General features: G+C 49.7%; 97 protein-coding genes and 1 pseudogene (2 of these 98 running past the window's edge). 61 read left to right on the forward strand and 37 right to left on the reverse strand.

Annotated elements, in window-relative coordinates; all coding sequences use genetic code 11:
- Positions 1–704, reverse strand: partial view of a DHH family phosphoesterase gene (locus tag BLQ88_RS16325; protein WP_090152083.1) — the 5' portion only. Its footprint begins 331 nt before the window's first position; only the first 704 of its 1,035 coding nucleotides appear in the window; it begins with the start codon at positions 702–704; the stop codon falls past the left edge of the window.
- Positions 705–908: 204 nt separating this feature from the next.
- On the opposite strand from BLQ88_RS16325, the gene BLQ88_RS16330 reads away from it, so the two are divergent.
- On the forward strand, positions 909–1,328 hold the full coding sequence (locus BLQ88_RS16330) for a nucleoside-diphosphate kinase (protein WP_090152085.1): 420 nt from the start codon (positions 909–911) through the stop codon (positions 1,326–1,328).
- 70 nt (positions 1,329–1,398) lie between these two features.
- Here BLQ88_RS16330 and BLQ88_RS16335 read toward each other — a convergent pair whose 3' ends face one another.
- Positions 1,399–1,911, reverse strand: a complete 513-nt coding sequence (locus BLQ88_RS16335) for a fasciclin domain-containing protein (RefSeq protein ID WP_090152087.1) — start codon at positions 1,909–1,911, stop codon at positions 1,399–1,401.
- 95 nt (positions 1,912–2,006) lie between these two features.
- Between BLQ88_RS16335 and BLQ88_RS16340 the strand changes: the two genes are divergently transcribed.
- The 10 genes from BLQ88_RS16340 (at position 2,007) to BLQ88_RS16385 (ending at position 14,804) form a co-directional block, all read left to right on the forward strand.
- The gene (locus BLQ88_RS16340; RefSeq protein WP_090152089.1) at positions 2,007–2,642 is read left to right on the forward strand and encodes a 3-keto-disaccharide hydrolase; all 636 of its coding nucleotides are present in this window, start codon (positions 2,007–2,009) and stop codon (positions 2,640–2,642) included.
- Positions 2,643–2,771: 129 nt separating this feature from the next.
- Positions 2,772–4,931, forward strand: a complete 2,160-nt coding sequence (locus BLQ88_RS16345) for a TonB-dependent receptor (RefSeq protein WP_090152091.1) — start codon at positions 2,772–2,774, stop codon at positions 4,929–4,931.
- Positions 4,932–4,967: 36 nt separating this feature from the next.
- A complete protein-coding gene (locus BLQ88_RS16350) occupies positions 4,968–5,624 on the forward strand; it encodes a hypothetical protein (protein ID WP_090152092.1) in 657 nt (218 codons plus the stop codon).
- A 25-nt stretch (positions 5,625–5,649) separates the two neighbouring features.
- On the forward strand, positions 5,650–7,098 hold the full coding sequence (locus tag BLQ88_RS16355; protein WP_090152094.1) for a histidine kinase: 1,449 nt from the start codon (positions 5,650–5,652) through the stop codon (positions 7,096–7,098).
- A complete protein-coding gene (locus BLQ88_RS16360; RefSeq protein ID WP_090152095.1) occupies positions 7,082–7,864 on the forward strand; it encodes a LytR/AlgR family response regulator transcription factor in 783 nt (260 codons plus the stop codon). The genes BLQ88_RS16355 and BLQ88_RS16360 overlap by 17 nt, the downstream gene beginning before the upstream one ends.
- Positions 7,865–8,180: 316 nt before the next feature.
- Entirely contained in the window at positions 8,181–8,933 is a 753-nt protein-coding gene (gene uppS / locus BLQ88_RS16365; RefSeq protein ID WP_090152097.1) for an undecaprenyl pyrophosphate synthase, read from the forward strand.
- A 6-nt stretch (positions 8,934–8,939) separates the two neighbouring features.
- On the forward strand, positions 8,940–11,537 hold the full coding sequence (gene bamA, locus BLQ88_RS16370) for an outer membrane protein assembly factor BamA (protein ID WP_090152099.1): 2,598 nt from the start codon (positions 8,940–8,942) through the stop codon (positions 11,535–11,537).
- A 54-nt stretch (positions 11,538–11,591) separates the two neighbouring features.
- A complete protein-coding gene (locus tag BLQ88_RS16375) occupies positions 11,592–12,245 on the forward strand; it encodes an OmpH/Skp family outer membrane protein (RefSeq protein WP_090152101.1) in 654 nt (217 codons plus the stop codon).
- Between the two features lie 11 nt (positions 12,246–12,256).
- Positions 12,257–12,925: an OmpH/Skp family outer membrane protein gene (locus BLQ88_RS16380; protein ID WP_090152103.1), complete on the forward strand. Its 669-nt coding sequence runs from the start codon at positions 12,257–12,259 to the stop codon at positions 12,923–12,925.
- Between the two features lie 277 nt (positions 12,926–13,202).
- A complete protein-coding gene (locus BLQ88_RS16385) occupies positions 13,203–14,804 on the forward strand; it encodes a hypothetical protein (protein WP_090152104.1) in 1,602 nt (533 codons plus the stop codon).
- 29 nt (positions 14,805–14,833) lie between these two features.
- On the opposite strand, the gene BLQ88_RS16390 is transcribed toward BLQ88_RS16385, so the two are convergent.
- Together BLQ88_RS16390 and BLQ88_RS16395 are read right to left on the reverse strand one after the other, a co-directional pair.
- Positions 14,834–15,616, reverse strand: coding sequence for a lipoprotein signal peptidase (locus tag BLQ88_RS16390; RefSeq protein ID WP_090152106.1), 783 nt, complete (start codon positions 15,614–15,616; stop codon positions 14,834–14,836).
- Between the two features lie 51 nt (positions 15,617–15,667).
- Positions 15,668–16,870, reverse strand: coding sequence for a proline dehydrogenase family protein (locus tag BLQ88_RS16395; RefSeq protein ID WP_090152107.1), 1,203 nt, complete (start codon positions 16,868–16,870; stop codon positions 15,668–15,670).
- 188 nt (positions 16,871–17,058) lie between these two features.
- Between BLQ88_RS16395 and BLQ88_RS16400 the strand changes: the two genes are divergently transcribed.
- Positions 17,059–18,153, forward strand: coding sequence for a chorismate mutase (locus BLQ88_RS16400; protein ID WP_090152109.1), 1,095 nt, complete (start codon positions 17,059–17,061; stop codon positions 18,151–18,153).
- Between the two features lie 75 nt (positions 18,154–18,228).
- Here BLQ88_RS16400 and BLQ88_RS16405 read toward each other — a convergent pair whose 3' ends face one another.
- Both BLQ88_RS16405 and BLQ88_RS16410 read right to left on the reverse strand, forming a co-directional pair.
- Complete coding sequence (locus tag BLQ88_RS16405) at positions 18,229–18,870, reverse strand: SGNH/GDSL hydrolase family protein (RefSeq protein WP_090152111.1); 642 nt, start codon at positions 18,868–18,870, stop codon at positions 18,229–18,231.
- A complete protein-coding gene (locus tag BLQ88_RS16410; protein ID WP_090152113.1) occupies positions 18,867–19,472 on the reverse strand; it encodes a thymidine kinase in 606 nt (201 codons plus the stop codon). The genes BLQ88_RS16405 and BLQ88_RS16410 overlap by 4 nt, the downstream gene beginning before the upstream one ends.
- Positions 19,473–19,575: 103 nt before the next feature.
- Here BLQ88_RS16410 and BLQ88_RS16415 point away from each other — a divergent pair, with 103 nt between their 5' ends.
- Entirely contained in the window at positions 19,576–20,697 is a 1,122-nt protein-coding gene (locus tag BLQ88_RS16415; protein WP_090152115.1) for a DUF8457 domain-containing protein, read from the forward strand.
- Between the two features lie 58 nt (positions 20,698–20,755).
- Here the strand turns inward: BLQ88_RS16415 and BLQ88_RS16420 are convergent, their stop codons facing one another.
- Positions 20,756–21,601, reverse strand: coding sequence for a hydroxymethylglutaryl-CoA lyase (locus BLQ88_RS16420; protein WP_090152117.1), 846 nt, complete (start codon positions 21,599–21,601; stop codon positions 20,756–20,758).
- A gap of 262 nt (positions 21,602–21,863) precedes the next feature.
- A complete protein-coding gene (locus tag BLQ88_RS16425; RefSeq protein WP_090152119.1) occupies positions 21,864–22,925 on the reverse strand; it encodes an NAD-dependent epimerase/dehydratase family protein in 1,062 nt (353 codons plus the stop codon).
- 235 nt (positions 22,926–23,160) lie between these two features.
- Here BLQ88_RS16425 and BLQ88_RS16430 point away from each other — a divergent pair, with 235 nt between their 5' ends.
- Genes BLQ88_RS16430 through BLQ88_RS16450 form a run of 5 tightly spaced genes read left to right on the forward strand, consistent with a single transcriptional unit; the run spans position 23,161 to position 31,405 of the window.
- Positions 23,161–23,889, forward strand: coding sequence for a hypothetical protein (locus BLQ88_RS16430; protein ID WP_090152121.1), 729 nt, complete (start codon positions 23,161–23,163; stop codon positions 23,887–23,889).
- Entirely contained in the window at positions 23,886–26,657 is a 2,772-nt protein-coding gene (locus tag BLQ88_RS16435; protein ID WP_090152124.1) for a TonB-dependent receptor, read from the forward strand. The genes BLQ88_RS16430 and BLQ88_RS16435 overlap by 4 nt, the downstream gene beginning before the upstream one ends.
- A gap of 6 nt (positions 26,658–26,663) precedes the next feature.
- The gene (locus BLQ88_RS16440) at positions 26,664–27,794 is read left to right on the forward strand and encodes a DUF4249 domain-containing protein (protein ID WP_090152127.1); all 1,131 of its coding nucleotides are present in this window, start codon (positions 26,664–26,666) and stop codon (positions 27,792–27,794) included.
- Positions 27,795–27,813: 19 nt separating this feature from the next.
- Positions 27,814–28,986 (forward strand): DUF4249 domain-containing protein, encoded by a 1,173-nt coding sequence (locus BLQ88_RS16445; RefSeq protein WP_229212716.1) that lies wholly within the window; start codon positions 27,814–27,816, stop codon positions 28,984–28,986.
- A 25-nt stretch (positions 28,987–29,011) separates the two neighbouring features.
- Positions 29,012–31,405: a hypothetical protein gene (locus BLQ88_RS16450; RefSeq protein ID WP_090152130.1), complete on the forward strand. Its 2,394-nt coding sequence runs from the start codon at positions 29,012–29,014 to the stop codon at positions 31,403–31,405.
- On the opposite strand, the gene BLQ88_RS16455 is transcribed toward BLQ88_RS16450, so the two are convergent.
- Positions 31,402–31,863, reverse strand: coding sequence for an Lrp/AsnC family transcriptional regulator (locus tag BLQ88_RS16455; RefSeq protein WP_019941792.1), 462 nt, complete (start codon positions 31,861–31,863; stop codon positions 31,402–31,404). The genes BLQ88_RS16450 and BLQ88_RS16455 overlap by 4 nt on opposite strands.
- 172 nt (positions 31,864–32,035) lie before the next feature.
- Between BLQ88_RS16455 and BLQ88_RS16460 the strand changes: the two genes are divergently transcribed.
- Complete coding sequence (locus BLQ88_RS16460; RefSeq protein ID WP_090152133.1) at positions 32,036–32,989, forward strand: NAD-dependent epimerase/dehydratase family protein; 954 nt, start codon at positions 32,036–32,038, stop codon at positions 32,987–32,989.
- A 121-nt stretch (positions 32,990–33,110) separates the two neighbouring features.
- Positions 33,111–34,298, forward strand: a complete 1,188-nt coding sequence (gene kbl, locus BLQ88_RS16465) for a glycine C-acetyltransferase (protein ID WP_090152136.1) — start codon at positions 33,111–33,113, stop codon at positions 34,296–34,298.
- Positions 34,299–34,366: 68 nt separating this feature from the next.
- Here kbl and BLQ88_RS16470 read toward each other — a convergent pair whose 3' ends face one another.
- A complete protein-coding gene (locus BLQ88_RS16470; protein WP_090152139.1) occupies positions 34,367–35,167 on the reverse strand; it encodes a transglutaminase domain-containing protein in 801 nt (266 codons plus the stop codon).
- Between the two features lie 183 nt (positions 35,168–35,350).
- Between BLQ88_RS16470 and BLQ88_RS16475 the strand changes: the two genes are divergently transcribed.
- From BLQ88_RS16475 to BLQ88_RS16490, 4 genes are all read left to right on the forward strand, one after another.
- Positions 35,351–35,884, forward strand: coding sequence for a YceI family protein (locus BLQ88_RS16475; RefSeq protein WP_090152141.1), 534 nt, complete (start codon positions 35,351–35,353; stop codon positions 35,882–35,884).
- 129 nt (positions 35,885–36,013) lie between these two features.
- Entirely contained in the window at positions 36,014–37,372 is a 1,359-nt protein-coding gene (locus tag BLQ88_RS16480) for a neutral/alkaline non-lysosomal ceramidase N-terminal domain-containing protein (RefSeq protein WP_090152145.1), read from the forward strand.
- Positions 37,373–37,385: 13 nt separating this feature from the next.
- Entirely contained in the window at positions 37,386–38,471 is a 1,086-nt protein-coding gene (locus BLQ88_RS16485) for a Gfo/Idh/MocA family protein (protein WP_090152404.1), read from the forward strand.
- A 9-nt stretch (positions 38,472–38,480) separates the two neighbouring features.
- The gene (locus BLQ88_RS16490; protein WP_090152148.1) at positions 38,481–39,038 is read left to right on the forward strand and encodes an acyl-CoA thioesterase; all 558 of its coding nucleotides are present in this window, start codon (positions 38,481–38,483) and stop codon (positions 39,036–39,038) included.
- 210 nt (positions 39,039–39,248) lie between these two features.
- On the opposite strand, the gene BLQ88_RS16495 is transcribed toward BLQ88_RS16490, so the two are convergent.
- A complete protein-coding gene (locus BLQ88_RS16495; protein WP_090152150.1) occupies positions 39,249–40,814 on the reverse strand; it encodes a helicase HerA-like domain-containing protein in 1,566 nt (521 codons plus the stop codon).
- Positions 40,815–41,032: 218 nt separating this feature from the next.
- On the opposite strand from BLQ88_RS16495, the gene BLQ88_RS16500 reads away from it, so the two are divergent.
- The 4 genes and pseudogenes from BLQ88_RS16500 (at position 41,033) to BLQ88_RS16515 (ending at position 45,635) form a co-directional block, all read left to right on the forward strand.
- Positions 41,033–42,037, forward strand: a complete 1,005-nt coding sequence (locus BLQ88_RS16500) for an alpha-E domain-containing protein (RefSeq protein WP_090152153.1) — start codon at positions 41,033–41,035, stop codon at positions 42,035–42,037.
- A gap of 49 nt (positions 42,038–42,086) precedes the next feature.
- Positions 42,087–42,826 (forward strand): annotated as a pseudogene (locus BLQ88_RS16505) (proteasome-type protease).
- A 181-nt stretch (positions 42,827–43,007) separates the two neighbouring features.
- Positions 43,008–44,411 (forward strand): phosphoglucosamine mutase, encoded by a 1,404-nt coding sequence (glmM, locus tag BLQ88_RS16510; RefSeq protein WP_090152156.1) that lies wholly within the window; start codon positions 43,008–43,010, stop codon positions 44,409–44,411.
- A 75-nt stretch (positions 44,412–44,486) separates the two neighbouring features.
- On the forward strand, positions 44,487–45,635 hold the full coding sequence (locus BLQ88_RS16515) for a cysteine desulfurase family protein (RefSeq protein WP_090152158.1): 1,149 nt from the start codon (positions 44,487–44,489) through the stop codon (positions 45,633–45,635).
- Between the two features lie 77 nt (positions 45,636–45,712).
- On the opposite strand, the gene hemH is transcribed toward BLQ88_RS16515, so the two are convergent.
- The 9 genes from hemH to BLQ88_RS16560 form a co-directional block, all read right to left on the reverse strand.
- Positions 45,713–46,786 carry a ferrochelatase gene (hemH, locus tag BLQ88_RS16520; RefSeq protein ID WP_090152160.1) on the reverse strand — a complete coding sequence of 358 codons (1,074 nt, stop codon included), beginning with the start codon at positions 46,784–46,786 and terminating at the stop codon, positions 45,713–45,715.
- A gap of 78 nt (positions 46,787–46,864) precedes the next feature.
- Complete coding sequence (locus BLQ88_RS16525) at positions 46,865–47,812, reverse strand: N-acetylornithine carbamoyltransferase (RefSeq protein WP_090152163.1); 948 nt, start codon at positions 47,810–47,812, stop codon at positions 46,865–46,867.
- 70 nt (positions 47,813–47,882) lie between these two features.
- The gene (locus BLQ88_RS16530; protein ID WP_090152166.1) at positions 47,883–49,019 is read right to left on the reverse strand and encodes an aspartate aminotransferase family protein; all 1,137 of its coding nucleotides are present in this window, start codon (positions 49,017–49,019) and stop codon (positions 47,883–47,885) included.
- 32 nt (positions 49,020–49,051) lie between these two features.
- Positions 49,052–50,059 carry an N-acetyl-gamma-glutamyl-phosphate reductase gene (argC, locus tag BLQ88_RS16535; protein ID WP_176885004.1) on the reverse strand — a complete coding sequence of 336 codons (1,008 nt, stop codon included), beginning with the start codon at positions 50,057–50,059 and terminating at the stop codon, positions 49,052–49,054.
- Positions 50,060–50,063: 4 nt separating this feature from the next.
- Positions 50,064–50,426, reverse strand: a complete 363-nt coding sequence (locus BLQ88_RS16540) for a four helix bundle protein (RefSeq protein ID WP_090152169.1) — start codon at positions 50,424–50,426, stop codon at positions 50,064–50,066.
- Positions 50,427–50,461: 35 nt separating this feature from the next.
- Positions 50,462–51,664 (reverse strand): argininosuccinate synthase, encoded by a 1,203-nt coding sequence (gene argG / locus BLQ88_RS16545; protein ID WP_090152174.1) that lies wholly within the window; start codon positions 51,662–51,664, stop codon positions 50,462–50,464.
- A gap of 55 nt (positions 51,665–51,719) precedes the next feature.
- The gene (locus BLQ88_RS16550) at positions 51,720–52,124 is read right to left on the reverse strand and encodes a helix-turn-helix domain-containing protein (protein WP_090152176.1); all 405 of its coding nucleotides are present in this window, start codon (positions 52,122–52,124) and stop codon (positions 51,720–51,722) included.
- A gap of 13 nt (positions 52,125–52,137) precedes the next feature.
- Positions 52,138–52,434, reverse strand: a complete 297-nt coding sequence (locus BLQ88_RS16555) for a type II toxin-antitoxin system HigB family toxin (protein WP_090152178.1) — start codon at positions 52,432–52,434, stop codon at positions 52,138–52,140.
- A gap of 167 nt (positions 52,435–52,601) precedes the next feature.
- Entirely contained in the window at positions 52,602–53,330 is a 729-nt protein-coding gene (locus tag BLQ88_RS16560) for a GNAT family N-acetyltransferase (RefSeq protein WP_090152181.1), read from the reverse strand.
- 385 nt (positions 53,331–53,715) lie between these two features.
- On the opposite strand from BLQ88_RS16560, the gene aat reads away from it, so the two are divergent.
- From aat to BLQ88_RS16585, 5 genes are all read left to right on the forward strand, one after another.
- Positions 53,716–54,324: a leucyl/phenylalanyl-tRNA--protein transferase gene (gene aat / locus BLQ88_RS16565; RefSeq protein ID WP_090152409.1), complete on the forward strand. Its 609-nt coding sequence runs from the start codon at positions 53,716–53,718 to the stop codon at positions 54,322–54,324.
- Positions 54,325–54,450: 126 nt separating this feature from the next.
- Complete coding sequence (gene proB, locus BLQ88_RS16570; protein ID WP_090152411.1) at positions 54,451–55,482, forward strand: glutamate 5-kinase; 1,032 nt, start codon at positions 54,451–54,453, stop codon at positions 55,480–55,482.
- Positions 55,482–56,732: a glutamate-5-semialdehyde dehydrogenase gene (locus BLQ88_RS16575; protein WP_090152184.1), complete on the forward strand. Its 1,251-nt coding sequence runs from the start codon at positions 55,482–55,484 to the stop codon at positions 56,730–56,732. The genes proB and BLQ88_RS16575 overlap by 1 nt, the downstream gene beginning before the upstream one ends.
- Positions 56,726–57,811: a M20 family metallo-hydrolase gene (locus tag BLQ88_RS16580; RefSeq protein WP_090152187.1), complete on the forward strand. Its 1,086-nt coding sequence runs from the start codon at positions 56,726–56,728 to the stop codon at positions 57,809–57,811. Before BLQ88_RS16575 ends, BLQ88_RS16580 begins: the two co-directional genes overlap by 7 nt.
- A 39-nt stretch (positions 57,812–57,850) precedes the next feature.
- Positions 57,851–58,678 carry an enoyl-CoA hydratase/isomerase family protein gene (locus BLQ88_RS16585; protein ID WP_090152190.1) on the forward strand — a complete coding sequence of 276 codons (828 nt, stop codon included), beginning with the start codon at positions 57,851–57,853 and terminating at the stop codon, positions 58,676–58,678.
- Positions 58,679–58,730: 52 nt separating this feature from the next.
- On the opposite strand, the gene BLQ88_RS16590 is transcribed toward BLQ88_RS16585, so the two are convergent.
- From BLQ88_RS16590 to BLQ88_RS16600, 3 genes are all read right to left on the reverse strand, one after another.
- Positions 58,731–60,293, reverse strand: a complete 1,563-nt coding sequence (locus BLQ88_RS16590; RefSeq protein ID WP_176885005.1) for an Rne/Rng family ribonuclease — start codon at positions 60,291–60,293, stop codon at positions 58,731–58,733.
- A 268-nt stretch (positions 60,294–60,561) separates the two neighbouring features.
- Entirely contained in the window at positions 60,562–61,413 is an 852-nt protein-coding gene (locus BLQ88_RS16595; RefSeq protein WP_090152194.1) for a tetratricopeptide repeat protein, read from the reverse strand.
- 30 nt (positions 61,414–61,443) lie between these two features.
- The gene (locus BLQ88_RS16600; RefSeq protein ID WP_015813879.1) at positions 61,444–61,749 is read right to left on the reverse strand and encodes an HU family DNA-binding protein; all 306 of its coding nucleotides are present in this window, start codon (positions 61,747–61,749) and stop codon (positions 61,444–61,446) included.
- Positions 61,750–61,908: 159 nt separating this feature from the next.
- Between BLQ88_RS16600 and mutY the strand changes: the two genes are divergently transcribed.
- The 6 genes from mutY (at position 61,909) to guaB (ending at position 68,862) form a co-directional block, all read left to right on the forward strand.
- The gene (mutY, locus tag BLQ88_RS16605) at positions 61,909–62,991 is read left to right on the forward strand and encodes an A/G-specific adenine glycosylase (protein ID WP_176885006.1); all 1,083 of its coding nucleotides are present in this window, start codon (positions 61,909–61,911) and stop codon (positions 62,989–62,991) included.
- 101 nt (positions 62,992–63,092) lie between these two features.
- Positions 63,093–63,950 (forward strand): phytanoyl-CoA dioxygenase family protein, encoded by an 858-nt coding sequence (locus BLQ88_RS16610; RefSeq protein WP_090152200.1) that lies wholly within the window; start codon positions 63,093–63,095, stop codon positions 63,948–63,950.
- A gap of 159 nt (positions 63,951–64,109) precedes the next feature.
- Positions 64,110–65,315, forward strand: coding sequence for a Gfo/Idh/MocA family protein (locus tag BLQ88_RS16615; protein ID WP_090152203.1), 1,206 nt, complete (start codon positions 64,110–64,112; stop codon positions 65,313–65,315).
- A gap of 65 nt (positions 65,316–65,380) precedes the next feature.
- Positions 65,381–65,872: a single-stranded DNA-binding protein gene (locus BLQ88_RS16620; protein ID WP_090152206.1), complete on the forward strand. Its 492-nt coding sequence runs from the start codon at positions 65,381–65,383 to the stop codon at positions 65,870–65,872.
- Between the two features lie 125 nt (positions 65,873–65,997).
- Positions 65,998–67,314, forward strand: coding sequence for a transporter associated domain-containing protein (locus tag BLQ88_RS16625; protein ID WP_090152209.1), 1,317 nt, complete (start codon positions 65,998–66,000; stop codon positions 67,312–67,314).
- 75 nt (positions 67,315–67,389) lie between these two features.
- Positions 67,390–68,862 (forward strand): IMP dehydrogenase, encoded by a 1,473-nt coding sequence (gene guaB, locus BLQ88_RS16630; protein ID WP_090152212.1) that lies wholly within the window; start codon positions 67,390–67,392, stop codon positions 68,860–68,862.
- 182 nt (positions 68,863–69,044) lie between these two features.
- On the opposite strand, the gene BLQ88_RS16635 is transcribed toward guaB, so the two are convergent.
- Both BLQ88_RS16635 and BLQ88_RS16640 read right to left on the reverse strand, forming a co-directional pair.
- Entirely contained in the window at positions 69,045–69,701 is a 657-nt protein-coding gene (locus BLQ88_RS16635) for a DedA family protein (RefSeq protein ID WP_090152215.1), read from the reverse strand.
- Between the two features lie 42 nt (positions 69,702–69,743).
- Positions 69,744–70,538 (reverse strand): phosphosulfolactate synthase, encoded by a 795-nt coding sequence (locus tag BLQ88_RS16640; protein ID WP_090152220.1) that lies wholly within the window; start codon positions 70,536–70,538, stop codon positions 69,744–69,746.
- Positions 70,539–70,704: 166 nt separating this feature from the next.
- On the opposite strand from BLQ88_RS16640, the gene BLQ88_RS16645 reads away from it, so the two are divergent.
- The 4 genes from BLQ88_RS16645 (at position 70,705) to BLQ88_RS16660 (ending at position 73,205) form a co-directional block, all read left to right on the forward strand.
- Positions 70,705–71,187: a PaaI family thioesterase gene (locus BLQ88_RS16645; RefSeq protein WP_090152223.1), complete on the forward strand. Its 483-nt coding sequence runs from the start codon at positions 70,705–70,707 to the stop codon at positions 71,185–71,187.
- 24 nt (positions 71,188–71,211) lie between these two features.
- Positions 71,212–72,045 (forward strand): nucleoside triphosphate pyrophosphohydrolase, encoded by an 834-nt coding sequence (gene mazG / locus BLQ88_RS16650; RefSeq protein ID WP_090152225.1) that lies wholly within the window; start codon positions 71,212–71,214, stop codon positions 72,043–72,045.
- A 107-nt stretch (positions 72,046–72,152) separates the two neighbouring features.
- Positions 72,153–72,536, forward strand: a complete 384-nt coding sequence (locus BLQ88_RS16655) for a hypothetical protein (RefSeq protein ID WP_090152228.1) — start codon at positions 72,153–72,155, stop codon at positions 72,534–72,536.
- 3 nt (positions 72,537–72,539) lie between these two features.
- Positions 72,540–73,205, forward strand: coding sequence for a thiamine diphosphokinase (locus BLQ88_RS16660; RefSeq protein ID WP_090152230.1), 666 nt, complete (start codon positions 72,540–72,542; stop codon positions 73,203–73,205).
- On the opposite strand, the gene BLQ88_RS16665 is transcribed toward BLQ88_RS16660, so the two are convergent.
- The 8 genes from BLQ88_RS16665 to BLQ88_RS16700 form a co-directional block, all read right to left on the reverse strand.
- Positions 73,200–74,843 (reverse strand): M1 family metallopeptidase, encoded by a 1,644-nt coding sequence (locus BLQ88_RS16665; protein ID WP_090152233.1) that lies wholly within the window; start codon positions 74,841–74,843, stop codon positions 73,200–73,202. The two genes, BLQ88_RS16660 and BLQ88_RS16665, sit on opposite strands and share 6 nt — an antisense overlap.
- 27 nt (positions 74,844–74,870) lie before the next feature.
- Positions 74,871–75,851, reverse strand: coding sequence for a Kelch repeat-containing protein (locus BLQ88_RS16670; protein ID WP_090152236.1), 981 nt, complete (start codon positions 75,849–75,851; stop codon positions 74,871–74,873).
- 133 nt (positions 75,852–75,984) lie between these two features.
- Positions 75,985–77,364 (reverse strand): glucoamylase family protein, encoded by a 1,380-nt coding sequence (locus tag BLQ88_RS16675; RefSeq protein ID WP_090152240.1) that lies wholly within the window; start codon positions 77,362–77,364, stop codon positions 75,985–75,987.
- Positions 77,365–77,392: 28 nt separating this feature from the next.
- The gene (locus BLQ88_RS16680; protein WP_090152241.1) at positions 77,393–79,063 is read right to left on the reverse strand and encodes a glucoamylase family protein; all 1,671 of its coding nucleotides are present in this window, start codon (positions 79,061–79,063) and stop codon (positions 77,393–77,395) included.
- Positions 79,063–79,905 carry a LamG domain-containing protein gene (locus BLQ88_RS16685; protein ID WP_090152243.1) on the reverse strand — a complete coding sequence of 281 codons (843 nt, stop codon included), beginning with the start codon at positions 79,903–79,905 and terminating at the stop codon, positions 79,063–79,065. Before BLQ88_RS16685 ends, BLQ88_RS16680 begins: the two co-directional genes overlap by 1 nt.
- 20 nt (positions 79,906–79,925) lie before the next feature.
- Positions 79,926–81,419 carry a RagB/SusD family nutrient uptake outer membrane protein gene (locus BLQ88_RS16690; RefSeq protein WP_176885007.1) on the reverse strand — a complete coding sequence of 498 codons (1,494 nt, stop codon included), beginning with the start codon at positions 81,417–81,419 and terminating at the stop codon, positions 79,926–79,928.
- Positions 81,420–81,432: 13 nt separating this feature from the next.
- The gene (locus tag BLQ88_RS16695) at positions 81,433–84,465 is read right to left on the reverse strand and encodes a SusC/RagA family TonB-linked outer membrane protein (protein ID WP_090152247.1); all 3,033 of its coding nucleotides are present in this window, start codon (positions 84,463–84,465) and stop codon (positions 81,433–81,435) included.
- Between the two features lie 167 nt (positions 84,466–84,632).
- Positions 84,633–87,539, reverse strand: a complete 2,907-nt coding sequence (locus BLQ88_RS16700) for a triple tyrosine motif-containing protein (protein WP_229212717.1) — start codon at positions 87,537–87,539, stop codon at positions 84,633–84,635.
- Positions 87,540–87,617: 78 nt separating this feature from the next.
- Between BLQ88_RS16700 and BLQ88_RS16705 the strand changes: the two genes are divergently transcribed.
- The gene (locus tag BLQ88_RS16705; protein ID WP_090152252.1) at positions 87,618–88,994 is read left to right on the forward strand and encodes a hypothetical protein; all 1,377 of its coding nucleotides are present in this window, start codon (positions 87,618–87,620) and stop codon (positions 88,992–88,994) included.
- A 74-nt stretch (positions 88,995–89,068) separates the two neighbouring features.
- Here BLQ88_RS16705 and mdh read toward each other — a convergent pair whose 3' ends face one another.
- Positions 89,069–89,998, reverse strand: a complete 930-nt coding sequence (mdh, locus tag BLQ88_RS16710) for a malate dehydrogenase (RefSeq protein ID WP_090152256.1) — start codon at positions 89,996–89,998, stop codon at positions 89,069–89,071.
- A 232-nt stretch (positions 89,999–90,230) separates the two neighbouring features.
- On the opposite strand from mdh, the gene BLQ88_RS16715 reads away from it, so the two are divergent.
- From BLQ88_RS16715 to BLQ88_RS16785, 15 genes are all read left to right on the forward strand, one after another.
- Positions 90,231–90,647, forward strand: coding sequence for a YkvA family protein (locus BLQ88_RS16715; RefSeq protein WP_090152413.1), 417 nt, complete (start codon positions 90,231–90,233; stop codon positions 90,645–90,647).
- A 71-nt stretch (positions 90,648–90,718) separates the two neighbouring features.
- Positions 90,719–90,919 carry a Sec-independent protein translocase subunit TatA/TatB gene (locus BLQ88_RS16720; protein WP_015813903.1) on the forward strand — a complete coding sequence of 67 codons (201 nt, stop codon included), beginning with the start codon at positions 90,719–90,721 and terminating at the stop codon, positions 90,917–90,919.
- Between the two features lie 92 nt (positions 90,920–91,011).
- Entirely contained in the window at positions 91,012–92,469 is a 1,458-nt protein-coding gene (gatA, locus tag BLQ88_RS16725) for an Asp-tRNA(Asn)/Glu-tRNA(Gln) amidotransferase subunit GatA (RefSeq protein ID WP_090152259.1), read from the forward strand.
- A 280-nt stretch (positions 92,470–92,749) separates the two neighbouring features.
- Entirely contained in the window at positions 92,750–94,321 is a 1,572-nt protein-coding gene (locus tag BLQ88_RS16730) for a lytic transglycosylase domain-containing protein (RefSeq protein ID WP_229212718.1), read from the forward strand.
- A gap of 33 nt (positions 94,322–94,354) precedes the next feature.
- Positions 94,355–94,945 (forward strand): Holliday junction branch migration protein RuvA, encoded by a 591-nt coding sequence (gene ruvA, locus BLQ88_RS16735; RefSeq protein ID WP_090152261.1) that lies wholly within the window; start codon positions 94,355–94,357, stop codon positions 94,943–94,945.
- Positions 94,946–95,045: 100 nt separating this feature from the next.
- The gene (sov, locus tag BLQ88_RS16740; protein ID WP_090152264.1) at positions 95,046–102,308 is read left to right on the forward strand and encodes a T9SS outer membrane translocon Sov/SprA; all 7,263 of its coding nucleotides are present in this window, start codon (positions 95,046–95,048) and stop codon (positions 102,306–102,308) included.
- Between the two features lie 77 nt (positions 102,309–102,385).
- Positions 102,386–102,766 carry a glycine cleavage system protein GcvH gene (gene gcvH, locus BLQ88_RS16745; protein ID WP_090152418.1) on the forward strand — a complete coding sequence of 127 codons (381 nt, stop codon included), beginning with the start codon at positions 102,386–102,388 and terminating at the stop codon, positions 102,764–102,766.
- Between the two features lie 82 nt (positions 102,767–102,848).
- Entirely contained in the window at positions 102,849–104,132 is a 1,284-nt protein-coding gene (locus BLQ88_RS16750; RefSeq protein ID WP_090152267.1) for a dihydroorotase, read from the forward strand.
- Positions 104,129–104,692, forward strand: a complete 564-nt coding sequence (locus BLQ88_RS16755; protein ID WP_090152269.1) for a DUF4199 domain-containing protein — start codon at positions 104,129–104,131, stop codon at positions 104,690–104,692. The genes BLQ88_RS16750 and BLQ88_RS16755 overlap by 4 nt, the downstream gene beginning before the upstream one ends.
- Positions 104,693–104,696: 4 nt before the next feature.
- Entirely contained in the window at positions 104,697–105,212 is a 516-nt protein-coding gene (locus tag BLQ88_RS16760) for a DUF4199 domain-containing protein (RefSeq protein WP_090152272.1), read from the forward strand.
- Between the two features lie 31 nt (positions 105,213–105,243).
- Positions 105,244–105,972 (forward strand): gliding motility-associated ABC transporter permease subunit GldF, encoded by a 729-nt coding sequence (gene gldF / locus BLQ88_RS16765; protein ID WP_090152274.1) that lies wholly within the window; start codon positions 105,244–105,246, stop codon positions 105,970–105,972.
- Positions 105,973–106,213: 241 nt separating this feature from the next.
- On the forward strand, positions 106,214–106,759 hold the full coding sequence (locus BLQ88_RS16770) for an RNA polymerase sigma factor (RefSeq protein WP_229212719.1): 546 nt from the start codon (positions 106,214–106,216) through the stop codon (positions 106,757–106,759).
- Positions 106,756–107,643 (forward strand): anti-sigma factor, encoded by an 888-nt coding sequence (locus BLQ88_RS16775; protein WP_090152276.1) that lies wholly within the window; start codon positions 106,756–106,758, stop codon positions 107,641–107,643. Before BLQ88_RS16770 ends, BLQ88_RS16775 begins: the two co-directional genes overlap by 4 nt.
- Positions 107,644–107,735: 92 nt before the next feature.
- The gene (locus tag BLQ88_RS16780) at positions 107,736–109,442 is read left to right on the forward strand and encodes an FAD-dependent oxidoreductase (protein ID WP_090152279.1); all 1,707 of its coding nucleotides are present in this window, start codon (positions 107,736–107,738) and stop codon (positions 109,440–109,442) included.
- Between the two features lie 62 nt (positions 109,443–109,504).
- Positions 109,505–110,287 carry a hypothetical protein gene (locus tag BLQ88_RS16785; protein ID WP_090152281.1) on the forward strand — a complete coding sequence of 261 codons (783 nt, stop codon included), beginning with the start codon at positions 109,505–109,507 and terminating at the stop codon, positions 110,285–110,287.
- A 32-nt stretch (positions 110,288–110,319) separates the two neighbouring features.
- Here the strand turns inward: BLQ88_RS16785 and BLQ88_RS16790 are convergent, their stop codons facing one another.
- From BLQ88_RS16790 to BLQ88_RS16800, 3 genes are all read right to left on the reverse strand, one after another.
- Positions 110,320–111,057: a DUF5131 family protein gene (locus BLQ88_RS16790; protein ID WP_090152284.1), complete on the reverse strand. Its 738-nt coding sequence runs from the start codon at positions 111,055–111,057 to the stop codon at positions 110,320–110,322.
- Positions 111,054–112,172, reverse strand: a complete 1,119-nt coding sequence (gene tcmP / locus BLQ88_RS16795; protein WP_090152287.1) for a three-Cys-motif partner protein TcmP — start codon at positions 112,170–112,172, stop codon at positions 111,054–111,056. Before tcmP ends, BLQ88_RS16790 begins: the two co-directional genes overlap by 4 nt.
- Before the next feature lie 176 nt (positions 112,173–112,348).
- Entirely contained in the window at positions 112,349–112,774 is a 426-nt protein-coding gene (locus BLQ88_RS16800) for a helix-turn-helix domain-containing protein (protein WP_090152288.1), read from the reverse strand.
- Between the two features lie 147 nt (positions 112,775–112,921).
- Here BLQ88_RS16800 and BLQ88_RS16805 point away from each other — a divergent pair, with 147 nt between their 5' ends.
- Both BLQ88_RS16805 and BLQ88_RS16810 read left to right on the forward strand, forming a co-directional pair.
- A complete protein-coding gene (locus BLQ88_RS16805; RefSeq protein ID WP_090152423.1) occupies positions 112,922–113,179 on the forward strand; it encodes a hypothetical protein in 258 nt (85 codons plus the stop codon).
- A gap of 99 nt (positions 113,180–113,278) precedes the next feature.
- Positions 113,279–115,343: the 5' portion of a 2'-5' RNA ligase family protein gene (locus tag BLQ88_RS16810; protein WP_090152290.1), read on the forward strand. 68 nt of this gene lie beyond the right edge of the window; only the first 2,065 of its 2,133 coding nucleotides appear in the window; it begins with the start codon at positions 113,279–113,281; the stop codon falls past the right edge of the window.

Below are 115,343 nucleotides of genomic sequence, written 5' to 3' on the forward strand. Positions count from 1 at the left end.
GGGAGGACAACGAGTTTCTGGGAAAGCACATAACCCAGGAACTGCAAGCGGGAAAGCGGCGCATTGTCGTAGATTAATCGGTGCACACGGCTTGAATCGAAACCGGTACGCATTAAGTCGGCTACTGCCAAATGCACGGCTGGCGTTACATTGCCATGGCGAAACGAACCGGTGTCGGTCATAATGCCTGCATAGAGGCATTCGGCCATGGGTATATCGAAAATCTGGTCGGCAGGCAGGCCTCCTTCCATTTCTTTTACCAACTCATAAACGAGCTGCGCCGTAGCTGCGGCCGTCGTATCCCAAACCATCCATTTCGCGAAATGCTCCGGTTCGAGGTGGTGATCGATCATCATTTTAGGCGCCGCGGCATCCTGAACTACCTTACCAAGGTCTTTCAACCGTGATAATGCGGAGAAATCCAGGCAGCAGATCAATGTCGCCTGCTCGATCTTTTTCTTGCATTTACCCTGCTCCGAAGCCTTCTCGTACACCAGCACATGCTCCATGCCGGAAAGCCAGCGAAGGTTCGCGGCGTAGTCGGTAGGGCTGATGACCGTCACTTCATGTCCTTTTTTGAGCAAATAACTGGCCCAGCCCAGGGACGAACCCAATGCATCCGCATCCGGGTCGCGGTGCGTTGTGATAACGATTTTTTGGGGTTGGGATAAAAAAGAGCGGAGCTCTTCAATGATTTGATTCACAGTAACTTAGTTCAAAAGAGGTATTTCCTGTTTGCTTAGAGCCCACAAAATTAACAAAACTGTTGGGATTTGCTTCATTATGGGCGGTAAAGGCTGGCAATCAGGCGGTGATTTAACATAAGGCGGGTCTTTGCGGACGAAAGGTTCGCTATTTTATAATGAAATATAGTAGCTTGCAGGCAGTATCAAAATAGCCAAGTACGTATGCCAACGAATAAGACATTTACCATGATCAAGCCTGATGCTGTGAAGGATGGTCATGCGGGTTCCATCATCAAGTTGATCGAAGCAGCAGGATTCCGGATTGTGGCCCTGAAAAAAACGCAGCTTACTTCCGAGCGTGCGGGCGAATTTTATGCCGTGCACAAGGAGCGTCCCTTCTACAATGATCTTTGCCAGTATATGTCATCCGGGGCGATCATCCCGATGATTCTCGAAAAGGAGAATGCGGTAGCCGATTTCCGTACGCTCATCGGCGCCACGAACCCGGCGAATGCGGAGGAAGGTACTATCCGCAAATTGTACGCGATATCCATGGAGAAAAACGCGATCCACGGATCGGATTCGGACGAGAATGCGGCTATCGAAGGGAATTTTTTCTTCTCGCACGTAGAACAGTTCTGAGAAAATTAGCTTATAAAAGAAGAACCCCGGAGCCGCTGAGCTTCGGGGTTCTTCTTTTTATGACTTATTACTACATAACTTTCACATAAACGCTGTCGACGATCTGGATGACTCCATTAGCAGCCGGAACATTCTTCTTAGTAATTTCCGCATTGTTTACATTAACAGTGCTGCCCTGCTTCACAAACTTGACCTTTTTGCCACTGACAGTTGATAGGCTGTCGTTTGGAAGATCTCTATCTACATCATAAAGACTTTTGATGATAAAAGAATTCAGGAACTGGCCCGCCTGGGTTTTGGTCATATTTGCAGCAACCGAACTGGGGATATTTGCTTTCTGAAAAGCCGCATTGTCCGGCAGTAAGAAAGTCGCATCTTGTGTCCTAAGCCCATCAGGTAATGCTGCAAGATCCAAAATTGTTTTAAGTATGCTGAACTCCGGATTTTCATGGACAATATCGGTGGCAGTTCTCTGCCCTACCTTATCGGCCGCGTCCTCCTTACAAGAAATCAAAATCGTTGAAAATAGCCCTGCTGTCAAAAAAAATGTCGCCCAACGCCCTCCAAAACGGTTTTTTTTCATAGCTTTCCAAGTGGTTAATTTTTGTAAAACTAATGCAAAAAGTAGTTTGAAGGAATTTGTAACCACAAATTTTTAATCCTAATCCTTAACAAACCATGCTTAAACTTAGACAATTGATCGTTGCCGGTGCGGCCGTTCTGATGCTTAATTCGGCGTTTTTCGCGCTGAATGGGCCGTCTGCCGATCCGTTGAAGAAGCCCGTCAAATTATTCAACGGGAAAGACCTTAAAGGCTGGACCGTCCACGGTACCGAAAAATGGTACGTCGATGGAGGCGAACTCATCTGCGAGAGCGGCCCCGACAAAAAGTACGGTTACCTCACCACCGACAAGTTTTACAAGAACTTCGACCTGTCCCTCAAATTCCGCCAGGAAGCAAATGGAAACAGCGGCGTATTCTTCCGCTCGACGGTGACCGGTACCAAAGTTGCGGGCTGGCAGGTGGAAGTGGCACCGCCTAACCACGACACCGGCGGCATTTACGAATCGTACGGCCGCAACTGGCTCGTGCAGATTCCCGATGAAAAAGAAGGCTTCCTGAAAATGGGTGAATGGAACACGCTGCGCATCCGCGCGGAAGGCGACCGCACGCAAACCTGGCTGAACGGCCACGAAATGGTGGACCTTACCGACGCCAAAATCGGTGCCGGCGAAGGCTCGATCGCGTTGCAGATCCACGACGGCGGCGGTATCAAGGTTCGCTGGAAAGACATTCTCCTGGAAGAGCTCTAAACCGGCGGTTTTTCATTCCGTCAGCGGGTTAATTCATCCCGCTGAAACCGGCACTTCGTCGGAAATCACTTAACAAACGGCTTCATGGCCAATAGATTTGTGTCAGCAATTACACATAATCTATTAGCCATGAAGCTTTTTTATTGTCTGTTGCTATTCGTCACGCCGGCCGTTTTTGCCCAAAAAAGTATTCAGGGCAAGGTGACCGACCACAGGGGAAATGCATTACCCGGCGCCAATGTGTTCCTGAAAGGTACCTACGATGGCGGTACCACCGACGCGAACGGCGTTTTTGTATTCCTGACGGCCGAATCCGACACGGCTACCATGGCGGCGAGCTATGTAGGTTTCGAGGTTTTTGAAAAGAAGCTTAATCTGAAAGAAAGCATACCCGTCATGACCATTAAACTCGAAGAGCTGGCCAACGAACTGAATACCGTGGTGATTACCGCGGGCGCGTTCGAGGCGTCGGACGAGAAACGGATGGCCATGCTGAAACCGCTGGACATTGTGACGACGGCAGGCGCAGCGGCAGATATTACCGGGGCAATGCAGTTTTTACCCGGCGCACAGCGGGTAGGGGAGCAGGAGGGGCTGTTTGTACGCGGCGGCTCCGGCCAGGAAACCAAAATTGTGATTGACGGGATGATCGTCCAGAACCCGTTTTTCAGTTCGTTACCCGATGTGCAGTCGCGCGGGCGGTTCAATCCGTTTATGTTTAAAGGCACTTCATTCAGCACGGGAGGTTATTCGGCGCAGTACGGGCAGGCTTTGTCGTCGGTACTGCTGCTGAATACGACTGACAAGATCAGTAACAACGGCTTAGGCATTAGTCTGAACCTCGCGAATGCCGGTTTGAATTATGACTATGCCAATAAAAACCAGTCGGTGTCGGCGGTGGTGTACTACGGTAACCTGCGGCCGCTATTCAAGCTCGTGAAGCAGAATGTAGAATGGCTCCACGCACCGGAGTTCAAAGGTACTTCCTTAACCTACCGCTGGAAGCCGACCAAAAACGGCGTTCTGAAAGTCTACGGCATGTATTCCGACAGCCATCTGAGCATGAATAGCAAAGACCCGTCGTCGGATACCGGCGAGATGCGTTTGGTTTTGAAAAATAACAATGCATTCACCACCAGTACCTACACCGACAGCTGGGCCGATGGCCGCTGGACGCTCAACTCCGGACTTTCATACAGCAGGAATAAGGATAATATGACTTGGGACGGCGTCAACTTCGACCGATTCGACGAGCGCACTCAGGCACGCATTGTGCTTACACGCCTGCTCACGGGAAACAACACCATTCTGTTCGGCGCCGAGGCGCATGCAATCAATATTGGAAATGGCATCGACGGCAAGATGTACCGGCTGAAAGATCGCTATACGGCCGCATTCGTGGAGTCGGAGATTTACATTACCCGTGCATTAGCGGGCAGGATCGGGGTGCGGAGCGAGTATTCGTCGGTGATAGGCCGTGCTAATGTGGCGCCGCGGTTGTCGTTCGCATATAAAACTGGACGGTACAGTCAGATTTCCCTGGCCGCAGGGCAGTTTTACCAAAACCCGGATTACAGGTATTTGTATTTAAATAAATCCCTCAAATATGAGCGCGCCGACCATTTGATCCTCAACTATCAGATCATCAAAAACCAGCGGACATTCCGCGTCGAGACATTCTATAAAAACTACGCGCAGCTGGTCCGCGAATTCACCGGCCAGCGATTCGACGCCGACCCCTACCGCTTCCCTTGGGGCGCTACCAACAATGGCGGCGATGGCTATGCCCGCGGTTTTGATTTCTTCTGGCGCGACCAGAAATCCATCAAAAACCTCGATTACTGGGTTACTTACAGTTTTGTGGACTCCAAACGCCTTTTCCAGCAGTACGAACAATCGGCCACGCCGATCTTCATTTCAAACCATAATATCAGCCTCATTACCAAAAAATGGTTCGAAAAGGCCAAAACCAACCTTAGTGCTACCTACGCATTCACGAGCGGCCGGCCCTACTACAATCCTAATAATGATGAATTCCTGAAAGACCGCACGCCGGCGGTGCATAATGTGAGCATTCAGGCCAGCAAGCTGCAAAGCATTAAAGGTAACCTGGTGATCTTCTACGCCACAGTTGATAATATCCTGAATACCCGCAATGTATTCACCTACCGCTACACGCCCGATGGTAAAACACGCTATGCCGTGGGGCCGCAGAGTTACCGCAGCTTTTTTGTGGGTATGCAGATTATGCTTTCGAAGAAGGCCAAAGTGGAGAAAGATGATTTTTAAATAATTCAATATCAAATATTTAAACCAAAACAAAACATGAAAAGGCTATTCACATTCGCATTACTGTTCGTGCTTGCAACCGGGATGGTGTGGGCGCAGAACGAGAAGTATACCAAAGCAATGGGCGACGGAATCAATGCATTGCTGGCGATCGACCGCTCCAAACCCGATCCGAAAGCGCTGGTGGAAATCGCCAACCGCTTCGAACGCATTGCCGCCGCCGAGCCAAAAGAATGGTTGCCGAAATATTATGCCGCCTATGCCAATGTACTTTTGGGTTTTGTGGCTCCAACCCTGACTGAAAAAGATCAGTATCTAGACAAGGCAAATGCCTTATTGAAAGACGCGGAGGGCGTTGCCGGAAAGCCGAACGATGAAATCGAGGTTTTGAAAGCTTACCAATCCCAGATTCATCTAGCGGCGGACCCCATGAACCGCTGGCAGACGGATGGCGAGAAGTTTCAAGGCTTCCTGCAAGCGGCGAAATCGATCAATGCCGAGAACCCGCGCATTTATTACCTAGAAGCGTCGAGCGCATTCTTTACCCCGGAAGAATACGGCGGCGGCAAAAAGGTAGCCAAGCCAATGCTCGAAAAGGCGCAACAGAAATTCACCGCCTTCAAGCCGGAATCGGGTATTCACCCGGATTGGGGCAAAATGGAAACCGAATGGATGCTTTCTCAGACAAACTGATATTAACGTTTAGGGTTTAAGTAGCATGGACGATATCAAGACGAAACGGTTGCGCATGACGGCCTCATCGCTGGACGGAAGGGATTTCAGTAATATGGATCTGGAAAATGCAGATTTCAGCTTTTCGAGTTTGAAGGATATCAACTTCGACGGGGCGAATCTGCGCAATGCAAAACTTCGTTTCTCGGCCCTCGACCGGACGACTTTCCGGAACGCCGATCTGCGCAATGCGGATCTGAGTTTCAGTAGCATGTCCGACGTGGATTTGAGCGGGGCAAGGGTAGAGGGGGCTAATTTTAGTTTTACTTCACAGGAAAAATCATTCAACTGGCAGGATTTCAGCCTGATCGCCATTATCCAGAACCAGGGCTGGGTAGGCACGCTGGTGGCGGCGATACTCGGCGCGGTGATATTGTACGGTTTCAATGCGATTGCTTATTTCACTGCTGAGCTGTCGTTCACCGAAGAGCCTATCCGGCTGGCGTTCTATAAATATCTGGTGATACTCAACATCGCGACGGGTGTGTGCACGATCCTGGTCACGCAGGGGCTTACTACCTGGCTCGATATGGTTATCAAAAGCCTGATCGCCAAACATATTATCCTGTCGATCATCGTGTTTTTGTTCGATAGCATGCTGGCGGTGGCCGTACACTATTTTTTCGCTGCCGACATTGTGAGCGATTATGTAGCAAGGTACCCGTCCGAGCCTTCGCAGAATGCACCCTGGTACTGGTATGCGTGGGCGCCTGTGGCGATCGCGAACGTGTTTTACTTTTTAAGCCGTGAGGGCCGACAGATTTCCCGCAAGATTTCCGATCAGGAATATCAATTATTAAATCTTGAAAAACTGAAAACCCGCGCCGAGCTGGACGCATTGCAGGCCCGCATTAATCCGCATTTTTTATATAATTCACTCAACAGCATTGCCAGCCTCGTGCACGAAGACCCGGACAAAGCCGAAGAAATGACGCTGCTGCTCTCCAAACTGTTCCGCTACACTACCGGCCGTAAAACCAGCGATTATTTCGATACCATTGAAAACGAGCTGGAAATGGTTGAGACCTATTTGCAGGTGGAGAAAGTGCGGTTTGGCGACCGGCTGAGGTTTACCGTAGAGGTAGAGGAGGAATCGCTGAAAAGCCTGCAAGTACCGAAATTCATTTTGCAGCCGATCGTGGAGAATGCGATCAAGCACGGCATTTCGCGTATGGCCGATCAGGGGAATATCGTGGTGAAGATTTATGAGAAGGACCAATGGCTGCATTTGTGCGTGCACGACAATGGTCCGGCGTTCTCGGAAACCCTCGGTGCCGGGTACGGCATGCGCAGCATTCAGGATAAACTGAAACTGCTTTACGGTGACAATGCCCGTTTGGAGCTGCTTAACCAACCGCATAAATCGGTTAATATTGCCATCCAGAAATCCGCAATTGAACAACATCAACAAACCAACCATGCTTTTTCCGCTTAAAACGATCCTGATCGACGACGAACAGCTTGCATTGAGCCGCCTCAGAAGGTTGCTTGAAAAGCATACCGACACTTTCGATATTGTGTCGGAAGCTAAAAACGGTGCGGAAGGCCTCGTTGAAATCGATAAGCATCGTCCCGACGTCATTTTCCTGGATATCGAAATGCCGCTATTGAACGGTTTCGAAATGCTTTCGAAGCTTACCAAAATGCCTTTGGTGGTGTTTTCGACGGCTTACGACCAGTACGCCATCCGTGCATTCGAGGAAAATTCGGTGGATTATCTGCTGAAACCGGTGGAAAACGACCGGCTTTTGAAGACGATCGACAAGATCAGGAACATTACCCAGGCGGCGAATGGCCATTCGGGTAGCTTTAATCCCTATTCGGAAAACCTGCTGAGGCTTTTGGAAGAAATGAAGCCGAAGAAGGAAATATTTTCATTGTCGGTCAAATCCGGCGACCGCATTCTGTTGATACCGATGACGGAGATCACGCATTTCGAGGCGGAGGAGAAATACGTTTTCCTGAATACGCTCGACGGGCAGAAGTACCTGCTCAACTACACGCTTACTTCGCTCGAAGAGAAGCTTCCCAAGCATTACCTGCGCGTGAGCCGGGCGGGTATTGTCAACTCCCATCATATCAAGGAAATCCAGAAACACTTCAACGGCAAGTACGTGATCGTGATGCGCGATCGCAAGGCTTCGCAAGTCACCAGCGGGAGCACATACAGTGACGCGATCCGCCATCTTCTTGATAATTAATCAAATTACACCGCGATTGTACCGGAATATTCATTTTGTAGACCTGATTCTTATTCCTAAATTGCGCCCTCGTTTAAATTTCCATTGGTATTTTGGAGGTTAATGCGTTGTTCATCAGGGTGTTCTGAATAGCCAGGGACGGGTTAAGGAATGAAATGCGCATTATTTCGGCACACATTGACCGGTTGCTGCGTATCTGTTTACTGGCAAGTTGATTCCTGAAATAACCCGGAGCGGCTGAAAATCATTCCCGATGGCAAGTGCTTCGAAATGTTGTTTTTGTTTTGTTAAAAAAGGTTAAAAGGAGTCAGGAGTAATGAAGGAGCTCATTGATACGGGCAATCTGCCAAAACACATAGCCGTTATCATGGACGGTAACGGAAGATGGGCCCAAAACCAGGGAGCAGCGCGTGTGTTTGGCCATCGCAATGCGATCAAGGCAGTGCGGGAAGTGACGGAAGGATGTGCGGAGCTCGGGGTTTCTTGTCTGACGTTGTATGCTTTTTCAACCGAAAACTGGGCGCGACCGGAGTTTGAAGTGAGGGCACTGATGGAACTGCTCGTGCAGTCGATCGGTAACGAGCTGCCCACAATGATGAAAAACAATGTGAAGCTCGATACCATTGGAAACACGGCAAGCCTTCCGAAGAGCTGCCAGAACCAACTGGGAAAAGCAATTGCAGAGACACGCAACAATACGGGCCTGAATCTCATCCTGGCATTGGGTTACAGTGGCAAGTGGGACATTACCCAGGCAGCACGCAAAATTGCCGAGGACGTTCGCAACGGTGTTTTGTTACCCGAAGAAATCAATGAAGAAGTAGTAGCAGGGAATTTATCGACGGGCAGCCGCCCCGAGGTCGACCTGATGCTGCGGACAGGCGGTGACCACAGGATCAGCAACTTCCTGCTTTGGCAACTGGCATATTCCGAACTATATTTTTATGAAGATCTTTTCTGGCCCGACTTCCGCCGGGAGCATTTGTACGAAGCGATTTTGTCTTTCCAAAACAGAGAAAGGCGCTTTGGCAAAACGGGAGAACAAATTAAAGCGAATGGTGCTAAGTAGAATTATATGAACCCAGTGAAAAATTTGAATACATCATTAGCACACCTCAAAGGCCTTTCCGCATTACTCCTTTTGTGCTGCTGCATTTCGGTACAGGCACAGCGTGTAGGCATTGGCGGCGCGAAACCCACCGCCGCCCCGACCAACCTCGGCATCGACCCGGCCAATCCCAAAGAATACACGATCGCGGAAGTGACCGTTTCGGGTACCCAGTTCCTGGATCCGAATTCGATGATCTCCATTTCCGGTCTGAAGCCGGGCGACAAAATCCGCATTCCCGGCCCGGCAGTGACTTCGTCTATCAAGAAAATGATGGATTTCGGTACGCTGGACGATGTGGAAATCATGGCGACCAAGATCGAAGGCGAGAAGGTTTGGATGAATATCCACATCAAGGAGCGCCCAAGGCTTTATAAAGTATCGTTCTCAGGTATCCGTAAGGGTGAGCGCGAAACGCTGAATGACAAGGTGAAGCTGATCAAAGGCCGTGTGATTACGCCGACGATCATCAAAAACACCCAGCTGGTTATCAAAAAGTATTATCAGGATAAAGGTTTTTACAATACCAAAGTAAAAGTCCTCCAAATCCCCGATTCGACGCGTGGCCAGGCTACTTTGAACTTCGCGATCACGAAGGGCAAAAAGGTGAAGATCCAGAAGATCAATATTGAAGGCAACACGGCTGTCAGTGACAAAACACTGAAACGCAAGATGAAAGGTACCAAGCAGCGACGCATTGGCCGCCTTTTCAACCCATCCAAATACATTCCTAAAAAGTACGACGAGGATAAGGAAAAACTCATCGCCTACTACCGCAAAAACGGTTACCGCGATGCGGTGATCGAGTTCGATACGATCAAAAACGGCGACGAGACGATCAGCATCGATATGAAAATCGATGAAGGTCAGAAATATTATTACCGCAACATCACCTGGTCGGGTAACTACCTGTATCCATCCGCGTATCTGGGCGAGCGCCTGGGTGTGAAGAAAGGCGATGTTTACAACCCGGAAGAACTCGATAAGAAGATTAACGGTATTCCAGGCTCCGACGTCAGCTCTATTTACATGGACGACGGTTACCTCTATTTCCGCATTGACCCAACCGAAAAAGCCGTTGACGGCGACTCTATCGACGTGGAATTACGCATGTTCGAAGGTAAGCAGGCAACCATCAACCGCATTCTCCTGAACGGTAACACCAAAACCAGCGATCGCGTGGTATTGCGCGAGCTGTTCACATTGCCGGGGCAGAAATTCAGTAAAACGGAGATTATCAACACCCAGCGCCAGCTGTCGCAAATGGGTTATTTCGACCCTGAAAAAATCCAGATCAACCCGATCCCTAACCAGTCCGACGGTACTGTGGACATCGAGTACACCGTGGAAGAAAAGCCATCCGATCAGATCGAGCTTTCCGGTGGTTGGGGAGGTTATATCGGTTTCGTAGGAACGCTTGGTTTGGTTTTCAATAACTTCTCCATCAAAAACATTCCAAACCGCGAAACATGGCGTCCATTGCCTTCCGGTGACGGGCAGAAGCTTTCATTGCGCTTTCAGGCAAACGGTAAGCAGTACCAGACTTATTCGCTCTCGTTCAGCGAGCCTTGGTTGGGCGGTAAAAAGCCGATCAACTTCGGGGTGTCGTTCCAACGCACCGTTTACCGCATGACCGATTTGAGCTCGTATTATGGATACAACACGAGTGGCGGTGGCGGAAGGGTTAGCTATCGCGGCGGTTACTATAACAATGGTATCACGCTTTCACTCGGTCGCCGTCTGAAAGAGCCGGACCGTAACCTCGTGATGACGCACTCGCTATCTTACCAGCGCTACCGTCTCGACAGCCTCGATATTTTCCGTATTGGTTACAGCAAGGGGGTGTCGAACAACATTTCGTTTAATACAACCATTTCGAGGAACACATTGAGTGATTTCCAATTCCCGAGAAATGGTAGCAATATTTCGTTAAGCGCGACTTTTACCCCGCCTTACTCGGTGTTCCGCAAGAAAGCATTCTCGGACAAAACCGATACTTACCGCTGGGTGGAATACCACAAATGGATGTTCGACGCAAGCTACTACGCGACCATCGTTGGAAAGCTGGTATTGAGTACCCGCGCGCACATGGGCTTCCTGGGCGCGTATGGAGACAAGGTTGGTTACAGCCCGTTCGGTCGCTTCATTCTGGGTGGTTCGGGTCTGGCTGGTCAGGGTACATTCTCGCTCGCGGACCAGGATATTATCGGTCTTCGTGGTTACCAGGATCAGAAAGTTGGACCATTGGCTGCTAACGGTTATCCTGCGTCAGGCGGAGGTATTGTTTATAACAAATATGTAATGGAACTTCGCTACCCGGTTTCACTCAACCCGCAGGCGACAATCTTTATACTCGGCTTCGCGGAAGGTGGGAACAACTGGGGTAGTTACAGCGAGTTCAACCCATTCGATCTGAAACGTTCGGCGGGTGTGGGTGCACGGATTTTCATGCCGGCGTTCGGTTTGCTGGGTATCGACTGGGGTTATGGTTTCGACAAAATCCAGGGTGAAAGCAAGAGGAGCGGACCACAGTTCCACTTTACAATCGGCCAGCAAATCAGATAATAATCTGAGGAGGGCATTCGTTAAGAGGTTTGCAAATTATATTAGCAGCTTGGCATGAAGAAGATCTTTATTTTACTAGTTTTGTCAATTCTATGCAGTTCAGCACTATATGCCCAGAAGATCGGGTATACGGACATGGAGTTCATCACCAGTAAAATGCCCGAATACCAGGCGGCGCAAGTCGAGATGAAGAAATTCACCGACAAATGGTCGCAGGAAATTAAGGACAAGTTTTCGGAGATCGACCGCATGCAGCGTGCGTACATGGCAGAGGAGATCTTGCTGACCGACGAGTTGAAGCGGAAGAGGCAGGGAGAAATAAAGGAAAAAGAACTCGAAGCCGGGGAATATAACAGCAAGATATTCGGTGTGGAAGGGCTGATGTTCCAAAAGAAAAAGGAACTGATGAAGCCGGTACTGGAAAAGGTACAACGCGCGGTGACCAAAGTTTGCAGCCAGCGGAGACTCGACTTTATGTTCGATAAATCCAGCGATATTGGTATGCTGTACACCAACCCGAAACATGATTATTCGGATTACGTGATGGAGGAGCTGGGTATCGATCCGAAGTCAAACAAGGCGGGAAATAACGACAAAACCGGCTCGAATGATAAGGCTGCCAAACCGGAAGAACCGGCGCAGCAGCAACCGGCCGCACCCGCGAAAAGCTCACCAAAACAAAAAAGTACAAACAGTAAACTTAAATAAGTAACAAAGCAATGAAACAAAAATTGATGGCAATTCTGGTCGTGATGACCATTATCACCACCCCTCTCTTAGCCCAGACTACCCCGGCAGGTGGGCCTACTAAAATAGGTTACACGAATGTCGACTATATAATCGGCAAATTGCCGGAAGCGAAAGTGATGCAAAACCAGCTGGAAGTAACCAAAGCACAGTTGGATAAAGCTATCGGGGAAACTTACAAAGAGGCTCAGGAGAAATACGAGGCATATCAGAAGAACGGTGCGAACATGACCGACGTCATCCGCGCTGATAAAGAGAAAGAGTTGCAAAACCTTTCGACCCGCATCGAAGAAATGCGTAACAACGCACAGACTTCCCTGCAAACGAAACAACAGCAGTTGCTCGAACCGATCCTGACGAAAGTGAACAACGCGATTCAGGAAGTAGGTAAAGAAGCAGGCTTCCTGTACATCCTGAACATGGATGCTGGTGCTGGAACAACGCCAATCATCCTGTTCGCGGCATCGGAAGAAAACAATGCAACCAACCTGATTCTTCGCAAACTGGGTGTTGACCCTGACAAAGTAGAAGCAGCGGCACCGGCAGCAACAACCCCTGCGGCGAAAGCGGCAACGACGCCGGCAACTAAACCTGCAACAACACCTGCTACTGCTCCGGCGACAACCCCAAAGAAAAAATAATAAGGTAGATATTGAACTTTAAAAACCGGAGCGCAGTCTTAAAAAGGATTGCGCTCCGGTTTTTGCTTTGGACAATGAAGGTTTTGTGACTTGCTTTATTCATAAACCCGCCAGGCGGCTATATTTGAAAAGTGCAAACTGATTGTATCCGCTGTCGGGCATTTTTGCGGGTTTTAATTTTACAACTAATCACAGGGCATTCTATACAGGATTTACTAGTTTTGCGTTAAGATCAAAGTATTCTGTCACCCATGGAATTAATTATATTTCTGATGTTATGCTAACAAGAAAAATTCATAAAATACTGATACTTCTGATACCCGTTTTTGTAGTGTTGAGGGCGCAGGGGCAGGATAATATGAAGAGCAATACCTCAACGACCCCGTTACAACTTGTGTTCCCCGTAGAAGCGGAATGGAACGTGCTATATGAAGGGAAAGAGATCAATTTTCATTTACAAGCCAAAGGAGGGAAGAGTGATTCGATAAGATATTCGGTGGCGAGTGGGTTGGTAAAGGATATGAAGTTTGACTCCACGGGGCATTTCGTGTGGACGCCGGGTTTCGATGTGGCCGATCGTATCAATACCACCAAATCTTTCCCGGTGGTATTCGAAGCACAAACTTCGGCCGGAGAGAGCGTATCACGCGAGGTAGTCTTCAAAGTGAACCACGTCAACCGTCCACCGCAGGTCGACGAGCTGCAACCGTTCTATGTTCAATACAAAACACAGAACGTTTACAAAATCGATATGGGCGCCGTGCGCGACCCGGATGGTGACCCGATTGTATTTGTCCCGATTCTGGATGAAATGCCGGAGGCGATGAAACTGTCGGCGGCAGGCGAGATTACCTGGGAGCCGTCGAGCGTGCAATTCGGTATTTTGAAAAAGGGGCCGCGGTACATGGAATTTTATGTAGAAGACCAGCCTTCGAAAGCGCGCACGAAAGGTCGCTTGAAGCTGGACGTGACCCAAATGGACTTGTCGCCCGATTTTACCATTATTCCGCAGCAGTCGGTTATCCGTAGCGCGGAAAACAACCGCATTAACCTGCGCTTCACATTGTCGGACCCCAATGGGGAGGAAGACATCACGACATTTAATTTTATTTCGGAAAACAAGAACGTTCCGTCGAGTGCATTGGTGAAAAACACTGCTACGAGCTACGAGTTCATCTGGGAGCCCGGTTATGAGTTTGTGAAGGATCCTTTCGACACGCTTGCATTCAATATCACTTTTTATGTGATGGATAAGGCGCAGAATAAAAAAGAGCGTTCAGTGAAATTCGTTATCAAGAACACCATCGATGAAAGCTTACGCGACACGTACGTGTACAATCTGTACAGGGGCTCGCTGGTGAATGCATGGGGGTTGATCGAGCAAATGACTGAAAAGGAGACAGAGCTCAAAAGGGCATACACCCGAGCGAAGAAAGGCAAACGCGGCAGGTCACTGCTGAATGCATCGCTGGGTGCTACCACGGGTCTCGCGCCGGTAATTGCGACCAAGGATCAACAAACGCGAGGCTACATTACGACCATCGGCGGAACGACAGTCGCGACGGTTGGTACGCTGGAAGCGACAGAGGTGATCGGAAAGTCGGTAAATGGCTTGCTTGATAGGTTCAATTACGTAATGCAGAAGAAAAACGAATTGCAGAACAAAGGCGACGTATTTGCCCGCGAATGGGGTCAGAAATCGTCCCGCCGCCAGCCTGACTTCATTAGAAAGCTCGACGAATTTAAGGCATTGATGAACCTCAGCGGCCTCGTGGCATTGGAACTCGACGCCAATTGGGAGAACAAAAAGGAAGCCACCGACGCCGCAATCAAGAAGACATTCAAGGATTTTGTTCCGTATACCAAAGACGAGAACTGATCGAAAAGCATACCCACAAAAAAAGAGAGCTAAATGCTCTCTTTTTGATTTTCATCCTCTTCCTGTTTGAATGTTGTAGGAGTAGGAATATCATCTCGTGGTGCCGGCTCAATCGCAGGCCCATCAGCCGAAGAAGAACCCTGCAAATCAACCGTACCTTCCTCTCTTTCTTCCCCTTCCTCCCTTTCGTCCCTTTCTTCCTTTTCTCCCTCATCATCAGGTTCCGGAGCCGCTGAGTGAAAACTGCCCTGGAATATCAAAATGCTGCAAACACCTAGGAAAATGCATGAATCGGCGATGTTGAAAATGGGCGTCGAATAATACTGACCACCCCATACCGGCACCCAGTCGGGAATAAACCCTTCCCAGAAGTCAACGAAGATCATATCGATCACCTGGCCGTGAAACCACGGGGTAGGTGAGCCGTAAGGCGCATTGCCGAGCAGCACACCGTAAAAGGTACTGTCGATTACATTGCCTACCGCACCGGCCAGGATCATAGCCAGTGCCCAAAGCAGGCCCTTGGAGGCGCCTGCGCGTGCGAGGTGGATCATATAACCGCCTATCGCGACCATCGCCACGAGACGGAACAATGTAAGGAACAGTTTTCCGTATTCATGCCCGAGCTGCATACCGAAGGCCATGCCGGGATTTAGTACATAATGCAGTTTCAACCAATCCCCGATCAGCGCGATCTGTCCTGAAAAGCCGGGTTGCATGTATTGATGAACCAGCAATTTGGAAGCCTGATCAATCCCGATAAGGAGTACGCTGAAGAGTAGGTAAGGGGTTGGATTTCTGGATTGGTTCATTCGGTTTTTAATACAATTGACAAATTTGGGAATGCGAAAGTAATAACTTACTTATAAAGAACCGATTCCTCTTCTCTTCAATTCACTTTTAACTAGCAAAAACTCACGGCTGCTCTGGCCGGCAATGGAAGTGTTTTCTTCGGCCCGGCGGATCAGGTAAGGCAATACCGCATCGATAGGGCCGTAAGGGACATATTTGGCCACATTATAGCCGGCTTTGGCGAGGTTGAAGGATATATTATCACTCATGCCGAGGAGCTGCGCAAACCAGATACGGTCGTCGTTGCGTGCAATGCCGAGCTTCTGCATTTTCGCCGCACAGTACTGCGAGCTGTATTCATTATGCGTTCCGAGGCAGATCGAAATATGTTCCAGGCGGTCGAGGCAGAAGTCGATGGCCAGGTTATAGTCGGTGTCGGTAGCCTCTTTCGAGGTGTGGATAGGGTTGAAATATTCCTGCTCACGTGCGCGCAGCCTTTCTTTCTCCATATAAGCCCCGCGCACGAGCTTGCCCCCGAGGAGATAGCCTTTCTGGCGCGCGGTGAGGAATGCGGTTTTCAATGCTTCGAGCGTCTCGTGACGGTAAAGCTGGTAAGTATTATAAACAATGGGCCGCTCGCGGTTGAACTGCTGCATCATTTCATAAGCCAAGTCGTCGATCACGCCCTGGATCCAGCTTTCTTCGGCGTCGATGAAAATTCTTACATGATGTTCGTATGCGTGTGCACATAGCCGTTGCACGCGCTCACGTGCGCGTCCGAAAGCTGCTTTTTCTTCTTCCGACAGATCATCTTTACGCTGCACCTTTTCGAGCAGGTCTGAGGAAGCTACGCCTGTGATTTTGAATACGGAAAAAGGAATGGTGTCCGAACCGGTGGCCTTGTCGATCGTTTTGAGAATTTCGGCTGCTGTGGCGTCGAAACTGGCTTCTTTGTCTTCGCCTTCAACGGAATAATCCAGTATCGTACCAATGCCCGAACTGCGCAGGGAAGCGATGGTTGCGTCGCAGTCGTTAATTGTCTCACCGCCACAGAATTGTTCAAAAATCGTGACCCGGATGAGATTTTTTATAGGTAAGTTAAGTTTTAGCGCGAGCTTTATAAAAAAAGTGCCTAAATTTACGACTCGAGCCTGATTCATAAGGCTGAATAACCAGTATGTCTTCCTGAGTTTAGCGTCGGATTTGGATGCGAAAGCGACGGAAGTATCTTCAAAAAATACAGGTATTTGGTCGTTTGGTGACGGATATGCCATTTTTGATGTACGTTTTTCCTGAGTAACTGTTTAACAATTCATTACCGAACCACAGGAAGAAAGTAATACGCATTAAGAAGTTGATTGACTTTTGTGGGGTCAAATGTACGGGCAATCGAAGAAATACGCATAATACCGGATCAAAATATTACAATTATCAATTTTTTATTAAGGACAAGTTTTTGAGTATGAATGCTTCTTTAGATATCCTACCGCTTAGCAGTTGGATCAATACCGAAGGTAAGCCTTTGGTAATCGCCGGGCCTTGCAGCGCAGAGACCGAGGAACAAATGTTAGAAACCGCAACCCAGATCAAAGAGGAAGGATTTGCGCACGTAATCCGTGCAGGGGTGTGGAAACCGAGAACTCGTCCAGGCAGCTTTGAAGGCATGGGAGAGGCAGCTTTGCCATGGTTGCAAGAGGTGAAACAGCAAACAGGCCTGCCTGTGGCTGTGGAAGTTGCTACGCCTCAGCATATCGAACTGGCATTGAAATACGGCGTTGATATCCTTTGGGTGGGTGCACGTACAACTGTGAACCCGTTCAACGTACAGGAACTTGCTGATGCCCTGAAAGGAATTGATGTACCTGTATTGGTTAAAAACCCTGTAAACCCTGACCTGCAACTGTGGGTAGGAGCCCTGGAACGTCTGAACCAGGCTGGCGTGAAAAAACTAGGTGCGATCCACCGCGGTTTCTCGAACGCACAGGAGCACAAATTCCGTAACTCCCCGATGTGGAACATCGCGATCGAACTGAAAACGATTTTCCCTCAATTGCCGGTAATCGGTGATCCTAGCCACATGGCTGGAAAGCGTGCTTACCTGTACGAAATCGCTCAGCGCGCGCTTGACTTGCATTACGACGGTCTGATCATCGAATCGCACCGCGATCCGGACAAAGCATGGTCTGATGCTGCACAACAGCTGACACCTGCTGCATTGGGACAAATGCTGCACGACCTGCACGTTCGTAAAGAATCTTACGGCAGCGATTATTCGTCACAGTTGGAAATCATCCGCGGCAAAATAGATAACCTCGACCGCGAATTGCTCGAAACTTTGGCTAACCGTTTTGCATTGGTTGAGAAATTGGCCGAGTACAAACGCGATAACAACGTTGCAGCATATCAAGTTGACCGTTTCCGCGAAGTGTTGGAAACACGCGCTGGATGGGGCCGCAGCCTGAATCTGTATCCAAACCTGGTGGACGAATTGTTCAAACTCGTTCACATGGAATCGATCCGCAAGCAAACCGAAGTGATGAACCAGGTGAATGCTTAATCGGAATCGGAACAGCATATAATGCAAAAGCCGCTCAGCAATGGGCGGCTTTCTTTGTTTCAGGCTAAATGTATTTTAAATACCCTTTTCCTTCAAAACGCCGCTGACTTCCCGCGCCCAGATCTCGTAGGCTTTGGTATTCAAATGCGTTTTGTCGACAGCATATTCAGCGCGAAGGCCTGTCGAGTCGGAAATGTAGCGGTTCAGGTCGATGCAGGTAATATTATTTTGTGTACAAAAAGAAACCAGGAATGCATTCAATGCATCGACTTCCTTTTTGCTTGAAGGATCGTTGCGCTCGTAGACCGTCAGCGTCACCACCGGCGTAATGCGGTTCCGCATCAGCATTTCGAGCATTGTTTTGAAATGACTTTGAATAGAATCCTGCCTCACGCCCAAGGTAATATCATTAATACCGCCTTTGATGAAACAGACTTTCGGATGCAGGTCGATGACGTGCGATTGGATGAGTTGCAGAAAATGATAGGTTGCCTGGCCGGGTAATGCATTGTTCATCACATCGGTCCGGCCCAGTAACTCCACCCATTTGCCTTGCGCCGTAATGGAGTTGCCATACATGACGATTGTCGGGTTACCCTTGATCCGCACGAACCGCTGCGCAATTTTATCGCGGTAAATGTAGCCGAATACTAAAAAGCTCACGATCAGGAACGCATTCAATGCAAGCGAAATGATCAGCAACTTCCGGCCTTTCATCTTGAAAACAGTTCGTGTGCCTTTTCTCCCAGGTTGAAACATCTGCGGCACCGGGCCTCATACAAATCCGTTTCTCCCAATAACACCCGTTCGTTCGAGGGCGAGAGCCGGTAGGAATGCGAAGCCACTTCCCCACATACCATGCATACTGCGTGTACTTTGGTGACATATTCCGCAATGGCCATCAGTTGCGGCATGCAGCCGAAGGGTTTGCCCATATAATCCATGTCCAGGCCCGCCACGATCACCCGCTTGCCGGAATTGGCCAGCTGATCGCATACGGCCACAATTCCTTCGTCGAAAAACTGGGCTTCGTCGATGCCGACTACCTCGCAATGCTGCGCCAGGTCTGATATTTGCTGAGACGATTGTACGGGTATCGAGGGGATTGAATTGTCATTATGAGAAACAATGTTCTCTTCGTGGTATCGTTTATCAAGCGCAGGTTTGAAAATCTGAATCTTTTGCCGGGCGATTTTGGCGCGGTTGAGCAAGCGGATGAGTTCTTCGGTTTTTCCCGAAAACATGGATCCGCAAATCACTTCGATCCAGCCCGTGCGGGGATTTTGAAATTCTCTTCTGTGAGATGGTTCTACAAACATACTTTGGTGCCGAACCGACCGGTTGAAAGGTCGATTTTTATTTTATATTTACAAATCAAACATATTTTTCCCAACACTACGTTACCAAAATTGCTTATTCGTTATGCCGGATAATCTGAATTCAATCGCACTCAACCAGTACTCCGCACGGTTCACAACAACAGTTCTGAACGAAGTGTACAGGTCGCAGGACGTCGTTACCGGTGCCGGATTATTAAAACTGACACCCGTAAGACAGGTCAACCTGGGAATCCTTAACCGCCTGTTCGAAGAATGGAAAAACAACGCCGAAGCCTTCCGCAGCCCTTATTTTGATTTTTCCAATGAAGAAGTAAAAAGTGCGCTGGAAGAATTCATGAACACGGCTTCACAGCACATCGCCGTGAAACGTGCCGACCTCGAACCGCTATTGTCCGATTCGGTAAAAGAATCGTTGAAACTCCTCCTCGCACCTGCCATTTATTTCGAAGACAAGATCAGGGCCGTCGCCGACGCCGAATTTACCCACGCGAAGGCCGAGCAACTTGTAAAATATACGCATATCCATCGCGGCATCGCCGAAGCATTGCTCGGCCGCCTGACCGACAGCGGCTCCGATTCGGTGTACCAGACGCAGGCCGTGAGCTGGTTGTACGAATTCAAGGATAATGCGGACCTGATCGACGACATCGACCAGCATTTGATCCAGTTTGCGGAAGTATTTCCGATTAATCTCGCCGAACTCAAAATCCAGGAAGCTGCAAGCAGCCCCGCACCGGCGCCGCAACCGCACAAACACGAGTCGTTTTTCGATTCGGCGTTCAGCCAGTTGGAGCCCAGCACTACCCGCCCCGCAGCGCCGCGCGCCGAGCCTGCATCTGCGGTGATCAGCGAGATCGTCGCGAAAGCCAGTACGGCGCCAAGCCCGGAAAGGGATTCATTGAACAGCCGGTTCAAGGTGGAGATACCCAAGCCTTCCGATGATAAATCTTATGGTACGGTGCCATTAAAGGTGGACAATATCGCCGGAAGCATTCCGCTGGGACAGCGTTTCATGTTCGTCAACCAGCTTTTCGACCGTAACAGCGAGCATTTCGATAAAGCCATTTACGAGCTCGACCGTGTGAAGAGTTTCGAGGAAGCCGAAAACCTGATCTGGCATCGCTATGCTTCCAAATATGCGTGGGATGTGAATGGAGAAGCGGTTACCGCATTACTAGCGATCGTGAAGCGCAAATTTGCTTAACTAAGCATTTCAATATTAATCCAATGCGCCGGAAGATCTAGCTTTCGGCGCATTTGTTTTATCCAACGATCTGCTGGAACATCGTCCGTGCTTTCTGTAACTCGTTTGCGTCGAGGCATAGCAGCTCTTTTTGTTCTTTCGCAAAATCCACCAGCCGTTCGGTAGGCATGTTGCCCACGAGATCGTCCTGCGCCATCGGACAGCCGCCATACCCCAGCAATGCGCCATCAAAGCGACGGCAACCGGCGTCGTAAGCGGCTTGTATTTTAATGCGCCAGTCATCCGGCTGGGTATGGAAATGCGCGCCGAATTCCAGTTCCGGGTAATGCGGGATCAACGCGGTGAATAGCCAGCCAATATCATGCACCTGTGCCACGCCCACGGTATCCGCCAGCGAGAAGGTATTTGCACCCAGTTTGGAGAGTTTCTCCACCCATTCCATAACAATTTCCGGCGCCCACACATCGCCATAGGGATTACCAAAGCCCATTGAAATGTAAATCACGAGCTCCTTTTTGTGTTTCGCACACAAATCGGCAATGCGTTTCACCCGCTCGAAGGATTCCGCAATAGTTGCCTGCGTGTTCCGCAGTTGAAATGTCTCGGAAATAGAGAAAGGGTAACCCAGGTAACCGATCTGTTCGAATGCACACGCATCCGCAGCACCGCGCTCGTTGACGACGATGGCCAGCAGGTTGGTGTTGCTGCCTGAAAGGTCGAGCCGTTCGGTAATCCAGGCGGTATCCTGCATTTGCGGGATAGCCTTTGGAGAGACGAAGCTGCCGAAATCGATCGTATCGAACCCGACCCGGATGAGCTGGTTCAGGTATTCCAGCTTGATCTCCGAGGGGATGAAGGGATGAAAGCCTTGCCAGGCGTCGCGGGGGCATTCGATGAATTTCATGGGTTCAGTGATTGTAAGTGACTGGTATTAAAAACAAAGACTGCAATCAGGTAGTTCTTGGAAGCTACATGATTGCAGTCAGTATTTTAAAATGGTGCGAAGCTCTTTCAGAATGGCACGAAGCTCCTGCTTCGTGATTGCTATTTGCAGGCCTCCGGCCGGTCGGAACGGCAAGGTCGTTTTGCGGTAAAGACCGGCCAGAGGCCTGCAAATAAGGTGCACGAAGCGAGAGCTTCGCGCCGTTTTCGGCTTCGTGCCATTCTTATTTCAAAATAGGCGCCAGATCAGCTTCATTCTCGCCCAGCCATGCCGTAATCTCCTCCACAATCTGGCGAATCCCGATCTTCGGCTCCCAACCGGTCAATGCAGTTACTTTCGTGTTATCTGTCACATAAAGACGAATATCCGCAGTCCGGTTTTCCGGTACCACTTTAATAGGGATCGTTTTACCGGTTACTTCCTGGCAAATCTTCGTAAGCTCCTGCAACGAAGCGCTGCTTTGCAAGCCGCCGCCCGCATTCAGGATTTCGCCATTCACTTTGTCGAGGTTGTGCAGCTGCCAGTCGATCAGGTTGTAAAGATCGGCCACGTGCAGCATATCGCGGATTTGCTTGCCGGTGCCGCCGTACCCGAAGTAGCCGAGTTGCTGTTCGAAATAATGCTTTGCGATCCACAGCACCATTACGCCCTGATCCACCTTGCCCATTTGCCACGGGCCGGTGATCACGCCGCAGCGGTTGATCACGGTTTTAAGGTTATAAAACTCATTGTATTCCTGGATGATCAGCTCCGAAGCCAGCTTCGTCGTGCCGTATAGCGACCGCGCGCCATTCAGCGGGAAGTCTTCGCCGATCCCTTTGGAAGAAACACCCGGTACCGGCTGCTCGTCCGACAATGCGAAGCGGGTTTCTTCCTCCACGAAATTCAATGTCTCGATCGTCTTGATCGGGTACACGCGGCTTGTGGAAAGAAAAATAAAGCCGGCTTTGTGCTTCAATGCGTAGTTAAGGCAGTTGACCGTCCCAACCAGGTTGGTATTGATCAGGTAGTCGGGTGTACCGTCCAGGCCGGCCAGTACCGACGGCTCCGCGGAGGCTTCGATCACGGTATCGACAGCCGGAATAGCATCGAAATCTTCTTTGTTACGGATATCGCCGTGGACAAACTCCACGCCTGCCTTTTTGAGGCGGGAAATATTCAGTTCGGAACCCCTTCTTTTGAGATTGTCCAGCGCGTAAACCTGGTAATCAGGGTAATTTGTTTTCAAGGCTATGGCCAGCGAAGAGCCAACAAAACCGGCCCCACCGGTGATCAGAATTTTCATATAAGGAAGTAGTAGTGGAATGTGTGGTATCTATAAAAGGCAAAGTTAGGGGATTAAGAGGATATACATTAGATGTGGGGCATTTGATTCTTTTGTGATTAAATTTAATAAATCGAATAAAATATTTAATTTACATTTGAAGTATGTAACTTATGTTCACTTCGTATAGTACTAGCCCCGGTACTGCAACATTTCGTTAGCCTTAAAACGTATTGCTCTAAAATCAACCGCGTAGATGCGTATTTTTACCACTGCATTACTCCTTTGTGCCCTGTTTTCGGGGAAAACCTATGCTCAGGGGACACTCACCGAAGCTTCTTCGGCCCGGGAAGTTGCTGCTTACCCGGTGTCGCTGTATAAGGACGCCACCACCATATCCCAGAATCTTTACAACGGTCGCCAGTACTACGTGTACGACGCGCGCATGGAAGAACACCAGTTTTTCGAACAGCGCCGCTGGCTCAATGGAATGGTGCTTTACGACGGTCAGCAGTTCGATAGCATTCCGATGCTCTACGATATTTTTCACGACGAAGTAGTGATCCGGCATTTCAATGGCGACCATGTATTGTTGCAGACGGTCAAGGTCGATTCATTCATTGTGGATAACCACCATTTCGCGCGGCTTGAATCGGGGAAAGATATCAATCCCCAAATGCGCACCGGTTTTTACGACATTGTGTACAGCGGCAAATCCCGCACGCTCGTGCGCAGGACGAAATCGCGGCAGGAGAAGATCGTGGATAAAAAAGTGATCGCCTATTATCCCGAGAAAAACTTTTTCTATGTGTTTAAGGACGGCCGTTACCATTCGTTGCATACGAAGAAATCCGCATTGGAACTGTTTCCCGACCACAAGCGGGAGTTACGCAGGGTGCTGCGGGAGAATAAGATCAAATTCCGTAAAAACCGAGAAATGGCCATTGTGAAGATGGTAGAAACCTACGATAACCTAGCCAGATGAAAATATTTTTACCACTAACGCTATTCTTCTGCTGCATTTTTACCACCCACTTTTCCCACGCTCAGAATACGCCGGAGAAAAAGATCACAATGAAACTGGATTCGGCGCGGTTCGACCAGTTCGTGAAACAGGTGGAGGCGCAGACCGGCCATTACTTTTACTACGACGCCACGCGCTTCGATAGCCTCACGCTCGATCTGAATGTGAACAACCTCTCGCTGCGGGAGGTGCTCGACCAGGTTTTCAAAGGCTCCGAATTCGAATATGCCATCGACAGCCAGAAACGCATTTACATTACGCAGGGCCAAAAAATCATCACCCAGCTCACGCCCGGCCTGTTTAACCCGGAACGCACCGGCGAAAACGACTCCATTGCCTATGCCGGCCCCGAAAGCGATATCAAGGAAAAACTGTTGTCGACCGCCGAAAGTAAAGTCCACGAAATCGGGATACGAAAGCACAGGATAGCGCCCGGCAACTCCACGATCACCGGTTACGTCAGGAATGCCGTGACGGGCGAGCCGGTAATCGGCGCGGCGGTGTTTATTAATTCGCCGTCCATCGGGGTTACCACCGATGCCCTCGGGCTATATGCGCTCACGATCCCGCGCGGAAAGCAGATGGTACGCATCAAAAGCACGGGTATGCGCGAAACACAGCGCCAGGTCATACTCTACTCCGACGGCAAGCTCGACATTGAAATGCGCGAAAGCGTGATCGCATTGAAAGAAGTATCGGTGAAGGCCGGTATGGACAAAAACGTGGTAGGTACGCAAATGGGTACCGTAAAACTGACCATTAAAAACCTGAAACAGGTACCGACGGTATTCGGTGAAACGGACCTGCTGCGGACGGTACTTACATTACCCGGTATCAAATCGGTAGGGGAGAATAGCACCGGCCTGAACGTCCGCGGAGGCTCGGTGGACCAGAACCTTATCCAATACGACGATGCGGTGATTTATAATCCATCCCACCTGTTCGGTTTTTTCTCGGCGTTCAATCCTGATGTATTGAAGGAAGTGGAGCTTTACAAAAGTACTATTCCGTCTAAATTCGGTGGCAGGCTGGCCTCGGTGCTGGATATCAGCAGCCGCGATGGTAATAAGAAGAAATTCGTGGCATCGGGCGGGATCGGGCTCGTTACGGGCCGGGTTACACTGGAAGGGCCATTGGTGAAGGACAAGGCGTCGTTCATTCTTGGCGGACGCTCCACGTATTCCAACTGGGTGATCAGGGCGCTGGATAATGAGACTTACAACCGGAGCTCAGCAAACTTCTATGATGTTAACCTGCATTTGAACTACGAAATCAACGAAAAGAACAGCCTGTCGCTGACCGGCTATACCAGCAACGACAAGTTCCGGCTGTACGGAGATACATTGTATTCCTACCAAAACCAGTTGGGTTCCATTAAATGGAAGCACACATTTAACACACGTCTGTACGGCGTGCTCACTGCATCGCATAGCAAATACCAGTACGCGATGGAAGCGGAAGGCCTCCCGCTCAATTCATTTGATTTGAAATTTGATATTAACCAATCCAATTTCAAAGCGGATTTTAGCTATGTGCTGCATCCAAAGCATACCCTTGAATTTGGCGGAAGCACCATCTACTACAAGCTGCACCCCGGCTCATTCAAGCCGCGCGGCAGTGAGTCGCTCATCATGCCCGACGAACTGGAAGCGGAGCAAGCGACGGAAAGCGCATTGTACCTGGAAGACAAATGGGAGGTTAACCCGCGCTTGTCGATCTCCGGTGGTTTGCGTTGGTCGTTCTTCCAATACCTGGGTCCAAGATCGGTTAACAAGTATCTGCCCGGCTTGCCGATCGAAACCATTTACCAGGAAGGCGTGGATGTATACAAGGCAGGTAAGAAAATCAAGTCGTATGGCGGGCCTGAGTACCGGGCGTCGGTGCGGTACAGCGTCTTCGATAACTTGTCGCTCAAAGTGAGCTACAATACCTTGCGGCAGTACATTCACTTGCTGACGAACACTATGACGGTTTCGCCGACTGACATCTGGAAATTGAGCGATCCGTACATCAAACCGCAGATCGGCGACCAGCTTTCCGTCGGTTTATACCGGAATTTCAGGGGTAACAAAATCGAGGTTTCGCTCGAAGGTTACTACAAAAACATCCGCAATTTCCTCGATTATAAAGGCGGCGACTCGCTTTTCATGAACCACAATATCGAAGCCGCGGTGATCAATACCAAGGCGAAGGCCTACGGGGTGGAGTTCATGATCAAGAAAATGACTGGAAAGCTGAATGGCTGGCTCGGGTACACGTATGCGCGGACGCTCCTGCGCGCGGTCGACCGCGATTCGCCCGATGCGCCTAACGACGGTAATTTCTACCCGAGCAACTACGACAAGCCGCACGATTTTACATTGATTTCAAACTACCGCTTCTCGCACCGTTTCAGTTTGTCGTTCAACTTTACTTATAGCACCGGCCGGCCTTACACGCCGCCCATCGGCAAATACATGATCGACGGTTCGCAGCGGGTGTATTACGCGGATCGCAACCAGTTTCGCATTCCCGACTATTACCGGATGGATTTAGCGATGAATATCGAAGGGAACCACCGCATTAAAAAGCTGGCGCACAGTTCGTGGACGCTCGCGGTGTATAATGTTTTGGGAAGAAAAAATCCGACTTCGGTGTATTTCCAGACCGTCGCCGGAAGGGTGAACGGGTACCAGCTCTCTATTTTCGGACAGCCTATCCCGACCGTAACCTACAATTTCAGATTTTAAGCAGTTATGAGATATTGGTTTTTAAAAATAGGGTTTTTCGCATTGCTGCTGATTATCGACAGTTGCGTCGAGCCGTTTTCGCCACCTGAGGTGAATTCGGATGAAAATTACCTGGTGATAGATGGGTATCTGAATGTGAATGGCACGGATTCGACGCGGATCGAGCTCAGGAGGACACAAAATGTGAATGCCACTGCTTCACCCATTATCGAGACGGGCGCTCAGCTGGCCGTGGAAGAGGAAAATGGCGAGACGTTACAGTTGTCGGAGACTCGCAAGGGCGTTTATACCCTGCCGCCGCGGCAGTATAACCGCTCGGCGAAGTACCGGCTGCGCATTACGACGAGGGACAATGAGGAATATTTATCCGAATTCGTGAATGTAACCATCACCCCCGCGATTGACAGCGTGACATTTAAGGTAGATCCCGTGCTGGATGCCGGTGTGTTTTATGTGAACACGCACGATGCGCAGAACAAGACGCAGTTTTACCGCTGGAAATTCGAGGAAACTTGGCAGTACGAAATGCCCTACTATTCTGCATTGCTGGTCCGGAACGATTCGGTGGTCACCCGGCAGGAGAATATCAACCGGTGCTGGCGGAATACGTTCTCGGGAAGCATTTTGCTGGGCAGCACGGTGAAGCTCAGTAGTGATGTGATCAAAGACCTGCCGCTGAACCGCGTGCCGATTTCGACCAATAAACTTTTTATCAAATACAGCATTCTCGTGCGGCAATTCGGCCTTTCACGTCAGGCATTTGAATACTGGACCGATCTGGCCAAAACGACTCAGGGGACCGGCAGTTTGTTCGATGTATTGCCGTCGCAGGTGACGGGCAACATCAAAAACGTGGCTAACCCGCATATACTGGCATTCGGCTATTTCAGCGCAGCCACGGAAGAAACGCGCCGGCTCACGATCATGCCGCGGCTCGGCACATTTCCGCGTTGCATCGAACCCGACACGATCCCGCTCCGGTGCTCTTCCCGCGATGCCGACGAATGCGCATTGAATACCGCCAAACTGCTCCTTACTTACTGGGGACCGCGTTCGGATTCTGTTCTGGTCGCAGGACACTCCTGTACCGACTGCCGCACGCAGGGAGGCACAACAGAAAGACCTGCTTACTGGTAATGATATTGTCTGATTGACTGTGAAAGGAATACATTTCATCGAAAAACTAAAAAAACACAGCGTTCCCGGAAAATGGGGCCGATGGGCTTCGTGCGGAATGCTGGTAGCGGCAGGATTGGCGATCAAAAGCTGTATCGAGCCATTCTCGCCGCCGGAAGTGACCAATCCCGGCACCTACCTCGTCGTGGACGGCTTCCTGAATGTGGATGGCGACACCAGCCGGTTTATTTTGAGCAACACGCAGGGCGTAAACGACGGCTCGGAATTTCAGCGGGAATGGGGCGCCCGCCTTACCGTTGACGCGGAAGGCGGCGAAAACTATGAGTTGCAGGAAAGGGGCCAGGGCGTGTACGTATTGCCGCCGACGGCGCTGAGCAGGGATGATAAGTACCGGTTGAGGATCACACGGGCCGATGGAAGGGAATATGAATCGGCATATGTGGTAGTGAGCAAAACACCGCCTATCGACAGCGTTACCCATCGGGTCGACGCGCGCAGGAATGCGATGATGATTTACGTGAATACCCACGACGCGAGTAATCAGACACGGTTTTACCGTTGGAGTTTTGAAGAGACCTACGAATACCGGATGCCCTACTATTCCAGCCTGACGCGTGATTTTAAGGAAAAGACGATCGTTTCACGGACCGACAATATCAATGTTTGCTGGCGGACATTGCCTTCCAGGGACATCAAGCTCGGCTCGACGATCAAACTTAGCCAGGATATCATCCGTGATGTGCCGGTAAACCTCGTGGATATTAATACTAACAAGCTGTATTTCGGGTACTCGATTCTTGTAAAGCAATACGGGCTCACGCGGGAGGCATTTGAATACTGGACGGATCTCGCCAAAACCACCCAGGGCACTGGCAGCCTTTTCGACCCGCAGCCATCGCAGGTAACGGGCAACATCCGCGCCAAGGCCGACGCCAAAGAGCTGGTGTTCGGGTATTTCAGCGCAGCGCAGGAACAAAAGCAGCGGATTTTTATCCGGGAAGCATTGGGATCATACCCGCGTTGCATGCCTCCGGACACGCTCGATTTCGAGCAGGCATTTAATAGCAATGCGGTACTGCTTTATTTCTATATGGGCCAGCCCAAGAGCGGCTACCTTGGCACTTCGGAATCGTGTGCGGACTGCCGGTCACAGGGCGGGACTACCACCAAGCCGGAATTTTGGGATCAATGATCATTCTATTGTCTGAAAATATACAATGAAACTAAGGACATTTATTTGCGGTTTGCTGGCACTGGCACTTTACAGCCCCTCGTACGCGCAGGACGATGCGATGCTCGCTTCGATGCGGCAGCGGTTCGGCCTCTACACCGAGCGGGCCGTGCAGGAAAAGATGTATGTGCATATCGACAGGCCGTTTTACCTCGTCGGGGAGACGATCTGGTTCAAAGCCTATAACCTCAATGGGGCCAGCCACCGTTTCCTCGACCTTAGCAAAGTAGGATACCTGGAAGTGCTCGACAGCGAAAACAATGCGGTATTGCAAACCAAGTTCGCGATGGTCGATGGCCGTGGCAATGGTTCTGCGCTCGTTCCCTCCACGCTCGTAAGCGGGAAATACAAGCTGCGGTGCTATACCAACTGGATGAAGAATTTCTCCGCTGAAAACTATTTCGAAACCTCCATTTCCATTCTGAACCCGTTCGTACGCTTCGATCCCGACAGGGCGGCGAAGGAAGAAACCCGTTATGACGTCCAGTTTTTCCCGGAAGGCGGGCATTTGGTCAACGGTATCGAAAGCAAGATCGCATTCCGCGGCGTGGGAGTCGATGGGAAGGGGATCAAGTTCAAAGGTGTTGTGCTGAACCAGCAGAATGAGACCATTCGCGAATTTGAGCCGGAATTGAATGGTATAGGCTATTTTAAACTGAAACCGGAAGAAAATGCGGCTTACAAGGCAGCCATTACCGACAGCAAGGGCCAGCGTTTCGAATACGAATTGCCCAAAGTAGAACCACAAGGGTATGTGATGGAAGTAAAGGATTCGACGTCGGCGCTGGTGAAAGTAACGGTAACCGCAAAACTCGAAAGCGAAGATCCCGTGAGCGTGTACATGCTTGCGCACACGCGCCAGGCCAATCCGGTATTTGGTAAAAAAGGATTAGGGAAAGGCCAGACGGTTTTTCTGCTTGAAAGGGCTAAACTCGGCGAAGGCATTTCGCAGATCACGATCTTTAATGAAAAGCTGAAACCGGTTTGCGAAAGATTGTATTTCAAACGTCCCGAAAAGCAGCTTGCGATCGAGGCGGAGGTGGGCAAAAGCTTTATCGGACGCGAGAAAGTGACGATGAATATCTCAGCGTCGGCAGGAACCGCGGCGAGCAACTTGTCGGTGGCGGTATACCTCGACGATTCGATCCAGTACCAGGCGCAGCATGACATTCACAGCTATTTGTGGCTCACTGCCGATCTGAAAGGCGATATAGAAAACCCGGGTTATTATTTTAAGAATGTAAACCAGGACACTGACCGTCAACTGGACAACCTCATGCTTACCCACGGCTGGCGACGCCTGAAATGGGACAAAGTTTTTGGCGGCCAGCTCGTGAGTTTCGAGCATTTGCCCGAATACGACGGGCATTTTATCCACGCGCGCCTGCTCAACCGGGCGGACGGAAAGCCTGCTGTAAATAAAGAAGCATTTATGGCGTCGCTTGACGTGCCCGCGCGCTTGTACGTGGATCTGAGCGACAAGGAAGGCCGGGTGAAATTCGAGGTACGCCAGTTTATCGGACCAAAGGAAATTACGCTGCAAACCAACCTCGCTTACGACTCGACCTACCGCTTCGAAGTAGCGACGCCATTCTCGAAGCAATTTTCGACGGCGCCCATCCCTTCTTTTGTATTCGACAAAACCCTGGAAAACCAGTTGCTAACGCGCTCGATCAACATGCAGACCGGCAATGCATTCCTTCCAAGGCTTTACACCGAAAAGAAAGCGGTGCTCACCGACTCCCTGCCGTTCTTCGGAATGCCCGACGAAAAGTATTTCCTCGACGATTTTACTCGTTTCCCAACGATGGAAGAGGTTTTGAGGGAGTATGTAAAAGGCATACTCGTGCGCCGGCGCCAGAAGGAATTCCATTTACGGATGATAGATAAGCTGCTTCCGAATACCTATTATACCACCGACCCGCTGATGCTGCTGGACGGTATCCCGGTTTTCGATGCCGACAAGATCATCGAAATGGACCCGTTGAAGGTGAAAAAGATCGAGTTGATCAGCTCGCGGTACTTTTTGGGGCCGATGACATTTACCGGGATCGTCAGCTTCTCTACCTATCGCGGTGACCTGGGCGGCTTCGAGCTCGATCCCAAAGTGCTGGTAATGCCGTATGAAGGCGTGCAGGCGCAAAGAGAATTTTACGCCCCGAAATACGATAGCAACAATGCCAGCAGCCGCATTGCGGATTTCCGGAACCTGTTGCATTGGGCTCCGAACGTCACCACCGGCAAAGACGGCAAAGCGACGGTCGAGTTTTACACTTCCGACCAGACGGGCCGCTACCAGGTCGTGATCCAGGGCATTGCGCTGGACGGCACGGCGGGCAGCAAAACCGTTTCGTTCGATGTGAAAAAACGGACGCTTTAAATGTAAAACTCCGAGGTGTGCTTGATCTCCTTCAATACGAAGGTGCTGTTGAGCACGCCTATGTTGTCGATTTTGGACAACTTGTATTTCACGAAATCGTGGTACTCGTCGAGGCTGGCGACGTTGATCTTTAACAGAAAGTCAACCTGCCCGGCCATGTGGTAGCATTCCTGCACCTCGTGGAGGTTTTGTATCTCCTGTTCGAACTTCTCGATAAATGCCTCGTTATGGTAGCGCATCGATACCTGGCAGATGGTCGTAACGTGCCTGTTGATGAGCTTTTTATCCAAAATGGCTACATATTGTTTGATGTAGCCCAGGCTCTCCAATCTCCTGATCCGCTCGTAAACCGGCGACACCGTCAGGTTGAGCATCGTCGCGATTTCCTTGGTCGTTTTTTTAGCATCTTTTTGCAGGATGCGGAGGATTTTGGTATCGATTTTGTCCAACTGTTCCATAAGGCAATAATATTTACTGGTACGGCATTTGTTTTATGTCTCAAAAAGTAAATTTTGCTTTAAAAATCAAATAGTGTGGTAATGTTTCCTGCAAAATGGGCTGTTTGTTGAAAATAATTTTCGCAAATGGGAAATTGCAAGTGATTTATGCTTTACCCAAAAGTTGTTTTTTATGAAAACGGACTGCGTTTTAGTAATTGGAGCAAACGGACAGATCGGATCTGTTCTGGTGGAATATCTGAGGGAGATTTACGGACTGGGAAAGGTGGTGGCGACGGACATCCGCATGCCCGAGTTCCCGACAGGGATCTTCGAACAACTCGACGCGACGAATGCCGGTGAAATGGCAGCGCTCGTGCGGAAATACGGCGTCACGCAGATCTATCACCTCGCCGCCATCCTGTCGGCAAAAGGCGAGCAAGACCCGCTCCGAACGTGGCAGATCAACATGCAAACGTACTTTAACGTGCTCGAAGTGGCGCGTGAAAACGGGGTTAGCAAAGTCTTTTACCCAAGTTCCATTGCCGTTTTCGGTGATCGTGTGGATACGCTGGCCGAGCAATGGTCGTACCTTGATCCATCAACGGTTTACGGCATCAGCAAGGCGGCAGGTGAGAACTGGTCGAATTACTATTTCAAACGGTACGGCGTAGACATCCGCTCGCTGCGCTACCCGGGCATTATCGGCTACCAGTCGATGCCAGGCGGCGGCACTACGGATTACGCGGTCGATATTTACCACAAAGCGGTGAAGGGTGAAGCATTCGAATGCTTTTTGAAACCCGAAACCACATTGCCGATGATCTACATCAGCGACGCGATGGACGCGACAGTCCGCCTGATGGAAGCACCCGCCGAAAAAATCACCGTGCGGACCTCCTACAACCTAGCCGGCATGAGCTTTTCTCCCAGCGAGATCGCACAAAGCATTCAAAAGATAATTCCAAACTTCAACATAACTTACAAGCCAGACTTCCGCCAGGCGATCGCCGATTCCTGGCCCCAGGAAATCGACGACGCCCAGGCCCGGAAAGACTGGGGCTGGCGGCCAAGCTACTCGCTCGATAAGATGACGGAAGAGATGATCAGCGAGTTGCGGAAGAAGTATCAGGTTGTTAGTAAATGAGTGAATGAGTCAATGAGTGAATGAGTGAATGTTTTTAATTCGCTATTCGCTCATCGCCCGGCGATCCGGTTTCAATTCATCCATTCACTCATTCAAAATTCACTCATTCACTCATTAAACTATGTACGGCAACATTCAAGAACAACTCGCCAGCGAACTGGAAGCGATCCGTTCGGCTGGTTTATATAAAAAAGAGCGCGTGATTACTACGCCGCAGGCTGCGCATATCGCTACTACCGACGGCGCGGATGTCCTCAATTTTTGCGCGAACAATTACCTCGGCCTCTCGTCGCATCCCGATGTAATACAGGCTGGTATCGATGCCATTCATTCGCATGGTTTCGGAATGTCTTCGGTGCGGTTTATTTGTGGCACGCAGGATATTCACAAGGAACTGGAACGCAAAACGGCCGAATTCCTGGGTACTGAGGACTGCATTCTCTACGCGGCTGCATTCGATGCCAACGGCGGGATTTTCGAACCGTTATTGAATGAGCAGGACGCCATTATATCCGACGAGTTGAACCACGCGTCGATTATCGATGGTGTGAGATTATGCAAGGCCAAGCGCTTCCGCTACAAGCATAACGACATGGCTGACCTCGAAAAGCAGCTCCAAGACGCGCAAGGCAGCCGCCGCATTCTGGTAGTGACCGACGGCGTGTTCTCCATGGACGGTACCATCGCCCGCCTCGACCATATCTGCGACCTCGCCGAGCAGTACCAGGCCATGGTGATGATCGACGAATGCCACGCTACCGGCTTTATGGGTAAAACCGGCCGCGGAACGCACGAGTACCGCAATGTAATGGGTCGCATTGACATCATCACAGGTACTTACGGGAAGGCATTAGGCGGTGCGTCAGGCGGTTTTACAGCTGCCAAAAAGGAGATCGTGGAGATACTACGCCAGCGTTCAAGACCCTATTTGTTTTCCAATACATTAGCACCTTCCATTGTAGGTGCTTCCATTAAAGTACTAGACCTGCTTACCTCGTCCACCGCATTGCGAGATAAACTGGAACGCAATACCCAGTATTTCCGCAAAGCTATGACCGACGCCGGTTTCGACATTCTCCCCGGCGAACACCCGATTGTACCTATCATGCTTTACGAAGCAAAACTGGCGCAGGAGTTCGCAGCGAAGCTGCTTAATGAAGGCATTTACGTGATTGGTTTCTTCTATCCCGTAGTCCCGCAGGGCAAAGCGCGCATTCGCGTGCAGATTTCCGCAGGGCACGAGCAGGAGGATCTCGAAAAGGCCGTGGCCGCATTCACAAAGGTCGGTAAGGAACTCGGTGTGATCTGATTTTAACTCAACTAAAACCAAAATGGCAAAGACGCCGATACCGGGCAACCGGGTATCGGCTCTTTGTTTTATTGCTCAGGTTCCAGCAACTCGGCCTCGACATGCAGCGATTGCAATGCCGCATTACCGTATTGGGTAACCATCGCCACATCTGCGGCGTCGCGGCCGTGGGCGATTTCGATGCGGTAACCTTCGGTTTTTTCCTGCACGGCATCGAATGTGTACCACTCGCCGCCGATGAATACTTCGAACCACGCGTGCAGATCCATCTCTTTCAATTTATCGAGGTAACCTACCGTCATCCGCGTCGGAATGCAGAGGTTGCGGCATAATGCAATGGCGAGGTGCGTGAAATCGCGGCACACGCCTACGCGGCTACGCGCCGTGTCGAATGCGGTAGTGGCGGCATTCGACATGCCATATTGATAGCGTACATTGTTGTGGATCCACGTCCGGATAGCCTCAACCTGATCGTAGCCGGGTTTGAGATTACCCGCTATTTCTAACGCTAACATATTGATTTCGTGCAGGTCAGACTGGCAATAGCGGCTCGGGAGGATGTAGTGCATAACGTCGTCGGGCAAATCCCCTACAAGCATATACGCAGGTGCCGGATCGGGGATTGGCTTTGTGGGATTCACCTGCGCCTGCACCTCGGTGGTAATGGTAACTCTTCCTACCGGCAGGATCGCGCGCTGGCAGGGATTGCCGTAAAGGTCGGTGTATTCCGAAAATGGAACCGGGGGCTCTATCTTAAAACCTTCCTGGATGATCGATTGGCCTTCCTGACGGCGGGGGCGTAGCATGGTGGTCACGGTGGTGGGGGCATACACGTCGTACGTGAATATGCTTCTGCCCTGCATTTTCATTGATGAGTCGGATTAGTATTTGTGCTAAATGTAATGATGCTTAGTTACTTAAAAATTACGTGCCATTTATTTTATCGTGAACACGCGTATAGGCTAGAATTAAATTGTTTTAAACGGCGTTTGTACAGCAGGAATGTTATTTTTAGGACAAGTAGTATTTAGTGAAATTTAAATAATACATCTATGGCAGTTACAAAATGGATCGTAGACCCGGCGCATTCCGAAGTGCAGTTCAAAATTAAACACCTTGTCATTTCGACTATTACAGGTTCCTTCAACAACTTTGAAGGCGGGGCTACTTCGGATTTGAATAACTTTGAAAACGCGGAAATTCACTTCTCCCTCGATGTGAAAAGTATCGATACCAACGTGGAAATGCGCGATGCCCATTTGCGGTCGGCGGATTTCTTCGATGCCGAGCAATTTCCGCATATTACCTTTCAATCCAACTATTTTCATAAAGTAAAGGGCGATAACTATAAGCTCTCGGGCCTCCTTACGCTGAAAGGCATTACCAAACCCATCGAGCTCGATGCCGAATACGGCGGAGCGGAGAAGGATGGCGATGGAAATGTGCGCATCGGTTTCGAGGTGGAGGGCCGTCTGAGCCGCCAGGAATTCGGCCTCAACTACATGCAGCTGACCGATTCGGGCGGCTTAGTAATTGGTGAGGACGTGAAATTGATCGCCAATATTCAGCTCGTAAAAGAGGCCTGATCAGGCATTTAGCTATTTTCATGAGCTTTTAATACCCGGTATGAACCTGAAAACTGGTTTGCCGGGTATTTTTGATACCAATAGAAAATGCGGGTTGCCGTCTTTTCATCAAACCTAAACTCGCAATCCATGAAAGTGCTGCGCATTTTTTTGAAGATCATCGGGATATTCCTGCTGTTGCTCGTACTCGCTATTGCCACCATGATCACCACCATGGACGATACGCCGTACCAGGAAATGGCCTATTATAAGGAATGGAAAACGCTCATCGGAGGCGTGAAACCCACTGTTGCCGGCGCCGACACTTCCATTGCATTACAAGCAGGCTGGGCAAAAGTGAATATTACGCCGGCAGCGCCAACGCCCACGGCAGGCTACGGCAACCGTCGCGGCAAGCCTTACACGGCCGTGCACGACTCCGTATATGTACGTGCGATCGTGATCGACAATGGCCATACCAAAGCCGCGATCATTGCCGCCGACCTGCTCATTATCCCGCCGACGGTCATTAAAGCATTGAAGGAAAAGCTGAAACCCGGCGATATTCCATTTGAGCAGATCTATTTCGGCGCTACGCACAGCCATAACAGCGTAGGCGGTTGGGGAACGGGCATTTCTTCCCTTTTCTTTTCGGGTAAATTCGATCCCGCCATTGTGGAAAACCTGGCCAATGCATTCCACAAAGCCATTACCGACGCGCAAAAGAAAGTGGAGCCCGTGCAATTGACTTATTTGGAATCCCTCGACTCGCTCGATATACGTAACCGGCTCGTGGGTGAGGAGGGAGGCATCGATCCCGAGATCCGTTCGGCGGCATTCATTACCAAAAGCGGTCAGAAAGCCATTCTAAGCTCTTTTGCGGCGCATTCCACGGTTTTGAATTCCAAAAACATCGTGCTCTCGCGCGACTACCCCGGCGCACTCGTGGATTCGCTGGAAAAGGGCCGATACGATTTTGCGATGTACATGGCTGGCGCGGTGGGCAGCATGGGGCCGATTGAAAAGGGAACGGACGATTTTGACGAAGTAAAAAACCAGGCGTTCGGGGTGCAGAATGCGTTGCTATCTCCCAATACTGTGAAAGAGGACGCGAAAACCGCATTCGTAGAAGCCCTTACATTGCCGCTGCCACTCCGCGAACCTACCCCGCGGTTGACCATGAGCATTGTACTGCGCCCGTGGGCATTCAAGAAAGCATTCGGCGAATATCCGGTGTATGTAAAAGCATTGCGGATCGGCAATATCCTGATGGTAGGCATGCCCTGCGACTTCTCCGGCGAGCTGACTGGCCCGCTCGATGCCTATGCGAAAACCAAAGGTCTCAACCTGATGGTAACCAGCTTCAACGGCGGCTATATCGGCTACATTACCCATGACAAGTACTTCAACCGCGATTTGTACGAAACCAAAACCATGAGCTGGTACGGCCCGTACAATGGCGCCTATTTACAGGAAGTGATTAAAGATATTATTGATAAATTATCCTAAACCGTAACTAATGATGAGAACACTAGCAATCCTCTTTTTGGCACTCCTTTCCTTTTCTTCAATGGCCCAGAAACCGGTCCGCCTGGCCGTGGCAGGGCTTAGCCATGGTCACGTAGGTTGGGCTTTCAACCGGAAAGACAAAACGGATATGCAGCTTGTAGGTATCTGGGAAACGAACCCCGAGTTGGTCAAGCAGTTTACCGAACGATACAAACTGGATCCCAAACTGTTTTATTCCGACCTGAACAAAATGCTGGACGAGACGAAGCCGGAAGCGGTTTCCGCTTTCGGGGCGATTAACGAGCACGTGGTAGTGGTACGGGCATGCGCACCACGGAAAATCAATGTAATGGTGGAAAAGCCGCTGGCGACGACATTTGCCGATGCGAAGGAAATCCAGAAACTCGCGACGCAGAACAATGTGCAGGTGCTGACCAACTATGAAACGTCGTGGTATGCGAGCAACCAGCATGTGAACCAGCTCATTCAGGATGGCAAGCTCGGGGAAATCCGCAAGGTAATGGTCAATGATGGCCACCAGGGACCTAAGGAAATCGGGGTTAGCAAGGAGTTTTTCGCAATTCTGACCGATCCGGTTAAAAACGGTGCGGGTGCATTGGTGGACTTCGGTTGCTACGGCGCCAACCTCATGACGTGGCTCATGAAAGGCGAACGGCCGATTTCAGTAACCGCCGTGACGCACCAGAACAAACCTGATATTTATAAGAATGTAGACGACGAGGCCTCAATTATCCTGCAATATCCCAAGGCGCAATGCATTATCCAGGGCTCGTGGAACTGGTCTTTTGCAAGAAAGGACATGGAAGTATATGGTAACAAAGGCTATGCGATTGCCGTAAACCCGACCGTGGTACGCCAGCGCTTCCAGGAAAAGACACCTGAGGAAACGCTCAAACTCGATCCTCGCCCGGCACCTTACACCGATCCGTTCTCTGTATTAGCCGATGTGGTACAAGGCCGCATTAAGCTTGACCAGAACGATTTGTACGGGCTGCCCGTGAATGTTACCGTCGTTGAAATACTGGAAACGGCCAAAGAGGCTGCTAAAACCGGTAAGACTATCTTTTTGAAAAAATAAACCTTTTATATGGAGCCCAGGCCCGTCAGTTTCTCCCAGACTACCCTCACCGAACTCATGATCCCTTCCTATGCCAATTTCGGCGGGAAGATCCACGGGGGCATATTGCTTTCGCTGATCGATAAAGTCGCGTATGCGTGCGCGTCGCGGCATGCGGGGACGTATTGCGTGACGGTGTCCGTAGACGCGGTGGATTTCCTCGAACCGGTGGAGGTAGGCGACCTCGTTTCATTGCACGCGTCGGTGAATTATGTGGGAAGAACGTCGCTGGTGGTGGGTATTCGTGTGGTGGCGGAAAATGTGAGGAACCGCTCGGTAAGGCATACCAACACGTCTTACGTGACTATGGTCGCAAAGGACGATAATAATAAGCCAACCGTGGTTCCCGAACTGGTGCTGGAAAATGAAGACGACGCCCGCCGCTTCCTGGAAGCGATCAAGCGTCGTGAACTGAAAGAAAAATATCGAGACGCGTTTGATAATGCAAAGACGCGTCTCGATGTACCTGACAACCTGGATAAGCTGGCCGATCAGCGTTGTGTGATCGCTTATGATACGGATGTTTGATTGAATTGCCGGAGTTAGTAGGGCATCGTTAGTACGGCGTAGTCATTAGTTGGGCGTAGTCTCCGACTACGCCCGAGCGTCAGCTGGTCTCTGACCAGCGAAATTTCGAACGATGAAGCAACGCCGGTCAGAGACCGGCATTCGCTCCGACGTAGGCATAGACTACGCCGAACTTCGTTCTTCCAAATCGTTCAGCCCAAGACATCCATTTTAAAACCCAAACAACCCGCCACCGCTCTTTCGCGAGGTCGTTTTCTTGCCAAACAGCATTCCAAAAACGCCGCGTACCACTTCCCGGCCAATCTGTTTCGCGAGCGGGGAATTGAGCGCATCCGAAATCATACTCGTCTGCTCTTTTTCCTTCTTCGCTTCGACCTTCGCCTGCACTTCCGCTTCTTTGGCCTCGGTTTCCTTGCGGGCCTGCTCTTCCATTCGTTTCGTCAGGATTTCGTAGGCACTTTCCGGGTCCACTGGATCTTTGTATTTCGCATACACATCCGATTGCTGCACGTGTTTGTCGTAATCGGCCTGCACCATCGGGCCCATGATGGATGCCGGAGGCATTAAATGCGTGGCGGCAACTTCCGTCGGGATACCTTTTTCATTCAAGACGGTAATCAGTGCCTGACCGATACCGAGCGTTGTCAGTACCTGATCGATGGAATAAAAATCCGATTTCGGGTAGGTTTTTACTGTCTGTTTCAGCCCCTCGGCGTCCTGTGGCGTGAATGCGCGGAGCACGTGCTGCACGCGGTTACCGAGCTGCCCGAGCACCGAAACCGGCACATCCTGCGCCATTTGTGTACAGAAGAAGATACCGACACCTTTGGAGCGGATCAAACGTACCACTTGCTCGATTTGTTCGAGGAATGCTTTCGGCGCGTCTTTGAAAAGCAAGTGCGCTTCGTCGAGGAAGAATACCAGTTTGGGCTTATCCAAATCGCCGGCTTCGGGCAGTTTTTGGTATAACTCTGCCAGCAGGCTGAGCATGAATGTCGAGAACAATGCGGGGCGGTCCTGCACGTCGGAGACATTAAGGAGGCTGATCACGCCCTGACCGTCGACTTTATTGATCAGGTCATCGATATCGAATGACCGTTCGCCGAAAATGCTGCCTACACCCTGCTGCTCCAATGCGACGATCTTGCGGAGGATCGTTCCGGCTGTCGATGCGGAAATCGTTCCGTAATCGGCTTTGATTTCCGCTGCTCCCGGGCCTTCCGCCAGGTAGTTGAGGACTTTCTTTAAATCATTCAGATCTACCATCGGCAAATCCTTATCGTCGGCATATTTGAATAGGATAGCGAGCACGCCGGCCTGGGTTTCGTTCAGTTCGAAGATTTTGGAAAGCAATATCGGGCCGAATTCCAGCACGGTAGCACGCATTTGCGCACCTTTGTTGCCGCTCAGCGAATAGAGTTCGACAGGAAATCCTTTTGGCTCGAACACGGTACCGAGTATCTGGGCACGCTCTTCCAGCACTGCATTGGTCTTACCCGGCTGTGCAATGCCTGAAAGGTCGCCTTTGATATCGGACATAAAAACGGGCACCCCCGCCGCCGAAAGTTGTTCGGCGAATACCTGCAACGTACGCGTTTTACCTGACCCCGTAGCCCCGGCCACGAGCCCGTGGCGGTTCATCATGCGCAAGGGAAGGTTCACGCGGGCCTCGCCGATGATCTCGCCGTCGAGAATGGCCGACCCCAAATGAATTACAGGTTTGTCAGTTTGATAGGATTTCTGAATTGCTGCAACAAATTGCTCTTTCTTTGACACAGGAAATACGGGTTATGGTTTGATGAAAGGTTAAGTTACAAATTTTAAAGGTTTCGGGAAGATTCCAAGGCAGGTGGGTGAATTTTGTGGAATAATAATTTGTGTGGAATTAATATAACTTTTTGTATATTCTTGTATTTGCAAAATATTATTAGGTATTTTGGTTTGATCGCTTAGTGATTATTCTGATTTACAATTTAGAGACGTACTTACCCTTTATGTTGAGCCGAGTTGCGAATTCAATTTACTGGATGAACCGATATATGGAACGGGTCGAGAATTATGCCCGTTTTGTGGGAGTTAATTTTAACCTCGCGCTCGATCTTCCGCCCGATGTGGACGAGCAATGGGAGCCGCTCCTGATCGCAACAGCCGACCATTTTTTGTTTTACAAATATTACGATAAACCTACCAAGGAGGACGTCATCCATTTCATGACGTTCGATAAACGTAACCCGAATTCGATTATCAGCTGCCTGTATGAGGCCCGCGAGAATGCGCGGACGATCCGGGAGACGATCTCGAAGGAAATGTGGGAGAGTATCAATACGTTTTACCTGGCCATTAAAGGAACTTCGCCCGACGATTTCCGGAATATGGACCACATGCAATCGTATTTCACGGATATCCGCAAGAATTGCCAGCTTTTCCATGGCGTAGTCGACTCGTCGATCACGCGCAACGAAGCCTGGCATTTCGGTAGGTTAGGCCGGCACATCGAGCGTGCCGACAAATGCTCGCGCTTCCTGGATGTGAAGTATTTTACATTGTTGCAGGATTCGGGTACGAATGGCTCCACGCTCGATCTGATGCTCTGGACCGCGGTTTTGAAATCGGTGAGTGCCTATAATATGTACCGGCAGACGCACCGTGCATTGACGCCAATGAACATCGTGGCGTTCCTGATCCTCGACAAGCTCTTTCCGCGCTCGATCGCGTATTGCGTGCGCCAGGCGGAACTGTCGTTGTACGCCATCGCCGGCTCCATTCCCGAGCGCGGTTACACCAATCCGGCCGAACGTGCATTGAGTAAAATCCGTAGCGAGCTGGAATTCACCGATGTGGAAGATGTCTTCAAAATGGGCCTGCACGATTACCTCGATAAATTTCAAATCAAGAATAACGAGGTGGATAACAAGATCTTCGATATGTATTTCGGTTTGGAGACCGGGCAGAGCCAAAGCCAGAGCCAGGGGCATTTCAAAAGCCAATGGATGAACTGATCAAAACTTTTCTATCTTAGCGGCTCTATCATTTTTGAGCCGCTAAGACATGACATATTGCCTGGGTATCAAAGTCGCATCGGGCCTGGTGGCAATCGCCGACACGCGGCTTACTTCCGGAACCGAGGTTTCGACCAACAAGAAAGTGTCTGTTTACCAGTCTGATAAGCATTCAATTTTTATCATGACATCCGGCCTGAGGTCGGTGCGCGACAAGGCCATTACCTATTTCAAAGAAGTCCTCGAAGAGCGGGACACTTCATTCGACAAGCTTTACAAGGCCGTGAATGCATTGGGGCAGCAGGTCCGGCGGGTAGCCGACGAAGACCGGTACGCGCTCAACAATGCCGGGCTGATATTCAATCTGTTCGCTATCGTGGGCGGGCAGTTGGAACACGACTCCGAGCACAAGCTTTTTCTGTTGTATCCCGAAGGCAACTGGGTGGAAGTCGGCGACGGATCGCCGTTTATCATCATCGGCAACTCGGGTTACGGGAAGCCGCTACTGTACCGGAGTCTCAATTCGATTCGTCGATGCAGGATGCATTGAAGATCGGCTTTTTGTCATTCGATTCTACAAGAGTAAGTTCCAACGACGTGGATTACCCGATAGATGTCGTCATGTATGAAAAGGATTCGTTTCAACTCGTTGAACACCGTTTCGAGAAGGACGACCTCGATTATGTGGGTAAACAGTGGAGCGCGCTGCTGAGCAATTCCGTACAAAAATTGTCGTTGGAGTGGATGGACCCTGTGTTCGGCAAAATAGGAGAAATTTCTAAGGCATAACCCTCGCGTCCAGCCTGAAAACGTATATTATGGCTGGTTTTGCGAAAAATCAATAAAGTTGTAAACGGGCGTAGATTAGAAGTCCAGAAACTCAATTATTGTTTTTTGTTTGTAGAAAAATCTAATTGCGGAGAGGGAATTTAGTATTTTTGCAACCAAACATAAAGAGGAATTCTAGATCGTGACGTTAATTAAATCTATCTCAGGAATCAGGGGAATAGTGGGTGGAAAATCGGGTGAGGCGCTGACTCCGATTGATGTTGTTAAGTTTGCTGCTGCATACGGGACATGGGTGAGGCGTACAAATCCACAAAATCTTAAGGTGGTAATCGGCAGGGATGCAAGGCTTTCCGGTGAAATGGTAAGCCGTCTGGTAGCCGGTACTTTACAAGGTGTGGGGCTGAATGTGCTCGACCTTGGCCTTTCCACTACGCCTACTGTCGAGATAGCCGTGAAAGCGGAAGGCGCTGCGGGCGGTATCATCCTCACAGCAAGCCACAACCCGATCCAGTGGAACGCCCTCAAACTGCTTAACAACGAAGGAGAATTCATTTCGGAAACCGAAGGTGCCGAAGTGCTGCGCATTGCCCAGGAGGAAGATTTTCTTTTTCCGGATGTAAAAAAGCTGGGCAGCTATGCTTCCGACAACACTTACCTGCAAAAACATATCGACCACGTGCTTTCACTGGCATTGGTGGATGTGGAAGCGATCAAAAACGCGAATTTCAGGATCGTCGTCGACGCGGTGAACTCGACGGGCGGCATTGCGGTACCGCTTTTGCTGGAAGCTTTGGGTGTTGATTCCAAAAGCATCAAAAAGATGAACTGCGAGCCAACCGGCAACTTTGCGCACAACCCCGAGCCCCTTCCCGAGCATTTGCACGATATCAGCAAAGAGCTGAACAACGGTTCCTACAACCTCGGCATCGTGGTAGATCCGGATGTGGACAGGCTGGCGCTCATGTGCGAGGACGGCACGGCATTCGGAGAAGAATATACCCTGGTAGCCGTTGCGGACTATGTTTTGAAACACACGCCGGGCAATACGGTTTCCAATCTCTCGTCAACGGCGGCATTGCGGGATGTTACCATCAAAGCAGGTGGGGAATACCTCGCATCGGCGGTAGGAGAGGTGAATGTGGTGAATGCGATGAAAGCCAATAAAGCCGTGATCGGTGGAGAAGGTAACGGAGGGGTAATTTACCCTGAAAGCCACTACGGCCGCGATGCGCTCGTAGGTATTGCATTGTTTCTCACGCATTTGGCCAAATCCGGTAAGAAAGCGTCGGTACTGAGAAGGTCTTACCCGAATTATTATATTTCCAAAAACAAGATCGAGCTTACGCCGGAGATTAACGTTGACAACATCCTCGACCGCATTCAGACACGTTATTCCAAGCAACCGGTGAACACCGTGGACGGCGTGCGCATCGAATTCGACCGTGAATGGGTGCATTTGCGCCGCTCGAACACCGAGCCGATCATCCGCATTTACTCGGAATCGGAAACGCAGACGACCGCTACGAGCCTTGCCAACAAAATCATTTCCGATATCAAGGAAATCATTTCGGAACCGAAGAAATAAATAAGCTGTTGCTTAGCAAATATGGGTCACTTGTTGTCTGAACTGGCAATGAGTGATCTTTCTAATTTATATCCCATGAAAGTCTATCTGGACAATGCGGCGACGACGCAGCTGGACCCCGAAGTCCTGGAAGCAATGCTGCCGCTGATGACCGAGCAATTCGGCAATCCCTCTTCCATACATTCTTACGGCCGCGCCGTACGTTCATCCATCGAGCGCGCCCGCAAAAGCATTGCAGCCATTTTAAACGCGGCGCCTGCCGAGATATTTTTCACCTCAGGCGGTACCGAAGCCGATAATACGGCTATCCGTTCCAGTATCGAGACATTTGGCCTTACACACGCCATTACCTCGCGCATCGAGCACCACGCCGTGCTGCATACCCTGGAGCATTTGAAAAAGCTGGGCATTATCGAGCTGAGTTTTGTGAATCTGAATGCAAAAGGGGAGGTAGATCTCGGGCATCTGGACGCTTTGCTCGCTTCCAAACCGCGTTCATTGGTATCGTTAATGCATGGTAACAATGAAATCGGCAACCTGCTCGACCTGGAAGCTGCCGGCGACATTTGTGAAAAGTACGACGCCATTTTTCACTGCGACACCGTGCAGACGATGGGCCATTACCGCCACGACCTGCAAAAGCTGAAAACGAATTTCATCGTCGGCGCGGCGCACAAATTCAATGGGCCGAAAGGCATCGGATTTTTGTACATGCGTCCGGGCATTAAGATCAATCCTTTCGTACACGGGGGCGCGCAGGAGCGTAACATGCGCGGGGGCACGGAGAACATTTACGGCATCGTAGGCCTGGCGAAGGCATTGGAAATCGCTTACCGCGATATGGACTCGCACCGCACGCATATCGAGAGCCTGAAAAGCCGCATGATCGGGAAGCTGAAAGATGGTATTGAAGGCGTCGCATTCAATGGCAACTCGGCTGACCTCGACAAAAGCCTATACACGGTGCTGAATGTAAGCCTGCCGCCGTCGGATATCAGCGATATGCTGCTGTTCAACCTCGACATTGCCGGAATCGCTGTTTCAGGCGGTAGCGCGTGTTCAAGCGGTACCGACATCGGTTCACACGTTTTGAATGAGCTTAGAATCGATGAAAACCGTGCTAACGTGCGTTTCTCGTTTGGTAAGTACAATACCGAAGCGGAGATCGATTACGCGGCGGAGACTTTGATTGGTCTTTACAAGAAAGAAAGTGTTATTCTCTAATCGGGCATGAGTCTCTCAAAGCGATAATTTTCAATTAAAAGTATTACCGCATAAAAAGCCAAAACCCGGCCCCTGAATCAGGAGGCCGGGTTTTTAATGATATCTTCAAGGCATTCGACCCAGATGTCGGAGTCGTTGAGACTTTCGACGAGCTGCCAATGCTGGCCGCCTTCTTTTTCGAACAACTCCTTGTATTCTTCTCCTACTTCGATCGTCGTTTCCAGGCAGTCGGCTACAAATGCCGGGGAGAATGCTAACGCGCTTTTGACGCCTTTTTTCGTCAGTTCAGGGATTACTTCGTCGGTATAAGGCTTGATCCAGGGATTCTTGCCCAACCGAGACTGGAAGCAGGTCGTATACTTACCTTCGGGAATACCCATTCCTTTCACGAGCAAACGCGTTGTTTCAAAACATTGGGCGCGGTAGCAATGCTGGTTGCGGTGATCGAGCTTATCGCAGCAGCTGCCGAACTGGCAAAAATGGCCGGTAACATCGCCTTTCGTAATCTGCCGCTCGGGCAGGCCGTGGTAGCTGAATACGAAATGGTCGTAATCGTGCTGTGCCATGTATTTTTTACCCAGATCCACAAAACCCTTGACGAATTTCGGGTGTTCGAGGAAGCGGTTCACAAACCGGATTTCCGGCAGCACCTCCCAGTCTTTCACCACGCGCATTACCTCCTTATATACCGAACCGGTAGAGGCCGAAGCATATTGCGGGAAGAATGGTACCACGATGATTTCGGTCAAACATTCCTTACGCAATGCGGTAAGGGCTTTTTCAATGCTCGGGTTCTGATAACGCATTGCCAGTTCGACGATGTAATCTTCACCCAGCACCGTTTGCAGCTTATCTTTTACCGAATACCCGTACGTTTTCAACGGAGAGCCATCGGGCCGCCAGAGTTGTTTGTAAACTTTCGCAGACTTGGGTGCGCGGAATGGCGCAATGATGAGGTTGATCAGGAACCAGCGGTTAACATATGGAATGTCAATCACACGCTCATCCATCAGGAACTGGCGCAGGTATTTGCGCACGTCGGGCACCGACGGGCTGTCGGGCGTGCCCAGGTTCACAATCAGTACGCCGGTTTTGCGGACTTCATTTAGAGTAGTAGTATCGAAGGGTTGAGCCAATGTGGTTGTACTCATTTCAAATTCAGTTTCATGATGCGGAGCCGACCGCGTGCGACAGGCTCCTTTTGTATTTCAGTCTTGCAAAAATAGCAATTACAATCCTAACAAGACCTCTTTCAACGCCGCCTGCGCCGACCATTCACGGTTGGCAGCCTGCTCGATCACCAGCGAGCGCGGGCCGTCGAGTACTTCGTCGGCCACCTTCATATTCCGGCGTACGGGCAGGCAATGCATAAATTTGCCGTTGTCAGTCAAAGCCATTTTGGCTTCGGTAATCATCCAGGAAGGATCGGTATTCAAAACCTGGCCATAGCTGTTGTATGACGACCAGTTTTTGCCATAAACAAAATCTGCGCCTTCCAATGCTTTGTCCTGGTCGTAAATCACCTGGCCTTTGCCTACGAAATCGGGCGAAAGATCGTAACCTTCCGGGTGTGTTATCACGAATTCTACGTCCATCGGGTTCATCCATTCGCAGAACGAGTTGGCAACGGCCTGCGGCAACGCCTTGAAATGCGGCAGCCAGGTAAGGACCACTTTCGGGCGTTTTTTGAGCTTGAATTCTTCGATTGTAATGCAGTCGGCCAGCGACTGCAGCGGGTGGCGCGTCGCCGATTCGAGGTTTATGATCGGTACCTGCGCGTATTTTTTGAACTGCTGAAAAACGATTTCCGCGTAATCCTTATCACGGTCCTGCAAGCCCGCAAACGAGCGGATGCCGATGATGTCGCAATAGCTGCCGATCACCGCCGCCGCCTCTTTCACGTGCTCCGCCTTATCGCCATTCATGATCACACCCTCTTCCATTTCCAGTCCCCAGCCATCCTGGCCGACATTCATCGTAATCACATTCAAGCCGAGGTTTTGGGCAGCTTTCTGCGTGCTGATCCTTGTCCTCAAACTCGAATTGAAAAACAACAGTCCTATGGTTTTGTTTTTCCCAAGCGCCTGGTCTGCAAACGGATCTCGTTTGGCTGCAATGCCGCTGCTGATGAGCTGGGGGAGGTCGGTGACGTCTTTAATGGAAAGAAAGTGTTTCATTCAGGTTAAAATTTCGGAGACAGGTGTTCCTATTCTCAACTGGGACAAGGATGGTATTAGTTCAAAAAAATCACTCAGCCGCGACAGATACTTCTTTTTTCAATGCTTCGAGGAACAGATCGGCCTCTGTTTGGGTCAATGCGAGCGATGGCAGCAAGCGAATCGTGTTCGCGCCGGCCACGCCTGTGAACATTTTGTGTTCAAACAAAAGCTTGTTGCGCAGGTCTTTCACCGGGTAGTCAAACTCGATCCCGATCATCAGCCCGCGGCCTCTCAATTCTTTATATCCACCAATCGCTTTAATGCCTTCGAACAGGTAATCCCCGATCTCGGCCGCATTCGCGATGAGGTTTTCTTCTTTCATAATGTCCAGCACCGCCACGCCCGCCGCGCAAGCCAGGTGGTTGCCGCCGAATGTTGTTCCAAGCAAGCCGTAGCTGGCTTTGAATTTAGGAGAAATCAATATTCCGCCGATCGGGAAGCCGTTGCCCATGCCTTTCGCCATCGACATAATGTCCGGCTCGATGCCGCTGAACTGGTGCGAGAAGAACTTGCCCGTCCGCCCGTAGCCGCATTGCACGCTGTCGAGGATGAGTATCGCGCCCGTTTCGTCGCATTTACGTCTTAATGTTTGTAAAAATTCATCTGTACACACATTGATACCGCCCACACCCTGAATGCCTTCCACGATCACCGCGCACACCTCATCGGTAATGCCTGCCTTAGCCGCAGCCGCGTCGTTGAATGGCAGAAACGTCACGTGCTCCTTGTAATTCACAGGCGCCACGATCGACGGGTTGTCCGTCGCCGCCACCGCACCGGCCGTCCGGCCGTGGAACGACTTCGTGAAGGAAATGACCTTCGTTCTGCCGTTGTGGAAAGAAGCCAGTTTCAATGCATTCTCATTCGCTTCCGCGCCGGAGTTGCAGAGGAACAGTTTATAGTCAGGATAGCCCGATAGCTCACCCAACTTCTCCGCCAGCTCTTCCTGAATGGAGATTTTCACGGAATTGGAATAAAAACTGATCGCATTCAGCTGCTTCGTCAGCTTATCCACATAATAAGGATGGCAATGGCCAACCGAAATCACCGCGTGGCCGCCGTAAAGATCGAGGTACTTGGTCCCGTTCTGGTCCCAGAGGTAACTGCCCTCGGCTTTCACCGGTTCTATATCGTAAATGGGGTAGACGTCAAAGAGGTGTGACATTGTCTGATCTTCGTTAAGATTCGAAAAATGAATTAAAACGCCGGCGCTTTCAACCGCAGCCCTGCATCTTCCGGCAGGCCGAAAAGCAGGTTCATATTCTGCACCGCTTGTCCCGACGCGCCTTTGGTAAGGTTGTCGATAATGCTCGTGATCAGCAGTTGGCCGTCGTGCACTTCCAGGTGAACGAAGCATTTATTGGTATTCACGATCTGCTTCAAATCGATCGGCGTGTCGCTTACGTGCGTGAACGGGTGCGAGGCGTAAAAGTCTTTGTAAATAGCCTTCGCTTCCTCCAAAGTGCCTTCATAACGCGTGTACACGTTAGCGATGATGCCGCGTGTGTAATCGCCGCGGTACGGCACGAAGTTCACCGGCTTATCAAATTCAGCCTGCAACTTGCCGAAAGTCATTTTGATCTCCGTCAAATGCTGGTGCGAGAATGCCTTGTAAATCGACATGTTATTGTTCCGCCACGTGAAATGCGTAGTCGCGCTCAATGCCTGTCCGGCGCCCGTGCTGCCTGTAACCGCACTTACGTGAACTTCGTCCTGTATCAAACCTGCATGAGCGAGCGGCAAAACAGCCAACTCAATGCTCGTTGCGAAACAGCCTGGATTAGCGATTTTCGTAGCGCCTTTGATCTGCTCGCGTTGCAATTCCGGCAAGCCATAAACAAAGCCATTCGACTCATCCCGGAAATCTGTGCTAAGGTCAATTACCTTAACGCTTTCTGGTAATTGATATTCATCCAGAAACTTCTTCGACTCACCATGGCCGGAGCAAAGAAAAATCGCATTCAAACCTTCCTGATCCAGCAATGGCTGAATGTCGTCGCCGGAAAATACCAGTTCCGTATCACCCAGCAGATCCGTATGCGTCGCGTAAACAGGCTTGCCCGCCTGGCTTTTGCTATGCGCGAAAGTGATGTTGACGTTCGGGTGGTTTACCAGTATTCTGAGCAACTCTCCGCCAGTGTAACCGGCTGCGCCTATAATGCCGACGTTCAGAGTGTTTATGAGTTTATGAGTTAATGTGTCCATATTTTTAGTCTTGTGAAGAGCGCACTGTTTTAAAAAGAGAAATAAGCATTGCTTTAATTTCTTTTATTTCCACATCACGACTCTCAAATACTTCACTAGTGATGTAACTGAGGTCTTTTGAAAGCAAAAGATAGTATTCCGTTTCATGAAGAGACCCCAATGATATTTGAAAAAACTTTGCAATGTCAAGTATCCCTTTCTTGCCACAGCCTTCGGCCAGATTGGCTGGTACCGACACTGCGGAACGCCGCATTTGAGATATGAGTCCGAATGTTTCGGTTTTCGGGAAGTCATCGGTTAGCTTGTAAACCTCGAGTACAAATGCATGAGACTTTTGCCAAACCCTTAACTCCTGATAATTTTGCATTCGAATAACTCATAAACTTTAAACACTAAACTCATTTACTTTTCCACCGAATCACTCACCTTCCCATAAATCATCACCTGGTTCGAAGCCACTTTCGAGAAGCCGCGGACGTCATCACCGGTCCAGGCGTTGTTCATTTCGCCGTAGCTACCGAATTTCGATGACATCAGGTCGTATGACGACTCGATACCCTCTACATGGAAGCGGTGTGGCGCGAGGTAAACATGCACCTGACCCGTCACGTGCGACTGCGTATCCGCAAGGAACGTTTCGATATTACGCATTACCGGCTCTACAAACTGCCCTTTGTGCAGCAAGCTGCCGTACCAGTTCGAAAGCTGCTCTTTCCAATACAACTGCTGTTCTGTCAAAACATGCTTTTCAAGCTGATGGTGCGCTTTGATAATGATCAGCGGAGCAGCAGCTTCGAAACCAACGCGGCCTTTAATGCCAATAATCGTGTCACCCACGTGAATATCCCGGCCGATTCCGAACGGCTGAGCGATCTCTGCCAGTTTTTGAATAGCAGTTACCGAATTTTCGAAAGTTTCGCCCGCAACGCCTTTCAATTCACCTTCTACAAAATCCAAAGTAATGCGCTCCGGCTCTGTTTTGGTGATTTGCGTAGGCCATGCCGATTCGGGCAGGTATTGATCGGAGGTCAATGTTTCTTTGCCACCTACCGAGGTTCCCCAAAGACCTTTGTTGATGCTGTATGCAGCCTTGGTCCAGTCGCGGGAAACGCCTTTTGCTGTCAGATACTCAATTTCCGCCTCGCGTGAAAGTTTCAAATCGCGGATCGGCGTGATGATTTCGGCATCCGGCACGATAATGCGGAATGCCATATCGAAACGCACCTGGTCGTTACCTGCGCCTGTGCTCCCGTGCGCGATCGCGCTCGCACCGATTTCTTTGGCATATTCAGCCACAGCTACCGCCTGGAAAATACGCTCGGCACTTACCGAAAGCGGGTAAGTGTTGTTTTTGAGAATGTTACCGAAAATCAGGTATTTGATACAGTCGTTATAGTACTCCTTGGTTTTGGAAACCGTAGCATGTTGCTTCACACCCAAAGCATAGGCATTCGCTTCGATCGTTTTCAGCTCTTCGTCCGAAAAACCACCGGTGTCAACCAAAACCGAATACACCTCGTAACCTCTGTCTTCGGCTAAATATTTTACACAAAAGGAGGTATCAAGTCCCCCTGAAAACGCTAATACTACTTTGGGCTGTGACATTATTTGTATGGTATGGATACTGATTCTAAAACTGTTATCTATCTAAAACTGAAATTCAACTGGCTGCCAGAAGCGTTTCCGCCGGTATACCCAGGTTTTTGCTGATTTCCCTGATCATCTTGATAGTCAGGTTCCTCTTTTTGTTCAAAACTTCTGAAACTCTGTTCTCCCCGCCGAAATAGGGGGCGACGTCTTTCCTGCTCAAATGCAGCTGCTCCATCCGCTCCTTGATTGCTTCGATCGGGTCGGGTTTTGGCATTGGATAATGCTTTTTTTCGTAATCGATCGCTAGAACGGTAATCGCTTCCAGGATATCGAGCGCCTTCTTTCGCTCTGCTTCATCTTCCAGCAAATCGGCGTCCATCAATGCATTGATTACCTTGTCAGCTTCCTCGAAGTCGGCCTGACTGGTGATCGGCTTGATGGTGATCTCATCTATATTGATTGCTAATGCTTTCATTATCTGTGATCTACTAGATATTCTTAATGTCTGTTATCTTGTCGTAATTGTTATGACTTCCGATAAATCTTACAAAAACCAGTTGCCTCTCATATTCGAACTTGGCAATCAGCCTATACTTGTTATGAGTGATATTAAACACAATCCTGCCGTTTCCAACAGTATCGGCATTCTTGAAAAACCGGATCACTTCGTTGGGGTTTTGGAAGCTGTTTTTTTCAACGGCGTCATGCCAAAATTCCAATGCGGGACGTGCGTCCGGATGCTGATCCCAAAATGTTCGTAGTGTGCCTCGTGTGAATATCCTCATACCGACCGCAAAAGTACGCAAACTTGCCGGAATCGCGTTCCCAAACCGGGAAAAGCTGCTGGCGGTCGGCTTATTGACTTTCGCAAAAATACCCCGCCGCAGTCCTTTTCGGTTGCCGGGCGGGGTATTTAAATAAGATACTAAAATCTATCAAAGTGTGCGGCACATTAGTGTACCAGCACGGCCCCGGCGTTTTTCTTTTTGGCGCGTTCTTCCCTTCGCAGCAAAATGCGTTGCTTAATGCGCATCCAGCGCTCATAAAGGCTCGATTCCTTCAAGAAATCCCAGGTATGGCTTTCCTGCGCAACACCGCTGGTAGTGGTGCTGGCCGTGTTCTTTTTATCCTCGGGATCGTACATCATACCGGTACAGAGGCAATGCTTTCTGTTGGTCCGGGTGAGTACGTCGTAGTTCACGCAGCTTGCGCAGCCTTTCCAGAATGCGTCGTCGGCGGGTAGTTCGCTGAATGTAACCGGCTCATAACCAAGGTCCGAATTGATTTTCATTACCGGTAAACTGGTGGTAATGCCGATAATTTTTGCATTCGGATATTTATGCCGCGACAGTTCGAATGCTTTCTGCTTGATAGCCTTCGCCATGCCGCTGTTACGGAAATCAGGACTTACGATCAAACCCGAATTGGCCACGAACTTGCCGTGTTCCCAGGTTTCGATATAACAAAAACCAACCCACTCTCCGGTGTCTGTCAACGCTATGATGGCTTTTCCCTCCACCATTTTCTCCATTATATATACTGGGGAACGTTTGGCTATACCGGTACCACGCTTTTTAGCGCTCTCCTCCATTTCTGCACAGATTTGTTCGGCGTAATGGAGATGATTTTCATTGGCAGTCTGTACGATAAACTTACTGCCCACTACTTCGGTATTTTTCATTGATGACTATGCTGACAAAATGTTCAAGACAATAATTAACTAACCCAGAGAAAAACGATGGGACGTCTGGAAATTGTAAGAAAATTGCGGGGATTAGATATTTACCACGTAGGTAAAAAGAGATTATACGGTCCTTGGGGACCTGAATCGGAAAGGCGTAGTATGCAGAACTGTATGTATGCCGTTGTGATTCATTGACTTGCTTGTGCGTCTAAGAGGCTGCAAATTTTCAAAAAAAAAATCTTACAGCAAAGAAACAGAAGATATATTTTTATGGTTCGTTTTGAACGGTAAACTTTGGGGAAAAGCGAACTGGCGGGCGTACCCGATTTTGTACTATTCCCACTTCAATCAACAATTTTTTTTTCCTAATTCAGTGGCTTTCATGACTGCAATCAGTACCGACGACCTTCTCAACGGCTATATCAACGGCATATTCCCGATGGCCGAGGCGGACGGTACGATTTACTGGTACTCGCCCAACCCGCGGGCCGTTATTCCGATCGATACTTACAAACCGTCCAAATCGCTCCGGCCGGTACTCAACAGGAGACATTTCGACATACGTATCAATACCGATTTCGAGGGCGTCATGCGCGGTTGCGCGCTCCCGCGTGTGAGCGAGCCGGGGACGTGGATTTCGGAGGAAATCATTGCTTCCTACACCGCATTGCATGAAATCGGTTACGCGCACAGCGTGGAAGCGTGGCGTGATGACAGACTGGTAGGAGGGCTGTATGGGGTTTCAATTAATGGAGTGTTTTTTGGTGAATCGATGTTTACGATCGAGAGTAATGCATCGAAAGTCGCATTTCACTATCTGATTCAAATACTCAAATTGAACCGGTTCGCATTGCTGGACACGCAGTTTATTAATGATAATGTACTTCGCTATGGCGCGATCGAGATCCCGCGGGACGAGTATCTGGACCAGCTTCAAAAGGGGTTGAAACTCCGGCGGACGTTTAATGGTGCGGTTTTAAACGAATTATAATGTACCAAATGCGCTGAGGGCGCGGGTTGGGCATCCGTTTTCGTTTGAAAAGCAGTATTTTTGGCGCCAGATTGATTACCGGGCGCCGGACGCAGTCGCAAAGGCGCCGCTTATTTGAATACCAAAGTGTCAAAACCTATTCTCGTCATAAAGTTCGGGACAGCCTCTATCACGCTTTCTTCGGGTGAACCTGATGTCAGGATCATCTCGGAAATAGCCCGGCAGGTTTCGGAAATCCACTCGCAATACCGCATTATCATTGTTTCTTCGGGTGCGGTGGGTGCTGGTAAGGCTTATATCAATGATTATAAGGGCACGATGACCCAGCGAAAGGCAGCCGCGTCGGTGGGTAACCCGCTGCTGGTTGGTTTGTATGCCACCTATTTCGCTCCGAATAAAATTTACATTGCTCAAAGCCTTTGCGAGCGGCAGCATTTCGCGAGCCGCAATAAATTCCTGCAACTTAAAGAGACTTTCGAGGAACTGTGGTCGAACGGCATTATTCCGATCGTCAACGAAAATGACGTGGTGAGCGACCGCGAGCTGAAATTTTCGGATAACGACGAGCTCGCAACCTTACTTGCGGTCGGTTTTGGGGCCGAATCGCTGATGTTCTGCACCTCGGTAGGCGGCCTGCTCGACGAGCAAGGCAAAATCCTGCGGAACGTATCCAATGTGAACGAGGTTTTTAAGTTTGTCAGGACAGATAAATCTTTCCTCGGCCTTGGTGGAATGGCTTCCAAGCTGACATTCGCCAAACTGGCGTCCAGAATGGCCATTCGCGTGGTGATTTTTGGAATGAACCAGGAAAATGAACTGCTGAATGCATTGAAAGGCGAAGCAGGTACATTGATTACGCCAGGCAAAAGCACATTATCGGCTCGAAACCGCTGGCTCGGAAGTGGTGGCCTGGTATCCGGCACATTACGTGTGGATGAGGGCGCGTCAAAAGCATTATTGAAGCGTAAGAGTTTGCTTGCGGTAGGTGTCACCGAAGTAACGGGTGATTTTGAAGCAGGCGAAATCATTGAAATATACTCGTCGGAAGACGAAATGATCGCAGTCGCACGGGCGCGCGAGACTTCCTCAGCGATCCGCAGCAACCTGAAAACAGTGAATTTTGAAGTGGCGCATGCCAATGATATAGTTTTGTTATAATGGAATCGATAATACCTCAATTAAAGGAAGCGCGGGAGGCATCAGCTGCCGTTCGCCGGCTGACAGACAGGGAAAGGGCTGATCTGCTGATCAACCTTTCGGCCCGGGTTCTGGCCCATGCCGAAAACATCATCGTCGAAAACCAGAAGGACCTGGATTTGATGGATGATGCCGACCCGAAAAAGGACCGCCTGCTGCTCAACCAGAAGCGGATCAACGAACTGGCGCAAAGCCTGATCGAGGTAGCCGAGCTCCCGGACCCGACGGGAGAAGTTTTTGTCGAAAAAACCATTCAACAGGGTCTTTCTTTGAAGAAAATCGCTGTACCATTAGGCGTAGTGGGTGTGATTTACGAATCCCGTCCTAATGTAACTATCGATGTAGCTTCCCTATGCCTGCGCTCCGCGAATGCGTGCGTGCTCAAAGGCGGTAAGGAAGCGCAGCATTCCAATACTTATCTGGTGAGCCTGATCCATGAGTCACTGGCAGAGTTCGGTGTACCTGCGGCGGCAGTTACTTTGCTGCCTACCGGTCGGGAGTTTGTAGGAGAGTTGCTGACGGCCATTCAATATGTGGATATCATCATCCCACGTGGTTCTGAGGGTTTGATCAAATATGTTCGTCAGAATTCGCTCGTGCCTACGATTGAAACCGGCGCGGGTGTTTGTCATACTTATATTGAAAAATCAGGTGACCTTGAAAAAGGCGCGCAGATTGTGGTGAATGCAAAGGTTTCGAAACCTGCCGCTTGCAATGCGCTGGATACCGTTTTGGTTGATCGTGCGGTAGCAGGTGAGTTTTTGCCAAAATTGAGAGAAGACTTTATCAAATGGAATGTCGAGGTTTTCGCGGACGAAGAGTCATATGATATTCTTCAAAAAGCGGAGTACCCTTTTCTCCAACATGCCACCGAGGACGATTTCGGGAAAGAATTCCTGGATTTCAAATGCTCGGTGAAAGTGGTCGATGGGCTACAAGATGCTTTGAAACAGATCGAAAACTACTCTTCCAGACATTCGGAGGCTATTATTTCTACCGATGAAGAGGCTATCGAAACCTTTCTGAAAGAAGTGGACGCAGCATCCGTTTATGCAAATGCCTCTACCCGCTTTACAGACGGCGGCGTGTTCGCATTAGGTGCAGAAATCGGTATCTCGACCCAGAAACTGCATGCCAGGGGCCCATTTGCATTGGAAAAACTGGTGACCGAAAAATGGATTGTGAAAGGAGACGGACAAGTAAGATGGTAGATAGCACTTCGGAAAACATAAAAACGCTGTCCGCGGAGGCGGTTGTACTTTTAAAAAGCCTGATCGAAACGCCCTCTTTCAGCAAGGAAGAAGAAAACACGGCGAGAATCCTGGCCGATTTCTTTACCCGGAAGGGCATTCCTTTTCATACCAAAAAGAACAATCTCTGGGCTTATAACAGGCATTTCGATGCGGCGAAGCCTACCATGCTGCTTAACTCGCACCATGATACCGTGAAGCCAAACAAATCCTGGACCCTGGATCCATTCATGGCCATAGAGCAGGATGGAAAATTATACGGCCTGGGCAGCAATGACGCCGGTGGTTGCCTCGTATCATTGATTGCTACATTCTGCCATTTCTACGATAGAGAAGACTTAACCTATAACATCGCTATCGCTACAACGGCGGAGGAAGAAATTTCCGGTAAAGAAGGCCTGGAAATTGTAGCGCCGGAGTTGCCCGAAATCGCATTCGCGATAGTGGGAGAGCCTACTGAAATGCATTTGGCCGTAGCTGAAAAAGGTTTGCTCGTGCTTGACTGTACCGCAAAAGGCATTTCCGGCCACGCAGCCCGCGAGGAAGGTGAAAATGCGATTTACAAAGCATTGAAAGACATTCAATGGATTACGGAATACAAGTTCCCCAAAGTTTCGCCAACGCTCGGCCCGATCAAAATGTCGGTGACGATCATCAATGCGGGTACACAGCATAACGTCGTGCCCGACGCGTGCACATTCACGATCGACGTGCGCGTGACGGACCAATACACTTTGGAAGAGGTTATTTCTGAGATTAAGGCTAATATTCAATCCGAAGTAACGCCCCGCTCGATCCGTCTGCGACCGTCGAGCATCCCGATGGATCATCCGATTGTTCAGGAAGGTTTGAAGCTTGGCCGCAATGCCTATGGTTCACCCACGACATCCGATCAGGCGCTGCTGGATTGTCCGTCTTTGAAAATGGGGCCAGGACATTCTGCCCGCTCGCATAGCGCGGATGAATTCATTTACCTGCACGAAATCGAAGCAGGTATCGCGCAGTATATTCAAATGGTAGAGGGCGTCGTCACACGATAATTTGCTATACTTGCCAAAGCGAACTAACCGAGTTTTGGCATGCGATTCTACACCGAAGAAGATATTCAGGCATTCGATAACGTCCGGTTTTTGCACATCAAAACTGCAAAGGCCGGACATCTTTTTACCATCACATTGGCCCGGCCCGAAAAGCGCAATGCATTTACGCCAACAATGGCCGAAGAAATCACCTTCGCGCTCGCATATGCGCATTACGAGGACGATATTCGCTGTGTAGTTTTAAAAGCCGAAGGCCCCGTTTTCTGCGCCGGGGCTGATTTGAATGCATTTCATGATGCTTCTGCTAACATAGCGAATGTCTCATTGCCACGAATTCACGAAGAGGCACGAATGGGGGACGCATTTAACGAACTGCTCAAACCTTGCATTGCGCAAGTCGAAGGTCCGGTATTGGCTGGCGGTTTTCTGATGATCTGCGGCTGCACGTTCGTTTTTAGCGTGCCTGAGGCTACTTTCAGCTTGCCTGAGGTAAAAAGAGGTATCTGGCCTATGCAGGTAATGGCATCGCTCGCACCGATTATGAGTCAGCGGAAGATATTAGAAATGTCAATTACAGGGAAAGTCTATTCGGGTAAAGAGGCACTGGAAATGGGGCTGGTAACACATTTAGCCGAAAAGGAAAGAATTGCAGAAGAAGTGAACGCATTAGCAAACCAAATCTGCAACAGCGCGCCGCTAGCCATTCAATCAGGAATGCGAAGCTTGCAGGAATTGAGAAATCTTCCTCGAAATGAGCAACATAAATTCCTGAAAAGCGAACTGGACAAACTCCTGAAAACAGAGGACGCCAAAGAAGGAGCATTAGCCTTCAAAGAAAAGCGGGAACCCATCTGGAAAGGAAAATAAACGAATCACCAATCGGCGGTCCGCGGTCAATGGTCGGCGGTCGGGGCCAGGTCTAGTTCACCGGCACAATCTCAATCTCCTCCCCATACCGGTTATGGAACTTGAAATCCACCACGCCTAACGACGAATCTTTGATCAGTTTCACCCAGGTTTTGTAATGGAAAAACCACTTCACCTGCTCGGAAATCAATCCTTTGGTGAAATACGAATGCAGGAACGGGTGAAGCGAAATCGTAATGCCGCGCTCGTTCTGTTTGGTGAGAATGTAATCGAGGTTATTGGCGATCACGTCGGATACGAGAATGCTCGCCTGGATCGTGCCCGTACCGCCGCAGGTAGGGCAGGTTTCGCGGGTAACGATGTTCATTTCCGGCCTTACGCGCTGACGCGTGATTTGCAGCAGACCGAATTTAGATAGTGGCAGAACGGTGTATTTCGACCGGTCGCCCTTCATTTCATCGCGCATGACGTCGAACAGCGTGCGCTTGTTCTCTGCCTTCTTCATGTCGATAAAGTCGACGACGATAATGCCGCCCATATCGCGCAGACGCAGCTGACGGGCAATTTCTTTCGCCGCTTCGAGGTTGACGCTCAGTGCGGTAGCTTCCTGATCCTCTTCAGAATTGGATTTGTTACCACTGTTGACATCGATCACGTGCAATGCTTCCGTATGCTCGATGATCAGGTAGCCGCCATTAGGAAGGCTTACCGAGCGTCCGAAGAGCGATTTAATCTGCTTTTCCAGACCGAATTGCTCGAACAGCTTGTTCTTGCCATTGTGCAGGCGGAGAATGTTCTCCTTTTCCGGCGCAATGTTGTGAATGTAAGCCTTGATATCGTCATAAACCTCTTTCGAATCCACCGTAATGCTATCGAAAGATTCGTTGAGCATGTCGCGGATAATCGAGGATGCTCGGTTCATTTCGCCTATCACGCGGTCGCGCGGCTTAGCGTCGCGGAGCGCTTTGATACCATTTTCCCACTTATCCAGGCAGTCCTGCAAATCCTTGTTCAGCTCGTCCACATCCTTGCCGGTAGCCACCGTGCGGATAATCACCCCGAAGTTCTGGGGCTTAATGGACGACATCAGGCGTTGCAAGCGATTGCGTTCCTGCTTGTCGGTGATCTTTTTGGAAAGGTTAACCGAGTTGGAGAATGGTACTAAAACAATGTACCGGCCAGCGATCGAAATGTCACACGAGAGTCTCGGGCCCTTGGTAGAAATAGGCTCCTTAACGATCTGGACAAGGATAGGCTGGTTTTTGGAGAGGACTTTGTCGATTTTTCCAAGCTTCTCGATTTCCGGCTCCATCTTGAAGTTTTTCAAGTTGCCGGAATGCGTACGCTTGGCGATTACATCCTTGGTGAGCTTGTTCAGCGAGTTGATATTGGGTCCCAAATCGAGGTAATGCAGGAATGCATCTTTCTCAAAACCAACGTCTACAAAGGCAGCATTGAGCCCTGCCACCAGTTTTCGAACAGTACCAAGGTAAATGTCACCAACGGTAAAGCTCTGATCCGGTGTTTCTACGTGATATTCTAAAAGACGTTTATCCTGCAAAAGGGCTATACGCTCTCCCTTTTGAGTAGAATTGATTAGTAATTCGTTACTCAATGTTCAACCAACTGAATGGCTCGATAATGTTGATACTTAACTCCCCGCATATCAGACTGTTAGCGGGATACAAACGTGGGGAATAAGGATGACCGGATCTTAATAGATAAAACCCGGTCATAGCCAATTATTTCTTCTTATGTCTGTTTTTTCTGAGTCTTTTCTTTCTCTTGTGAGTGGAGATCTTATGTCTTTTTCTCTTTTTTCCGCAAGGCATGATTATGTCGTTTTATAAAATAAGTAATGTATTTCCTTAATGATCTGATGATCAGTTTTTCAGACGGCCTTCCAATTCGCCAATGGCTTGTTGGATCACCGGATCTTTCTCCTCTTTTTTAACCTCCGACAGAACTTTGCTTGCTTGTTCCTTGTCACCCAATTCCACCAATGACAGGCCTAAGTAGAACTTGGCTTTCGTGTTGGCAGGATTGTTGGTTAAAATCTGTCTGAACCTGTCAGCAGCTTTTGAATATTGGTTCGATCTCATGGACAAGATCCCTAAATTGAACAATGCCAATTCGTTGGTAGGATCCGCGTCGATCACCTCGCGCAACATCATGATACCCTGCATCGGGTTTTCGGTATTTACGTAGGTCATCGCCATGTTGGCTTTTGCAGTCAACAGGCCAGGATTCTGGTCAATTGCTTTTTGGTAATATTCGCGGGTTTTGATGCCCAGGTTTTTTGCTTTCTGCTCGTCCACCGCGAAGCCGTACGCCTCATAATAACGGTCGCCCGCACGCATGAGGTTTTCGATTGCAGGGGAGAGCAGGGCTACTTTTTCGGCGTAGAACGCAGCGCTGTCAAATTTTTGCAGCTTCGCAAATTCGTCCGAAAGCTTGATGCCCGCAGCAACCTTTTCCTTATCACCCGCCTGATTGAAGCCGCTTCTGAGCTGATCTACAACTTTCTGTTGATCAGGGGTTAAAGCGGCTCCATCATGCGAATTCGAAGAAGATTCCGCCGCAGCAGCTGGTGCCGCATTCGCAGCGACCGCCGATTGGCCCTTCTCCTTGTCCATATCCTTGCCCTTGTTGTTTACGACCACCTTGGGAAGGCTGAAAAGCGTTCCTACCAGTGCTACCGCAAGCACGCATGAAAGTAAAATGGACTTTTTCATACTCTTATAACCCAACCTTGTTCAGGTAAATTACTTTTCAGCGACTGCTTTCAGTTTGTCACTTTCTTTTACCTGCTCAACAAAAACTTTTGCAGGCTTGAAGCTTGGTACAAAGTGCTCGTCAATAATCATGGAAGTTCCCTTTGAAATATTGCGGGCCACTTTGCGCGCACGTTTTTTGTTGATGAAACTACCGAAACCTCTAACATAAAGGTTCTCACCATCAGAAAGTGAGTCCTTTACCACGGTAAAAAACGATTCTAGCGTTTGCTGAACGTCGCCCTTGTCTACGCCTGTTTTCTCGGAAATCTGTGCGATTACGTCTGCCTTAGTCACTTTGATTGTTTACTTTAAGTGGATATTATTTCATTAATTTACTTACTCCTGTAAATTTTGGGAACACAAAGGTACGGTAATTTTAACAAAACTTAAAAGGATGAACTTGCCCTTTTTTATATAATTCATTAAAAAACAGTGCACATAAGTGAAAATAATATGATACCGGACGATTTGGAGGTGATAGATTTTAACAGAAGACTCAAATCCTGGTATCTCGAAAACCACCGCCCTTTACCCTGGCGCGAAACCAAAGATCCATATAAAATTTGGTTGTCGGAAGTGATCCTGCAACAAACTCGTGTAGCCCAGGGGTTACCTTATTATGAGCGTTTTACCGAGCAATATCCCACCGTATTCGACCTGGCTGCGGCCGACGAGCGCGATGTGCTGAGGTTGTGGCAAGGGCTTGGTTACTACTCGCGGGCCCGCAACATGCATTTCACTGCGAGGCAGGTGGTAGCTGATCACAATGGAAAGTTTCCTGAAAGTTCTGAAAAGCTTTTGAAACTAAAAGGTCTCGGACAATACACTGCCGCTGCCATTGCTTCCTTCGCATTCGACGAGGCGGTGCCGGCGATCGATGGTAACGTGTACCGCGTGATGGCGCGTATTTTCGGTATCCAATCGGATATGCTGAGTAATGAAGGGAAAAAGGAGTTCTGGGCGCTGGGAAGAAAGGTAATTTCACAGGAGGACCCGGCTACCTACAACCAGGCGATGATCGAGTTCGGGGCATTGCAATGCGTGCCGGCGTCGCCGAATTGCACGGTTTGCATTTTTAATGATCGCTGTTTCGCTTATGCACATCAAATGCAAGGCCAACTGCCGGTCAAGATCAAAAAGCTCACCATCAAACACCGCTTTTTGAACTATTTCATCATCAAACAAGGCGACAGGCTTGCCATGCACGAGCGCCGCGGCCGTGACATCTGGAAAGGCCTCTACGACTTCCAGCTCATCGAATCTAAGAGCATTGCCGCAACGCCTGACCAACTGACCAACCCTGACCCCATTTTCCAAAACGTGCTGCAAAACGGCCGCCTGACCGAAGTTCCCAAAGTTTATACCCACATCCTCACGCACCAGCGCCTGCAAGTGCGGTTCTGGTGGCTCGAAATTCCTGGGGCCGAAAGGATAGATTTGCCACAAGGAATGGCTTTTTACAATCATGAAGAAGTGGAAGTGCTTCCGAAGCCGATCCTGATCGATACGGTTTTGCGGGAAGAAGGTTATTTGTAGTAACCGCTGAATCATCAGTTGAATGCCGTTGATCATTGGTGAGGTGTATCGTAAGTAATTGTGTTTTAAGTAATATATTTTTGTACTAAACACTTGGTCTCATGGGAAATTTCAGTTTGAATGCCAGCCAGATCGCCGACTATAACCGCGATGGCTATATCGTTGTGAAAAGCCTTTTTTCTACCCAGGAGGTGGAAAAACTATACCATACCGCGCTGGAAAATTCGGTGATGCAGAAGAATGCGATGGATTTGAACGACCAAACGGGGAAGAAAACAAAGCTGTCGTTGTGGTTTACACCGGGCGATGATGTTTTCGGGTATTTGATACGGAGCGAGAGAATGGTCAATTCGGTGGGGCAGCTATTGCAGGAAGACAGCCCGGTTTGCCATTTTCATACCAAGCTTATGCAAAAGGAGCCCAAAGTTGGCGGCGCGTGGGAGTGGCACCAGGATTATGGTTATTGGTATAAAAATCAATTCATCTTTCCCGACCAGCTCATGAGCGTGATGATCGCATTGACGACCGCTAACAAGGAAAATGGCTGCTTACAGGTGATCAAAGGCTCGCACAAAATGGGGCGCGTCAATCACGGCTTCGCGGGCGAGCAGGTAGGCGCAGACATGGAAATGGTGAACCATGCATTGAAAACCATGGAGCTCGTTTATTGCGAAATTGAGCCGGGCGACGCATTGTTTTTCCATAGTAATCTCATGCACCGCTCGGAAGCGAACCTGTCGGATCATCCGCGTTGGTCGTTGATCTCTTGCTATAATTCTCAAACGAACCTCGCTTACGCCGAGACTTCGACGTCCTGGCGCGTTCCTGTTTCGATTGTGCCCGATCATGCATTGCTCGAATGGAATGCCGGATCATTTGAAAATGCGGATTTCCTGAAAAAAGAAAACGACCCGGCGCTGAAAACAACCGGCTGGGAGAATGAGGTGAAAACGTCATAAATCTTCGTGTGTGGTCACCCATGGTCAGGAATTGTCATGTTTGGTCATGTGTTGGCGAGCAACTCCTGACAACTCTCACTACTCCTGACCATTAATGACTGCTCCTGACCATTAATGACAATAAATGACTTATTCCTAAAACTTTAACTGATTGCTAACATGCAAAAAATAGCAATGCTCGGCTCCGGCTTTATCGGACGTTTTTATGCGGAATCCATTCACGGGCAGCGCAGCCGCGACCGCGTTGTGGCCATTTACGCGCGCCGGGAAGAAAGCGCCAAAAAGTTTGCGGACGACTACGGCTGCGATTTCTGGTCGTCGGATATGGAGGAGGTAATCGCGCATCCCGATGTGAACATGGTTTGCATTGCATTGCCGAATAACATTCATGAAGAGGCGGTGCTTCTTTGCGCGAAGCATAAGAAGGCCGTGGTATCCACCAAGCCGCTGGGCCGCAATGGCGCCGAGGCATTGCGTATGCTGAAAGCCGTGGAGGAAGCGGGGATATTTGCAGGCTATCTGGAAGATCTTTGCTACACACCCAAGTTTTTGAAATCGCTTGAAAGTGTTAAAAATGGCTCGCTCGGCCGCATTATCTGGGCCAAATCGCGCGAGGCGCACCCGGGGCCGCATAGTGAATGGTTCTGGGACATCGAGCAGGCCGGTGGCGGTTGTATCCTGGATTTGGGCTGCCATTGCATTGAAATATCACGGAATTTTATTGGTAAGGACATCAAACCTGTGGAGGTAATGTGCTGGGCGGATACGCAAGTGAAGCCGATCGACGCGGAAGACCATGCCATTGCATTGGTGAAATATGAAAACGGTGCCATAGGGCAGTTCGAAGTGAGCTGGACGTTCCGTGGCGGGATGGATTTGCGGGATGAGGTAATGGGTACCGAGGGCACGATCTGGATCAATAACTTTTTGAGGACCGGTTTTGAAATGTTCACAACAGGGCAGAATCCGGACGGTGCAGGAGAAGAGTATGTGGCTGAAAAAGCGGAAAGCAACACCGGCTGGCTGTTCCCGGTAGGTGACGAAGTGAATGACCTCGGCTATAACCACATGTTCACGGATATGTTCAATTCTGCTGAAAAGGGTAATGCCCCTGCGGAGACGTTTTATGATGGCTATATTGTGAATGCGGTGATCGATGCAGCCTATAAATCGGCCAAAACGAAACTTTGGGAAAAAGTGGAACTACCCGTCTGGCGTGGACGCGAAGGGGTGGAGAAACCTTCCAACTATGTTTCGTACAATGAAACGCACTACCTGATCAAGCAGGAAGTGACGCACGACGGCCGCAATAAGCTGATCCTGAAAGACAAGGTTACCGGCAAGATTACCGAACAGGATATTTAACCGGCATTTGTCGGGGATAATGCCTAAATTTAAGGTTGCAACAAACAATAACCACGTTAAAAATCATGGCAGGAAGTGTTAACAAAGTAATTCTGATCGGTAATCTGGGGAGTGACCCGGAGGTCCGGTACCTTGAAAGCGGATCGGCGGTAGCGAAGTTCAATATCGCAACTACCGAGACTTACACGAACAAAAACGGCGAGCGCGTCGATAATACCGAATGGCACCGCATCGAGCTTTGGGAAGGATTGGCGAAAGTGGCCGAAAAATACCTTAAAAAGGGCAACCAGGTGTATATCGAAGGACGTATCCGCACCGATACGTGGACGGATAAAGAAGGACAGCAGCGCACCGGTGTGACGATCCGCGCGAACAGCATGACTTTGCTTGGTGGTCCGTCGGGCGGCGGACAGGGTGGAGACTATAACCAGGGTGGCCAGCAAGGCGGTTACCAGCAATCCGGTAATGCACCGCGCAGCAATGCGCCACGGCCGTCGGACCCGATACCGCCATCGATGGCGGCCGGCGGTAACGACGACGATGATCTGCCGTTTTGATGATTCAAATGAGATAATGGTGAATCCCGCTTAAATGTATTTATTCCAAAATCGATACAGTTATTAGGCGGGATTCGCTACATTTATCTGATTGAATACCTATTTTGACCATTCGCTGACATTTCGTGAAAGAAACAGAAGACAGTGACGACCCGCTTGCCCGAACGCGTACGGGGATCGATTTTCCCCAGAAAAGTACGCAAACCACTCTGGCAGGGGTGCTCATACCCTTTGATTTCCTGGCTCCCTACGACTTCATTCTTGTAATTTTTCTTCTGCTAATATCCCTCTTCCTTTCGGGCGTACGCGCAGCATATGCGGCATCCGGCGCGATGGAAAACCCCTGGGAACGAAAAGCAGAAGGTGATAATCAGTTACCTACACGCATTCAGCAGCTGGCGCTTTCACTGGTCCAGCGGGGACTTACTTTGTTCGCATTGTTGCTGGCGGCACGCCTCGCCTGGCTGCATATGCAAGCGGGAAGCGTGGAAATGGTCCGTTGGGCGGTTCTCGCGTTCCTCGTCATATGGATTTGGCTTGATGCCATGGTGCGTTACAACTGTGCACGTAAAGCGCAAGAGTTTATCCCCAAAATCGCCGGACTGACGCAGTTCCTGATTAAAATATGTAAGCCGCTGACCCAGCCGGTGATGAAGCTCGGTTATTCATTTGGTGTGCTGACGCCCGAAGGAGCCGAGATAACCACCGAAATGCTTGAAGCCAAAGCGGAAAGCGAGGAAGAAACGGATCTTTTACGCGGTCTGGCCAACTTTCGTCAGACGAATGCGCGCAAGGCAATGCAGGCGCGCGTGCAGGTGACGGCATTCGATATCGAACTGGATTTTCATGAATTAATGGACCGCATCAATAAATCGGGGTACTCGCGGGTACCGGTTTACCGCGACGATCTGGACCATGTGGAAGGTATTTTGAATGTCAAAGATCTGCTGCCGCATATTCACCTGGACGAGCATTTCAACTGGCAAAAACTGCTGCGCCCGGTCTATTTTATCCCCGAAAGCAAGCGCCTCGACGATCTGATGAAAGATTTCCAGAACCGCCGCGTGCACATGGCGATCGTGGTCGACGAGTACGGCGGAACCAGCGGGTTGATCACTTTGGAAGATATTATCGAAGAAATTTTCGGGGATATTAATGATGAATATGACGAAGATGAGGAGGTGAACTACACCCAGGTCGACGAGCATACCTATGTGTTCGAAGGCAAGGTGCTGATCAACGATCTTTGCCGCATTCTGAACATTGAAACCGATTATTTTGACGAGGTTAGGGGCAATAGCGAGTCATTGGCGGGGCTGTTACTGGAACTGTTTTCACGGCTGCCAAGAACCGGCGAAATCGCTACACATCGCGAAGTAACTTTCAAAGTACAGTCGGCCGACAAGAAGCGCATTAAAAAAGTGCGGGTGCTGGTTTCGTAAAAAAATACAATTCGATTTTATTTATTCAGAAGTTATTCTTAATTTTGCCCGGCAAATAACAATAGTTTATTTGCTATGAACACAGACCCATCCAAAGTCCTCTTTGAGGCGCTTACCTACGACGACGTTCTGCTAATCCCTGGTTATTCAGAAGTCCTGCCTCGCGACACATCAACAAAAACCAAGCTTACCCGCAACATCGAGTTGAACATTCCTATTGTCTCAGCTGCTATGGACACGGTGACGGAATTTGAACTGGCCATTGCTATGGCTCAGGAAGGTGGTATTGGAATAATCCATAAAAATATGTCCCTGGAAGCGCAAGCTGAGCAGGTGAGAAAGGTAAAACGCTCGGAAAGCGGCATGATCCTCGACCCGATCACACTGCTTGACACTGCGACCCTCGGCGACGCGCACCAGATCATGCGCGAGTTCAAGATCGGAGGTATTCCGGTAATCGATAAAGACCACAAACTCGTGGGCATCCTTACCAACCGCGACCTTCGTTTCGAACGCGAAATGAGCAAGCCAGTGACCGAAGTCATGACGAAAGATAACCTCGTCACTGCTTCCGAAGGTCTGTCGCTCGACGACGCGGAGAAAATCCTCCAAGAGTACAAAATCGAGAAACTTCCTATCGTAGATTCAGAGTACCGTCTGACGGGCCTGATTACATACAAAGACATTCTCAAACGTAAATCGCACCCGAATGCATGTAAGGACGAATACGGCCGCCTGCGTGTAGGCGCGGCCATAGGTGTTACGCCCGACGTGCTGAAACGTGTAGAGGCATTGGTGAAAGCGGGAGTGGATGTCGTAAGCCTCGATACTGCCCACGGACATTCCAAAGGCGTAATCGATGCATTGAAATCCATTAAGGCTGCATTCCCGAAACTGGACGTTATCGCTGGAAACGTAGCGACGGGTGCAGCTGCAAAAGCATTGGCAGATGCCGGCGCAGACGCGGTGAAAGTGGGAGTTGGTCCTGGTAGTATTTGTACCACGCGTATCATCGCCGGTATCGGTGTTCCTCAGCTTACCGCTGTAATGTGGGCGGCAGAAGGTCTGAAAGGTACCGACGTTCCGGTAATCGCCGATGGCGGTATCCGTTTCTCAGGTGATATGACAAAAGCATTGGCCGGCGGCGCCAGCACGATCATGATCGGTTCGATGCTCGCTGGTAGCGACGAAGCTCCGGGTGAAGTGGTGATTTATGAAGGACGTAAATTCAAAGCATACCGTGGAATGGGCTCGGTGGAAGCAATGGAAGACGGTTCGAAAGACCGCTACTTCCAGGATGCGGAAGACGACGTGAAGAAACTCGTTCCGGAGGGTATCGTAGGGCGTGTACCGTTCAAAGGCAAGGTTTCCGAGATCATCTATCAAATGGTAGGAGGTTTGAAAGCGGGAATGGGCTACTGCGGGGCCGGGGATATCGATTCGTTGCAGAATGCACAGTTCGTGAAAATCACTTCTGCCGGTGTGAAAGAAAGTCACCCGCACGATATCATGATCCAGAAGGAGGCTCCGAATTATTCGAGATCGTAATGCGGTTTGATGGTCGGTGGTTGAAATGACCGCCGACCATTGACCGCCGACTGCCGATGGGTGGTACATAAATAGAAAAGCGTCGTAGGAGTTCCTGCGACGCTTTTCTATTTATGTATGTATTTTAAAGTATTCAACTAAAACCAATCGGCGGTCCGCGGTCGGCCGTCGGCGGTCAAAAACTAAGCCGCGCTAGGCTTGGCAAACCGGCTTTTCAGGTAAGAGAAAATCATTGGAAGAATGGAAATTCCGATGATGCCGAAAATGACCAGCTCGAAATTCTTTTTAACAATATCCATATTCCCGAAGAAGTAACCCAGCAATGTGAGTGTTGGAACCCAAAGTAATGCGCCAACGATGCAAAATACGATATACTTAGAGTAATTCATACTTCCTGCACCTGCCACAAACGGTGCTACCGTGCGGACGATCGGGATGAAGCGTGCCATGATAACGGTACTTCCGCCGTGTTTTTCGTAGAATGCCTCGGTTTTTTCAAGATATTCTCTTTTCAGGAAAAGGATCTTTTCGCGTTTCTTAATTTGCCCGCCGAAAGTTTTTCCCATAAAATAATTGACATTATCCCCCAGCAATGCGGCGATAATGAGGATAATGATGATCAGCCAGACGTTCAGGCCGGTGGTTTCATTGGCGGCAATGGCGCCGGCGGCAAAAAGGAGCGAATCACCGGGGAGCAGCGGCATGATTACCAGGCCGGTTTCGGTGAAGACAATCAAAAACAGAATGACGTAAGTGAGTGTGCCATATTCTTCCACGATGTTGAACAAATGCTTGTCGAGGTGGAGGAAGAAATCAATGAACTGGGTTAAAAATTCCATAGCTATACGTTAAGTTGACAATCTGTTTTTATGAGGCCTGACTTATTTGGAATCAATTTTCCACTTCTGCTTCGTCTTCGTATTCAGGAAGTGGTTGAATGTATCGCCGCGAAGGCCAAGACGGATCGTTTCGAGCGGGATCAGTTCACTGGGGGCAATGTTACCGAGGTTGACATTGGCGCCAAGCAGCTTCACAAACCATACTTGCTGTGACTTCTGGGGAGCTTCCCAGATCATATCTTCAAATGCAATTTCCGTCAGAATTTCTTCCACAAGTCCCTGGCGTACTTCGCCGCTTGCCCGGAAAAGCCCTACATTACCCGATTCGCGCGCTTCCCCGATCACTTTCCAGGCACCCGCCTGCAACTCCGATTTGATGAGCTGGATCCATTTGTAGGGCGGGATGATCTTGTTTTCATCCTTCGAACCTACTTCCGAGAGCACGGTTACCTGCTGGGCAAGCTTGCGGATATATTCGCATTTAACATCCTGAGGCATTTCAATGGAACCGTCGGATACTTCTGCGTGCGTCAATTGATATTTATCGAGGAGTTTGCGGTAATCATCAAACTGGTTCCTTACCACGAACGCTTCAAACAACGTTCCTCCGAAATACACCGGAATATTGGCATTTTTATAAATTGCCAGCTTCTCGTCCAGGTTCGGACTTACGAAAGAAGTGGCCCAACCAAGTTTTACGATATCAATGTAAGGTGATGCGATGGAGAGCATATCTTCTGTTTCCCTGACACTCAGCCCTTTGTCCATCACCATGGTAAGTCCTTTTGTTCTGGGTTTCTGGGAACGCTCGGGAACCTGCGATAACGTAAAATTCATATATGAGTAAGCATTTATCTCTGGCAAAAAACTCCGGCAAAGGTAGTAATAACCTTCGATACGTAACAATAAAATCCATGGCATTGACTCGTAACCATCAATTTTTCTACGATAATTACTATTTTTAGAAATCGCAGCCATAACTATTCAAACCAATCCCGCATCTATGAACACACACTCGCACATTGATCCGCAAACTGAAAACAAGCGGCTTTCTTTTCTACGGCAATTCATCGGCAGGCCGATGGACCAGCACTTTTCGCCCGTTGCCAAATGGCTCAATGGCGTTCTCCTTTCGATCGAAGAAGGCGCAATGGAGGTCGAATACCAGGTACGGGAAGACATGTGCAACCCGATGGGTACATTACATGGCGGCATCGCCGCTACCATTCTCGATGACATTGTAGGAACGATGGTTTACGCGCTCGGTCGGGAATTCGGCTTCACGTCCGTTAACCTGAATTGCGATTTCCTGAATCCAGCCGTGGTAGGCGACGTGCTCGTGGCCAAATCGGCGGTCATCAGGGCTGGGAAAAACATTGTCCATGTAGAGGGACGGCTGGTGAATGGTAACGGCCGGATGATCGCCAAATGCACGAGTAACCTCATTCAGACAGCCTTTAAATTGCCATTGGTGCCGGGGCAGTAATGTGTTTCGCCGTATCTTTGTGATATGGAAAAACAATTCAGTGACCTGCCTGAAAGCCGCCAGCAACAACTGATGGCCTTCGACCGTTTGTTGACGATCATGGACGAACTCCGCGAGCAATGCCCGTGGGACAGAAAGCAAACCATGGACAGCCTGCGCCACCTGACGATCGAAGAAACCTACGAACTTTCCGATGCAATTTTGAACAACGACCTGCCCGAAATCCAGAAGGAGCTCGGCGACGTGCTGCTGCATATTGTTTTTTATGCCAAAATCGGCTCGGAGAAAGAGGAAGGTAAGGCATATAATTTCGACATTAAAGATGTGCTGCACGGCATTTGCGATAAACTCGTCGCCCGCCACCCGCACATTTACGGCGATTTCGTGGCCGATACCGAAGAGGCTGTCAAGCAGAATTGGGAAAAGCTTAAATTGAAGGAAGGCAATAAATCGGTGCTCTCGGGCGTACCCGCGTCGCTGCCCGCGCTCGTGAAGGCAATGCGCATTCAGGAGAAGGCAAGAGGCGTAGGTTTTGACTGGGACGAAAAGCAGCAGGTATGGGCCAAGGTAGAGGAAGAACTGCACGAGTTTAAAGAGAACTTTAATATAGAATCGGCCGATATCATTGATCAAAAGGAAGCCGAAGGCGAGTTTGGAGACTTGCTTTTCTCTTTGGTGAATTATTCGAGGTTTGTGGATATCAATCCTGAAACAGCATTGGAGCGGACCAATAAGAAATTTATCAGCCGCTTTCAGTATCTTGAAGAAGCATCGAAAGCAGACGGCAAATCTCTTGGCGATATGTCGCTGGAAGAAATGGATATTTACTGGAACCGGGCGAAGGCGCTCGGGGTTTAAAACTAACTCACGTTTCTCGTTACTTTTTTTGATAGATGGGCGTCTGAATAGGCGGAGGTGCTACACAGTGTAGTGCCTGTCATTGTTTCACATATAACGAGAGCATTATGTATTTAGAAGAACGAGTAGCACATCTGGAAAACATTACCGCAGAGCACGGAAAGCAAATCGAAATGGTAGCAGACGGATTAGCGAAATTGACAACCCGCGTGGAGCGTGGTTTTACTGAAATGCGCGAAGGATTTCAGAAAGTAGACCAACGCTTCGAACAAGTGGACCAACGCTTCGAGCGACTTGAAGCGAGGGTGGACCGTATTGAAGTGAAGCTTACTGAGCACGATGAACGATTTGATCGAATTGATGAGAATTTTAGGCAAGTCAACCAGCAATTCCTCCAAGTCAACCAACAATTCCTCCAAGTCAACCAACAATTCCTCGAACTTCACGGTGTTCTTGCGGAGATCGTGACCCTTGTCAAGAGTAAATTATAGTTAATGTCATCACACCACATCGTTCGGGAGAAGCAGGAGCCTGCTTTGATTATTGCTAATGGGGAAGCCTGCTCTCCGGAATTATTAGGCCAGTTGCTGGAATGGAGCCCGTTTATCGTCGTGCTGGATCACGCTATTTACCGGGTTTTGGATTTGGGGATTAAAATAGATGTCTGGATGGGCGACTTCGACCAGCCGCACGATGTCGAAATGATCCGCAGCCACCAGCACCCGCTCGAAATCATCAATACACCCGATCAGGAAAAGACAGACTTAAACAAGGCCATCGAGTTCCTGATCGAAAGAGGCTTCCCTGCTGCAAATATCGTCTGGGCCACCGGCCGTCGGGCGGATCATGCCATCACGAATATTACCGATCTGGTTCGCTACAAAGGGCAGATCAAACTGGTGCTGCTCGACGACTACTCGAAGATTTTCCCGCTTACAGGTACGTTTGAAAAATGGTACACGGCCGGAACACCGATTTCGCTGATTCCCATTGGTACCGTTGAAGGTATTGAAACAAGCGGTTTGAAATACAACCTAAATAATGAAACCCTGACCATGGGGCACAGAACCGGCAGTAGTAATGAAGCCGAGGCTGATGGCATGGTCAGGGTTTCCGCGCAGAAAGGCGACCTGCTGATTATGGAATGCTGGGATTTATAAGGAAGCTTGTTTGCTTTCCTTGGACTCCACGTAAAAATTTCGGTCGATAGCCAGCGACTTGTCGCCTTTTACTTTCAACGTTTTCCACTCATTGGTAGGAGACAGAAACTCCTCTTTTCCGCTTGCCAGCTTCACTTTCACCGGCATATCGAAGCCTTCAATGGTATTGATCCAGCGGTATTGCAAACCTTTGCCGGTGAATGCATATTCCAGAACCGGTATCCGTACATCCCGCAGGTATTGATCGAAAACCTTCGAGAGGTTTCTTCCCGCTTGGTCGCTGATATAGTTTTCAATCTGCGAGCCGTCGACGGTCTGGTGGTAGAAGGTTTTGTTTAAGCCGCGAAGGATCTGGCGCCATTTCTCGTCGTCGTTCACGACCTGGCGAATGGTATGGAGCATATTACCACCTTTGTAATACATATCCTTCGACCCTTCCTGATTCACTCCATAAATCCCTACGATAGGAATATCATTCGCAATCAAATCGCGGGTTCCGATCACATAATCTTCTCCCGCCTTTTTGCCATAATAATACTCTGTGTACAGGTTTTCGGAATAGTTGGTGAAGCTTTCATGCACCCACATATCGGCCACATCCTTGTAAGTAATGTTATTGGCAAACCATTCATGACCGCTCTCGTGGATGATGATAAAGTCCCATTTCAGGCCCCAGCCGGTATTCGACAGGTCCTTGCCGCGGTAACCCATTTTGTAATCATTGCCATAGGTAACCGAGCTCTGGTGTTCCATGCCAAGGTAGGGTACTTCCACCAGCTTGTAGCCATCCTCATAAAAAGGATAGGGCCCAAACCAATGCTCGAATGCTTTGAGCATCTTCGGGGCCTGCTTGAACTGCTCTTTCGCCTTTTCCAGGTTTTGAGGTAATACGTAATAGCTCAGTTGCAAATCGCCTTTCTCGCCCTTGAATGTCTCTTTCCAGCTCACGTAGTTGGCCACATTCATATTCACACCGTAATTGTTGATCGGGTTTTTGACTGCCCAGTTAAAAGTATGCGAGTTGTCGCTGTTCTCGACCACCGAGCGCAGATTACCGTTCGAGACATCCATTACATTTTTAGGAACGGTCATGCTGATGAGCATGCTGTCGGGCTCGTCGTACATATGGTCTTTACAGGGCCACCATACGCTCGCGCCGAGGCCCTGGCAGGAGGTTGAGATAATGGTATTGCCTTTGCCGTCGGGTACCCATTGCACACCACCGTCCCATGGCGGACGCTTGGCGAGCCTCGGTTTGCCTGCATAGAAAACTTCAACCGATTCGGTTTTGCCGGTTTCCTGCTTTTTCTTCAATGTGATAAAAAACGCATTGCCGTCGCGGCGATAGGTGAGCGCTTCGCCATCCTGGACCACTTTCGTAATCTGCAATGGCTCCTGCAAATCTACCTGCATCGTCTGGTAGGATTTCAAAACCTTATAGGTAATGAGGGTGCTGCCGGCAAGTGAGCTGTCATTTGCATTGGGTCTCACGCTGAGATGGTAATAATTCAGGTCCCACCATTCTCGCTCGGGCGTGATGGAGCCGCGCAGGGTATCGGCATGGGTAAATGCCTTCTGCTGTGCGAAAGAAGCAAGTGAAACGAATAGCAAACCGATACCGGCGAGTTTTCTGAGCATTTGATTAAGGATTAGCAATGAAGTGTACTATTTATCGAGTATTTCCATATCGTTCAGCTCCGGCCCGCCGCCGCGATTGGCTGAACCGGCTGCGATGTAAACTTTCTTGTTGAGCGCAACCGCCTGCGTACCATGTCGTCCCTGGTGGAGCGAAGGTAGTTTTTCCCACTTCTGAGTCTGCGGGTTAAATGCTTCCACCTCGTTATGCGCTTCCTGGTGCGCGTCGCTTTCGCCGCCTATTATCAGGACTTTATTATTGAAAACAACGGCAGTGTTGCCTGCACGCAGCGTAGGAAGGTTATTAGATGCGTCCAGCGTCGTCCATTTGCCGGTTTTGAAATCATAAACATCCACTTCCTTGATAACGGTATTCAAAACCTGGTTGATACGCGCGGTCGACAGACGCCCGCCTGCTACATAGAGCTTGCTGTCCAGTACCGCTACCTGTACGTGGTCGCGGGGACGGGGAGCGTCGGTGAGGGTTTTCCAGATGCCGGTCGCCGGATCGAACTCGTCGAACCAGGTAACCTGACCATCCCAGTGCCCGTCCTGAATGCCGCAAACGAGGTAGATTTTGTCATTTAATGTAAAAGCACCTGCTGCGCCGCGCCTGCGGTTTTCGGGTATGGCGGCACCTTTGCGCCATTCATTTTTGATCGGGTTAAAAATATAAATGTCGGGAATCGGCACCTCGTGCGGGTAACCGCCCGTGAATGCGCCCAGTACATAAATTTCATTTTTGTAGCTCACCGCCTGAAAGTGGCTCATTTCGAGCGGCGATGGTGCAAGACTTTTCCAGGAGTCCTTTTTGAAGTCATATTCATCGACGGGTTTGATACCGCGCCCGCCCAGCAAGTACAATTTTCCATTCGCGGAAGCCATCGCATTTTCGTGGCGTTTCTCGGGCAGGTTCTCCGGTTCGGAGACCGTCCATATCTGCGCCGATCCCTGCAACGCGAATGCATTCAGCGCGATCAGTAATGCGGCTTTGTGGTAGAGTGGTTTCATATCGATTTACGTTTAGAATGGCTGGATATGCAGCATTTACTTTTCAAAAACGATATCAAGGTACAATTATATTCCATAAAACAGAAAGACCAGCTTGCGGCCGGTCTTCCTGTGAATATTAGCTAAAAAGCGGTTAATTTCTGCTGGATACGCCCAGTGCAGGGCTTTCAAATCCCAGTTTTTTCAAACCCTCCTGAACCTCCGGATCTTTCATGAACAGCTTCCAGAGCAGGCCCGTCCGGTAGTTCTCGATCATCACGATAATCGGCCCCTGATCGATGGCCAAATGCGATTTGGCATACCAGTTCTGCGATTCGTTGAATGCATCCGTAAAGCCATATTCCGACCAGATTTTATCACCCAGGTCATCATAAAAATGGCGCAATGCCTTCATCGACTGCTCCGGTGTGTAGGGGAACGACGATAATGCGGCGGTCGGGGTAATGGTTCCGAAGTCGTTGGTCGGCGAATGCGCATTATAGCCGTTGTATGTATCGCTCGCAGTTAAGCCCCAGTTGTTTTCACCATAACCTTTAAACTTGCCCGGATTGGCGACGCAATGCTTGTAATTGATCAGTGAATGGTTCACATTCTGCTCCCAGTAATTCGCATATTGATCTTTCAGCTTACGCGGATCGAGGCCGAGGAATGAATAATGCGTGAAAAAGAGCGGCCCGCCATATTCGAAACCGAGGGGCAGTTTAACGCCGTAATACTCTTTTCCGTTGCGAAAATGGTCGCTTTGTGCCCAGCATTTGTCATAAACCTGACGCGTAATCGGGTAGCGGGGCGATGCGGCGCCCATGATGTAGGTGATCAATGTCTCGTTGTAGCCGCGCAATTCGAAATTCATAGCCCAGCCGTTGTTCGGGCTCCAATGCCAGTAGAGCTGATTGGGGTTGCCGCGCGTGTACCAATCCCATTCGGCTTCGTTCCAGATCCAGGTAATGCGGCTGCGGAGCTCCCTTTCCAGGTCTGTATCGCGGTCGAAGTATTGTCTCACGGCGAGTAATCCCTGGAAAAGGAAGGAAGATTCCACCAGGTCGCCGCCATCATCTTTCCTGCCAAACGGAACGATCTTGCCAGTGGCGCCATTGAGCCAGTGGGGGAAAATGCCATGGTAATGGTCGGCTTTCGAGAGGAATTTGACCATTTTTAGCAATCGTGCGGCTACGGAATCGCGCGGCTGCCATTGCCGTTCCGCTGCGACGACCATTGCCATTACGCCAAAACCGGTACCGCCGATGGTACACACTTCGTCGCCGTAGTCGAATGCGATGTTGCTGCGCTCGCGGGCGAGACCGCTTACTGGGTGGCCGAATTCCCAGAAATAGCGGAATGTCTGCTTCTGAACGAGTTCGAGCAGGGCGGTATCTGACAGATTTTTAGGTCGGTCGGCAGGATTAAATACAGCCGGTTTTGCCACTGCGGATTTTTTCTTTTGCGCATGGCTATCTGCCACAGAACTGGCAAACAGCGTCAGGCATAGTAGGAGTTGGAAGTATAGCTTCATAGTCGAGTAATGTTTTAATGGAAGTATGTTAAAGCGCCGGGCTGGTGAACCCGAGCTTTTTGAGGCCTGTCTTTACCTCCGGACTGCTCATACAGAGCTTCCAGGGCAAACCTGAGCGGTAATTTTCGATCATAACCACAATCGGCCCCTGATCGATGGCGAGGTAGGTATCGGCAAACCAGAGCTGGTCGAGGGAGAATGCATCGCGGAAACCGTATTCCCCCCACAGCTTGTCGCCCAGTTTGTAATAAAAGAATTTCAATGCTTTCATCGACTCCGTGGGCGTGTACGGGAATGCGGATAATGCGGCTGTCGGCGTGATTACGCCCTTATCGTTACTTGGCGAATTCGCGTTGTACCCGTTCGGAATGTCGCTGGCCGTAAGGCCCCAGCATTGGTCGCTGTACCCGTAATATTGCTGCGGGTTGGCTTTGCAATAGTTATAGTTGATGAGGGTATGGGCTTTGTTTTGGGTAAAATAATTGGCAAAACGGTCGGTCAGGCCGGTGGGATTTAAACCTAAAAATGAATAATGCGAGAAGAATAACGGTCCGCCGAGTGGCTCGCCGAGGGGTAATGTGGTCCCGTAATACTCGTTTCCATTCCTGAATGTGCTGTTGCCTGCCCAGCCATTGTCATAAACCGTTTTATCGATACTATGGGTAGGGGACGAGGCGGCCAATGCATAGGTAACGAGGCATTCGTTCCAGCCGCGGATCTGGTGGTTCATATCCCAGCCGAAATTGGGGCTCCAATGCCAGTAGAGCACATTTTCATTGTTTTTGCGGAACCAGTCCCATTCCACCGCTTCCCAGATCGCATTGATATCAGCCCGCAAAGCAGTTTCAGCGGCATTGCCTTCATTGAAATACTGACGAACTGTAAGTAGTCCCTGGACGAGGAAAGAAGTTTCTACCAGATCGGCCCCATTGTCCTTATCGCTGAATGGTACCACTACGCCCGTAGCGCCATTGAGCCAATGCGGAAAAGCGCCGTGAAATGTCTGCGCCTTTTTCAGGAAGCTCACGATTTTTTGCATTCTTTCCAGCCCCTGTGCCCGCGTGATGAACTTCCGCTCGATGGCTATGGGGATGGTCATGATGCCAAAGCCGCTGCCGCCCGAGGTTACAACGTCGCCGGAGCTATCGCGCTCACGTGCGAGTCCGCTTACGGGATGCGCGAAGTCCCAGAAATACTTAAATGTCTGCCGCTGCACGAGGGTTAGCAATGCTTCGTCGGAGATTACTGGGAACTTATCGGTAGCGTCCAGCGCCGTGATCAATTCCACTTTAACCTCATTCAGCAACATACCGCCAGCTTTGGATTTCAATGCTTTTGTGGCGGTAACCGAATAGCTTGTGAGGTATTTCAAATCGGCGGAAGGAGTGATTACTACCGAACTGTCGCCGCCTTCCTGGACTGAGGTAAATGCGATCTTCTCGCCCGAAGCAGACTGGAAGGTGACCCCGTTGGCGACTGTCGCATTGTTAATCGGGGCGGAAAATGTAAACCTGACTTTGGGTTTCAGGTTTACATCATTGTATTTAAACCCGGAATAGGCACCATTCACTTTCAGGCTGTTGAACCCGAATGATGCCGGTACTCCCGGACCGGATGGCCCGGGGTCTTCCTTTTCAGATTTGCAGGAAACCCCGAGCCAGATAATTGAACAAAGAAGAAGAAGGTTTTTAAAAGACATTATTTCCCTCTTGATTCCAATTTAACCAGTGCATCTACTTCGGCATCTTTGAGAGCGACATTGTAAATCCGCACTTCATCGAGCAGTCCGGTCAGGTAGCTCGCCCAATCCTGCGCCGCAGCTTCGGAAGTGAGGCTGGGTTTGGTCTGGAACTGAACGGTACCGAATACCATTTTACCCGGTTTCTGCCATTTCAGATCGCCAAAGTTCGCAACTGTGGCGGTGGTCGTTTTGGAACCGTTTACATATAAACTGAAAGTTGATGAAGTGGCGTCGTATGACAATGCAATGTGGTTCCAGGAATTGTAGATACTCACAATTCCCTCTTTGGTGACCCATGTATCCTTTTTGTCGTTCTGAATATGAGCTTTGAAAATACCGTCGGTGTCGGTACCGCCGTTTTCAAAGAACGTCTCGACATTTCCCCAGAAACCATTCATTTGGGATAGTCCTACCAGACCGATAATGCCTCCCTGAGACTTCGTCGACGGGCTGTTTACCCAATACGTCATGGTAAAGCTTTTCAATCCCAGGATCGCGGCGGTCGGGTCAAAAAGTACGTAACCGTCTTTGGCACCTTTCATGGCCTGGCCTTTCAGACCGTTGGCGAATGTGGTTCCGGTGTTGGTACCTGCCGTATTGGAAACAACATCGCTGTAATTACCGTCAAACGGGAAATGTGCCACCAGGTTCGCCTTCGCGATTTCGTCGGAGCTCGTGAAGCCGCCGATCGTTACATTCGGTGCGTAACTTTCGGGATCGAACTTTTCGTAGCAGGAAGTAACCCCGAGCATTGTCGTTGCACACAAGGCCACGGTCAGTGTATTCTTTAAAGTTTTCATCGATAGATCGTGGTTTGGGATTAATAACCTGGGTTCTGCGTCAGTACGCCTGCGCTGATGTCGATTTCGGTCTGCGGGACAGGCCATACTTCGTTTTTACCTGCTTTCCAGCCTTTCGGACCGAAAATCTGGGTAGCGCGGCCCTGACGGATCACGTCGAAGTAGCGATCGAATTCCATAGCCAGTTCATAATGGCGCTCGTTCCAGATGGCGGTGCGCAATGTGGTTTTATCGGTAGTGGTAACTTTTGGCAAAATGGTTTTGCTGGCACCTCTCGCACGGGCACGCACGAGTTCAAGCGATGCAAGCGCCTGCGTAGTGTTGCCGATTTCGTTCGCCGCTTCTGCATTCATCAGCAGGACGTCGGCATAGCGGATCACGCGCACATTTTGCTGAGAGCCTTCATTGAAACCGGTTACGAACAGTTTGAACGGCACGTATGACTTCTGGTTGTACATCGGGTTATCGCCGGTTGCTGCAATGGCATCGCCGGAAGGCGTTGTCTCACCGCGGAAAATGATCGTCGCATCGCGGCGAGGATCGCCTGCTTCGAATGCTTTGGACAATTCTTCGGTGGGTACATTAAAACCCCAGCCGCCGCCTTGTACGCCTCTCACGCCCTGTACCTGCGAGTATTGAGAATTGGAAGCATCCTTGTTGGAAGGGATCAGCTCATTTTGAATTTCAAAAACCGATTCTCTCGAATTTTCATTCGGAATGCGGAACATCGCTTCGTAATCTGCTATCAGCGAATACTGGCCGGAGCTGATCACTTGCGTAGTCAGATCGAAAACCTGCTGCCATTTGCCCTGGTACATCGAAACTTTGGCAAGCAGCGATTGTGCGGCACCTTTGGTAGCGCGGCCGAGATCGGTGGCTCCGTAGTTGGCAGGCAGTACGCCCGCGGCTTCTGTGAGGTCCTTTTCAATGGCTGCGTACACATCCGCTTTCGGCGTCCGCGGAATGTTATACTCCGTAGCGTCTTTCGGAACAGCCAGGCGCAAAGGCACATCGCCGAATGCCCGTACCAACCTGAAATACGAGTAGGCACGCACGAATTTCGCTTCGGCCAGGTAACGCGTTTTCAGGGTTTCGTCCATGCTGATGGCCGGGATATTGTCCAGCACCTGGTTGGCGTAGTTGATATTCTGGTATTGTCCTTCCCAGAAACCGCCCAACTGACCTTCCGTAGAGCCTACGGTGAAAGTGTCATATTGATTGAAGAATGTCGCGTCGGAGGCAGTACTGCCTTTTTCAGCATCGTCGGAGCCTACACTTTCAATAGCAATCGCTGCGAAAGCGGTATTGTTCCAGCTACGAAGGTTGGCATACATGGCATTCACCGCTTTGGTGGCGTCGGCTTCATTTTGCCAGAATACCACGCCGGGCTGCTTACCCTGCGGGTCCACGTCGAGGAAGCCGTCGCTGCAAGAAGAAGGGACGATCAGCAGCGCCGCAAGCCCCAGGTAAAGCCCGTTTCGCTTCAAATTGGATTTAAAATCTATATTTTTCATATCGCTTGTAATCTTAGAAAGTGACATTTATACCAAAGTTGTAAGTCGCTGAAAGCGGGTACACGTTGGCGTCGATACCGGCTTGCGTCGGTTTGTTTTCGTTGGCTCTCACCTCTGGCGACAAGCCTTTGTATTTGAAGAAGTTCAACGGGTTCTGCGCATTGGCATACAAACGCAGCTTACGAAGTTTCAGCCTTTCGTTGAACGCCTGCGGGAATGTGTATCCGATTTGCGCATTTCTTACTCGGAAGTAGCTGCCGCTTTGCACGAAGAAGGTGTTGGGCAGGTAATTCTGGCCGCCGCCGATGTTAGCCGAAGGGTAGGTGTTCGAAGTGCCTTCACCGTGCCATCTGTTGTCGTAGAAATCTTTGGTGAAGTTCTCGTTACCATAGCGCCAGCCGAGATTGGCATTGTAAATATCCACTTTGGCGACGCCCTGGAAATCGAGCATAAGGTCCACGTTTTTGTAGTTCCAGCTGGTGTTGATACCGTAAGTGAATTTAGGGTTCGGGTTACCGATCACCTGGCGGTCGAGGCCGGAGATAGTGCCGTCGGGTACGCCGTTGGTACCGCTGATGTCACGGTATTTGAAATCACCGGGCTTGGCGCTAGGCTGAGCCGAGTGTTTGATTTCTTCTTCATTTTGGAAAATACCGTCCACCACATAGCCGTAGAATGAACCGATCGGGTCGCCTACGCGGGTACGCGTTGCGAGTGCGCCGCTGGTGAGGCCTACGCCACCATCATAAATAGGGTTGGCACCCGAGGTTACGGAAAGCACTTTGTTGTTGTTCACAGCACCGTTGACGCCGACGCTGTAAGAAAGGCCATCAGCGATATCGTCGCGCCAGTTCAATGCGAATTCAAAACCTTTGTTCTGGAAATCGGCCTGGTTACCCACGATCCGTCCCGAGCTCGTACCGATAGAGGTCAGCACCGGAATGTCGAAGATCGCGCGCTCGGTTTTTTTGATATAATAATCCAACTCCACAGTCAGTCGCGATTTCAAGAACGACGCCTCGATACCTGCGTCGGTGCCCACGCCGCGCTCCCAGTATGTGGTAGGAGGAATGATGGTGTTGATGCTCGCGCCGGTATTCAGCTGTCCGCCGAAGATCGCCGCAAGGCCGCCGCCGGTTGCCACCGTCAAAGTCGAGAGGTTCGAGGGAACGGATGCATTACCGATCTTACCCCAGCTACCGCGGATTTTTAGGTTATCAAAGATCGACTGGTCTTTCATGAAATTCTCATTGCTGATCACCCAGCCCGCACCTACCGATGGGAAATAACCCCAGGCATTGCCGCCCTGGAAGAATTTGGAGGAACCGTCCGCACGAACAGACGCATTCAGCATATAGCGCTCGCCAAACGAGTAATTCACACGACCGAAATAGGAAGCATAAGTTCCCAGATCTCCTTCATCCTTCACGTTGCGGCCGTCGGCGCTGCCTAATGCCAGGTAAAGGTCACCTTCGCTGCTGTATGGCACGTTCAATGCATTCGCGGTAAGTTTATAGGACTGGTCGCGCTGAGCGGATTGTCCCAACAATGCGGTAATGCTGTGCTGGCCGAAATCTTTGGTATAGGTCAATGTATTTTCAAAGATCCAGTAGCGTGTTTGCGGGCGTACAAATTCCAGGAAGCTCGTCGTGTTGCGCTGCTTGAAGGTTGCCACGTATTGCGGAACGTATGTGCGGGTTTCGTCCTGTCCGTAACGTCCGCCGAGGCTGGAACGGAATGTCAGACCTTTGAAAAGCGACAATTCTGCGTAAGCATTACCGGTAAGCAATGTCTTTTTGGTATTCTGGTTGTAGAAATCAACCGTAACCTGCGGGTTGAAGTTGTTACCATCGCCGAGATTGTAATCGGTAGGATCGCCATAAGTACCGTCGGCATAGTAAACAGGGACAACAGGACCAGCGGCGTACAACTGACGGAAAATACCGCCTGCCTCATCGCGTGACTTGCTGTATGCGGCCGTTGCGGAGTAACCCACTTTCAGGCTTTTCAGTACCTGGAAATCGTTTTGCAAACGTGCGGTATAGCGTTTGAAATTGTTTTTCTCCACTATACCATCCTGGTCCAGGTAACCCAACGAGAAGTTGTACGTCGATTTTTCACCGCCGCCGCTGATCGAAATCTGGTGGTTGGTCACAAATGCATTGCGGAGGATCTGGTGGTACCAGTCGGTACCTTCGCCAAACTGGGCCGGATCGAGAACATCCGATTTGCCATTGATGCGGCTCAGCTCGTTGATCATCGTGGCATATTCATTCGCATTCGCCATTTTGATCTGGTTGGTTACTTTCTGGTAACCGACATAGCCATTGTAATCGATGATAGCCTGCCCTGATTTACCTTTTTTGGTAGTGATCAGAACCACCCCGTTGGCGGCGCGTACACCGTAAATGGATTGGCTGGAAGCATCTTTCAGGATGTTCATGCTCTCGATATCGCCCGAGTTGAGGAAGCTGATATCATCGAACCAAACGCCGTCGACAATGTACAGCGGGTTAGCACTGCCATATGCCGTTCCAACACCGCGGATACGGATTTGCGGCGCTTCACCCGGCTTACCGGAGTTGTTGATCTGCACACCGGCAACCTTGCCCTGCAAACCGCTCACGGCGTTCATGGAAGGCTGTTTAGCAATATCCGCGCCTTTGATCTGCGTGATAGCACCCGTTACGTCCAATTTCTTTTGAGAGCCGTAACCCACTACCAGCACTTCGTTCAGTGCTTTCGCATCCTCCGCCAAAGCGACGTTGAGCGTCGTTTGAGTACCCACGGTTATTTCCTGGGGAGTCATACCGATCATCGAGAACACGAGGACGGATTGTGGTGACGGGACCTTTATAGCGAAGTTACCATCGGCATCGGTAGGAACACCGGTGGTAGTGCCTTTGATGAGCACGCTGGCGCCCGGTAGCGCCGAATTATCTGCACTCGACGTGACTTTCCCAGTCACATTTATTTCCTGCGCGTAAGCGAAACTTCCTAACGCCAGGAAAACGAGCATGTACAGTAATCGTACAATAGTTTTCATCAGTTTCAAATTGGTGATTGAATTATTATAAGAATTTATTGACTTCAAAGTTAAGTTCCAGGGGAGGGAGGAATCAAATAAAGCACTACATCACCACTACATCAATGGGAATAATGCAAGGTTTGCTTGAAGAATAGGGGGTAGGGTGAAGGATTAGTGCAATTGCATCAAATGTCCATCATAAATTGGGCCAGGTTGGCATCGTTGTCCAAATCGAGCTTTTTACGAAGGCGGTAGCGCTTGATTTCCACACCGCGTACAGAAATCCCCAGAACGGGAGCCATTTCTTTGGTGGAAAGATTCATGCGAAGGCATGCCGCGAGCCGGAGTTCGGACGGAGAAATTGTAGGGTATATCTGGCGCAGCCTTTTAAAGAACTGTTCGTGTACCTCGTCAAAGTTTTGTTCGAACAAAACCCAGTCGTCCTTACCGGCAACATTGCGTTCGATACTGTGTAAAAGTTTCTGGTAATGAATGTTGGGGAGCTGCTGTCCCATCTCGGCTTTCACCTGTTTCAGCTCGTCGCGGATCTCTTCCAGGATCTCGTTTTTCTTTACTACGTTAATCGCCACATTCGAAAGCTGCTGGCTTTTGCTCTGGATCTCACTTTGCAGTTTTTCATTCTGTATCTGCATGATCCGCCGTTCGCTGGTAAGCCGTTGCTGGCGCAGCTTTTCCTCCTGCTCCTCGATGAGCTTCCTGCGATGGCGCGCGAGCCGCTTTTCCTGGTAGAGGATTAATGCGGCCAATGCCAATGCGATCAGCACAGCGAACAATATCTTGGCAAACAATGTCTCGCGCCAGTAGGGCTTCACGCCGAAGTGATAGCTGCCGATGGTGTCGTTAAGGCTGCTGCGTATTTCAAAAATATAGTCGGTCGATTCCAGGTTCGTGAATTCCACAAAGCTCTGATCCGTCCATTCCGACCATTGATCGGTCAGGCCTTTGAGGCGATACTTGTATTGCACGTTTTGGCCATAAACCGGCAGCGCAAATGCAATGCGCAAGGCACGCACCTCCGCCGGAAGCGACGGGTTGCCTGATACCGCGAAGGTCTCATTCAGGTTGCGCAAGTTGGCCGCCTTCCGGACCACCGGCGGGCCAGCCGCTTCATTCTGCTCGTCGGGCGACTTGCGATTGTACAATGCATAACCGTTATCAAGGCAGAAGAAATAGTAGTCTTCCGAAAGCGGGACAACGGTTTCGCTGTTGCGCACGAGCGTGAGCGGGAGGTTGCGTGTCTTTTTACCCGGCTGATAGAATGCCACGCGGTTCATGAAAACCTTGAACCAGTCTCCGTGCAAGCCTGTCCGTACTTTGTAGGCTTCGTCCTCCTTCGAAAAATCGGCGCTGGGCACGAGCTTGCCGACGGCATCAGGCTGGAAAAACGCATTGCCCGAGCGCACGCGTACCTGCCCGTTGAGCCATTGTACGAGTTCGATCGAAAACTCGCTGGGCAATTCCTGGGGCGATTTAAACTCCTTCCACGCCAATGCCGAATCGAGTGCGGGTGTCAGTTTCGCCTGAAACAAACCTTTATAGGCATGCCCGAGCCAGAATGTGCCCGATTTGTCGCGGGCAATTTGCCGGATGGGGATCGGCGGGAATTTTTTAACGGGGTATGCATACGTCCAGATTCCTTTCGCATCTTTTTTGTAAACATGCAGCCCCACGTAAGCGCCCTGCAAAAGCAGGCTGTCGCTGCCGAGGCGGATTGGCATGAATACCCAGCCGCCATTGATATTGGAGATTTTGGTTACACCATTTTCCCCAATGCGGTAAGTGGCGTCGTTATGGCCGCACAGAAGCTGGTCGTCGATTACTTTGAGCGCCCAGGTCTGGCCTTCGAGCCCCCATACCGGGCGGAAAGGTTCGGGCGATAGCCATTTTTTGACAAAAACGCCTTTATTGGACCCCACGTAAAGTTTTCCATGCCAGATCGCTGCTGCATATGTGGATCCCAGCGGATTATCGCTGGTTTGGTAAGCAATAATGGGCGACGACATTTTGACCATATCAATACCCTGATCCAGCCCGATCCAGAGTTGTTGCTGGGCATCCTCTTCCAGCGCCAGTACCGTGTTGTTTTGCAGACCAGTCTCTTTATTGAACTGGTACCGCAACGCACCATTTTTGGAAACTACGTAAACGCCATTCTGAATTGTCCCGAAAACGAGGCTGCTGTCGTGGGACATGACAATGGCACGGTTGACGATATTTCTTTTCAATTCACTGGAAATAGCGATGTCCCAGGGCGTGAGGGCACCGTTTCGCCAGATGTACAGGCCGTGTTTGGTAGTAGAGATAAGAATGCCGCCGTTTGAGAAGGGTAAAATAGAAGAAATTGTAGCTGCTGAAAGACTTTCGGTTCCGGGTAGTGGCTCGAATTTTTCCCCTTTCAGCTCATAAATGCCACGACCGATCGTAGGCACCAACAGACGGTTTTGTACAAACCGCATAAACATGATATTGCCCGAGCCTTTGATTTCTTTCAGGTTCTTACCGTCGTACCGGTAAACCTGGGAGAATGATTGAAAGTATATGTATTTGGGTGTCTTAAGAATGTGCCAGATTTCTTCTGTCCTCAAACTCGCGAAGCCCGCTTTTTTGCTCAGCGAATAGTATCTGAGCTGACCATCCGCTTCTTTTTTCCAATAGCCAAACTCTGAGAAACCGCCGACGTAAATGCGTTGCTCAGCCTGTGCATTTCGGTTTAGTACTTTTCCACCGGTTGGTTGAAGTGATTGTTCGTCGTAGAGTACTGTTCTCACAATTTGGCCGTCGGGTAGCGGATACAGTTTCCATGAAGCCCCGTCGTGTTCGAGCAGGCCGTCGGAATTAGCGGAATAGATGAGGCCGTCTGCACTTTGGCAAATGTCCCAGTTCTGATTGTGTGCCTTGTAAAGCGTGGCCGGATAGTTGATCAGCGGCGGCGTTTCCTGGGCCAGGGAAGGTAGGAAGAATGTCACCCAAAAGAGTATGGCAGTAGCGAACCCCGCCTTATATTTGAAGGCCCGGCTTGGGAAATGACTTTTTGCGAGTCGTTTTGCTGCCGTGTTCAATGTCTTTTTCAAATAACTGTTAATGTCGTTGTTAGCTCTTTCAGAAGGGTTTATGTCGATATTAGTGTATGTAACTCAATAGTACTCTTAATGAAAAAAATCCTTTCCCTCATGCTCCTCGGCACCGCTGCGGCTATGGAGCCCGTCATGTCCCAGGACGACAACAAGCGAAACGATATCCGTTACAATCTTAACGAATCCGGTTCACATTATGTAAAATTCACATTCACGAATCAGGTGTGGCTCAGGTTGAACGATAATAACCCCGGTACCACCGTTTTGAGCGATCCTAAAACCAATACTTTCGATATCGGCCTGCGGCGCACACGCATGCAGCTGTTCGGCCAGCTCACCGACAGGATATTCTTCTACACCCAGTTCGGGATGAATAATTTCAACAAAGTGAGTGCATTTCCTGCCTACAATACGGCCGGAACCCCCAGTCAGCGCAAAATCGCTGCATTTTTCCATGACGCTGTCGGCGAGTATGAAGTCCAGCGCAAAGGCACCGATTTCATCCGTTTCGGTGGCGGCCTGACGATCGTTAACGGCTTCTCCCGTTTTTCGCAGCCCAGCATTGGTACCATCATGACGCTGGACGTGCCTGTTTTCGCCCAGGCGACCGTTGATCAGACGGATCAGTTTTCCCGGAAACTGGCTGTTTACAGCCGTGGACAAATCGGTAAGTTCAATTACCGTGTGAGCGTGGCCGATCCATTCCCGGTCGAAACCAGTGGTTCTGTACCGGCGGCGCTTAACCAGAATGCCGTTTTCGCGCAGCGCAAAAACAGTTTGCAATACCAGGGCCTGCTCATCTACAATATTTTCGATACCGAAGACAACACCACGCCGGGCTATATGACCGGCACATACCTGGGCAAACGCAAGGTTTTGAACGTGGAGGCAGGCATTACTTCACAAAAGAATGCAACGTGGCGCAGGGAGGCCGTCGATACGCTTTACAGCAACATGACGCTCTGGTCGGTGGCGGCTTACCTGGATATGCCTTTGAATGCTGAGAAAGGAACTGCATTGTCGGCCTATCTTGGCTATTTTGGCACGGATTACGGCAAGGGCTATCTCCGCTACAACGGCAGTATGAACCCTGCCACCGGTACCACGCAACCCATCGCGGGCGTGGGCGGTACGCACGGGAATGCATACCCGATGTTCGGTACGGGCAATGTAATCTATGCGCAGGCCGGTTATAAGCTGAAAGACGGTTTGTTGGGTAGCCAGGGTACATTAATGCCTTTCGCTTCGTTGCAACGCGGCGACTACGACCGTTTGCAGGATGCTTCGAATGTTTACAATCTGGGCGTGAACTGGCTGATCAAAGGGAATACCGGCAAGTTATCGCTCAACTACGAAAACCGGTCGGTGTATAAAAACGCTTCCGTGCCTAACGAACTGGAAAAAAATGGGCGGAAGGGCAGCTGGATTTTACAATACCAGATTTCCATTTGACCTGCATTTATACCCAACAAAAAAGGTATCCGACGCTCGCCGGATACCTTTTTTGTTGGGTATAGAATGAGGTATTATGCCAGATTCAATGCCGCATTCATCGAGCGAACGGCTTCCGCTGACTTTTCGAATGCCGCTTTTTCGGCATCGCTCAGGCGCAGGTTGATGATCTTCTCCCAGCCATTGCGGCCGAGAACGACAGGTACTCCCATACAAATGTCTTTCTGGCCATATTCGCCGTTCAGGTACACGCTACAAGGCACAATGCGCTTCTGGTTGCGGACAATGCTTTCCACGAGCATCATCGTGGCTGCACCCGGTGCGTACCATGCCGATGTACCGATCAGTTTCGTGAGCGTAGCACCGCCTACCATCGTGTCGGCAGCTACTTTTTCAAGCTGGTCGGCCGAGAGGAAACGGCTTACGGGGATACCATTGTAAGTCGCCAGGCGGGTCAATGGGATCATCGTCGTGTCGCCGTGGCCGCCGATCACCATGCCGTGAATGTCGAGCGGGGAAACATCCATAGCCATTGCCAGATAGGTTTTGAAACGCGCGCTGTCCAATGCACCGCCCATACCGATGAGGCGTTTTTTAGGAATGCCCGATTCTTTCAATGCCAGGTAGGTCATCGTGTCCATCGGGTTCGACACCACGATCACGATCGCTTTCGGCGAATATTTGAGCAAATTTTCTGTCACTCCCTTCACGATTCCTGCATTGATGCCGATGAGCTCCTCGCGGGTCATACCCGGCTTACGGGGCAATCCCGAGGTGATCACCACCACATCCGAGCCCTTGGTCTTCTCGTAATCATTGGTCGAGCCGATGGGCCTGGTGTTGAATCCCAGCAAAGCGGCTGTCTGGTACATATCCAGTGACTTACCTTCGCTGACACCCTCCTTGATATCCAGCAACACCACTTCTTCTGCCAGCTCACGACGAATGATATTATCGGCAGTGGTTGCGCCTACCGCACCCGCACCTACAACAGTAATCTTCATAGGGAAATATGGTTAATTGTATAGAAATTGATGCTTTTTATATTTTTTCCTAAAAGTATGATACATAATTTGTTTAAACCAAGCGGAATTTGATTTTTTGCCGCAAACGGTCCGGCTGTGAGCTAGCATGGCGGCCCTGCGATGATCTGGCACGCAATTTTTTCCGTAAGTTGATAGTTATAATGGCTTTGTTAACCACTTTTTCCTGCTTTGTACGATGAAGGACCAATCAATGATTTCGCGGATTTTAGAGTCGATTTTTTTCAGGAAGGCCACGGGAAAAGCAGGACGTTATGCCAGAAATTCTAGCCGCTTGTTCGAGCTTGTCAGGGATGTGATCGGGAAGCTTCAGACAATAGGCTTCAAAGGGAACCTCGCCGAATTTCAGTCGAGCGTGCAGCTGTTACTTCGTATGGTGAAAGCCTACGCTTCCGGCGAGTATAGGCAGCTCCCCTGGAAAAGTTTAGTGTCGATAGTCGCTGTGCTCATTTATTTCGTATCTCCCATAGACCTTATTCCTGACTTCCTGCCGGTTATCGGCATTACCGACGACGTTGCACTCGTGGTGTGGCTCATCAAGACGCTGGGTGACGATATCGCGAAGTTCGCGGATTGGGAGAAGGCCTCCAAGACAATTAATATCGGATAAAAGTTGGGAGTAGGGGTGGTTGTTGTAAAAAAGAATAGTTATTTTTGTAAACATTAATAAAAGAAACAGATATGGAATCAATAACCGTTTTAGGAATTATGGGGTTGGGCGGACAGGAGATCTTCCTGGTTGCACTTTTCGTGTTGCTTTTCTTCGGAGCAAAGAAAATCCCAGAACTTATGCGCGGTTTGGGGCAAGGTATCAATGAGTTCAAGAACGCTACTAAAGACGTTAAGGAAAATATTGAAAAAAGCATGGAAGACCCCAAATAACGCTTCCATCTTATCGAAGGTTTGATCCAGAGCCATTAAGCTACCACTTAACGGCTCTGATTCTTTATTTACAACCCCACAAAAAAATTGCCTTGAAAGAGTATCTGACGCTGGCCGAAATTCAGAGAGATTTACGCGAAGAAGGTTTGACGTGCGTCAAGTTGGTTGACCGCTATTTGGAAAAAATAGAGGCTAACAAGCATTTGAATGCTTTCGTTGAAGTTTATACCGAGGAAGCAAAAAAGGCCGCTCTGGCCGTGGATGCGAAGATCGCCGATGGTACTGCCGGAAAGCTGGCAGGCATGGTGATCGGTCTGAAAGATGTGCTTTCCCTCACTGGCCACGGCTTGCAGGCCGGAAGCCAGATCCTTCAAAATTATACGGCACCCTACACCGCAACCGCCGTGCAGCGGCTTATCGATGAAGACGCGATCATCATCGGGCGGCAAAACTGCGACGAGTTTGCGATGGGTTCTTCGAATGAAAACTCTTCGTTCGGGCCGGTGCTGAATGCTGTTAATAATGCCAAAGTGCCCGGCGGGTCGTCGGGTGGTTCAGCGGTAGCCGTTCAGGCCGGGCTTTGCCATGCTTCGCTGGGAAGCGATACGGGCGGCTCGGTGCGCCAACCGGCTGCATTCTGCGGTGTGATTGGCGTCAAGCCTTCCTACGGACGCGTTTCGCGTTTTGGACTTATCGCCTATGCTTCATCGTTCGACTGCATTGGCCCCATTACCAAAAGTGTGGCGGATTCGGCATTGCTTCTGGAAGTAATGTCGGGTGCCGATGATTTCGATAGCACGGTTTCTGAACGTCCGGTGCCGGCTTACACGGCCAATCTGGAATGGAAAGGCAAAGCTAAAATCGGTTACATCAAGAGTGCGGTAGAGAATGAGGCGATAGCACCGGAAATCCGCAGGCAAACTTCGGAAGTGCTCAACCGCCTGCGTGCGGAAGGGCATGAAGTGACAGGCATCGATATGCCGTTGCTGGATTCGCTTTTACCTACCTATTATATACTCACCACTGCCGAAGCGAGTTCCAACCTGTCGCGTTTCGACGGTGTGCGGTACGGCTACCGCAGCCCCGAATCCGTGGATCTGGAAAGCATGTACAAAAAGACTCGTACAGAAGGTTTTGGAGATGAGGTAAGGAGAAGAATACTATTGGGTACTTTCGTATTAAGTGCAAATTATTACGACGCATACTATACCAAGGCGCAACGCGTTAGAAGATTGGTGCGGGAGGAAACGAGGCGGTTTTTCGAGCAGTTCGATTTCCTGGTTTCCCCGGTAACACCTACCACAGCTTTTACGATTGGTGAAAAAACGGAAGATCCGTTGCAAATGTATCTTGCGGACATTTTCACCGTGCAGGCGAATGTCGTGGGTAATCCCGCGGTTTCCATCCCGAACGGGCTGGACGACCAGGGAATGCCGATCGGGATTCAGATCATGGCCCCTTATTTCGGGGAGGAAAAAATGCTGGCGTTTGCCAACTACCTCACGGAACTGAACAAGGAAGGGACGATAGCATACAACCAGAGCAACTAGTGCTTGTAAGGGAGTCATCCCTTTTTTTGCGCTCGTTCAAAAAAGCAAGGGCTGTATTATTACCACAGTTTTAAGAAAATTATCGTGCCAGAATAACAGGCGACCATGTTACGTTATTCTTAATGCGAATGTTGCGAGTATTTAAAAATGTATTAGAGATTATTCTGATTCATTCGGCCAATTCAAAACCCAAAAGGACTCTTTTATCTGTAAGCAGATCATCAACAGGTACAAGCCATTGAAAACCGTGAATTGATTAACCTTCAAAAAACATTTATTAATGAGGATTTCGAAAAGAGTATTGTGGCTCGGGGCCATGTGTGCAGGATTCTGGAATGCGCCTGTCGGGGCGATGGTTCCACAGGAGCGTTTGACGTCCGGGCAGGATACAGTTGAGACTATTGCTCAGGAAGAAGATGATTTGATGCCGTCACTTCCGGAAGTCGAGGAGATCGGAGCTAACCCGGCGGTACCGGAAGAGCTTTTGAAAGAACGGTTTGCAAAGCTGGAAAAATCGATTCCGCTTACTTACCACAAATCTTCACACGAATTTGTAGAATACTTTATCTACAAAAAAGCAACTTTCACCCGGACGATGATGGAGCGTATGCCGCTCTATTTTCCCCTGTTTGAAAAAGCATTGGCGAAACATGGCCTGCCTACCGAACTGAAATACCTTTCCATGATCGAGTCGGGGCTTAACCCGACGGTCATTTCCCACGCACGTGCAGGAGGCCTCTGGCAGTTCATGCCGGCAACCGGGCGTGAATTCGGTCTTTACCAGGATAAATACATCGACGAACGCTTCGAACCCACAAAAGCCACCGAAGCCGCTTGTCTCTATCTCAAACAACTTTACAAAATCTTCGGCGACTGGGAGCTTGCACTCGCTTCGTATAATACAGGCCCGGGCAATGTGAAACGCGCCATGCGCCGCTCGCGCGGGACTACCTTCTGGACGATCTACAATGTCCTCCCCCGCGAAACCCGCTCGTATGTGCCGCAGTACGTAGCCATGAACTACATGATGAACTACGGCTACGACCACGGAATTTTCCCCGAAAACACCGAGTTTCAGATCCCGAACGACACCATTCACATTGACGGCTATATCGACCTCGCAACTTTCTGCGACAATGCAAGCATTGATTTCGAAGTTCTCAAAAAGCTGAATCCGCAGATTACCAAGAAGGTACTCCCGGACCAGACGCGTGATTTCGTATTGAAAGTACCCAGCGTACGGTTCACTTACCTGATGAGCAACCGCTCATCGATCATGGACTCCTGCACGAGAAGATACCTTTCTTCCGACGTAATGGTGGCCAAAGCCGACAGTACCAAAACGGATTCGCTTGGCGGCAACGGCTCATTCCCCTACGTGCTCGCATCGAACGTTCAGAATGTATCGGACGACGAAGCGTATGATGAAGAAGAGGGCGAGGAGCAAGTTGTTCAGCGCAGCCGCACCAAACGCGTATCCTACACAGTCCGCCGCGGCGACGTACTGGCCGGCATTGCCCGTAAGTATGGCGTATCGGTCGTGTCGCTTCGCAAATGGAACCATATCCGCCGCAACAATATCCGCAGAGGACAGCGCCTGGTAATCTACAAAGAGGTGAAGGAAACCGTACCAGCAACGCGTATCGCGGCCAAAGTGAAGCCACAGCAGGATGATGAGCAATTGGCCAAGCAGCAGCGTCATACCCGGAAACGTTATCATACCGTACAAAAAGGAGATACATTATGGATTATTTCGCAGCGATACGGTTTGGAAATCGGGCAGCTGAAAAAGCGGAACAAGATCAGGGGCAACTCGATCAAGCCTGGCCAAAAATTGATCATTTCGACCTAGAAATTAACGCTTCAACATACACATACTATTTTTATGATTGCCTACGTTAACGGGATTGTAACTTATAAAGACCCAGCGTACGCTATCATCGATGTCAATGGAGTAGGTTACGAAGTCAGGATCTCATTGCAGACCTACACTTCGCTCCCCGATATCGGTGCCCGGTGCAAGCTGGTAACGTTTCTCAATATACGGGAAGATGCCCACGTCCTTTACGGGTTTTGGGGGAATGATGAGAAAAAGCTGTTCCTGGATCTGACAAGCATTTCAGGAATCGGGCCGTCGACAGCGCTCGTAATGCTTTCCTCGCTTTCCTCTTCGGAAATCCGGCAAGGGATCATTGATGAAGACCTGCGCCTGATCCAGTCGATCAAAGGTATAGGGTCCAAGACTGCTCAACGCGTAATCCTCGAACTAAGAGACAAAATTCGAAAGGAAGAACTCGTTTCAACAGGTCCGCGATCTGTCGAAACGTCGTCAAACGCTCTTCGGAGCGAAGCGTTGGCTGCGCTCGTTACTTTGGGTATTCCCAAGGCTACGGCGGAGAAAAGTCTGGATGCCATCATCAAGCGTGAGGGGCAGTCTATAAGCGTTGAAAATCTGATTAAACTGGCGTTACGTTAACCGGAAACTGCAATGATATTGGGTGAAAAATTTTACAACCGTGTAATCGCGTTGATGGATTTGTTTGTAAATACAACCTTCTCTAAATAAGTATATTACCTTGTCATCAACGATTTACTCATTTCTTTTTAAGGTATTAAGCATTTCGGCCGGAGCGGTGTTACTCGTGAACGTTTCAGGCGGCAAGGGCGAACCATATGCGGAGCAGGCACAGGAATGGGCCATACTTGCAGACACGCTTAAAGAAGATACCACCAAGAAAAACATCGATCGATCCGGCTCTCAGCTGATCATGCGATGGAAGGATTATTATTCCAACCGTATCTCGGAACCACGGCCGCGTTCGCCATTCTACCTGCGCGAACCGAACAATATCATCACCAACATTACGCTCGACAGTGCAGGTAAAGTTGCAGTAACCGAGAAAATTCAAACGCCGGGCGTATCTACTCCTGGCGTGCCGGCTGGTCCCGGAGCAGCGGCTCCCGGAGTACCGACTCCCGGAGCAGCGGCTCCCGGAGCAGCGGCGTCAATGCCCAGCCCGGCATTGAATTACCGTCTGCCGGAGCGGATGGACCTCGCTACCTACGATAAAATCCAGGAGGACCGCGCATTCAAAAGCCTCCTGCGCGAGTACGCGGGCAGGCAGGACGGCAACAGCGCCATGGGTGCCCGCGGGCTGCTGCCGAAGCTCGACCTTCCACCGGGCCTGACCAAGTTGCTTGGGGATGATTTTGTGAATTTCAAGCCGACGGGTTTTGTATCGCTGGACCTTGGGCTTATGCACCAGTTCCTCGATAACCCCGCCATTCCTATCCGCCAGCGAAAGAATACCCAGTTCATTTTCAATGAGCAGATCAATATCAACTTCGATGCGAAGCTCGGCGATATGCTCGGGTTCCAGACCAACTTCGATACCAAGGCGAACTTCAACTTCGAGAATGCGATCAAGCTGAATTATAAGAATCCGGAAGAAAGCTTTATCCGTAAAATTGAGGCAGGTAATATCAACTGGGCCATTAACAGCCAATTGATCCCCGGTGTACAGAATTTGTTTGGTTTGAAAACCGACTTTCAGTTCGGACGTCTGAGCGCCACTTTCGTTGCATCCCAGCAAAAATCAAGTAAAGAACGGATCACGTTACGCGGCGGAGCGCAAAGCCGTGACTTCGAATTGCGGGCCGATACTTATGATGAGAACCGCAACTTCTTCCTCTCCCAATATTTCCGCAACATTTACGAAAGCTCGCTGCAAAACACGCCGACCATTACCTCGGGTGTGACTGTGACGCGCCTTGAAGTGTATGTGACCAACCGTACGACCACCACCGAGTCACTCCGGAATATTGCCGGTTTCGCCGATTTGGGCGAGCCTGCGCCGTATCGTGCCGGTAATCCCAATTTGCAGCCGGTACGCTCCACCTCACCGGCGAGCAACGATGCCAACGGCCTTTATAAAAAGCTGAGCGACAACTCTGCTTTCCGGCAGGTTGATAATACGAACACGGCCATTTCCGGCTTTGGTTTGGAAAAAACAATCGATTATGAATTGCTACGCGGTGCGAAACGACTGATCGTCGACCGTGACTATACATTCCATCCGCAGCTTGGCTACATCTCCCTTACCAATGCGCTCCGCAATGACGAAGTATTGGCGGTTTCTTATGAATATACCCTGAATGGCCGTGCCTTCAAGGTAGGGGAGCTTACCGAGGATTACCAGGCGCGCAAGGACGATGAGGTAATTGCATTGAAATTGCTGAAATCTTCGACGATCCGGAATAATACGAAGTTGCCGATGTGGGATCTGATGATGAAAAACATCTATTCGCTTGGTACCAGCCAGATCGACAAGCAAGGGTTTCAGCTAAGGGTTATTTACAAAGACGACCAGACTGGTATCGATAACCCGAATTTACAGGAAAGTAGCATTGCCAATATTCCGCTGATACGTCTCTCCGGCCTCGACCGCCTGAACCCGGTCAACGACCTGCAACCCGACGGTAACTTCGACTTTGTGGACGGCATTACCATGGACAGCAAAACGGGGCGCATTATCTTCCCGGTGCTGGAACCATTCGGTAGCAACCTTTCCCGCAAATTCGGTCCCGGTGAGGATGTGTACCGCAACAAATATGTGTTCAATGAGCTGTACCGCACGACGATGATCGATGCGCAGCAGGTTTCGGAGCGTAACAAATTCTTCATCAAAGGTGCTTACCAATCGAGTGGGGGCGCCGAGGTGCAGCTGCCGTTTGGTGTGCTGGAAACTTCCGTAACCGTGACTTCCGGTGGGGTACCGCTTTCTCCGGGCTCGGATTATATCGTGGAAGCGCAGATCGGCCGGGTACGGATTCTGAATTCAAGTGTACTGGCGTCCGGTCGCGAAATCGTGATCGAGTATGAACGCCCGGATATGTTCCAGAACCAGATCAGGACTTTGGTAGGAACGCGTCTCGATTATGTTGTTAACCGCAATCTGAGCGTCGGCCTTACCGCCATGAAATACAAGGAACGTACCGCCGGTTTCCTTTCGCGGGTTTCCATTGGTAACGAGCCTGTGAACAATACGATGCTTGGGTTCGATGTCAATTTCCGCAAGGACGCACCGTTCCTGACCAAGTGGCTGGATGCATTACCGCTGATCCAGACCAAGGAAATGTCTTCGATCCAGTTCAAGGGTGAGTTTGCCAAGTTACTTCCCGGCGTTTCGAAGGATGTGAATAACCGCTCGCTCGTGGATGATTTCGAAGCGGCGCGTACGGTTTACGATCTGGCACGCCAGCCACAGAAATGGCGCCTGGCCGCGGTACCTACCAAGTTCAGGGATGGATTTGACGGCAAAAACCTTAACTACGGCTACAAGCGTGCCAAAATTTCGGCCTATACCGTCGACAACATCTTTGGCGGCGTACAAGGCCTGGGCGGAGGTTACCAGCCACCTACCAATTTCACAGACGACGACCGTAAAAACTATTACGAGCGGCTTTATCTCCCCAATCAGATTTTCCCCAACCGCGCCATCGCCGGGCTGGTAACTTACCCGCAGCAGGTGCTTGATATTGCCTATTATCCAAGCGAACGCGGGATGTACAATTACAATACCGATCTCAACCCGGACGGTCGCATGAAAACTCCGAAGAATAACTTCGGGGCTTTGAGCCGCGCCATTACTTCGGATAACGACTTTGATAATGCCAACATCGAAAGCATCGAGTTCTGGATGCTGGATCCGTTCATCAACGACCCTAAATATGGTGTAATCCGGGACGGTTCTGCAAACGAAAGCCCTAACACAACCGGTGGAAAGCTGGTATTCAACCTCGGGGATATTTCGGAGGATGTAATTCCCGACGAGCGCTACAACTTCGAAAACGGTTTGCCGCTAGTGCCCAAGCAGGTAGGTGTGAATGTAGATTCGACGGCCTGGGGATATGCTACCAAATCGCAGTACCTGATCAATGCATTCAGCAATGAGGATGGTGCACGCCAGAAGCAGGATGTCGGTCTGGATGGTTTGACCAATGAAGAAGAACGTGCTTTCTTTAAAAACTTCATCGATCGGCTACCTGCCAACCTTACCGCGGAAGCCCGCGCGAAAATCCTGGCCGACCCTTCCGGTGACGATTTCCAGTTCTTTTTGGGAGCTGATCTCGACAGCGAGGACCGGAAAGTATTGGAACGCTACAAAAATTACATCGGGATGGAGAACAACTCGCCCGAAAGCCAGGGCCGCTCCGTGGACGTTACACCGGCATCGACCAACATTCCCGACGGCGAGGATATGAATGTCGATAACACGATCAACGACAACGAATCTTACTACGAGTACGAAATCGACCTGAAACCAGGGCAACTTGCGGTGGGTAACGGTTATATCGTGGATAAAACGGTAAACACCGCCGACCAGCAGACCTGGTACCTCTTCCGCGTTCCTATTAAAGAGTTTTCAGGAATGGTGGGAAGTATGAACGGTTTCAAATCGATCCGTTTCATGCGCATGTACCTCACCGATTTTCAGCAACCGGTGGTATTGCGTTTCGCGCAGCTGCAAATGGTGGGCCAGCAATACCGGAAGTATACCTACAATCTCGATGCTCCGGGCTTGCAGGAAGTGCCTGAGCCTTATGACGCAAAATTTACGGTTGGAACTGTAAGTATTGAAGAAAACAGCCAGGCGAATAGCGATAAATATAAGTACGACATTCCTCCGGGCTGGATCCGCGATCAGGACAACACGCAGCGCCCGCCGCTGTTGTTGAACGAGCAGTCAATGAGCCTCTGCGTTACCGACCTGCGTGATGGTGATTCCCGTGCAGTTTTCAAAAACGTAAACCTTGATCTGCTCTTCCGCAAGCGCCTGCGTATGTATGTACACATGCAGAACGAGCGGGATGAGGACAATATGGTGGGTACATTCATGCGGATTGGTACCGACCTTACCCAAAACTATTACGAAATCGATCTCTCGGCTCTGAAAGCGACTAGGCCGGGCAACCAGCCAGATACTGAAATCTGGCCGGAAGTCAATGAGATCAACATTGCATTAGCCGACCTGATCGACGCAAAAGCGCAGCGTAACCGCCAGCTCGACAAGAACCTGAGTGTGCCTTTTACCGTATTTAGCTCCGACCGCCGGTACAAACTGACCGTTGTCGGTAACCCCGATTTGAGTGCTGTGAAAGTGATGATGATCGGTATGCGGAACCCGAAATCAGTGGATGAGCGTGCGAAATCGTTCTGTTTGTGGGTCGATGAAATGCACGTGGAAGGCTTTGATGATACCGGGGGGATGGCGGCCATCGCGCAGCTGAATGCAAAGCTGGCGGACTTCGCGACATTGACCGCTTCGGGCCGGATCGAGACATTCGGGTTCGGTACCGTGCAGCAGCGCATTGGCGAGCGTACGCGTAACTTTACTTCTGAATACGGGTTCTCTTCCAACATCGCGGTGGACAAACTGCTGCCTGCCAACTGGGGCTTCCAGATCCCGCTTTTTGTAAGCTACGACCGCAGGAATGTGAAACCGCATTTCGACCCGCTCGACCCGGATACGCCATTGAGTACTTCGCTGGACAACCTGCTCACCGACGAACAGCGGGATGGGTACAGGCGGATGGTCGAGGAAAATGCCGTCAAGCGAGGGTTCAACTTCTCGAACGTGCGAAAGGTCAAGACCAAGCCGGGTGCTAAGAATCACTTCTTTGATTTCGAAAATTTCTCATTCAGCTACGCATTCAGCGATGATAAGCGAAGGAATATCCTGACGCAGGAATACAACCAACGCGCATACCGGGCCGGCATTTCGTATATGTACGCGAGCCAGCCGAAAGCCATCGAGCCATTCAAGCAATGGAAGGGCACCGGTCGCTGGGCGGAGTTTATCAAGGAATTCAATGTGACGCTCTTGCCGAATATGGTTTCGCTGCGTACCGATGTGGATCGCCGCTTCCTGAAAACGCAGTTGCGCAATGCGGACCTCACCACCGACGGTATGCAGCCATTGTATGAAAAATATTTCTGGTTTAACCGCTACTACGACTTCGGCTGGAACCTGACGCGTAACATGACGCTCACCTACGCCGCCACGGCCAACTCGATCGTGGACGAGCCGGAAGGCGATATCAATACCGGCGAAAAGAAAGATTCACTTTGGAGCAACTTTAAAAAGCTGGGGCGTATCAAGAATTTCGACCAGAAAATCGACCTGACCTACCGCTTGCCGCTCGACAAAATACCAGTACTCGACTGGATGTCGGCCGACTACAAGCATTCGATCGGATACAACTATCAGGCCAATGCATTGAATTTGAAGGATACGACCGGCCTGCCGTTCGGGGACATTATCCGCAACAGCCGCGAGCGGGGAGTTACCGGTAAGGTGGATTTTGTATTGCTTTATAACAAACTCCGCTACCTCAAATTTGCCAACACGCCGTCGGCTGCAAGGAAGAACTTCGCGCGGAGCCCGGGTGATATCGAGGACATCGATATGCGCACGACCGACATTGTAAAGAACCTTACCCGGGTTTTGATGACTGTCCGCGGTATCAATGTCAGCTACTCGGTTTTGGAAACAACTGCATTACCCGGCTACCTGAGAGCGCCTAAATACTTCGGGCTCGATAATGCCAATGCACCGGGGCTAGGCTTTGTATTGGGTCAGCAGGACCGTAACTTCCAGGTGAAAGCCGCGGAAAAGGGCTGGATCACCAAGAGCCAGCAGCAGAACATGCCGTTCCAGCAGACCATCGCGAAGAACTTCTCGGCCAATACCACATTGGAGCCATTCAAGGATTTCCGGTTGATCATCGAGGCGCGTCTGACGCGGCAGGATGCTTACCAGGAATTCTACCGACCTGATTCTTCCGGGAATTTCGTATCGCAAAGCCCGCTGCGGAATGGCCAGTTCAGTATGTCGTTCATGTCGTTCAGGACTGCTTTTGCTAAAATGCGGAGGGATAATTCTTCGCCGGTATTCGACAAGTTCCGCGCTTACCGGGCTATCCTGCGCGACCGCCTGAATGCGGAGAACAACAGCGGCGGCGAATACAACGAGACATCGCAGGACGTACTCATTTCGGCATTCTTCGCGGCTTATACCGGCAAAGATCCTAAAACCGTCCGCACGAACCCGTTCCTGAAATTCCCGATGCCGAACTGGGATTTGAACTATTCCGGTCTTTCGTCGATCCCGGCATTCAAGCGGCTGTTCAGCTCATTTACATTGCGGCATAAGTATATGTCCAATTACAGCGTAGGTAACTTCACGTCGTCGCTCGACTATGAAGCACTTTATGTGAACCTTGCCGTAACAGGTTACCCATTGTCGTCGCGCCTGAACGACCTCGGACAATACATTCCGGTATTTGCGATGAGTACTATTACTCTTTCCGAGAAATTCCAGCCGCTTGTGGGCGTAGAGATGCGCACGCAAAGCCGCATAACCGCACGTGTGGAGTACAACCGCGACCGTACCATTGCATTGAACCTCTCGAACTCGCAGGTGGCCGAGCTCTTCAACCAGGACATTACGGTGAACATTGGTTTTACCAAAAACAATGTGCCGCTGCCGTTCAAGATCAATGGTGTGAAGAAGAAGCTGAAAAACGATATGACGATGCAGCTTGCGATGACGTTCCGAGATACCCGCTCGATCCAGCGGAAATTCGACGGCGAGAATATCCCTATCGCCGGTAACATCAACTTCCAGCTGCGTCCGACGGTCAATTATATGGTCAACAACCGTTTGAGCGTACAATTCTATTTCGACCGCACATTCAACGATCCGCTGGTTTCCAACTCGTTCTACCGCGCCAGTACGGCCGGTGGTGTGCAGCTGAAATTCAATTTGGCTGAATAATATTTTGATTTGGAAAATACAGCTTACATCGTGTAATTTGCGCTCCAAAGATGTTCACCTACTTACCTGATTTTATCATGAATTTTCCATCAGAACTCAAATACACAGAAGATCACGAATGGATTCGTATTGAAGGAGATACGGCAATTATCGGAATCACCGAATATGCCCAGAATGAATTAGGTGACATTGTGTATGTGGACATTAACACAGTTGGCGAAGAACTTGGCAAAGGTGATATTTTTGGTTCGGTAGAAGCGGTAAAAACGGTTTCAGACCTTTTTATTCCCGTTGCAGGAACAGTACTGGAAGTAAATCCTGAACTCGACGGCGAGCCCGAACTTGTGAACACCGATCCTTATGGCGATGGATGGATGGTGAAAATTAAACTGACTAACCCCGGCGACGAAGACGGATTGATGTCGGCCGAAGACTACCAGAAATTTATAGGTGCCTGATATTAGGTTTGAAGCTCCATTTGGAGCTTTTTTTTTGAAACCGGTACAATGCTTCATTCCCGGTGTTTAGTTTAAAACGAATATGAAATTGTTAGTTAGCTCGGTTCGGGTAATTGATAAAAAATCGCCCTTCGATGGTCAGGTGAAAGATATTCTGATCGAGGATGGGAAGATTAAACAAATTGGCGACAGCCTCGACGCAGGCAATGCGCAGGTGATCGACGGCACAGGCCTGCACGTATCCGCAGGCTGGGTGGATATGCGCGTGCAGGGACGCGACCCCGGTTTCGAACATAAGGAAGATTTGCATTCGGTGCGCGTAGCGGCGGCGCATGGCGGCTTCACGGAGATCGTGCTCCTGCCGAATACCCAGCCCGTTGTCGATACCAAGGATACTTTGAACTACATCCGGCATAGCAGCTTCGGCGGGCTGGTGACTTTGCATCCGGCTGCGGCGGTAACGAAAAAGGCCGACGGCGTGGATTTTACCGAAATGATGGATTTGCACCAGGCAGGCGCTATCGCATTTACAGACGGTGAAAACCCGGTGCAGAATGCGGACCTGCTTTTGAAAACCATTCTCTATCTGCGACCGCTGAATGCATTGCTCATCAACCGCCCCGAAGACCGCGAACTTACGCTTTACGGGCAAATGCACGAAGGCGTAACGAGCACGCTCGTGGGTATGAAGGGAATGCCCGCATTGGCCGAAGAGATGATGCTCATCCGCGACCTGAAACTGCTGGAATACGCATTGGAAAAAAATACTTACGACACTTCCGCACCGGTACTGCACGTTTCGCTGCTGTCGACCGTGCGCGGCGTGGAACTCATCCGCGAAGCGAAAGCGAAAGGCCTGCCGGTTTCGGCGGATATTGCCGCGCACCAACTCGCATTTGAGGACAAAGACCTGATCGGCTTTGATACCAACCTGAAAGTAAACCCGCCGTTCCGTTCTCCGGAAGACAATGCGGCGCTACGCCAGGGCCTTGCCGATGGTACTATCGATGCCATCGTTTCAGACCATAACCCGCACGACGAGGAAAGTAAAAACCTCGAATTCGATCATGCGGATTTTGGAATAACCGGTCTGGAAACCGCATTTGCATTAGCTGTAATGCATAGCGGCCTGGTGGTGGAAGATATCGTGGAAAAACTGACCACACAGCCCCGGCGCGTTTTGCGGCTGCCGGAGATAAGCATTGCGGAAGGTGCCGCCGCCAACCTCACATTCTTCGACCCGAATGCGGAATGGGTATTTGGCAGAAGTTATTCCAAATCAAAAAATACGCCGTTCCTGGGACAGACGCTGAGGGGCAAGGTAAGAGGGGTGATCAATAATGGTAAACAGGAGTGGTTCCAATGAATTCGATTGTAGCATATTTTAATAAACCTATTTTAAAACTGTCGCTGCTGTTCGGGCTGGCGCTGGGCATACTGGTGTTCGCGTTCTTCCTCGGGCTTCACGCGCTGGGGGTCGTGCCGCTGGGGAACAACAGGGTGATGGACATCGGAATCCACATCATTCTTATCGCCGGCGCTTGCTGGTATTATCGGAAGAAGGTAGGAAATGGCTTTTTGCATTTATGGGAGGCATTAACCATCGGTTACGTTGTGAATACCGTTGGTGCATTGATCGCCGGCTGGCTGATCTATTTTTTTGTAACTTACATCGATCCTTCCGTCTTTACAGCCTACATTGCACAGATGAAGGACCTGATGATACAGGGGAAAGCCGAGCTCGTCAAAAATATAGGGGAAGCTGAGTTCCAGAAAATGTATACTGGTGTGGGAGAGATGAAGACCTCGGAAATCATCACGGATGAAGTAGGGAAAAAAACAGTCATGGCGATCATCCCGATCCTGGTGATTTCATTGATTTTGAGAAAACAGGATTATAGTATTCTTCATAACAACAAATCTTAAACCCATGGAAGAAAAAACCTCTACCGCCCGTGTTGCCCTGAAATATGGCCTTCTGGTTGCTGTCGTAACGATGGTATATTCTACGATCCTGAACGTTGCGGGGCTGGGAGCGAACAAACTCCTGGCGTCGCTGACGTACCTTTTCATGATCGTTGCGATCGTTTTGGCCATGAAGGATTTTCGCGAGAGGAACGGAGGTTTTATCAGCTATGGAGAAGGGCTCGGGCTCGGTTCGCTTACATCGGCGGTGCTGGGTTTGCTGAGTTCTGCATTTACGATTTTCTACATCCAGTTTATCGACGCCAATATGCTCACCCAAAGCCTCGACCAGATGCGCGAAGAACTGGAAGCAAAGGGAATGGACGATGCGCAGATAGAACAGGCGATCGAAATGTCCCAGAAATTCATGTCACCCGGCATTATGTTCGTCACGGTGATTTTCGGGTACCTGATCATGGGATTCATATTCTCGCTGATCATCGCGGCCATTATGCGTAAAGAAAAACCGGTTTTCGAATAAGCATTCCTGAAAAGCATTTAATCCCCGAATAGTGTTAGCAATCTTCCGAAAAGAGGTAGCCAGTTTTTTCAACTCATTGATCGCCTACATCGTCATGGCGGTCTTTCTGACGGCTATCGGCCTGATCGTCTGGGTTTTCCCCGATTCCAATATCCTGGACTACGGCTACGCCGACCTCGGCTCGTTTTTCGGTCTCGCACCTTATGTGCTGATATTCCTCATCCCGGCCATTACCATGCGTTCGCTGGCCGAAGAATCGCGCAACGGCACGCTGGAATTGCTCCTTACCAAGCCTATCCGCAACATCGATCTGGTACTCGGGAAGTTTCTGGCCAACTGGGTACTCGTGGTGCTTACATTGCTGCCGACGCTCATTTATTATTACAGCGTATACCAATTGGGAAACCCGGTAGGCGACGTCGATTCCGCCGCCGTGGCCGGCTCGTATCTCGGGCTGCTGCTGCTTAGCGGCGTGCTGGTGGCGATGGGCGTGTGGGCTTCTTCTTTGAATGATAACCAGATCGTCGCATTCATCCTCGGCGTATTCCTGGCATTCATCTGGTATGTTGGTTTTGGGGCTGTTTCGGGCATGTTTGGCGATGGATTCGCGGCTAACCTGCTATCCGGTATAGCCCTGGACGTTCAATACCAGGCATTGGGTAAGGGACTTGTGGACTCCCGCAATGTAATTTATCTGCTCAGCCTGATCATTTTCTTTATCTTCCTGACGCTCTGGCGCGTAGAAGGCCTTCGGAAATGAGCCTGGTATTCGCATAAGTACTGCCTGGTCGATCCAATGTTGTGTGCTGTTCGTATATGATTAAAAGCACACTAAGATGGCTAACTCATACACACGACCCGGAATGCAAGCATTCCCCCCCTCTCTGGTGATTTCTTTCCTGTATGGTAACGAGGCAATTATTTGGTACGGCCCGGCCAGGCGTGTAGGAAAATTTACTAGATTGCCAGTAAGTAATTTACAATTAAATGTTAAGCAACTCTTGGCGACCAGCAAGGTAAAATACTCGGAAGAGGAATTGGTGTCAGCTCTGAAAAGAAACGAGCGAAACGCCTTTGAATTCCTGTACGACCATTACTCAGGAGCTTTGTTTAATATCATTTCAAAGACGTTGAAGGACGAGGAGAAAGCCGCGGATGTATTGCAGGAATGCTTTCTGAAAATCTGGAAGAATATCGCTTCCTATGACCCTGAGAAAGGACGATTGTTTACATGGATTATGAATATCGCGCGCAATGGTGCGATAGACGCAGTCAGAGCGGAGGGCCGGAAGCCGGCAATGGATGATATTGAAAACACGGTGGTCCTTAATGAGAAGGATACGTACGAAGATTCACAAACAGTCAGTTCGGACATGAAGGCGATCATCGACATGCTCCGGCCCGAACGGAAGGTACTCATTGATATGGCCTATTTCCAGGGCTACACGCATGAGGAAATTTCGGAAGAGCTGAGCATACCGTTAGGCACCGTGAAATCGCGGATCCGGACCGCATTACAAGAGTTAAAACAATACTTTGCAGTATGAATATCCAAGCCTATATAGAGTCCGGTATATTGGAGGAATATGTATTGGGCACTGTTACTCCCCAGGAGAAGCAGGAGGTGGAGTGTATGTCGCATATTTACCCTGAAATCAAGGAAGAGTTGTTGCGTACCGAAAGTGCATTGGAAGAATATGCGCTGAAACACCAGGCAACGCCCCCGCCTTCATTGAAAGAGTCGATTTTTGCGCAAATGAATTTCGAAGCCCCGGCGGAAGAAGAAACCAAAGCGGAGGAAATCACCGAAGAAAAGAGCATCTCATCACCTGATGTGACTGCGACCGCACAACCGGAAGCACGTGTGATCGATAATGCATTCGAGCGCGTGGAAACGCAGGTGGTAACGCCCGCGTGGGCGAAGCTGGCCGCTGCGGCTGCCGTATTGCTGGCGCTTTTTGCAGGATGGTCGGCCATGCAGATGACCGATATGAAGCATGTCAATAACGACGCCGTAGCCAAAGTGGAAAGTATGCAGGCTGATATGGCGGCAATGAAAACCCAGGCCGAGTATAACCAGGCACTGGCAGCATTGTTCCGCAGCCCTACTTACAAGCACGTACATTTGGCCGGATTACCCAAATCGCCCGAAAGCGCCGTTTCCGCATTCTGGAACACGCAAACGAACGAGGTGCTGCTCGATGTGCAGAACCTGCCGGCAGCGCCCCAGGGCAAGCAATACCAGCTTTGGAGCATTGTGGATGGCAAGCCCGTCGATATCGGTATGATCGATAATGCATTTACGGGTAAGGTTTTGAAAATGAAGAACACCAAAGCCGGTTCCGTCGCATTTGCCATTACTTTGGAAAAAGAAGGCGGCAACCCGACCCCGACCATGGACGAAATGTACGTAATGGGGAAAGTGGTATAGTAAATTGATTTGTATAATAATACGCGCTCATTGCGGGGAACACCTTGCAATGAGCTTTCTTTTTTTGATTCCTGAACAACACCTTAACCTTTATGAAACGCCGTAATTTCCTGGGAAGCGTCGCACTCGGCGGCAGCTTGCTCTCCCAACCTCCCATTGAAAAATCTGTAAATGCAGCTCCCGGCCCGGATAATAAAGCCAAAGCCACGCTGAATGCCGACCTCGTGATCGCTGGCGGCGGCCTCGGCGGATGCGCCGCCGCATTGGCCGCATTGCGTAATGGCCTCTCGGTAATCCTCACCGAAGAAACGGACTGGATCGGCGGGCAGGTATCACAGCAAGGCGTCCCGCCGGACGAGCACCCATGGATCGAAACGCACGGCGCTACGAAGGCCTACCGGCAGTTCCGCACCGCCGTACGCGAGTATTACCAGAAAAACTACCCGCTCACGGCCGATGCCAGGAGCCGCAATAACCTCAACCCGGGCGATGGATCGGTATCGAAGCTCTGCCACGAGCCGCGCGTAGCCGTAGCCGTGCTCACCGACATGCTCAACCTTTACCTGAGCACCGGCAAGCTCACCTTGCTGCTGGAACACAAAATCGTGTCCGCCGACGTGAAAGCGAACAAAGTACAATCGCTCACCGCGCAGAACCGCCGCAACAAAGCATTGCTCACCCTCACAGCGCCCTATTTTGCGGACGCTACCGAGCTCGGCGATCTGCTGCCTATGACCGGCACCGAGTTCGTCACCGGCGCCGAATCCAAAGCCAAAACCGGCGAATTCCACGCCCCCGAAAAAGCAGATCCCAACAACGTGCAGGCATTCACCGTCTGCTACGCCATCGACTACCGCCCGGGCGAAAACCACGTGATCGAAAAGCCGCGTGAATATGATTTCTGGAAAAACTACGTCCCCAAAATGGCCAAGCCGTGGTCGGGCAGGCTGCTGGACCTTTCCTATTCCAATCCCAAAACCCTCGAACCGAAACAGCTCGGCTTCCACCCGGAGGGCATCCCGACCGGCAATAACCTGAACCTCTGGCTCTACCGCCGTATTATCAACAAGGCCAACTTCGCTCCCGGCACCTACGCCGGCGACATCACCATCGTAAACTGGCCGCAAAACGACTACACCCTCGGTAACCTCATCGGCGCCAGCGAAAAAGACTTCGAAAAGCATTTCGAACGCGGCAAGCAGCTCAGCCTATCGCTTCTGTACTGGCTCCAAACCGAGGCCCCGCGCCCCGACGGCGGCAAAGGCTGGCCCGGCATCCGCCTCCGCAAAGACGTAATGGGCACCGAAGACGGCCTCGCCAAATACCCCTACGTCCGCGAATCGCGGCGCATCAAGGCGCTATTTACCATTAAGGAAGAGCACGTCGGGGCTGAGCAACGGGCTGCTATCACCGGGCAATCTACGGGTGTGAAAGCGGCTGCTTTTGAAGATAGCGTCGGGATTGGCTACTACCATATTGATTTGCATCCGAGCACCGGCGGGGATAATTACATTGATTTTGGGTCATTGCCGTTTCAGATTCCGTTGGGCGCGCTGTTGCCTGTGCGGATGGAGAATATTCTGCCTGCTAATAAGAATATTGGGACTACGCATATTACGAATGGGTGTTACCGGCTGCATCCCGTGGAGTGGAGTATTGGGGAGGCTGTGGGGTTGTTGGTGGGGTATGCTTTGCCTCGGAAGGTGCTTCCGCGGGGTGTTAGGGAGGATAAGGGGTTGTTGGCGGAGTTTCAGGGGTTTGTGAAGGGGGAGGGGGTTGAGTTGGAGTGGAAGGGGTAGTAAATGAATAAGGGGCAACAAGGAATATATTGTAAATCTTATATGCATGATTTAACGAATTCATGGACAATCACTTTGGAATTCAAGCACACTTGTTAGAGTGTGGAATAATAGGCTTTGAACCGATTCTTGCACAGATTCATAAAGATTTTGGTAAAGATGATCCAGAGATTGGGGACTGGCCTAGCGTTCTCTTAGCAACAACCGTTTTGACAACAGCAGTATCATTATTAAAGCTCCTTCCGCCTTCGGAACCTGATCGACATGCGATCGACCGACGCTCGATTGCTACTATTATAAGAAATATTGTAGATACACATGACGTGATTGATCAGTTCTGCCATGATGATGGATCTGAAACCTTCCATTTAAACAGAGATATTTTAGGATATTATTTGGCGAATAGAAAAATGCTCATATCCGAGCGACTAGAAATGCAGGAAGGCCAAAGCCTGACATCTATAAAGGAGTATTATTGGAGTCGCATTAAGGGATCAAATCTTGATAAAACTGCAATCAACAAATTAAAAAACGGAGAGACAATTTTTTATGAAAGTCGACACCAGAGAATTCAAAAAATTTGTGGTGATCAAACAAATTTGGTACAGGGAATTCTAGCAGACCTATCAACCTATGTTCACTCAATCCCGCCAGGTTTATGGTTCAACTCTCTCGACGAAAGCTTTGGGGATAACACTCAAAATCGTAATATAGTAGCGGTATGGCTAAGAGTAGGTAACTTCTACTTTGCGAAATCTATCGAGATTTTGATATCTGAGCTTCCTATGCAAATCAATGAAGAGTTAAGGAAGTTCCTAGATAATAATAAAAAGGTTTTTGACTGATCCCTCTCAATTAAGGCGTAATTACGTTAGTTTTAGTTTTGCATTGATAAGGGTTCTCCATTCCACTCGCGGCCAAGCAACAACCTGCCATTAGCTTTCTTATTCCGCTTCATGCCGTCCTCACCCCAAGTTCCCCACTGCTTAAAGAAGAATGAAACTACTTGATCATCGCATTGCTTTTGAATGTCGGCAGCCCATTGCGATTTCATAGGCCTTGCACGGCTCCCGCTTTCGCCACCAACGATGACCCAATGAATGTCAGTTAAATCTAGCTCGCCTATATTTTCCAAGAGCGGTTCGATCGATAGAAAGCGGATTTTGGCATCAATGCTCCTCAATGCGTCAATGCGGTTTTTCTTTTTTGCGATCTCGACCGTGACGCCGAGCCAAACATTATCTGGAACGGATCTATCAGCAAAGTAGCGGACAAGAACATCTTCCCTTTTTGTCAGGATTTGATAGGTATGTTGCGGCGTCGCTCTAATTGTATCAAAGACCTGGTCGAGGAAATCAAAAGGCATTTTTTCATGAAATAGATCGCTCATTGAGTTAACAAAAAACTTCGTCGGGCGTTTGATTTTCTTTGGTGCATCTAGTCTTTCGGGCAATATCTTGAAGTCAAAACCATTCTCGTATCCCGGGGCACCCATAAGCATGAGCCTTTTGGCCATGGTCTCTGCGTAGCAAAATTTGCATCCAGCGGTAACCTTGTCACAGCCTACGGATGGGTTCCAGGTCGCTTCGGTCCATTCTATTTTGCTGTATTTCATTTCTTTGGCAGGTTGAATTTGATCAACTGTTTTTCTTTGTACACCTTCTCGTAGTTGATGCAAGGTGAGTTTGCTATGTAACTAACTTCCCCTTTTTGCTTCATTTCCTTCAACACGTCGGCGGCATGTTTTCCTATATGCCCTTCTGCGTAAACGAAGTCGAGCGCCTCGAAGTTACTCGTTATTTGCCCTGTAAGAACCATATCCCTTAACGTTGACTTGAATTTCTGGATTTTGGTAAGTTTTTGAATGCCAAATAGGTCAAGCTGTGCCGAAGGGATGTCTTGGTCCATGTCGAAGTTAGACTGACCGTTTACGTCGTTCTTTTTCCAGGCAATGGACAGGAATTTCTCAACTGCCCTTGGATGGCTTGCTCCAAATATGATTCCGTAGATGTTGGTACCTTTTTTTATTGAGAATGGATACAATCTAAGTTTGGTATTATTGGAAAATCTTAGTGTCAATTGTGAGATTAGATTTCTATGAACCAAATTGTATGGCACCTCTTTCAGTAACTCGATGTCCAGTTGTAAGTGCTTTTTGAATTGCTCTGTGTGTCCAAGCCGACGGAGATAGGAGGAGGAAGCAAAATAAAGAAAGTCGGTTTGAGTCATTTTTTCGAACTGTAAGAGATACTTATCTGAGAGAAACCTTACTCCGTTCTGATCGATATAAACTAGTGAAGGGTACAATTTTATTTCTGGTAGCAATTTTGGAAATAATGTTTCAAAATCTTCATTGTAAGTTAATATCTCAATCGCGCGCTTGACATCTTGATTAGTCTCAAGATACTCGTTGCAAGCCTTGACCAACAATTCGTGTTTTCTCTGACTTACTTTATTTGGTTCATATTCATTGACGTACACCCGAATCTTAACTCTTTTCTGGAAGATATACCCAATGTGATCCTTTATTTTGTCTAGTATTCGAATTGGGCTTCCTGCTATCCCATTCTTGTCATAGCCAGTTCCTGCAAAGAAGTCAAAAATGCAGATGATTGGCTCTGCTTTCATTACAAAAGTCGGGATCCACGCCTGCGCATAGTCTTCAAAAATTTCAAGTTTGGTAATTGTCCCGTCGTCGAACGGTTCTTCGTGTAGGTCTTTTGCTGGCATTGTTAAAGGAGAGTAGAGTTTTACATTAAGTCATAAAATTCTATTTGTCAACCTTTATACTATGCGCCAAATACTGATTAATGTAAGAAATTATTAATCGGTTCTATTTATTACATTAACGGTATCTTTTTGCGAAAATTTGGTTTGATACTTTTCTATTCATTCCAGATTCTACTTCATTTACTTGCAGTAATCAACCGCTCCAACCGCCCCATCATCTCATCCTTCTCCTTCAACATCCGCTCGTACAATGCAATCTTCTCCTCATGAAGCTGCATTAACTTATCAATAGGATGAAAAGTCGGATTATTGTTAACCGCATTTAGCATTGCATTGTCATTGAATGTATTAGAAATCACATTCACCGCCTTTTCCTCATCAAAATTCCGAATCGCTTCCACCGGTATTTTCAGTATCGCTGCTACCTGTTCCAAAATGTCGGAATCGATCTTTTCGCGTTGTTCGAGGGTGGAGATTCTTTGCTGGTTCCAATCGCTGCCGAGCTCGAAGGCGAGTACGTCCTGTTTGATGCCGAGCATTTCGCGGAAACGTTTTACGTTACGGCCTTCGTGGATCTTCGGGTTGGAGGTAGTATGTGTCATACCGGCGCTGTTTCGTTGAAAAGGCAATTTATATAAATCCATCGGGAAGTGTTCCGGTAATTTACAGGTATTTCGGCGTAAGTTACAGGGCTTGCGGGTTGGGTACGGGTTGCAGGAATGCGTGCTTTACGGAAAACGTAAATGGAGATGCACACAAACACACACCCTATCGAATCCACGGATTCGACTTTGCTGGCGTATGGCCGGGAGGTAGGCAAGCTGCTGAGCAGCAGCAGTGCCGAAAGCTGGTCCGACGAACTTTGGACGATGTTCACTGGCTACATCATCTCCCTCAAAGAACAAGGCCACGCGCCGGATCTTTGTGATACTTACTTTTCGTTTAGGGAGTTGGTTGCGTTTTTTGAGAATGTGGAGCGGATTGGGAGAGGGGAGGAAGAGGTATGAAAATAATCGTTTTTTTGGCTAAATTATCGATAAATAATTATTTTTGTGGAAAGTTAAGTAGTTTCATGAAGGTCGAAGAAGTCGATAGCCAAGAAACTTATGTTAGAAAATAATCATTTTTCAAGGATTATAACTGTTTTTCACGGAAGAGAGGCTCCTGAGAGGGCTTTGCTTGTAGGCTATGGTGCCATTATCGACAAGCTTGACCTCAAATTGCCCTTACCGGATAAATTGTCGTTGATCGGTGCTCGTTACAAGCAGTTCTCGGACGCGAATTGGACTGTATTTACAGCAAGCTACGCGCCAACAGATAGTCTCTACGGCCATCTGGTTTTCGGATTAAAATATGAAGGCATTAACCTGCTATTTTTCAAAAAGCTATTCGAACGCATCGGCAAGAGCGAAGCGGAAACATTGGTGAGTATTGAACGCACTGGGCAATACAGTCGGCGGATATGGTTTTTATACGAATGGCTTACGAACGAGCCGCTCGATATCCCGGATTTGAAGGAGGGAAACTACGTGCCGCTGCTCGACGAGAAATTACAGTTTGCATTGGAAAAATCCGTCAATGTGCCCCGGCAGCGCATTCGCAACAATTTGCCGGGGACGAATCAGTTTTGCCCACTGATATTTAAGTCTGATAAGCTTAAAGCGTTTATAGAAGAAGCGCTTGAACAGCACACTTATGAGGATCTGGGAAAAATTAGTAAGGACGTCCTAACGAGAACTTCGGCATTTCTATTGCTAAAGGATTCCAAAGCATCTTTTTCAATCGAAGGAGAAAATCCGTTATCCACGAGGGCAGAGCATTGGGGGACGGTCATTGGTGAAGCCGGCACCAAGAAACTTAATCTTGAAGAGCTTGTTCGTTTGCAAAAGATCGTCATCGGTGATTCCCGTAGTATCCATATGGGACTTAGAAAGGAAGGAGGATTCGTAGGCGAGCATGAAAATTCATTTGGGCCGCCGAAACCGGAGCATGTATCTGCGAGGTGGGAGGATCTCGGTGACTTGATGAACGGACTTCTGGAAGCAGCATCGCTTATGGAAACAAGGGGCTTTCCTCCTGTACTAGCTGCTGCTTCGATCGGATTTGGCTTTGTGTTTATACATCCTTTTGTGGATGGTAACGGTCGGCTTCACCGGTACATTATTCAGCATATTCTCGCTGAAACCGGGTTTAGTCCCGCGAAGATAGTATTTCCCATATCAGCCGCTATTCAGGAAAAGATGGACGATTACCGCAGAGTGTTAATCCACTATTCGCATTCGCTCCTTCCTTTTATTGAATGGGTGCCCACTAAGGATCGTAACGTCGAGGTCAAAAATGATACAGCCGACTATTACCGTTATTTCGACGCAACCAAGCAGGCAGAATTTTTATTTGACTGCATCGCCCACACGATAAGTCGCACAATTCCAGATGAGATCAAATATCTGAAAAGGTACGACGCGTTTAAAAGCTGGTTGGACGACAATCTCCCAATGCCAAACAAGTTGGTTTCGCTACTAGTCGTGTTTTTATCTCAAAATGAGGGTAGATTATCGCTCAGAGCGAAAAAAAAAGAATTTGCTGATTTGGAGCATGAAGAGATTCAATCGATCGAAGCTAAGTATAAAGAGATTTTTCAAATGGAAGAACCGGTAAGATATTCGATTGCCATCAGGCCGTCACAGGAAATAATCGATGATGGGAAAGGAATGAAGGCTGACTTGAAAAAGGCTGTCGGCGGATTTTTTAATAGTGTGAATTCAGAGGTGCATATTTCACTATTCGAATTTTTCGCGTACGAAGGAGACTATCCACTGCTGTTGAAAATGTTTAGAGGTTTGGTCGAGGGATTGCATCCGTTTGAAATAGAATTCAATGGCTTTAATCATTTTTCGACAAATGGGGCATTTTACGTGGAGCCTACTAACGGGTCGTCGAGCGCGATTATTGAGCGATGCAATCAATTCAAACGGGATGCTAATTCGAAGATTTTAAAGGATTACACAGAAGGCTGGACGGAGTTATTTGGCAAACCGCATATGTCCATTGGCAGACGCCTTCCGCCAGAATGGATCGAAATAGCCTATTCACTGTTCAAAGAATATCACGCCCAGTTTTTGTGTGAGTCAATAGTCGTAAGGAAATTCAATGGAGATCGAAGACAGTTTG

The organism is Dyadobacter soli (assembly GCF_900101885.1).
GTDB classification, from domain to species: domain Bacteria; phylum Bacteroidota; class Bacteroidia; order Cytophagales; family Spirosomataceae; genus Dyadobacter; species Dyadobacter soli.

Coding starts and splice junctions, on each gene's coding strand:
- BLQ88_RS16330 (WP_090152085.1), top strand. CDS start 909: ATGCCAACGAATAAGACATTTACCATGATCAAGCCTGATGCTGTGAAG.
- BLQ88_RS16335 (WP_090152087.1), bottom strand. CDS start 1,911: ATGAAAAAAAACCGTTTTGGAGGGCGTTGGGCGACATTTTTTTTGACA.
- BLQ88_RS16340 (WP_090152089.1), top strand. CDS start 2,007: ATGCTTAAACTTAGACAATTGATCGTTGCCGGTGCGGCCGTTCTGATG.
- BLQ88_RS16345 (WP_090152091.1), top strand. CDS start 2,772: ATGAAGCTTTTTTATTGTCTGTTGCTATTCGTCACGCCGGCCGTTTTT.
- BLQ88_RS16350 (WP_090152092.1), top strand. CDS start 4,968: ATGAAAAGGCTATTCACATTCGCATTACTGTTCGTGCTTGCAACCGGG.
- BLQ88_RS16355 (WP_090152094.1), top strand. CDS start 5,650: ATGGACGATATCAAGACGAAACGGTTGCGCATGACGGCCTCATCGCTG.
- BLQ88_RS16360 (WP_090152095.1), top strand. CDS start 7,082: ATGCTTTTTCCGCTTAAAACGATCCTGATCGACGACGAACAGCTTGCA.
- uppS (WP_090152097.1), top strand. CDS start 8,181: ATGAAGGAGCTCATTGATACGGGCAATCTGCCAAAACACATAGCCGTT.
- bamA (WP_090152099.1), top strand. CDS start 8,940: ATGAACCCAGTGAAAAATTTGAATACATCATTAGCACACCTCAAAGGC.
- BLQ88_RS16375 (WP_090152101.1), top strand. CDS start 11,592: ATGAAGAAGATCTTTATTTTACTAGTTTTGTCAATTCTATGCAGTTCA.
- BLQ88_RS16380 (WP_090152103.1), top strand. CDS start 12,257: ATGAAACAAAAATTGATGGCAATTCTGGTCGTGATGACCATTATCACC.
- BLQ88_RS16385 (WP_090152104.1), top strand. CDS start 13,203: ATGCTAACAAGAAAAATTCATAAAATACTGATACTTCTGATACCCGTT.
- BLQ88_RS16390 (WP_090152106.1), bottom strand. CDS start 15,616: ATGAACCAATCCAGAAATCCAACCCCTTACCTACTCTTCAGCGTACTC.
- BLQ88_RS16395 (WP_090152107.1), bottom strand. CDS start 16,870: ATGGCATATCCGTCACCAAACGACCAAATACCTGTATTTTTTGAAGAT.
- BLQ88_RS16400 (WP_090152109.1), top strand. CDS start 17,059: ATGAATGCTTCTTTAGATATCCTACCGCTTAGCAGTTGGATCAATACC.
- BLQ88_RS16405 (WP_090152111.1), bottom strand. CDS start 18,870: ATGAAAGGCCGGAAGTTGCTGATCATTTCGCTTGCATTGAATGCGTTC.
- BLQ88_RS16410 (WP_090152113.1), bottom strand. CDS start 19,472: ATGTTTGTAGAACCATCTCACAGAAGAGAATTTCAAAATCCCCGCACG.
- BLQ88_RS16415 (WP_090152115.1), top strand. CDS start 19,576: ATGCCGGATAATCTGAATTCAATCGCACTCAACCAGTACTCCGCACGG.
- BLQ88_RS16420 (WP_090152117.1), bottom strand. CDS start 21,601: ATGAAATTCATCGAATGCCCCCGCGACGCCTGGCAAGGCTTTCATCCC.
- BLQ88_RS16425 (WP_090152119.1), bottom strand. CDS start 22,925: ATGAAAATTCTGATCACCGGTGGGGCCGGTTTTGTTGGCTCTTCGCTG.
- BLQ88_RS16430 (WP_090152121.1), top strand. CDS start 23,161: ATGCGTATTTTTACCACTGCATTACTCCTTTGTGCCCTGTTTTCGGGG.
- BLQ88_RS16435 (WP_090152124.1), top strand. CDS start 23,886: ATGAAAATATTTTTACCACTAACGCTATTCTTCTGCTGCATTTTTACC.
- BLQ88_RS16440 (WP_090152127.1), top strand. CDS start 26,664: ATGAGATATTGGTTTTTAAAAATAGGGTTTTTCGCATTGCTGCTGATT.
- BLQ88_RS16450 (WP_090152130.1), top strand. CDS start 29,012: ATGAAACTAAGGACATTTATTTGCGGTTTGCTGGCACTGGCACTTTAC.
- BLQ88_RS16455 (WP_019941792.1), bottom strand. CDS start 31,863: ATGGAACAGTTGGACAAAATCGATACCAAAATCCTCCGCATCCTGCAA.
- BLQ88_RS16460 (WP_090152133.1), top strand. CDS start 32,036: ATGAAAACGGACTGCGTTTTAGTAATTGGAGCAAACGGACAGATCGGA.
- kbl (WP_090152136.1), top strand. CDS start 33,111: ATGTACGGCAACATTCAAGAACAACTCGCCAGCGAACTGGAAGCGATC.
- BLQ88_RS16470 (WP_090152139.1), bottom strand. CDS start 35,167: ATGAAAATGCAGGGCAGAAGCATATTCACGTACGACGTGTATGCCCCC.
- BLQ88_RS16475 (WP_090152141.1), top strand. CDS start 35,351: ATGGCAGTTACAAAATGGATCGTAGACCCGGCGCATTCCGAAGTGCAG.
- BLQ88_RS16480 (WP_090152145.1), top strand. CDS start 36,014: ATGAAAGTGCTGCGCATTTTTTTGAAGATCATCGGGATATTCCTGCTG.
- BLQ88_RS16485 (WP_090152404.1), top strand. CDS start 37,386: ATGAGAACACTAGCAATCCTCTTTTTGGCACTCCTTTCCTTTTCTTCA.
- BLQ88_RS16490 (WP_090152148.1), top strand. CDS start 38,481: ATGGAGCCCAGGCCCGTCAGTTTCTCCCAGACTACCCTCACCGAACTC.
- BLQ88_RS16500 (WP_090152153.1), top strand. CDS start 41,033: ATGTTGAGCCGAGTTGCGAATTCAATTTACTGGATGAACCGATATATG.
- BLQ88_RS16515 (WP_090152158.1), top strand. CDS start 44,487: ATGAAAGTCTATCTGGACAATGCGGCGACGACGCAGCTGGACCCCGAA.
- hemH (WP_090152160.1), bottom strand. CDS start 46,786: ATGAGTACAACCACATTGGCTCAACCCTTCGATACTACTACTCTAAAT.
- BLQ88_RS16525 (WP_090152163.1), bottom strand. CDS start 47,812: ATGAAACACTTTCTTTCCATTAAAGACGTCACCGACCTCCCCCAGCTC.
- BLQ88_RS16530 (WP_090152166.1), bottom strand. CDS start 49,019: ATGTCACACCTCTTTGACGTCTACCCCATTTACGATATAGAACCGGTG.
- argC (WP_176885004.1), bottom strand. CDS start 50,059: ATGGACACATTAACTCATAAACTCATAAACACTCTGAACGTCGGCATT.
- BLQ88_RS16540 (WP_090152169.1), bottom strand. CDS start 50,426: ATGCAAAATTATCAGGAGTTAAGGGTTTGGCAAAAGTCTCATGCATTT.
- argG (WP_090152174.1), bottom strand. CDS start 51,664: ATGTCACAGCCCAAAGTAGTATTAGCGTTTTCAGGGGGACTTGATACC.
- BLQ88_RS16550 (WP_090152176.1), bottom strand. CDS start 52,124: ATGAAAGCATTAGCAATCAATATAGATGAGATCACCATCAAGCCGATC.
- BLQ88_RS16555 (WP_090152178.1), bottom strand. CDS start 52,434: ATGAGGATATTCACACGAGGCACACTACGAACATTTTGGGATCAGCAT.
- BLQ88_RS16560 (WP_090152181.1), bottom strand. CDS start 53,330: ATGAAAAATACCGAAGTAGTGGGCAGTAAGTTTATCGTACAGACTGCC.
- aat (WP_090152409.1), top strand. CDS start 53,716: ATGACTGCAATCAGTACCGACGACCTTCTCAACGGCTATATCAACGGC.
- BLQ88_RS16575 (WP_090152184.1), top strand. CDS start 55,482: ATGGAATCGATAATACCTCAATTAAAGGAAGCGCGGGAGGCATCAGCT.
- BLQ88_RS16580 (WP_090152187.1), top strand. CDS start 56,726: ATGGTAGATAGCACTTCGGAAAACATAAAAACGCTGTCCGCGGAGGCG.
- BLQ88_RS16585 (WP_090152190.1), top strand. CDS start 57,851: ATGCGATTCTACACCGAAGAAGATATTCAGGCATTCGATAACGTCCGG.
- BLQ88_RS16595 (WP_090152194.1), bottom strand. CDS start 61,413: ATGAAAAAGTCCATTTTACTTTCATGCGTGCTTGCGGTAGCACTGGTA.
- mutY (WP_176885006.1), top strand. CDS start 61,909: ATGATACCGGACGATTTGGAGGTGATAGATTTTAACAGAAGACTCAAA.
- BLQ88_RS16610 (WP_090152200.1), top strand. CDS start 63,093: ATGGGAAATTTCAGTTTGAATGCCAGCCAGATCGCCGACTATAACCGC.
- BLQ88_RS16615 (WP_090152203.1), top strand. CDS start 64,110: ATGCAAAAAATAGCAATGCTCGGCTCCGGCTTTATCGGACGTTTTTAT.
- BLQ88_RS16620 (WP_090152206.1), top strand. CDS start 65,381: ATGGCAGGAAGTGTTAACAAAGTAATTCTGATCGGTAATCTGGGGAGT.
- guaB (WP_090152212.1), top strand. CDS start 67,390: ATGAACACAGACCCATCCAAAGTCCTCTTTGAGGCGCTTACCTACGAC.
- BLQ88_RS16635 (WP_090152215.1), bottom strand. CDS start 69,701: ATGGAATTTTTAACCCAGTTCATTGATTTCTTCCTCCACCTCGACAAG.
- BLQ88_RS16640 (WP_090152220.1), bottom strand. CDS start 70,538: ATGAATTTTACGTTATCGCAGGTTCCCGAGCGTTCCCAGAAACCCAGA.
- BLQ88_RS16645 (WP_090152223.1), top strand. CDS start 70,705: ATGAACACACACTCGCACATTGATCCGCAAACTGAAAACAAGCGGCTT.
- mazG (WP_090152225.1), top strand. CDS start 71,212: ATGGAAAAACAATTCAGTGACCTGCCTGAAAGCCGCCAGCAACAACTG.
- BLQ88_RS16655 (WP_090152228.1), top strand. CDS start 72,153: ATGTATTTAGAAGAACGAGTAGCACATCTGGAAAACATTACCGCAGAG.
- BLQ88_RS16660 (WP_090152230.1), top strand. CDS start 72,540: ATGTCATCACACCACATCGTTCGGGAGAAGCAGGAGCCTGCTTTGATT.
- BLQ88_RS16665 (WP_090152233.1), bottom strand. CDS start 74,843: ATGCTCAGAAAACTCGCCGGTATCGGTTTGCTATTCGTTTCACTTGCT.
- BLQ88_RS16670 (WP_090152236.1), bottom strand. CDS start 75,851: ATGAAACCACTCTACCACAAAGCCGCATTACTGATCGCGCTGAATGCA.
- BLQ88_RS16675 (WP_090152240.1), bottom strand. CDS start 77,364: ATGAAGCTATACTTCCAACTCCTACTATGCCTGACGCTGTTTGCCAGT.
- BLQ88_RS16680 (WP_090152241.1), bottom strand. CDS start 79,063: ATGTCTTTTAAAAACCTTCTTCTTCTTTGTTCAATTATCTGGCTCGGG.
- BLQ88_RS16685 (WP_090152243.1), bottom strand. CDS start 79,905: ATGAAAACTTTAAAGAATACACTGACCGTGGCCTTGTGTGCAACGACA.
- BLQ88_RS16690 (WP_176885007.1), bottom strand. CDS start 81,419: ATGAAAAATATAGATTTTAAATCCAATTTGAAGCGAAACGGGCTTTAC.
- BLQ88_RS16695 (WP_090152247.1), bottom strand. CDS start 84,465: ATGAAAACTATTGTACGATTACTGTACATGCTCGTTTTCCTGGCGTTA.
- BLQ88_RS16705 (WP_090152252.1), top strand. CDS start 87,618: ATGAAAAAAATCCTTTCCCTCATGCTCCTCGGCACCGCTGCGGCTATG.
- mdh (WP_090152256.1), bottom strand. CDS start 89,998: ATGAAGATTACTGTTGTAGGTGCGGGTGCGGTAGGCGCAACCACTGCC.
- BLQ88_RS16715 (WP_090152413.1), top strand. CDS start 90,231: ATGATTTCGCGGATTTTAGAGTCGATTTTTTTCAGGAAGGCCACGGGA.
- BLQ88_RS16720 (WP_015813903.1), top strand. CDS start 90,719: ATGGAATCAATAACCGTTTTAGGAATTATGGGGTTGGGCGGACAGGAG.
- BLQ88_RS16730 (WP_229212718.1), top strand. CDS start 92,750: ATGAGGATTTCGAAAAGAGTATTGTGGCTCGGGGCCATGTGTGCAGGA.
- ruvA (WP_090152261.1), top strand. CDS start 94,355: ATGATTGCCTACGTTAACGGGATTGTAACTTATAAAGACCCAGCGTAC.
- gcvH (WP_090152418.1), top strand. CDS start 102,386: ATGAATTTTCCATCAGAACTCAAATACACAGAAGATCACGAATGGATT.
- BLQ88_RS16750 (WP_090152267.1), top strand. CDS start 102,849: ATGAAATTGTTAGTTAGCTCGGTTCGGGTAATTGATAAAAAATCGCCC.
- BLQ88_RS16755 (WP_090152269.1), top strand. CDS start 104,129: ATGAATTCGATTGTAGCATATTTTAATAAACCTATTTTAAAACTGTCG.
- BLQ88_RS16760 (WP_090152272.1), top strand. CDS start 104,697: ATGGAAGAAAAAACCTCTACCGCCCGTGTTGCCCTGAAATATGGCCTT.
- BLQ88_RS16775 (WP_090152276.1), top strand. CDS start 106,756: ATGAATATCCAAGCCTATATAGAGTCCGGTATATTGGAGGAATATGTA.
- BLQ88_RS16780 (WP_090152279.1), top strand. CDS start 107,736: ATGAAACGCCGTAATTTCCTGGGAAGCGTCGCACTCGGCGGCAGCTTG.
- BLQ88_RS16785 (WP_090152281.1), top strand. CDS start 109,505: ATGGACAATCACTTTGGAATTCAAGCACACTTGTTAGAGTGTGGAATA.
- BLQ88_RS16790 (WP_090152284.1), bottom strand. CDS start 111,057: ATGAAATACAGCAAAATAGAATGGACCGAAGCGACCTGGAACCCATCC.
- tcmP (WP_090152287.1), bottom strand. CDS start 112,172: ATGCCAGCAAAAGACCTACACGAAGAACCGTTCGACGACGGGACAATT.
- BLQ88_RS16800 (WP_090152288.1), bottom strand. CDS start 112,774: ATGACACATACTACCTCCAACCCGAAGATCCACGAAGGCCGTAACGTA.
- BLQ88_RS16805 (WP_090152423.1), top strand. CDS start 112,922: ATGCACACAAACACACACCCTATCGAATCCACGGATTCGACTTTGCTG.